Genomic DNA, 85,253 nt, shown 5'->3' with positions numbered 1-85,253 from the left:
TGCGAAGAACCTGGTGGTAAACCAGATTAAGGCAGAGGGTATGCAGGTTCATCTCACCGGTCAGAATATTGAAGTAAAAGGATTAGTTCAGGCAAAAGAAATTATTATTGAAGTAAGTGAAAATGACACTTTATTAGATATAGGAGTTCCAGATGAAGTTAATAATCTGATTGAAATAGATAAGTCACTCAGTGTAAGTACAATGGATGTACTGACAAGTTCAAAAATCGTGATTGGAAAAGACGCCTCCCTTGAGGCGGATGGAAATGTCACATTGAACGCAAGTGGCAGTCAGAAGAATAACATTGTTCCTTCTATTATAAATGTAAAAATCGGAAACGTTAAAATAGATATATTGGGAAGAATTACTGCAGGTGGTGCAGTGACAGCAAATGCGACATCTGAGTTTGATGCAAAGGCTGATAATAAGCACCTGGCAGAATACTTCGTTCCTCTTGCAATCAGTGTAGTTGTTGCAGAGTCTAAAGTGAATGTAGGAGAAGACGCAGTGATTACTGCAAATGGGGATATAAAGTTAAGCTCCCGGAGTGATGTAAAACTCAAAACAATCTCAACCGTGGGCAGCATTCCGATATCCCTGGCATTATCAGTCATTGTCAACGACTCTCATGTGGAAGCACTTGGTACACTTATTTCCACAGGTGGCAATGTGACAATGGAAGCAGAAGGTAACACGACGGTAATTACCAAATCTTCAAAAACCGCACCACAGACATCCGAGAATGCTGTGAACCCACAGAATCCAAATAGCAGTACACCGACAGGGCTCGGAAGTATCGCAAATCAGTTTGGTGGTTTCTTCGCAGTGGCAGTTGTCCTTCAGGATGTGGATGCTGCTTTGAAAGGGAATGGAAGAATTGAAGCAGCCGGTGATGTTACTGTACATGCAAAGGCAGCGGAAACTGTAAAAACCACAGCGGTTTCGGTCGGCGGTTCGACAGAGCAGAATGCAGAAGGCGGAGAGACGGTATCCGGAGTTAAGGGTAAACTTTCTTCGATTGTTACGCAGCTGAAGCAGAAGCTCGCAGATACAAAAAATGGATTCAAGCAGGGTGCAGCATCAAAGCTGAATGCAGTTCTTGGAAGAATCGATGGAAAAAGCGGCAATACGATTACAGCTCAGACCAATGAACATGGTGCAATATCTGCTCCATCAAGAGCAGAGGCAGATGATCTGGTTACGGTAAAGGTTACTCCGAATAAGGGATATAAACTTGTAGGACTTACCTATTCTTATCTCCCGGCAGGATCTGCATCTTATGTGACCAGAAGCATTGATACATCTACCGGAACTTATACATTCAAGATGCCGGCAGTTGCAGTAACGATTGTAGCAGCTTTTGAAAAGACTGGAAACAATACTACGGATGAGGATATGGGACTTGGCAGTCTGTATGATGAAGACGCAGACGAGGACATGGGACTTGGCGATCTGTTCGACGAAGGTACCTCAGGTTCACAGACAGAGACACCAACTCCACAGAATCCATCCTATGTTGGAAATTTTGAAATTCAGAACTTTGAAAAGAAATCCTTTGATGGGAAAACTCTGGAAGGTGCGATCCTTTCTTCCCGTTCAAAGGCAAACGCAGGTGATAACGTAGAGATCACTGTCAACCCGGGAACGGGTAAACAGCTTCAGGAAGGAAGCCTGAAGGCGATCTATACCAATAGTCTCGGAAAGAGTATTACGTATACGATTCCGAAGAATTCATCAGGAAAATATTTCCTGACCATGCCGGAACTGAAGGCGGGCACAGTGCTGACATTTGAGGCGGTATTTGAAGATGCAGCACCTGGCACAACATCCGGCGGAACAGGTGGAAGCGCAAGCCGTTCATCCTCTCAGGTGACGGGAGCACTGGCTGTGAATATTGTGATCAACAAGAATGATGCATACATTGATACGACAAACGAAGTCATTGCAGGAGGAACATTACACCTCCTTGCTGAGGCTGATACGTATGCGGATTCCAATGCAGATGCATCGAATTTCACACAGAACAGTGCAACGCAGACAACTCCGACGAACCCTTTTATAATTGTATTACCATAATATTTTATCTTTTTTCAGAGGCAGATTTCCTGCCATTTTCCATACTTAATTTATTGCTGCATAAGGAAAGGAGAAGAATGACATATTATCAATTTATCCGTGCAGTAGAAGGAAAAGTAAAGGAGGGAGTAAAGGACAACGTATCTGTATATATTCACACAACAGTAAAAAATAATGGTACGAAGAGAGAAGGACTGACGATTGCAGAAAGAGGAATCAATATTTCTCCGACTATCTATCTGGAAGAATATTACCAGCAATTTCAGCAAGGGGATTCGGTAGATGCGATTGCAGGTGATATATTAAAACTATATAGTGAGGTTAGGTTTCAGCGTTCCTGGGAAGGTGAATTTATTAAGGATTATAATAAAGTAAAGGGAAAGATTATCTATCACTTGATTAACCGGGAAGCAAATGAAGAATTATTAGAAAATGTACCTTATGAAGATTATCTGGATCTTGCGATTGTATTCTATGTGTTGCTGGAAATAAATACCTATGGTATGGCATCTATGATGATTCGCAATGAACATCTTGAAATGTGGGATGTTACGTCGTCTGAGATTTATCACCGCGCCTGTCAGAATACCTGGAGACTTCTTCCGAGTGAATTACAGACAATGCAATCGGTTATTGAACATCTTACTGGGAATCTGGATGAAGAAGTAAAGGATTTTATGTTTGTTTTGAGTAACCAGGCCCATAATTATGGTGCAACGGTAATTCTGTATGATAATTGCCTTCAGATGATAGGTAACTATCTGAAAGAGAACTACTATGTGCTTCCAAGCAGTGTTCATGAGGTCATAATTATCCCGGAAAGCGAATCGATCTCACAGGGGGAATTAAGCCGCCTTGTGAAGGAGATAAATGAGACGCAGGTGGCGGAAGATGAGATTCTCTCTAATCAGGCATATTATTTCGATCGGAAGAAGAAAAAACTAATATTGTAACAAGAAAAGTAAAGGTGTTGGGATACAATAGATAGGTAACAAATAAAAAACAAGGATTCACTTCGATATGATATATTGGAATTGTCGAGAAACCAATAATCTAAACGAAGGGGGAATCCTTGTATGTCAATCTTATCACAGCAGAAATACCAACGTCAACGAATGGTTAAGTATGCACAGAAACATTCTGTAACAGAAACGGCAATCCGTTACCGTGTGAGCCGTAAAACGGTTTATAAATGGATGTCACGCTATGATGGGAGTCTTGCAAGCCTGGATGATCTTAGCCATAGGCCCAAAACCTCTCCACGTAGTCACACGGAGAAGGAATTGAAGCAGATCAGGAAGAGATTAAAAAAATATAAATGGACAGATTTACTTTTAGCTTATCAGGAATTGTGTGAAAAAGATGGCTATACACGAAGCTATGGAGGTTTCAAACGAATTGCAGCCAGGCTGAAGTCAGCTAAGCCCCAAAAGAGAAAGAGGAAAAGAAAACTAAAACCATATAAGCGTGCGGACTATCCCGGACAGAAAATACAGATCGATGTAAAGTATGTCCCTTCTTATTGTCCTGCAGATGGAAAGAAATATTACCAATACACAGCAGTAGATGAATGTAGTCGTTGGACATTTCGGGAGATGTATGAAGAACATAGTACTTATAGTTCACGGGATTTTCTGGAGAAACTGATAGAACGAGCGCCATTTCCGATACGGGAAGTACAGACAGATAATGGAGCTGAGTTTACGAACCGATTAATTGTAGTAAAAAGTAAGCATTTAACCCTGTTTGAGAATGCACTGTTAGAGTTGGGAATAATTTATCACCGGATTCAAATAGCCACACCAAGGCATAATGGTAAGGTGGAAAGACAGCATCGGATAGATGAAGCGAGATTCTATAAGCAAATGAGAATGTATAGTTTAGAGGACGGAAGAAAGCAGCTGGCTGTCTATCAAAGGAAATCTAATAATTATATTAAGACCTGCCTGGGGATGAAGACACCGAATCAGGTAGTAGCAATGTATCAGGCCGTGATGTTTTAAAGCAGACAAGGGCAACAGCAAAAAGTGCTGTTGCCGAGAATCATTATATCATATATGAGATGTCAAGGTCAGGTAGTATTCTCTTTGAGAATCTCCACCTTTCCCTTGACATTATCTTAGGGGTGAAGTGTTACCAATCATTGACACCTATACAGTGTGAGATTTGTCGAAATCATTTCCTTTACTTTATGGAATAAATATGTTAATATAACAGTTGCAATTTCATATAAGTTGTCTTATGGACTATATTGATTCCATAAGTAGAGTTTATGCACCCGTAGCTCAGGGGATAGAGCACCGCCCTCCGGAGGCGGGAGCGGCGGTTCGAATCCGCCCGGGTGTGTATTTTTTAAGTGCATATGGAGGTAGTCTTTATGGAGGGAAAGAAAAAAGGCTATTCTGCAAGGTACAAGAGGCATGTGCGGGGAACGATTTTGTTTGCCCTCTTATTGTTGGTACTCATTAGCGGACTGGTCAAAGCAAACCTCACAGAAGCAAAAGTCCAAAAAGCACAGAAGATAAATTCCAGAGATGTGAAAGTGGAGAATGCGGGATGCGAAAGCATGGAATTGAATCCACTTCAACAGGAGAAATATCCGGAAGTGACCGAAGTGGTACAGAGGTATTACCGGTCGTTGGGTGAAAAATCCAGCTTTGCCGATTCTTATGATGATATTATCGTATATACAAAGCTGGGGAAATACAAAGATACCTATGTGGCATTTGTCAGGTATGATATGAAAATAAAGGATATATATACGAAAGTTCCGGGGCTTGGTACCGTATATGTTGCGAAGGATGCGGAAGGTGAGTATCAGGTCAGTGCATCGCCAGAGGATGAAGAAATCAATGCATTTATTCAGGAGATTGCACAGCATGAAGATGTACAGGCACTTTTAGAGGAGACACAGACTGCGTATCATGAGGCAGTTCAGTCAGATGCTTTATTACAGGAAGCGCTGACAGATTTGAAAAATGCTTATGAAGACTCTACTGGAAGCTGAGAGAAGTTTGAATGAGGGTCAGATCCCTGTGAATGTGCAGTGGTCTGGCTCTTTTTTTGTTATTTCGTCTCTGATACGATGCATCCGGGATGGATATGGTGACGGGCGTAGGAACGAAAGAAAGGAAAAGATATGTCTGGCTATAAAGAGGCGTTTAAAAAAGCATTTCCATATACGATTCCAGTATTGACTGGTTATCTGTTTATCGGAATTGCATTTGGGGTAATGTATGCTGAGAAAGGATATTCTTTCTTATGGGCAGTATTAATGAGTTTATTGGTATATGCGGGGTCGGGGCAGTATCTTGCGGTTAATTTTTTTGTGCTGGGAGTATCGTTTTTGCAAGTGATATTTATGACGCTGATGGTGAACATACGGCACATTTTTTATGGAATATCATTGTTGGAAAAGTTTAATAAAATGGGAAAAAAGCGATGGTATATGATATTCGGACTGACGGATGAGACTTATTCTCTGCTCTGTACCACAAGAATACCGGAAGGGGTAGAAGAAGATAAGTTTTTATTTGCTATTTCTATTATGGATCAGTCTTATTGGGTCATTGGTTCGGCAATCGGCGGACTTGCCGGAACTTTGATTCCATTTAATTCAGAAGGTATTGATTTTGCCATGACTGCTCTGTTTGTGGTGATTTTTGTGGAGCAATGGATGGACAAGAAGAACCGGATTCCAGAAGTGATTGGAATTGCAGCAGCAGTTATCTGTCTGCAGGTTTTTGGAGCAGACAGCTTTGTACTTCCGTCTATGATTTTGATTATTTTGGTTCTCTTTATGATAAAACCGCGTTTAGAAAGGAAGGAGGATGACATATGCCAATAAGTGCTGCAAAATCATTTCTTATTATATTAGTTGTGGCAGCGGCTACTTTTTCAACACGTCTTGTGCCATTCCTGCTCTTCCCAAAAGGAAAAGAAATACCGCCGGTTATTCAATATCTTGGAAGGGTATTGACACCGGCGGTGATAGGAATGCTAGTTGTATATTGTCTGAAAACGACTCCTGTACTAACAGCTCCGCATGGAGTCCCGGAAGCCATTGCAGTAGCAGTCACGGCCGGTCTCCATGTATGGAAGCGGAATAACTTGTTGAGTATTGGAGTTGGAACCATCTTATATATGATTCTAATCCAAGTGGTTTTTGTTTGTTAGGCCAGATTGATCTTTTGTTTCATTAAAAAGTACGTTACGATATATAAGGCTACCGTAAGTATGAAAGACAGTACAGTTCCGAATGCCAGGCTGTGAGAAAGAAAGTCCAGAGGATTCGGAGACACATCGTTGATCAATGATGATGCAAAGGCATCATTAAAGATTCCAAAGATCAGCATAACGGCGAAAGCAAAAAGCGAAAGCAAAGTGGTCAATACGAAGTACATTACTACAGCACCAAGAATTCTGTGCCCGGAAAAAAGCTGTCCAAGTGCGATGGAGGCATACAGCATCAGGATGTTCGATAAAACATCAATAATCAGGCTTAGTACAAAGAACAGGATCAGGATGGAAAAGCTGCCGGAATATTCATTCAACCCTAAAATGTCCAGAAATTCTGCCCGGTTTTCTTGATAAAAGTTTACGACAGCAGGAGTCGCTATGGTGATGTACATTGCAGCCATTACCAAGGCAGTGTCTATAAATCCCCAGACACTTCCAGTAATCGTCTTGGACAGAAGATGCTGTCCGCAGGTAACGGGAAGGGTACGGGACAGATATCCCTCATTGGAGAAGAGATTCTGGTAAAAATGAATTCCGATGATGATATAAGTTCCAAAGGTCACGCCTATAATCAGAATGACATAGAGGATTATGGTTAACGCAAGCAAGATACCATTGGTCTTGCCTTCCAGATCAGTAATCCGTCCTGTAAGGAAGAAGCGGGTTAAAACTGCGAAGACCATTAAAAAACAATGAATGATTATCAGAAAGCGGTTCAGGGCTTTCATGTCGTATTTGATTAATTTCCTTAACATCTGAATACCTCCCGAAATAAAGCGTCTACAGATTTCTTTTGATTTATACGAATGTCATCTACCGTTGTATTCAGAACAAGCTGTCCTTGGCGAAGAAAGAGTACGCGGTCTAAGATGTTCTCAATATCGTGTACCAGATGGGTAGACAGCAATATAGTCGCATTTTCATTATAATTGCCAAGAATAGTCTGAAGGATATAATCTCGTGCAGCAGGGTCTACACCGCCGATTGGTTCATCCAGTATATAGAGCTGTGCATCGCGGCTCATGACCAGAATGAGCTGTACTTTTTCTTTGGTTCCTTTTGATAAAGTCTTCAGGCGTGCTTCGATGTTAATGTCCAGATCGGCTAGCATCTGATCCGCCCGCTCTTTTTGAAAATCTTCATAAAAATCAGAAAAAAATGTCAGAATATCCCTCACTCTCATAGATTCATCCAGATAAGTCCGTTCGGGAAGATAGGAAACGATTTTCTTTGTCTCAATGCATGGTTCCATTCCATTGATCAGAACTTTTCCTTGTGTGGGAATCAGAATGTCGTTGATCAGCTTGATCAAAGTACTCTTGCCGCTTCCGTTCGGCCCTAAAAGACCTACGATCTGCCCTTTCTCTAAAGATAAATTTAGATTATTCAATGCATAAAAGTTCTTATATTGTTTTGAAAGTCCCTGACATTCTAAAATAGGATTCATATCATTATTCCCCCTTTGTATTAGATATTACTTCTTGGAGAAGCTGGAAAATCTCCGCCTCTGCAAAGCCTAATTGCTTCATTTTCTCCATAAATTCCTGAATATGCTGGAAAGCAAGGTCGTGTTTTAGCTGCTTCAGCATCTGTTCATCTCTGGTAATATAACGTCCGCTTGTTCTTTGAGAATGGACAAGGCCACTGCGTTCCAGTTCGGATAGGGCTTTCTGCATGGTGTTTGGATTCACAGAGGCTTCCAGGGCAAGTTCTCTGACAGAAGGAAGTTTATCTCCGGGGCCATAGACTCCAGATATAATATCTTGTTGGATACGTTCCATCAATTGAAGATAGATGGGACGGTTGTCATCCAAGTTCCAAGGCATTGTATTCACTCCTTTTCAATAAAAAAGTTCGCATTATTGTACTACTTGTATAATACAATAATACGAACTATTTAGAATGTCAAGATAAAAGACATTTTATTTTTGGGTAAACTTTTCTTTTCCCTGTTTACAGATTGGACAAGTATAAGTATCCGGTAATTCTTCAAAAGGAATCTCGCCATCATATACATATCCACAGATACTGCATACCCATTGTGTAGCAGCTTTTTCTGGCTTGCTGTCTTCTTCCGGCAGATAGGTAGGTGCATTCTTTGGACTCTTACCTTTGACTACGTTATGGTAATAAGCATAAGTCATGGCAGGAGAAGAACCAATGGTGTCACAGTCAATCACTTCACCAAGAAAAACGGTGTGGGTAGAAGTTTCCATTTTATCAATGACTTTACAGACGATATAGCCACAGGAATCATTGATAACAGGTAGTCCTTCCTTGATGGAAAAATCTATACCGTCAAATTTGTTGACATCTTTTCCAGATTGGAATCCAAATCGTCCGATTAAAGCGGCATCGGAATCTTCTGAGAGAATAGATACTGCGAATTTTCCGGTCTTGGCAATACAAGAATTGGTATAGTTGTCATGATTCATGCTGACTGCAATGGTTGCAGGAGATGAAGTGATCTGCATGATACTATTAGCAATGCATCCAGTATTGCGTTCGCCATCCAGTGTGGAAACGGCATAAACGCCGTATGATAAATTGCGGAATACGCGTGTGTTCATATAAAAATCCTCCTTTGAATAATAATAGTAATTGTTATTGTTATATTAACATATAATGGAATTTTTTGCAATAAGAGTTTGAATATTAGGTTGTTGCAAGGAAAGCCTTGTGTTAGAATAACTAAGTAAATGCATTAGTTATGTAATTTTAGAATGAGAATCAGATAGATAAGACTAGGAGGATATCATATGAAGAAAATGATGGATCTAATTGCCGAAGAGCTTGCCGAAGCATTTGAAAAAGCGGGGTATGACAAATCTTATGCCAAGGTTACGTTGTCAAATCGTCCGGATCTGTGTGAGTATCAGTGCAATGGTGCGATGGCAGGTGCGAAGACATATCGTAAGGCACCAATAATGATCGCTAATGATGTTGTGGACAATCTAAAAGAAAGCAAATATCTGGAAGAAGTAAATGCTGTGAATCCAGGATTTATTAATATGAAGCTGAATAAGAAATTTGTGGCGGATTATCTGAATCAGATGAAGAGCGAGGAATCTCTCGGATTGGAGAAGACAGAGAATCCGCGTATGATCGTGGTAGACTATGGTGGACCAAACGTTGCAAAACCTCTTCATGTTGGACATCTTCGTTCTGCAATTATTGGAGAAAGTGTGAAGCGTATTGCCAGAAAGATGGGACATAAGGTCCTGGGAGATATTCATCTGGGTGACTGGGGATATCAGATGGGGCTGATCATTACGGAATTAAAGAAACGCCAGCCGGAGCTTCCTTATTTTGATGAAGATTTTGCGGGAAATTATCCGGAAGAAGCACCTTTTACTATTGGTGAGCTGGAAGAGATCTATCCAACTGCAAGTGCGAAAGCTAAAGAAGATGACGCCTACCGAGAAGAGGCGTTGCACGCAACATATCTGTTGCAGAATGGGCATAAAGGATATACGGCAATCTGGAATCATATTATGCAGGTATCTGTATCAGATCTTAAGAAGAATTATGCGAATCTGAATGTGGAATTTGATCTGTGGAAAGGGGAATCTGATGCACAGGCATATATTCCGGATATGATAGAACGACTGAAAGAAGAAGGATTTGCCCATGTGGATGAAGGTGCCCTCGTCATTGACGTGCAGGAAGAGACAGATACGAAGGAGATTCCGCCATGCATGATTCAGAAATCTGATGGAGCATCTCTTTATGGAACAACAGATCTTGCAACACTGGTGCAGCGTGTACAGGATTATCATCCGGATCAGGTGATTTATATTGCGGATAAGCGTCAGGAATTACATTTTCTCCAGGTGTTCCGTGCGGCTAAAAAGACAGGAATTGTTCCAGAAAAGACAGATCTTCATTTCCTGGGATTTGGTACTATGAATGGAAAAGACGGTAAGCCATTTAAAACCAGAGAAGGCGGCGTCATGCGCCTGGAGAATCTGATCGCCGAGATTACAGAAGAGATGTATAAGAAGATTACGGATAACCGTACGGTAGAAGAAGCAGAAGCGCAGGCAACGGCAAAGGTCGTAGGAATGTCTGCAATTAAGTATGGGGATCTGTCCAACCAGGCATCAAAGGATTATGTGTTTGATGTTGACCGCTTCACTTCCTTTGAGGGCAATACCGGACCGTATATCTTATATACGATCGTACGTATTAAATCAATCTTGAATAAATATCAGGCAGAAGGAAAGGCACTGGACGGTCTGCAGATAGAAGCAGCACATAATGACAGTGAGAAGGCACTGATGCTGGAGGCATTAAAATATAATGAAGTGATAGAGAATGCTTTTGAAGAGATGGCTCCTCACAAGATTTGTGCATTTATTTATGACCTTGCCAATGCATTTAACCGTTTCTACCATGAGACAAAGATTCTTGCAGAAGAAAATGAATCGGTACAGAAGAGTTATGTTGCGTTGCTCGTACTTACGAAGCAGGTTCTGGAGTCTTGTATTGATGTGCTTGGCTTTAAAGCACCGGAGAGGATGTAAGATATGACGGAGAAGTTATTCTATCAGGATAGTCACAGGAAAGAATTTCAGGCGAAAGTTCTTGCCTGTGAGAATAATGGGGAACAATATCGTGTGGCGTTAGATCAGACTGCTTTTTTCCCCGAAGGTGGAGGTCAGTACGCGGATACGGGATATCTGGAAGATGTAGAAGTAACGGACGTTCATGAAAAAGAAGGGATTATTTTTCATACGGTAAAGGCTCCTTTGGAAGTGGGAAAGATGATAACCGGGAGATTGAACTGGGAAGAGCGATTTGAAAAGATGCAGCAGCATACAGGAGAGCATATTGTGTCTGGCCTGGTTCATCAAAGATTTGGATATGAAAATGTGGGATTTCATCTGGGAAGTGATTATTGTACCATGGATTTTAATGGTCCGATTACCAGAACAGAATTGAAAGAAATTGAACAGGAAGCAAACCGCGCAGTATTTCAAAATCTGGATATTCAGGTGACATATCCTTCCAAAGAGGAGTTAAAGAATCTGGAATACCGAAGCAAGATTGCGATTGAAGGTCAAGTCCGAATTGTAACAGTTCCAGGATATGATGTGTGTGCCTGCTGTGCACCACATGTTGATAAGACTGGTGAAATCGGTATCATCAAGCTAGTCAATATGGCCAATTACAAAGGCGGAGAGCGTATTACGATGCTCTGTGGTTCCCGTGCTCTTAGGGATTATGAGATTAAGGACGAGAATACCAAGGCTATCTCTGCTTTGCTTTGCGCCAAAGAATACGAGGTGGCTGATGTAGTTTCACATCTGAAAGAAGAACAGGCCAGCCTGAAAGGACGGGTGGCATCACTTCAGCAGAAATTGTTAACTTATCGGGCACAGGAGATCCCGGTTGATTCAGAACTTGTAATGGTGTTTGATTCCGGACTTTCCGGTAATGCGCCAAGAGAATTGATGAATCTTCTTCTTGACCGGAGCGCAAAAATATGTGCTGTTTTTTCCGGGACGGATTCAGATGGATACCGCTATGTGATCGGCAGCCGGTCAGAAGATGTCCGCCCGATCAGCAAAAGATTGAATTGTGCGTTTGGCGGCAGAGGTGGCGGTAAGCCGGAAATGGTTCAGGGTTCTTTGCTGGGAACAGAAGTACGGATCAGGGAAGAACTTTCCGGGATTTAATCATTTTGTCACGATTCCATCACAGTTTAAACACAATTTGGCGTTAGACTACTTACATAAAGAAAAAGGATAGTATGAAAGGAGTCTTATATATGGAAAACCAATATACTTATTATAAACCAGAGCAGGATCCGCAGAATCAGCCAAATATGGGTGGTGGAGATATGGGCCGACAAGGACAACATCGAAAAAATGGAGCATCAAAGCTTATCAAAACAATCTGTCTGGGGTTGGTGTTTGGTTTAGTTGCAAGTGCTGCATTTCAGACCAGTAATATGGTGGCCGGAAAGCTTCTCGGAAAGACTAGTAATACGAAGCAGACGGAGACTGTGAGTAACACGAAGCTTACAACATCCAGCAGCAGTACGGTGAATTCAGACATTGCGAATATCGCTAAGAATACAATGCCATCGGTTGTATCAATTACGAATATGAGTGTTCAGGAAGTGCAGAGCTTCTTTGGAGGGACACAGGAGCGGCAAAGTGAGAGCGTGGGCTCGGGTATTATTATCGGGCAGAATGATTCTGAATTATTGATCGTAACGAATAATCATGTAGTAGAAGGCAACGATACACTGACAGTTTCTTTTATTGATGAAACAAGTGTAGAAGCGAATGTAAAAGGAACAGATCCTAATAAGGATCTGGCAGTTGTCGCAGTTGATCTAAGTAAGGTGGGAGAAAGTACGTTGGATCAGATTGCAGTAGCAACCATGGGAGATTCTTCTCAGATTCAGGTTGGAGAGACTGCAATAGCAATCGGAAATGCATTGGGATATGGACAGTCTGTGACGACTGGAATTATATCCGCTACTGGTCGAGAGTTAGACGGTATTGATGTGAAACTGATCCAGACTGATGCAGCAATTAATCCTGGTAACAGTGGTGGTGCTCTGTTGAATGCCAAGGGTGAAGTGATTGGTATTAATACTGCGAAGGTAGCAACAGATTCGGTAGAAGGAATGGGCTATGCTATCCCGATTTCTGAAGCACAAGAGACGATTGAAAATCTGATGAATCAGGAAACAAAGATGAAAGTCGACGAAAAAGACAGAGGATATATAGGAATTCAAGGCGTTGATGTAACAGAAGATACTTCTAAGATGTATAATATGCCGACCGGTGTGTATGTTTCAGAAGTTAGCTCGGGCGGTGGTGCTGATAAAGCTGGTATTACAAAAGGATGTGTTATCACAGCAATTAACGGAACTTCGGTCAATGACATGGAAGCACTTCAAGAACAGCTGCAGTATTATGCGAAAGGTGAGACAGTGACACTGACTATCCGGGTGCCTGGCAATAATGGAGAGTATACGGAGAATCAAGTGGAAGTTAAGCTTGGAAGTGCTGGAAAATAATGTTACAATAAAGTCCTGGGGAAAATACGACACCTAGGAGGAAGAACATGTATTCATTTGACGAGATCAAAAATGTAGACAGTGAGGTTGCAGATGCAATTCAGGGCGAGATGAATAGACAAAATTCCCATATCGAACTGATTGCATCTGAAAACTGGGTAAGCAAAGCTGTTATGGCAGCTATGGGAAGCCCATTGACGAACAAATATGCAGAAGGATATCCGGGAAGACGTTATTACGGTGGATGCCAGTGCATAGATATTGTGGAGAATCTGGCGAGAGACCGCGCAAAAGAGTTGTTTGGCTGTGAATACGCAAACGTTCAGCCGCATTCAGGTGCACAGGCGAACCTGGCTGTTTTCTTTGCAATGTTAGAGCCGGGAGATAAAGTACTTGGTATGAATCTGGATCACGGTGGACATCTGACACATGGCTCACCGGTAAATATTTCAGGAAAGTATTTTCAGATTGTATCGTATGGTGTAAATGACCAAGGTGTGATTGACTATGATGAAGTGAGAAAAATTGCGCTGAGAGAAAGACCAAGATTAATTATTGCCGGTGCAAGCGCTTATGCAAGAATCATTGATTTTAAGAAGTTTCGAGAGATTGCAGATGAAGCAGGAGCATATCTGATGGTGGATATGGCTCACATTGCCGGACTTGTGGCAGCAGGGCTGCATCCGAGTCCGATTCCGTATGCTGACGTGACCACAACGACAACGCATAAGACGCTTCGTGGCCCGAGGGGTGGAATGATTCTTTGCAATCAGACAGCAGCAGATAAATTTAACTTTAATAAAGCCCTTTTTCCTGGAATCCAGGGAGGACCGCTTGAGCATGTAATTGCTGCAAAGGCAGTCTGCCTGAAGGAAGCGCTTCAGCCAGAGTTCAAGGAATATCAACAGCAGATCCTTAAAAATGCAAAGGCTCTGAGTGAGGGATTAATGAAGCGGGACGTAAAGATTGTATCCGGAGGAACAGATAACCATTTGATGCTGGTTGATCTGAGCGGGCTGGATGTGACTGGAAAAGAATTGGAAAAACGGCTTGATGATGCACATATTACCTGTAATAAGAATACGATACCGAATGATCCAAGATCACCATTTGTCACCAGTGGAGTCAGATTGGGGACTCCGGCTGTTACCTCTCGTGGTATGAATGAGGAAGATATGGATTTGATTGCAGAAGGAATTGCACTGGTGATTCAGAGTGAAACGAATGTTGAAAAAGTTAGGGGTATGGTGGAAGAATTAACAAAGAAATATCCATTATGCCAGTAAGTGGAATTTTGTAGATTTTAGAACAATTTTTTTGAAATTTCTTATAAAATGTAGTATAATAATTGCGTATGTGAAACGTATGCTGTCAGACAGCATGGGATAGCAAGAATATTTACATTATGAGGAGGGACTTTTCGATGAAATGTCCAATATGTGGTCAGGAATTAAAACCGGGAAAAAAAGATCCGAATTATCTGTTATGCTATAATTGTAAAAAGAAATTTAAAGTTCCACAGAAAAAAGTGAAGACGGTAGAGAAGGAACAGGAACCAGAGCAGGAAGAACAGAAGTATTCAAATATACCGCCAAAGCATGTTCGCCAAAAACGCGAAGAAGAGATGCGCAAAGCTTACGATGAATTATTGGCTGTAGGCGATGGAAAGAGCAAGAAGAAAAAGAAAAAGCAGCCAGAACCGAAGAAAGAAGAATACTTTGACGATGATTTTGATGACGATTTTGACGATGATGACGATGAGAAGATGTCAAAAGCTCCAATTATCATTCTCGCAATTGCTATTGTAGTAGTGGCTGCATTGATAGTTTTCATGCTGTTAAGATAATTCTATTTTGCTATTATTTAAGGGTTAAGATTAAATATGATAATTAAGAAAATGACGTGGCAATCTGCCACGTCATTTTCTCGATAGTGTTTATTTGTTATTTGAACACACATCAAATTCCGGGTTGATAGCATAGAAGTTTTTACTGTCAAGGTGATCCTGTACGATGCGGAGACTTTCACCAAAACGCTGGTAGTGTACAATCTCGCGTTCTCTTAAAAAACGGATTGGATCGCAGATTTCAGGATCTTTGACAAGGCGGAGAATGTTATCGTATGTGGTGCGGGCTTTTTGCTCCGCAGCCATATCTTCATGCAGATCTGTGATAGGATCGCCTTTGGATTGGAAGTAAGTAGCAGTCCAAGGGGTTCCGCCTGCTGATTGAGGCCATAACGCTAGTGTGTGATCTACATAATATTTGTCGAATCCTGTTTTTTCGATTTCTTCCGGCGTTAGATTTCGTGTCAGCTGATGGACGATAGCGCAGATTATCTCCATATGGGCGAGTTCCTCGGTCCCAATATCAGTCAGGATTCCGGTGACTTCACGATAAGGCATCGTGTATCGCTGGGATAGATAGCGCATAGAAGCAGCGAGCTCACCATCAGGACCACCGAATTGCGATATGATGACTTGGGCAATCTGCGGATTAGTCTGAGAGATTTTCACTGGATATTGTAAACGTTTTTCATAGTTCCACATAGACTAACAGCCTCCTTCCTGCCATGGCCATGGCTCATTGATCCAACACCAGTGTTCGGACGAAGTACTGGCGGTATCCAGGGTCAGTGGACCATAGTATTTCGCATATTCTTTTAAAGCCTGCACTCGTTGTTTCTTGAATTCATCGAAGAATTCCATGGCTTCTCTGTTGCAGGGATGTGTATCTAGAAATAATTTTGTGTCATCCACGGCGAAGCTCACTACATTGATCCATTCTAATAATTCTCTGCGGCTTGGTCTGTTTTCACTCATCTGCAACATCCTCCTTTCCCGTGAAATGGTTTATCCAGTTCTTCGAAAATGGTTCCCCGATGAAATCCTTTTTGTACCTCATATAATGCCCGCCATTCCTGCCAAGGCACATATGCCATTGCAAGAGGCATGCCATTCAGTTCATCATTTTCAGATTTGTCTTCGCAGCAACTGGAACCAGAATTGACAGAATATACAGAAGAGGGTGACATTGTCTGGCGGCCATAGGTATTCCGTCGCATATGATCCGAGGTGTTATAGCGATAATTTGGCATACGTCATACTCCTTTTTAGAAACATTTGCAATAACATAGTATGGAGAATTCGGAAGATTGGTGCAGAGTTTCGCTTTTTCTAGGTTGTTTTTACAGGAATATCTGAGTATAATAGATACGATTGGAGTGTAAATGTAATGACAAAAAGACAAGAGACTAAAAAGAAAAAAACGAATACCGTTCAGTTTTTTGATTATAGTATGCTTGCTGTATTGATCTGTCTGGTTTGTTTTGGACTGGTCATGCTGTACAGTACCAGTGCATATAGTGCTTTGGTGAATTATGGAGACAGTATGCATTATTTTAAACGTCAGCTTATTTTTTGCGTGGCAGGTCTGATCGGGATGTATATTATTGCAAAGATTGATTACCATATCTACATAAAATGGGCAAAGAAGATATATTTCTTTTCTATATTTATGATGGCACTTGTACAGACACCTCTTGGAAAAGAGGTTAACGGTGCCAGACGATGGATCAAGCTTCCGTTTGATCAACAGCTGCAGCCTGCTGAGATTGCGAAAATTGCAGTGATTTTGTTTATCCCTGTTCTGATCTGCAATATGGGCAGAGAGATTAAGACTTGGAGGGGGATTATGAAAGTGCTTCTGTGGGGCGGTTTTGCATCTGCCTGTGTCTTATTTCTCACTGATAATCTGAGTACCGCAATCATTGTTATGGGGATTACCTGTATCATGATATTTGTTGTGCATCCGAAGACGAAGCCATTTCTTGCAATTGTGGGAATTGTGATGACAGCGGTTCTTGCAGGAGTTTTGATTCTACAACAACTGATGAATTCGGAGCTCGGGAAAAAGTTGTCGGAGAATTTCCGTCTTCGTCGTATTCTTGTGTGGCTGGAACCGGAAGAATATGCTTCCAAAGGTGGATATCAGGTTATGCAGGGACTCTATGCAATAGGTTCTGGAGGCTTTTTTGGAAAAGGACTTGGGAATAGTGCACAGAAGATGATTATCCCGGAAGTTCAAAATGATATGATTCTTTCTATTGTATGTGAGGAGCTGGGGGTATTCGGAGCAATTATGGTTTTGCTGCTGTTTGGACTGTTGCTGTATCGTTTGATGTTTATTGCCCAGAATGCGCCAGATATATATGGATCTTTAATTGTGACGGGAATATTTGCCCATGTTGCACTTCAGGTTATATTGAATGTATGTGTTGTGATTAATCTGATCCCGACAACTGGTATTACACTGCCATTTATTAGTTATGGAGGAACATCCAGTTTGTTTTTGATGGCAGAGATGGGAATTGCATTAGGGGTTTCACGAAAAATAAAATTCAATGAATAAAAGTCTTTTATTTCCTATATAAATGTGCTATGATTAATCAGGTAGTATTTAAAACTACATAGTACGGAAATGAAAGACATGCCAGAAAGATGTTTGTACCGGCATGCCGGGAGGAACGATATGAGTTATAAGATTATTGTTGATAGTTGTGGAGAATTGACGGATAAGATGAAAGCATCAGGGTGTTTTGAGACGGCTTCACTTCAGATTGATGTGAATGGACATCATATTGTGGATGATGAGACGTTTAATCAGGCCGAATTTTTAAAAATTGTTGCCGAATCGCCGGAATCTCCGAAGTCTTCCTGCCCATCGCCGGAGAGATATATGGAAGGATATTGTTGTGAGGCAGACCATGTATATGCAGTCACTTTATCAGCTGAATTGAGTGGCTCTTACAATAGTGCGGTATTAGGCAAGAATTTATATCAGGAAGAATACGGTGAGAAGGATATCTATGTGTTTAATTCACGTTCAGCATCTGTCGGCGAGACATTGATTGCTATGAAGATTGCAGAGTGTGAAGAGAAAGGAATGTCATTCTCAGAAATTGTTGATACTGTAGAAGCGTATATTAATTCACAGCATACGTATTTTGTACTGGAGACATTGGATACGCTTAGAAAAAATGGAAGATTGACTGGAATAAAGGCAGTAATGGCTACGGCTTTAAATATTAAACCTGTTATGGGTTCAACGCCGGAGGGGACGATTCAGCAGCTTGGTCAGGCACGTGGCGTAAAAAAGGCATTGGCAAAGATGGGGGACGAGATTATCAAGGAATTGGAGAATTCCAGAGATAAGATTCTTGCAATTTCTCATTGTAATTGTCCGGCACGCGCAAAATATGTAAAAGAAATGCTGACAGCCAAAGCACAGTTCAAAGATGTAGTGATTTTGGATACTGCAGGAATCAGCAGTATGTACGCAGCTGATGGTGGAGTAATTGTAGTTGTATAATTTCCTGAATTGTGGTAGAATAACCTTTAGTTGGTACGTAAGTGTACTTAGAAAAAGGAGTCAGAAAGTATGAGTCAGGAAAAAGTAGACAGATATAAAAAAGAAAAAGCAAACCGCAAGAAAAACATGAAGAAAGAGAAGTTTCAGAACATCTTACGTAAATGTGCAGTAGCTCTTGTGGGAATTGTGCTGATAGGATGGATTGGATTTTCCGCATATAATACTTATGAATCGAAGCAGCCAAAGGAAGAAGCACAGATAGATTATTCTTCTTTGACGAATTTATATAATAATCTGGCTGAAGTCGAGGCAACATCCGCTGAATAATCAATAAATCAATAAAAAAAGAGGCAGAAAGGTCTGCTTCTTTTTTTATTGCCTTTATGAGTATAAAGTGTAACCTTTTTGTGCAAAATCGTAAAAAGGTCTTGAAATCAATATAAAAGTGGTTTAAAATGAATGCAAGTGGTAGAAAGTGGTGAAAAGTGGAGCAAAGTGGTATGAATGTGGAGACCACTTGGAAGAAGGTGAGTTCTAATGTTGAAAGGGGAGTACAGTCATAATATTGATGCAAAAGGCCGATTAATCATTCCGGCAAAGTTCCGTGACGATCTAGGGGAGCATTTCGTCATAACAAAAGGAATGGAGAATTGCCTTTATGTCTACCCGGAAGACGAATGGACCACTTTTGAAGCAAAACTGAACGCCTTACCAACCACCACAGATAAAAAAGCCCGTGCGCTTGCATATTTCTTTCAGGGAAGTGCGACAGACGGGGACCTTGATAAGCAAGGTAGAACACTTATCCCTTCTGTTCTCAGAGAATTTGCTCACTTAGATAAGGAAGTAGTATTTATCGGTATGGGGAAGCGTGCCGAGATTTGGGACAAAGCAAGATGGGATGAAAAGAATGCTGAAGTGGAACTTAACATTGAAGATATTGCATCTGATATGGAAGCTAGCGGATTCAGTATCTAGAGGGAGAAGATATGGAATTCGAACACAAATCAGTACTGTTAAATGAAACAATTGATGGATTAAACATCAAGCCGGATGGCATCTATGTAGATGGCACGCTTGGTGGAGGTGGACATGCATATGAAGTGTGCAGACGCCTTGGTACAAAGGGGAGTATTGTAGGAATAGACCAGGACGCAGCAGCTATTGAGGCGGCGGGCGCCCGCTTAAAAGACTTCGGGGAGAAAGTTACAATAGTCCGGAGCAACTATTGTGATATGAAGTCACGGCTCCATGAATTGGGAATTGACAAGGTCGATGGGATCGTACTTGATCTGGGCGTATCATCTTATCAGTTAGATACGGCAGAACGAGGATTCTCCTATCGCGAAGATGCACCTCTGGATATGCGGATGGATACTCGTCAGAAGATGACGGCCAGAGACATCGTCAATGACTACAGTGAGATGGATCTTTACCGCGTAATCAGAGATTACGGGGAGGATAAGTTTGCGAAGAACATTGCAAAACATATCGTAGCAGAACGCGGTAAGAATCCCATCGAGACAACAGGCCAGCTGACAGAGATTATCAAAGCGGCCATTCCAATGAAGTATCAGAAGAAGTCTGGGCATCCGGCAAAAAGGACGTTCCAGGCTATCCGTATTGAACTGAACAGGGAGTTAGAAGTTCTTAGAGATTCATTGGATGATATGATTGAATTATTAAATCCAGGAGGAAGGTTATGTATTATAACGTTCCATTCACTGGAGGACAGGATTGTCAAGAGCGCATTTAAGAAAAATGAGAATCCATGTACCTGTCCACCAGATTTTCCCGTATGTGTATGCGGAAAAGTCTCAAAGGGGAGTATTGTTACTAGAAAGCCGATTTTGCCGAGTGAAGAGGAGATAGAATATAACAGCCGCTCTAAGAGCGCAAAGCTTAGAATCTTTGAACGGAAGTAAAATGGCTAAAAGAATATAGATAGAAAGGGGTGACGTACATGGCAGCAAGGCAGACTTATTCAAGAAACAGACAACAGTACAGTGGGATGTATGTGTATGGAAATACAGTGACCAAACCGGCAGCTGAACCAAGACGTCATGAAAAGTCACCCGAAAGACCAAAAAAAAGGACAAGCAGCAGACAGGTCCGTAAAAATAGAAGACATGCTCTTCATATGAATTCAGCATATGTGATTTTTCTGGCAGTTGCTGCTGTTATGGCATTAATTGTGTGTGTAAATTATGTTCAATTACAGTCACGCATTACCAGTCGCTCTAAAAATATTACAGCAATGCAGGAAGAACTGGCAGAACTGAGGGAAGAGAATAACACCAAATATAATGCGGTTATGGACTCTGTGAACCTAGAGGAAATCCGAGATAAGGCTCAGAATGAGTTAGGAATGGTGTATGCTTCGCCGGAACAGATTGTGGAATATGATAATCCGGCTACGGATTATGTAAAACAGTATGAAGATATTCCGGAAGACGGAGTGCTTGCTCAGTCAGACAAAGATTCGAGATAGGTGAGTTATGGCAAGACAGAAAAAAAGTATTTTTCGAAGAAAATTTTCAAAATTTATGCAGAAAAAGCTAGTGATGATTTTTGTGGCAATCGTACTAGCTTTTGTTTTCTTAGTAGGAAGAATTACATATATTAATGCATCCAATGGCGCCAAATATACAAAGATTGTATTGAATCAGCAACAGTATGACAGTCGTACGATTCCATTTAAACGAGGAGATATCGTGGATCGTAATGGAACGAAGCTTGCGACCAGTGAGAGGGTATATAATGTCATTTTGGATGTAAAAGTTTTGACGGAAGATGAGGATTGCATTGAGCCAACGATCAAAGTGTTAGAAGATTGTTTTGGAATTGAAGAAGAAGTAGTACGGACATTGATAAAGGATAGTCCGTCCAGCAGATATAATATACTAAAAAAGGGGATTGATTATGAGACAGCGCAGGCATTTGAAGAGATTGATGAAGATGATGAAAAGTACCCGGATGTAAAAGGAATCTGGCTGGAAGATGATTATGTAAGAAAATATCCTTATAATACATTGGCAAGTGATGTGATTGGATTTACCGTAAATGGAAATGTGGGAAGCAATGGAATCGAAGCATCTTATAACTCTATCTTGAATGGAACGGATGGCAGGGAATATGGATATCTGGATGACAGTTCTTCTTATGAAAGAACGGTGAAAGAGCCAGAGAATGGAAGTACAATTGTATCAACGATAGATCTGCAGGTGCAGAGTATTGTGGAAAAACATATACTCGCCTTTAATGAAGCCCATAAAAATGAGGCATCTGTTGGAGAAGGAAGTAAGAATACAGCGGTAATTGTAATGAATCCACAAAACGGTGAGATTCTGGCAGAAGCTTCTTATCCGAATTATGATTTGAATAATCCGAGAAAATTTCTTGAATCTTATTCGGATGAAGAATTGGAAGCAATGGCAGAGGAAGCATCAGAAGCTGAAGGTGTAGAAAAGACAGTAGGTGACATAAAGATAGATTTGTTGAATGAAAGATGGAATAATTTCTGTGTCAGTGAAGTGTATGAACCGGGCTCTACTTTTAAGCCATTTACGATAGCGGCAGGCTTGGAGACCGGCGTTTTGACGGGGAATGAGAATTATGTTTGTGGAGGCGTCATGCATGTGGGAGATCATGATATTCATTGTAGTAATCGTGATGGACATGGGCCGCAGACATTGAAGCAGTCTCTGGAAAATTCTTGTAATGTTGCGTTGATGCAGATTGGCGCAAGCCTTGGTACAGAGGAATTCTGTAGATATCAGAAATTATTTGGCTTTGGAGAGTATACAGGAATAGATCTTCCGGGAGAGGCTGTCGGACTTTTATATTCTGCAGAAGATATGGATCCTGCCAGTCTGGCAACCAATTCGTTTGGACAAAACTTCAACGTAACAATGACGCAACTTGCGGCTTCTTTCTGTTCGCTGATTAATGGCGGAGATTATTATAAACCACATGTAGTGAAGCAGATTCAGGATGAAAATGGAAATATTACAGAAAATAAAGATCCAGTATTGCTGAAAAAGACCGTTTCTAATGAAACCAGTGATATTATCAAGGATTATTTACTTGGAGTCGTACAGGAAGGTACTGGTTCATCGGCAGCAGTAGAAGGGTATGATGTTGGCGGTAAGACAGGAACTGCAGAGAAGATTCCTCGTGGCAATGGTAAATATCTGGTATCATTCATCGGATATGCTCCGCAGGAGAATCCGCAAGTGGTAGTGTATGTGGTTGTTGACGAACCGAATGTTGCGCAGCAGGCATCCAGTTCTTACGCAACCGAACTGGCATCTTCAATCATGGAAGAAATCTTCCCTTATCTTGGTGTTAAAAAAACAGAACAAGTCAGTGAGTAAGATGAGAATTTACAATAATTACAGAATAACCTTGCAAAAGCTATAATAAGTTATAAAAAATGCTTTTGCGAGGTTTTTTGTTTTATGAAAAATAAAACATATAATAAGAAGAAAATTCTTGTGGTATTCTTGTGTGCAGTGACGGTGATTCTGGCGCTGGTCGGACGACTTGTGTATCTGATGGTATTTGATGCCGAATATTATCAGAAAAAAGCGGAAGCGCTGCATGAAAGGGAACGTGAAATTAAGGCCGCACGAGGTGAAATCATAGACACCAATGGAACAGTCCTTGCTACGAACAAGACTGTCTGTACTATATCAGTCATTCACAGCCAGATTACGGATTCCGAACAGGTGATTCAGGCATTGGCTCAGACTTTGGAGATGGAAGAGGAGACTGTTCGAAAGAAAGTGGAAAAAGTCTCTTCTATGGAAAGAATAAAAACAAATGTTGACAAAGAGACTGGAGATAAGATTCGGGATATGGAATTAGATGGAGTAAAAGTGGACGAAGATTTTAAAAGATATTATCCATACAATGATTTAGCGTCAAAAGTACTGGGATTTACTGGAGGTGATAACCAGGGGATTATTGGTCTGGAAGTCAAGTACGAAGAGTATCTGAAAGGAATCAATGGAATGATATTAACGACTACAGATGCCAGAGGGGTAGAGTTGGAAGGAGTCGCTGAAGATCGTCTGGAACCAGTTGCTGGTAACACCTTACAGATTAGCTTGGATTATAATATACAGACTTATGCGCAGCAGATGGCGGAGAAGGTCATGGAAGAAAAGCAGGCCGATAAAGTCGCAATCTTGTTGATGAATCCACAGAATGGAGAGATACTGGCAATGGTAAATGTCCCGGAATTTGATCTGAATGATCCATTTACGTTGAATACAGGGGAAGAGAGCAGCAATATGTCAGATGAAGAAAAGCAGGATGCTTTGAACCAGATGTGGCGAAATGGATGTATCAATGATACCTATGAACCTGGTTCCATTTTTAAGATTATTACGGCTTCTGCTTGTCTTGAGGAGGGAGTAGTCCATCTGGATGATTCCTTCAGCTGTCCAGGATATCGAATTGTGGAAGATCGAAAAATTCGGTGCCATAAAGTGGGTGGTCATGGGGCAGAGACATTTGTACAGGGGATTCAGAATTCCTGCAATCCGGTGTTTATCGATATCGGACTTCGATTAGGAGTGGATAACTTTTACAAATATTTTCAACAATTTGGTCTGTTGAACCTTACGGGAGTAGATCTTCCGGGAGAGGCGGGAACGATTATGCATAAGAAAGAGAATGTTGGTTTGGTAGAATTGGCAACTATGAGTTTTGGACAGTCGTTTCAAGTGACTCCGATTCAGATGGCAACAACAGTTAGTTCTCTGGTAAATGGAGGAAGAAGAATTACGCCGCATTTTGGTGTCAGGGTTCTTGATTCAGATGGCAATGAAGTGGAAGAATTTCAATGTGAAGAGAAAAAAGGTATTATATCGGAAGAAACTTCGGCAACTATGCGGGTGCTGTTAAAAAGTGTAGTATCAGAAGGCTCTGGAAAGAGTGCATATATAGAAGGATATGAGATCGGAGGAAAGACGGCTACTTCTCAGACGCTTCCCAGAAGTGCGAATAAATACATCTCTTCTTTTATTGGATTTGCGCCGGCGGATCATCCACAGGTTTTGGGGATGTGTATCATTTATAATCCTCAGGGCGTATATTATGGAGGAACGATTGCTGCACCGGTGATCAGAGAAATATTTGAAAATATATTACCCTATCTTGGCATTGAAAAAGAATAAGAAATGAAGTATACTAGGTTAGGTTGAAAAGTGAATTAACAAAAGAAATAAAGAGGTGGATATATGGATTATAAAGTGTTTATTCCAGTATTAATATCATTTGCACTGAGTGTGATTATGGGGCCGTTGATTATCCCGGTGTTAAGAAGGCTTAAGATGGGGCAGACGGAAAGAACAGATGGTGTACAGTCACATCTGAAGAAGGCTGGCACTCCGACAATGGGCGGTGTGATCATTCTTCTGAGTGTAGTAATTACATCTGTATTTTATATTAAAGATTATCCGAAGATTATACCGATTCTATTTGTGACACTTGGTTTTGGTCTGATTGGATTTCTGGATGATTATCTTAAGGTTGTAATGAAGCGTTCTGATGGTTTGTTCCCAAAGCAGAAAATGGCACTTCAGATCGTTGTGACAGCAGTGTTTGCATTCTATATGGTCAGATTCACAGATGTTTCTCTTGCGATGATGATTCCGTTTTCTGGAGGAAAGTACTGGGATATCGGCTGGCTGGCGATTCCACTGATGTTCATTGTAGTAATCGGAACGGTGAATGGTGTGAACTTCACAGATGGTCTGGATGGTCTGGCTTCCAGTGTGACTGTGCTTGTTGCAACATTCTTCACTGTAGTGGCAATTGGAACAAAAAGTGGTATTGAACCAATCACTTGTGCAGTGGTAGGAGCGCTTTTGGGCTTCTTGTTGTTCAATGTATATCCGGCAAGTGTATTCATGGGAGATACAGGTTCCTTGGCATTAGGAGGATTTGTTGCATCAACAGCATATATGCTTCAGATGCCTATCTTCATTATTATTGTCGGATTGATCTATCTGGTAGAAGTATTGTCTGTTATGATTCAGGTAACATATTTTAAGAAAACTGGCGGAAAACGTATCTTTAAGATGGCGCCAATACATCATCATTTCGAATTGTGTGGATGGTCAGAGACAAGAGTTGTGGCAGTGTTTTCAATTGTTACAGCGATTCTTTGTCTGGTGGCATTGATGGCTATGTAGGAGGAAACAAAGGTTGAATATGGAAGTTGCAGAGAAAAGAGTACTCGTATTTGGTTCGGGAATCAGTGGAATCGGGGCAGTAAAATTATTAGAAAAACATCAGGCAGATGTGGTTCTCTATGATGGGAATGAAAAATTAGAAGAGGCACAGATCCGTGCAAAATTAGGCGCGGACAGTAAAGCAAGAATCGTAATCGGAGCTTTTCCAGAAGAATTATTAGAAGAATTAGATCTTGTTATTTTGAGTCCTGGAGTTCCGACAGATCTTCCGGTGGTAGAGAAGATGAAGGAGAAGAATACTCTGGTTATAGGAGAGATTGAACTGGCATATCAGATGGGAAAGGGAGATGTGCTGGCGATTACCGGAACAAATGGTAAGACAACAACAACGTCTCTGTTGGGAGAAATTATGAAAAATTATCAGGACGACGTGTATGTAGTGGGAAATATTGGAAATCCGTATACGATTGCGGCAGATCAGATGACGGAACATACGATTACAGTCGCTGAGATGAGTAGTTTTATGCTGGAAAGTATTGTAGATTTTCGCCCGAGAGTCAGTGCGATTCTGAATTTTACACCAGATCATCTGAATCGTCATCATACGATGGAAGCGTATGTGAATGCGAAGAAAAATATAGCCAGAAATCAGACGGAAGAAGATTATTGCATTTTGAATTATGAAGATGATCTCACCAGAGAATTTGGGAAAAATCTGAAAACACAGGTTCTATATTTCAGCAGTCAGCGTAAACTAGAAGAAGGAATTTATCTTGAGGATGGCAACATTATATTCCATTATCATGGTGTAGAAGAAACAATCTGCCATGTGGATGAATTACAGATTCTGGGAACACATAATCATGAAAATGTAATGGCTGCAGCTGCGATGGCAGCTGTCTATGGGGTACCGATGAGTGTGATCCGTGAGAGTGTCAAGGCATTTGGCGGAGTAGAGCATCGTATTGAATATGTGACGGAAAAAAATGGCGTCGTGTTCTATAATGATTCAAAAGGAACGAATCCGGACGCTGCAATCAAAGGAATTCGGGCTATGAATCGACCGACGGTCCTGATCGGTGGAGGATATGACAAAGGTTCCGAATATAAGGAATGGATTCAGAGCTTTGATGGAAAAGTGAAGAAACTGGTCCTTCTGGGAGCCACGAAGGAAAAAATTGCAAAAGATGCCGAGTGCTGTGGATTTACAGATTATATGTTTGCCGATACATTTGAAGAAGCCGTTCTTACTGCGGCAAAGTTGGCAGAGCCAGGAGAAGCAGTTCTGTTATCTCCGGCATGTGCAAGCTGGGATATGTTCTCTAGTTATGAAGTACGTGGAGAGAAGTTTAAAGAGATTGTAAATTCCTTATAAGGAGTGGCATAGATTGACACTATTGAACAGGAAAAAATATGATTATACACTTCTTGCTGCGTTATTTCTGCTCGTTATTATGGGGCTTGTGATCCTCTATAGTACGAGTGCATATAATGGAGAAGTAAAGTTCCATGATTCGTTTTACTATCTGAAAAAGCAGGCTTTTGCAACACTGCTTGGAATTGCCGGAATGTTTGTGGCTTCGAATATGGATTATCATATATGGAAGCATCTGGCAGTTCTTGGATATTTTACGGCAATCTTATTGTCAATAGCAGTTTTGTTTATAGGCGATGAATATAATGGGTCCAAAAGATGGCTGTCTTTGGGCCCGTTTTCTTTTCAGCCGTCAGAATTTGCAAAAGTAGCAGTGATCCTATTCCTCGCATATATGGTGACAAAAAATGTTCAAAATATGGGAAAGATGCGAACGATGATTAAGATTATCGTGATGATTCTGCCAATTGTGGCACTGGTGGGTGCCAGTAACTTAAGTACAGCAATCATTATTCTGGGAATAGCGGTGATTCTAGTGTTTGTGGCGAGTCCGAAGTATGGACAGTTTGTTGTTATGGGTGTTCTTGGAGTAGGATTTATGACTATTTTTCTGGGATTGGAAAGTTATCGACTAGAGAGACTGGCAATTTGGAGAAATCCAGAAGCTTATGAAAAAGGATATCAGACTCTCCAGGGACTGTATGCAATTGGGTCAGGCGGACTCTTTGGAAAAGGTCTGGGGCATAGCATTCAGAAGCTTGGGTTTGTGCCTGAAGCACAGAATGATATGATCTTCTCAATCATCTGCGAAGAACTTGGGCTGTTTGGGGCTGGATTCATACTAATTCTGTTTTTGATTCTGATCTGGCGCTTTTTTGTGATTGCCACTCATGCTCAGGATTTGTTTGGAGCATTGATCGCTACGGGTGCAATGGGGCATATGATGATCCAGGTGATATTGAATATTGCAGTGGTGACCAACACGATCCCAAATACTGGAATTACACTTCCATTTATAAGTTATGGAGGAACGTCCGTGGTTTTTTTACTTTTTGAAATGGGACTTGTACTAAGTGTATCATCTTTGGTAAAATAAAACACAAGAGTAAGCAGACAAAAGGGAGCATAATAATGGGAGAGACAAAAAAGAAAAAAAAGAAGACGCACCGACTATATGCATTTATTGTGTTGGTTTTAGGTGTTGCAATTATCGCGTTGGGTATATTAATTCTTTTCTATGTACAAGAGATAGAAGTCAGTGGGAATGAATATTGTTCTGACCAGGAGATTGTGGATACAGTGCAAAATGATAAATATTCTGTTAATACACTGTATATTGTCGGAAAATATGCTTTGGGATATGGAAAAGAACTGCCATGTTTTGAAAGCATGAAAGTGAGTTTGAAATCTCCCTGGGCGTTAAAGGTGACGGTAAAGGAAAAGACAATCGTAGGATATGTTCAAAACGGTGATCATTATGATTATTTTGATAAAGAAGGGCTGGTAGTGGCCGAGTTACCTTCTCTGATAGAAGGACTACCGTGTATTGAAGGAATTGAAGTGAAAGACATCAAGCTATATCATAAGTTGAAAAGTGATGATGTTGGCATTTTTGAAGAAATATTAGAGACTTCGCAGGAAGTGACAAAATACAATCTGACTACAGACAGGATTGTGTGTAAGGATGATGCAATCTATCTATATATAGGAAATATATGTGTTAATCTGGGGGAAAATGTATCTTCTGAGCAGATTGCCCAGATTGAACCAATTATAGAAAAACTGGGTGATCAGGCGGGAACGCTTCATCTGGAAAATTATTCAGAGAATAATACAATAATAACCTTTGACAAGGAAGAAATTCAGGAAGAAAATTAAGAAAAATAGCCAAATTCTATTGATATTTTGTACGAAAGTCTTTATTATATAGTATATATGGCAAACTGAACTCATTTCATTTGCTTTATGTATGGGATGTATAATATATAATAAGGATAACAAAGGAGGAGAAACCCTTGCTAGAAATTAAAACGAATGAATCAGAAGCAGCGGCAAAAATAATTGTTGTTGGAGTCGGCGGTGGCGGTAATAATGCTGTAAACCGTATGATTGACGAGCAGATTGCCGGTGTCGAATTTATTGCTATTAATACAGATAAGCAGGCGCTTCAATTATGTAAAGCCCCAACATTAATGCAGATCGGGGACAAGATCACCAAGGGACTTGGTGCAGGTGCAAGGCCTGAAATCGGAGAGAAAGCAGCAGAAGAAAGTGCAGAAGAGATATCTGCAGCATTAAAGGGAGCAGATATGGTATTTGTAACTTGCGGTATGGGCGGTGGTACCGGGACAGGTGCTACACCAGTAGTTGCACGGATTGCAAAAGAGCAGGGTGCTCTGACTGTAGGTGTTGTAACGAAGCCTTTCCGTTTCGAGTCTAAGACACGTATGAATAATGCTCTTGCTGGAATTGAAAAGTTAAAAGAAAGCGTCGATACATTGATTGTTATCCCGAATGATAAATTGCTGGAGGTTGTGGACAGACGTACGACTATGCCAGAAGCTTTAAAGAAAGCAGATGAAGTATTGCAGCAAGGTATTCAGGGTATTACAGACCTGATCAATGTACCTTCACTGATCAACCTTGACTTTGCAGATGTTCAGACTGTTATGACGGATAAAGGTATTGCACATATCGGTATTGGACAGGGACGTGGTGATGACAAGGCACTGGAAGCTGTTAAGCAGGCAGTTGCCAGTCCGTTGCTTGAGACAACGATTGCAGGCGCATCTCATGTTATTATTAATGTATCTGGAGATATCACACTTATGGATGCATCTGATGCGGCTGAGTATGTACAAGAGCTTGCAGGAGAAGATGCGAATATTATCTTTGGTGCAATGTATGATGATTCCAGAGCTGATGAAGCAACGATTACAGTGATTGCAACAGGTCTTCATAATGTAGGCGGAAGTGCTTCGAAATTAAAATCAAGACTTGAAAACCAGAGAGTTTCTTCAATGCCACATAATGCAGCAGCATCACAGGTATATGAAAGAACTGGTCAGACTGCGCCACGCAGCTCTCAGGCTTCTCCAAGATTAGATTTTGGTGCAGCTCCTACACAGGGAGGTGGAACAACGTCTGCTCCGAGAAGACCAGTAGGAGGTACAACGCCTACTTTGGATACACCAAGAACACCAACCAGCAAAGTAAAAGAACAGTCTATTAAGATACCAGATTTCTTTAAGAAGTAATTTATTATAAGAAGTAATTATTAGATTATAAAAAAAGAATGTGCTTTGGCACATTCTTTTTTTATTGCTGTATAGCTTGAAGGATCAGCTGATGCAGAATTTTTACGGTTGTGGAAAGTATCATTTTCGCCAAGGGAAATATTCGGGAAGATATGACAATAAACGTCAAAAAATCCTCTTTTTCTTTCCAAAATTCTTTCTTTTGTGCCAAAAAAGTATACCAAATATAGTATTTCTACAAATAGAATTCCCCAAAATGACTTTTCTGAATCTATATCTTGTGGTTCACAGGAACTGTCGAACGAAAATCAAAATCCACTCCATCATCTGACAAAATCTTTTCGAGATGACTCGTATAATAAATTTTGCTGATGTACCAAACCGGTGATGAGAATGAAAGAAGGTGGAGCGTGTACTATGAATTATACATAGATGTATTCTTTATGGTGAATTTTATGATGGATTATCTTGTACTGATGATTACTCGTAAGATGATAAGATGTTCTGTCCCTGCCTGGCGTGTCTGTCTGGCGGCTGCGGCAGGTGCATTTCTTACGTGTCTGATCGTAGTGGTTCCATTGAACAATACATTCATGAAATTCATACTGTTCCATGGTTTGGTAAGTGTTGCAATGATAAAAACAGGATTTGGAATCAGGCAGTGGCGTGAATTGATAAGAACTTGGATTCTGATCTATGTTAGCGGTTTTCTGATTGGAGGAGTGTTACTGTGCGTTCGACAATATGTACGGATAGGAAGCCTTTTCTTTGTTCTGGCTATTGTTAGTTATTATGTAGCGTCAGGAATCTGGAGCCTGATCAGCTATCTGGCACGGAGAAAGCAATGTCGCGTAAAAGTAATTCTCTGTAATGGCAAAAGACAATGTCAGGTAGAGGCGCTGATAGATACCGGGAATTGTCTAAGAGATGAGATTACAGGAGGTCCGGTCAGTATTGTTGACCAGAAAGTAATCCGTGTTTTGTATGGGAAAGAAAATCTGACAAAACTTCGCTATATTCCGTATCATTCTATTGGACGTTCCGAAGGAGTTATGCCGCTGATCCGTCTGGATGGGATGTATGTCTGCCAAGAAAGAAGATTCTGGATTGCAGAACCGCTGGTCGCAGTTTCCGAAGAAGATCTGACAGCGGATGATTATCAGATGATTCTGAATCCTGATATATTAATAGGAGGAATCGATTATGGTGATAAAAGTGGCAGTGCCGCATCAATTTAAGCTGAAGGTAGTTCCGGACTTTCGTACATTCTTTTTCCCGGATAAAAAAGATATTCATTATATTGGAGGATCGGACATTCTGCCGGCTCCCCTGGACAGTAATGAGGAGATGGCTGCAATCAATGATCTGGGATCTGAAGATGATGAACAGGCGAGAAAGGTTCTGATTGAACACAATTTGAGACTGGTAGTGTATATTGCAAAAAAATTTGATAATACAGGAGTGGGTGTAGAGGATTTAATTTCTATTGGTACAATTGGATTAATAAAAGCAATTAATACGTTTAATCCGGATAAGAATATTAAGCTTGCGACATATGCCTCTCGATGTATCGAAAATGAGATTCTGATGTATCTTAGAAGGAATAATAAGACGAAGATGGAAGTCTCAATTGATGAGCCTTTGAATGTAGACTGGGATGGCAATGAGTTATTGTTGTCCGATATTCTGGGAACGGAAGAGGATACGATATATAAGGACCTGGAGAATGAAGTGGAGAGAAAACTTCTAATCCGGGCAATTAACCGGCTGTCAGGAAGAGAACGTACGATCATTCAAATGCGTTTTGGCCTGGGGACGCCGGATGGCGAAGAGAGAACGCAGAAAGAAGTGGCGGATATGCTCGGTATCTCTCAGTCATATATATCAAGATTAGAGAAAAAGATTATGCAGAGATTAAGACGCGAAATGGTAAAGTATTCATAGCAACTCTTACAGAAAAGGTGTATAATGAAAACAAAAAGGGGTTGGTTTTATGAGACTTAGCTTTATCGGAGCAGCCCATGAAGTAACCGGTAGTTGTCATTTGCTAGAGGCGTGTGGAAAGAATATTCTGATTGACTGTGGTATGGAACAAGGGCCAGATCTCTATGAGAATCAGGAACTTCCTGTCACAGCGGGAGAGATCGATTATATACTTCTGACTCATGCACATATTGATCATTCTGGTAAAATTCCGCTTTTGTGTAAAGAAGGATTTAAAGGAGAGATCGTAACAACGTTTGCTACGGCAGATTTATGTAATATTATGCTTCGTGACAGTGCACATATCCAGGAGTTTGAAGCTGAATGGCGAAACCGTAAGGCCAGGAGGAGCGGCGCGGAAGTGTATGAACCGTTGTATACCATGGCAGATGCAGATGCTGCAATTCAGTTGTTATCACCTTGTGATTATGACCAGAAGATTACTTTGTGTGAAGGGATTGAAGTCCGCTTTTGTGACGTAGGTCATTTGCTGGGGTCTGCAAGTATCGAAGTGTGGATTACAGAAGGAGATATTTCTAAGAAAATTGTTTTTTCCGGCGATGTGGGAAATCGGAATCAACCTATTATCAAAGATCCACAAAAGGTTGCAGAGGCTGATTATGTGGTCATTGAATCAACTTATGGGGATCGTACACATGGGGATGAGATTCCAGATTATGTGGGAGAATTTACCAGGATTCTTCGAGAAACATTTGCAAAAGGCGGTAATGTGGTGATTCCGTCCTTTGCAGTAGGGCGTACGCAAGAGATATTATACTTTATCCGTGAGATTAAAGAAAAGAATCTCCTTCCGGAATATCCTGGCTTTGAAGTGTATGTGGATAGTCCATTGGCAATTGAAGCGACTAACGTATTTAATAAAAATGTAAAGTCATGCTTTGATGAGGATGCTATGGCATTGGTAGAACAAGGGATTAATCCATTGGTTTTCCCGGGGCTTAAGACAACGATTACCAGTGAAGAATCGAAGATGATCAATTTTGATGACAAGCCAAAAGTTATCTTATCGGCATCTGGTATGTGTGAGGCTGGAAGAATCAGGCATCATTTGAAGCATAATCTGTGGCGATCTGAATGTACGATATGTTTTGTGGGATATCAGGCGATTGGAACTTTGGGCAGAAAATTGATTGAGGGAGCGGAATGTGTCAAGCTGTTCGGAGAGAATATTACGGTGAATGCCCGCATTGAATCTTTGAAGGGAATCAGTGGTCATGCAGATATGAATGGCCTTCTGGACTGGCTGAAAGGATTTGAGAAGAAGCCACAGCGTGTCATTGTTGTGCATGGTGAGGATACGGTTACGGATCATTTCGCAAGTCTGGTGGAGGAGACTATTGGATGTCCGGCATTTGCTCCGTATTCTGGCGGTGCGGTAGATCTGGCAGCCAACGAGATCCTTACAGAAGGAGTGAAGGTTCCGAAGAAGGCTGTGGAGAAGCCGGCCAGGGCAAAGGCTGCTTCTGCTTTCAATCGTGTTGTTGCTGCTGCGAAGAGACTGCTTGAAGTTGTATATAAGAATGAAGGTCTTGCGAATAAAGATCTGGCAAAATTTGAGAGTCAGATTATGAATCTGGCAGATAAATGGGATCGAGAAGAATAAGTTGCCATGGTGAGTGGATGATAAGCGGGAACAGGGGCGCATAGATGATATGCGCCCCTGTTATAATGGGATATATTATGAGATACATATTTGTCAAGGAGTAAAACTTTTTTTATTTTCCTATGATGGAGAATAACGAAAGTGCATAATGAGAATCATTTTACTAGAGAAAAATTACTTTATTCATCTAGTAGGAGGGCTCAATTATGGCACAGGGAAAAGTTGAAATATGCGGTGTGAATACGGCAAAGCTTCCAATCCTGAATGAAGAGGAGAAGGAAGCTTTAATTGCGCGCATCAAAGCAGGGGATGCAGAGGCAAAAGAAGAATATATCAAAGGAAATTTAAGACTGGTATTGAGTGTAATCAAACGTTTTGGAGGAAGTAATGAGAATCCAGATGACTTGTTTCAGATTGGCTGCATAGGTCTGATTAAAGCAATCAATAATTTTAATACAGAATTAGACGTCAAATTCTCCACCTATGCTGTGCCAATGATTATTGGGGAAATTCGCAGATATATGAGAGATAATAATTCTATCCGCGTCAGCCGCTCGCTTCGTGATACTGCGTACAAAGCTATTTATGCGAAAGAAAATTATGTCAAACGCAATCTCAAAGAGCCAACTGTCCAGGAGATTGCGGAAGAGATTGGAATCTCTAAAGAAGACATAGTTTTTGCGCTGGACGCCATACAAGTGCCAATGAGCCTTCAAGAACCAGTATACAACGATGGAGGAGATGCGCTATATGTCATGGATCAGATCAGTGACACCAAGAACAAAGAAGATAAATGGGTCGAAGATCTGTCCCTGGAAGCCGCCATGGAACACTTAGGAGAACGGGAACGGTACATTATAAAACTGCGTTTTTTTGAAGGAAAAACACAGATGGAAGTAGCAGAAGAGATACAAATCTCGCAGGCACAGGTCAGCCGTTTGGAAAAAAATGCATTGAGGATTATGAGACAGTACCTCACTTAGGTACACCCTGTTTGACGATTAGGTACACCACATTTTGCAAGTGGGGACGTAGACTTTTTTCAAAAGTCTACGTCCCCACTTGCATTTTTACCCCTCACATACTATGATTAGTGCATGGAGGAATTTGTATTATGAAGGCTTGTATATTTGATTTAGACGGAACATTGACAGATACATTGGAATCTCTGGCATATTCTGTAAAAGCAACTTTAAGGGAAATGGATCTTCCGGAGATTACGACAGATGAATGTCGCCGGTTTGTAGGTGATGGAGCAAGATGTCTGATGGAACGTTCGCTTCGGGCAACGGGAGAAGAGAATGTAAAAAGAATTGAAGAAGCTATGGAGATATACGGACGTATATTTGATGAGAATTGTACATATCATGTAACACCATATGAAGGAATCGTCCAGATGCTGAAGAGTATGAAGGATAAGGGGATTAAGCTGGCGGTTTTGTCGAATAAGCCGCATCAGCAGACGGTGAAGGTAGTTCGTGAGGTTTTTGGCGAGGAGATGTTTGATTTTGCACAAGGGCAGAAGGAAGAGATCGCGAGAAAGCCGGATCCGGCAGGTGTTAATTATCTGATGGAGCAGATGGGCGTGTCACAGGAGGAATGCCTCTATGTGGGAGATTCTGAAGTAGATATCCGAACGGGAAAGAATGCGGGACTGCGTACTATCAGCGTGGCGTGGGGGTTCCGGTCGAAGGAAGTGTTAGAAACTGCAGGAGCCGATACTATTATTGGCAGCCCGGAAGAATTATTGCAGTTCGTTTAAAGAAAAAACGGAATAAGGGAGGATTTTGTGAAAATGTATGAGTACGATGAAGATTGCCTGAAGACATTTCTTAAGAATCAGGCACAGTTATTTGATGAGCCGGTTGCGGAGACGCTGGAAGAAGCGGAAGCGTTTCTGGAAGACTGTATGGCGGTTGTAGTCGATAGTATTGAAGAAGTCAGAGAATTTCTTGAAGAAGAAGGCATGGATGTGGATGGAATGTCGGAAGAAGAGCTGGAAGAAGCGTCGGAGGTATTTTCTATTCCGGGTGGAAGATATCTGATCGTAGAAGGATAATAGAATGAAGATTACATTGAAAAAGCCGAAGCTATTCAGAAGTTTCGGCTTTTTTCAATGCTTCTTCGATTGCATTTACAATCATCTGGGAAGTATATGGATTATCTTCAGAATATTGGATATTATCTAGTGATTGATTGTTGTATATCTGTTCTGCGATATCTTCTATCGTAGGTTGAATCAAAGGATACATTGCAGAAATACTTTCGTCAAGATTGGAGAAACGAATGGAGTTAATATGGGATTCGTCGACGGTTACTTCTACTTCAAGTGCAGTATTGTTTAATGACAGTGTGGACGTATAGACTCCTGGCATATATTTTGCTTCGTTTGATTTTGCTTCTTTATGTTTGGGAAGGAACATAAATACCAAAAGTAGAATTAATATGACTGCCAGCGCAGCAAAAATCAAGGTATAGATGATTTCCTTCATATGCAATACGACGATTTTGGTTTTGGAACTCATAGAGACCTCCTGTATTATGGATAAATTGTTACTTTCTATAATGTATGAGAAAAGAGTGGAAATTATTCATGGCTTCTTGTATAATAAAAAACTACGATTTCTATTAAAATTCTATAAATAAAATTCTATAAAATTACGAGGTGACAAACAGATGTATATTATTGCAGGACTTGGAAATCCCACATTACAGTATGAAGGAACACGACATAATGTTGGGTTTGATGTCATAGATACATTGGCGGATAAATATAATATATCGGTAGATGCGAGAAAGAGCCGTGCTTTCATTGGAAAAGGAATGATTGAAGGGCAGAAGGTTATTCTGGTCAAGCCTCAGACTTATATGAACCTAAGTGGGGAGAGTATACGGGGGCTCGTGGATTATTATAAGATTGATGTGGAACATGAACTGCTGGTAATCTATGATGACATCAGTCTGGATGTCGGTCAGCTGAGAATTCGTAAAAAAGGAAGCGCCGGAGGACATAACGGAATTAAAAATATTATTGCGAATCTGGGTACACAGAATTTTCCGAGAATTAAAGTGGGGGTTGGTGAGAAACCGAAGAAATATGATCTTGCAGATTATGTGCTCAGTCATTTTTCAAAAGCAGAGCGTGAGCTGATGGAAGAAGGATACCAGAAAGCAGTAAAGGCGGTGGAGATGCTCCTTGACGGAGAGATGGAAGCTGCTATGAATGAATATAACAGAAAAGTAAAGCCTAAGGAGGCATAGATATGCAAGCCTTAATCAGGCCATTGAATGAATTAGCAGAGTTTGAAGAGATTAGTAAAAAAAGGATGAAAGCACCGGGAATGATACGAGTATGTGGCTGTGTCAATTCTCAGAAATCCCATATGATGTATGCGCTGAGCGATGGCTGTCATTACAAAGTCATCGCTTGTTCCAGTGAATCTAAGGCGAAGCAAGTCTATGAGGAATATCGGTTCATGGATGCAGAGACTTATCTGTATCCGGCGAAAGATCTGTTGTTTTATCAGGCAGATATTCGAAGCAAGGAGTTGATCAGACAGAGAATGGAGGTGCTTCAGGCGATCGTTGCGGGAGGACCGATGACTGTTGTGACCAGTTTCGATGCTTTTATGGATTCCTTGCTCCCAAAAGAGGTTATTAGAGAGAGGATGCTCCATATTTCCAATGACAGTGCGATTGACCTGGAAGAAATGCAGAAGAAGCTTGTAGCACTTGGATATGATCGGGAAATTCAGATTGAAGGGCCAGGGCAGTTTGCAGTTCGGGGAGGAATTCTGGACGTCTATCCATTGACTGAGGAGCTTCCGGTTCGTATTGAATTGTGGGGAGATGAAGTGGACTCGATTCGTACATTTGATGTAGAGAGCCAGAGATCCATTGAGAATTTGACAGAAGTAACCATCTGCCCTGCATTGGAATTTCCACAGGAGGGGGAAAAAGGAGTATCTTTTTTAGATTATTTTCCGACAGATCAGACGATTCTTTTCTTAAATGAACCCGTCCGCCTTCTGGAAAAAGGACAAGGTGTAGAAGAAGAATTTATGGAGGCACAGAAAAACAGGCTGGAAAGCGGATATCAGCTGGAAGAAGGAGAAGTCAAGCTGTATCAGACGGAAGCAGTTCTGAAGAAAATGAACGGTTACAGTAGCATCGGTTTTTTTTCGTTGGATATGCGTTGCAAAGGTTTGGAAGTTCGGGCATCTTACAGTCTTCAGACTAAGAGTGTGAATCCCTATAATAGTAGTTTTGATGCGCTGACACAGGATCTGAAGCGATTGAAGCGAAATGGATATAGAGTCATTCTGTTGTCGGGTTCCAGAACCCGGGCAAAGAGGTTGGCAGAAGATCTGAGAGATTATAATCTTAGTAGTTATTACAGCGAAGAGATGAATCGGGAAGTCATGCCGGGGGAGATTATGACGGCATATGGATATGTAGCAGAAGGTTATGAATATCCACTCCTTAAGTTCACTGTCATCTCAGAGACGGATATATTTGGTAAGACTAGAAAAAAGAAGAAGAGAAAGGTCTACGAAGGCCGTAAGATTCAGAGCTTTGCGGAATTAAAACCGGGAGACTATGTGGTACATGAGAACCATGGACTGGGAATCTATCAGGGAATTGAGAAGATTGAAGTAGACAAGATCTCAAAAGATTATATGAAGATTTCTTATGCGCAAGGTGGGAATCTCTATATTCCGGCAACTCAATTGGATCTTATTCAGAAGTATGCCAGTGCGGATGCAAAGAAACCAAGACTGAACCGTCTGGGAACCCAGGATTGGAATAAGACGAAGACGAGAGTACGGGGAGCGGTAAAAGAAATTGCAAAGGATCTGGTTGAACTCTATGCAGCCAGACAGAATCAGGACGGTTATGTGTATGGGGAAGATACCGTCTGGCAGAGGGAATTTGAAGAAATGTTTCCATTTGAGGAAACAGAAGACCAGTTACTGGCGATTGAAGCTGTAAAACGAGATATGCAGAGTCATAAGATTATGGACCGTCTGATTTGCGGGGATGTAGGGTATGGTAAGACAGAGATTGCAATCCGTGCTGCATTTAAAGCGGTTCAGGAGAATAAGCAAGTAGTCTATCTGGTACCAACTACAATATTGGCACAGCAGCATTATAATACATTTACACAGCGAATGAAGGATTTCCCGGTCAGAGTAGATTTGATGTGCAGATTTCGCACTCCTGCTCAGCAGAAAAAGACGATTGAGGACACGAAGAAAGGACTGGTAGATATCATTGTCGGTACTCATCGGGTATTGGGAGATGACTTGAAATTCAAAGACTTGGGTCTTTTGATCATTGATGAAGAGCAGCGCTTTGGTGTACAGCATAAAGAGAAGATTAAAAAATTAAAAGAGAATATAGATGTACTGACGTTGACAGCAACGCCAATCCCCAGAACACTTCATATGAGCCTGATAGGAATTCGTGATATGAGTGTGTTGGAAGAAGCCCCGAACGATCGTATGCCGATTCAGACTTATGTAATGGAATATAATGATGAGATGGTAAGAGAAGCTATTGAAAGGGAATGTTCCAGACAAGGACAGGTCTACTATGTGTATAACCGGGTCGAGGATATTGCGGAAGTTGCAGCCAGAATTCAGAAGCTTGTGCCAGATGTTACGGTGGAATATGCACATGGACAGATGCGGGAACATCAGCTGGAGAAGATTATGTATGAGTTTATCAATGGAGAGATTGATGTGCTGGTATCGACGACAATCATCGAGACAGGTCTGGATATTTCCAATGTTAATACGATGATTATTCATGACGCAGATCGCCTGGGATTGTCACAACTGTACCAGCTTCGCGGAAGAGTCGGACGTTCGAATCGAATGGCTTATGCATTCCTCCTGTATCGTAAGGATAAGTTGCTGAAAGAAGTGGCGGAAAAGAGATTATCTGCAATTCGGGAATTTACCGATCTGGGATCAGGATTTAAAATTGCAATGCGAGATCTGGAGATTCGAGGAGCAGGGAATCTTCTTGGCGCAGAGCAGCACGGACATATGGAAGCAGTAGGATATGATCTGTATTGTAAGATGTTAAATGAGGCTGTGAAACATCTGAAAGGTGAGATGGATGAAGATACCTTTGTGACAACGATGGATCTGAATGTGGATGCTTATATTCCGGATTCATATATTCCGAATGAGTACCAGAAGTTAGATATCTATAAGCGGATAGCGGCCATAGAAAACGAAGAAGAAAAAGAAGACATGATGGAAGAGTTGATAGATCGTTTTGGAGATATTCCGAAGAAAGTGGAAAAATTATTGGATGTGGCAAGTTTAAAAGCAATGGCGCACAATGTATATGTCACCGCTGTAGAGCAAAAGGGAGAGATCTATACATTTACCATGTATGAAAAAGCAAAAATTCAGACCCAGAAGATTCCGGAATTCCTGGAAACATTCAAAGGGGAGCTGATCATAAAGGCTGATGCGGTCAATCCTTGCTTTATCTATGAGAAAAAGAAGCGCAATAAAAAAGAAAAAACCCCAGATGCATTATCGGTTGTGAAAAAAGTGTTAATTGAGATGAAAGCATTGATTGAAACGTAAAAAAAGGATATAATGAATGAGTTAATGGTACTAAGGAGGGTATATACAGATATGAAAAGAAGAATATTGATGCTTGCAATGGCGGGGATGCTGGTGTTGACATCTCTTACCGGATGCAGCTCATTCAATGATGACGATGTGGTTGTCACCGTGAACGATACAGAGATTACGGCAGATGTTGCTAATTTTTATGCGAGATACATGCAGGCCCAGTATGAGACTTATTATTCTGCTTATCTGGGAGATGATATGTGGAGTTCAGAAGCAGAAGAAGGTAAGACGTACGAAGAATCTGTCAAGGACAGTGTCCTGGAAGAACTGGAAAAGATGGTTCTTCTTGAAGAACATATGGAAGAATATGATGTGTCTCTTTCTGATGAAGAGAAGCAAGTGATTGAAGATGCAGCCAAGGAATTTGACGAGGCGAATGCATTAGAAGACAAGGAGAAGGTATCTGGTACAGAGAAGGCTGTAAAGCGGGTGATGACGCTTTTAGCTATTCAGCAGAAGATGTCAGATGCGATTCAGGCAACTGCAGATGCAGAGGTTTCAGATGAAGAAGCAGCACAGAAGAGCATGCAATATGTATACTTCTCTTATACTACCACGGCAGAAGATGGAACCACTCAGGATATGACGGATGATGAAAAGGCAGATGTGAAGGCGCAGGCAGAAGGATTTGCAGAAGGTGCTGCTGCGGCAGAAGATTTTAATGCATATGCCCAGGAACAGGGACTTGAGACATCTACGGCAACTTTTGATAAAGACAGTACATCACCTTCCGCAGATTTGGTTGCAGCAGCGGATGCTTTGAATGAAGGAGAGATAACAGGGGTTGTAGATACGGATAGCGGATGTTATGTTGCAAAAGTGACCAGTCTTTTTGATCAGGATGCAACGAATAGTAAGAAGCAGGAGATCATCAGTCAGAGACAGCAGGAGAAATATACAGAGACCTGTGATGGGTGGATGGATGATGCAGATATCAATGTCAATAAAAAGGTATGGAAGAAGATTGATTTTAATGATTTGAGTGTTACGATTAAGGAAGAATCCGAAGAACCATATGCAGATTCTATTCAGACAGATGATGTTGCTGAGTCGGAAGATTCCGGCACAGAAGCAGAGTAAAAAGAAGAACAAAAAAACCGATCTGAAATTATGATTTCAAGATCGGTTTTTTATTGCCATCAGCTTAGCTCATAAAAGAAGATACAATCTCATTGACCAGCTTGCCGTCGGCTTTGCCTTTTACCTTTGGCATTAGATTTTTCATGATCTTTCCTTTGTCTTTTGCAGTCGGAGCATCCAGACCCATCTCGGCAAGAACGGAAGCGACGATCTCCTTGATCTCGGCTTCATCCATCATCTTAGGGGCATATTGCTCTAATACAGCCAGACGTTTGGTGCATTCATCAATAATCTCTGTGCGGTCGGAAGGAGTCATTTCCAGAGTCTCTTTGGTCTGCTTGATCTCTTTCATGATAACCTGTGTCTCTTCTTCGGGAGTCAGATCAGCGCGTTTGTCAATTGCTTTATTCTTAAGAGCAGCCAACAGCATGGACAGCGTTTCCTTGGTTTCTTTGTCACCGGCCTTCATGGCTTTGACCATATCGGCACGAACTTCTTCGATTTTACTCATGTTTTCATTCCTCCTATCATTGTCTGCAATTATTATACAGAATTCTATTATAAATATCCAGCCTTTTCCATACTTAATTCAGAACCGTCTGGAATGGAATTGGATATTGACAGTGATGGCCGAAAAGACTATCATGAATTTAAGTAAAGGCAAAGGAGTCTCAATGAGAGTACTTTGCTTTTTTTGTGCCTGTGTATTGAAGAAGCTGTCAGTGGACAGATTCTGGTGGTATTTTTGGGACACAAATGGAAACGATATTATATGAAATGGGGGTTTTTAAATGACAACAAACAAAAGTAAAGTGGTAATAGTAGGGACTGGTCTGGTCGGCTCGTCCACGGCGTTCAGTCTTTTGACGCAGGGTGTCTGCGATGAGATTATGATGGTGGACATTAATAAGGAAAAGGCTCTTGGAGAGGTACTGGATCTAAAAGATTGTGTGGAATATCTGAACCGGAATACCAAAGTGTATGTAGGTGATTATAAAGATTGCAAAGATGCGGATATTATTGTGATTACGGCAGGTGCGCCGCCAAGACAGGGGCAGACAAGGCTGGATACGTTGGAAGCGTCGGCGAAGATTACAAAGTCTATCGTAAGTCCGATTATGGAAAGTGGATTTGACGGGATCTTCCTGATCATCTCTAATCCGGTAGATATCATAGCACATTATGTACAGCGTCTGTCAGGTCTTCCAAAGAATCAAGTCATTGGAACAGGAACAGCATTGGATTCTTCGAGGCTTAAGAACTTTATCGGAGAGCTGATTCATGTAGATCCAAGAAGTGTCCATGCATTTTCGATGGGAGAGCATGGAGATTCACAGATGGTACCGTGGTCAGCTGTTATGGTCGCAGGGAAACCATTCTATGATATTATCCGTGATAATCCAGATCTGGTTGGTGATGTGGATCTGGACAATCTGGTAGTTAAGACTGCACAGGAAGGCTGGGAGATCCTGAACAGAAAAGGAACAACTTATTATGGAGTGGCAACTACCGCAGTCGGAGTGATCAAGGCAATCTTACACGATGAGAACAGAATTATTCCGGTCTCAACATTACTGGAAGGAGAATATGGAGAAAAAGATGTCTATTGTGGAGTGCCGGTTGTCCTGAATCGCACAGGGGCTTCGGATGTGCTGGAGATCCACATGAGCAGTCAGGAATTGACTCGGTTTAAAGAGTCGGCAAAAATTATCCGGGAGTATACGGACAAGATTATGGAATACTAGAGTATAATGAGAGATAGAAGGTCGAATCAGTGATAAACTGACTCGGCCTTTTTTAAATTCAGCAAAATTCAGTTATTTCTTGTTGACAAGTATAGTTGTCATATGCTATGCTCTTGATGACAAGGATAATTGTCAAAATGACAAAGAAAGCTTTCAATATAATGCATGGAGGTGATTATGTGCCTTTATATAATCGTTTAAAAGAATACAGGGCCAGAATTGGTGTGAATCAGCAGGAGATGGGACGCCTGTCTGGAGTTTCCAGACAGACCATCAGCCAGATCGAACGAGGGGATTATTCTCCATCAGTGACGCTGGCATTAAAGATTGCAAAGGTATTTGAAGTACAGGTAGAAGATATTTTCTGGTATGAGGAGGAAGATTAAGATGATGAGTAGAAAAGAAGAGATCAGTCAGGAGAATAGAAGAGCGAGAAAGTGGTTTATTCCGATTGTTATTGTCAGCGGGGTGGTGGGCGCCATACTCGGGATATTGATGGTTTTCCTGGGGACAACAGGAATTCAACGGGCAGCTGGGGCAATGACGCAGAAGGTAACGATGTTGGCACCGTATCTTCTGGCGGCGGAGGCTGTGATATTCAATATCTTTGCGTTTGCCATGTATCGAAAGAGCCGTGTGTTGCTTCGAGAATGGGATGGGGAAGAGGAGGAGATTCCGAATCAGATAGATATTAAGCTGAATTATGCATTGTGGGCACTCAGCCTGAATCAGGTCATCAGCTTTCTTTTGTTTGCTTTGGGAGTGGATCTGAGACCGGAAGATATGACAGGGGTACGGAATGAATTAATACTGGCGGTTGTATTCATGGTAAATGTATTCATAAGTATATGGATACAACAGAAAGTGGTGGATCTGTCTAAAGAGATGAATCCGGAGAAAAAGGGAAGTGTTTATGATATTCGTTTTCAGAGTAAATGGATGGACAGCTGCGATGAGGCGGAGAAGATGCAGGTATATCAGGCGGCATATTCAGCATTTAAAGTGACCAATATTGCATTTATGATTGTGTGGCTGTTTGCATTTCTGGCAATTGAATTTGCAGGAACGGGTGTTTTTGCATGTGTGCTGATCTCAATCTTATGGGGAATTCATGTGAGTGTGTATTGTTTTAAGACGATTCAGCTCTCTAAGTAATCATTCAGACATGAAATCACTTCATTCACGCAGGAACTATTGCTGAGACTGCTGCATTTTGGTAGGATGTAGTCAACAAGAAAGGAAGTGAGGAGTATATGTTCATACAGGACAATTATGTTACGATTGCCTGGCTGGGACTTCTGATTCTTTTGCTGATTGTTGAGATCATCACAGTAGGGCTGACCAGTATCTGGGCGGCTGGAGGTGCATTGGTTGCACTTATATTCAGTATTCTTGGTATTTCCCTGATGTGGCAGATCGTAATATTCTTCGTGGTAACCTTTGTACTGTTATATTTTACAAGGCCGTTTGCAATGAAGTTTATCAACACGCAGCATGAGAAGACGAATTATGAAGGAATCATTGGTAAGACGATCCGGATTACGGAGAGAGTAGATAATCTCCATCAGACCGGAAAGGCAACGGTGAATGGACAGGAGTGGACGGTTCGTGCGGATGATGATGCACAGATTCTGGAGCCGGAGACGCTGGCAAAAGTGATCAATATTTCAGGAGTAAAATTAATTGTAAAAAAGTATGAGGAGGAATAGAATATGTTGACTTTGGGGTTTATTGCGGCAGTAGTTATTATTTTAGTTTTTTTGATTTTGCTGATTTCCTGTATCAAGATTGTGCCGCAGGCAAGAGCGGTGGTAGTGGAACGTCTGGGAGCTTATCAGGCAACGTGGAGTACAGGCCTTCACTTTAAAGTTCCGATCATTGACCGGGTGGCAAGAAAGGTAGATCTGAAGGAGCAGGTTGTTGATTTTGCTCCGCAGCCAGTGATTACAAAAGATAATGTAACAATGCGGATCGATACGGTCGTATTCTATCAGATTACAGATCCGAAGATGTTCTGCTATGGAGTGGCGAATCCGATTATGGCGATCGAGAATCTGACGGCAACTACGTTGCGTAATATTATTGGGGATCTGGAGCTGGATCAGACGCTGACCTCAAGAGAGACGATCAATACGAAGATGAGGGCATCTCTTGATGAAGCGACAGATCCGTGGGGAATCAAGGTGAACCGCGTAGAATTGAAGAATATCATTCCTCCGGCAGCAATTCAGGATGCGATGGAGAAGCAGATGAAAGCAGAACGTGAACGACGGGAGGCAATCCTTCGTGCTGAAGGTGAGAAGAAGTCTACGATTCTGGTAGCAGAAGGACATAAGGAATCTGCAATTCTGGATGCAGAGGCAGAGAAGCAGGCTGCTATCTTACGTGCGGAAGCACAGAAGGAAGCCATGATCCGTCAGGCAGAAGGTGAGGCAGAAGCAATCCTGAAAGTGCAGCAGGCTAATGCAGATGGTATTCGTTTCCTGAAGGAAGCAGGAGCAGATGAAGCGGTTCTTACGATGAAGAGTCTGGAAGCTTTTGAAAAGGCTGCAGATGGAAAAGCAACAAAGATCATTATTCCGTCTGAGATTCAAAGTCTTGCGGGACTGGCGAAAAGTGCCAAAGAGATTATAGCAGAATAAAGCAGAATATATACAGATATGGAAAAGCGAGAGGAGGCAGTGCAATGACGCATGTATTAATTCTGGAAGATGACAAGGCTTCACTGGAAGCTTTGAAAAGGATTCTTACAGAGTACTCGGAAGATCTTTGTGTACATACTGCCTCCTCTTATCGGGAAGCGAAAAAACTGTTAGATATGGATTGGACATATAGGTTGTTTTTGTTGGATGTGAATCTAAATGGCAATGCTCATGAAGATATCGGCGGTATCCTCTTTGCCAGGGAATTGCGAGAGCAGTTCCGTTATACCTTTACCCCGGTTGTGATGGTCACAGCAATAGGAGCCATGGAGATGCAGGCTTATCGGGAATTACATTGTTATCAGTACATTATGAAGCCGTTTCGGCCGGAACAGGTCAAAGAAGTGGTTCAAAAGGTGCTGGAAAGAGAGAAGCATGAGGAGCGTCCGATGGTTGTCGTGAAAAAAGACGGCATCAATTATCAGGTCCTATGCGAAGATATCTGTTATATAGAAGCGATTCCAAGGGGAATCTGTCTTCACATGAAGAATGAGAACTGGAATGTACCATATGTTACTTTAAAACAAATCTTACAAAAAGTTCCGGCGGATATGTTTCTGCAGTGTCATCGGATGTTTGCAGTGAATCGAAGAAAGGTGGAGTATTTTGACACGGTCAATCGAATTGTCAAGATAAAAGACTGTGAAGATATCGTGGAGATAGGAGTGACGTATAAGTCGGAGATTGGGAGGCTGATCAGTGGTTGATTGGATAAAAAAGTTTTTATATAGGATTTTTTGTGTGCTTGCATTGTTGGTGTCCGTATATCTGGTGGTAGATTTTTTGATCAGCGGAACCTTTGACTACAGAATCTTTATTATGTTTCTTCTGATGGTAGTGATTGTGTTCTGGGGAATTGCTGACTGGCGTAAGAATTATATTCTTATGCAGAAGAAGGAGACAGAGCTTAAGCTGTATCAACATTATGTACAGCCTCTGGAGGAACTGGTGAAAGAGATCCGGGCAAAGCAGCATGAATTTGATAATCATCTGAATGCGATATTGAATATGCATCTGACAGTCGATAATTATGAGGAACTGGTAGAACGGCAGTCAGAATATATTACAGAAGTGATTAAGGATGATGACAGCCGGCAGTATCTTCCACTTTTAAGAATCAGTGATAAAGTGCTTGCGGGATTTTTGTACAGCAAGATTGTTCGGTCTCCTTCTTATGTAAAGACGGAAGTAGAAGTCAAGAGCCTGGAGATTATTTCAGGGATTTCAGAGCATCATTTGATTGAAATAGTAGGCACATTAGTAGACAATGCTTATGAAGCCTGCACAGAAGAATTGAATCAGGTTATGATGGAACTGGATTCCGAAGATGATCGGTTGGTTTTTATTATCAAAAATCAGATTAATGATATCAGGATGAAGAATATCGACCGCTTTTTTGAGAAAGGTTATTCAACCAAAAGTGGTGATAGAAAACATGGACTGGGGTTATATAATGCCAAGATGCTCATTAAAAAATATCAAGGAGATATTTTTGTAAGTACAGAGAATATCAATGAAAAGAGATATATTTGTATGAGAGTGGTCGTATAAACGTAGTATAAAATTCTTCCATTTACAGATACTAATTCTGGAAATCGTTAGTACAGTAAATGGAGGAATTTATTATATGAAAGCTACAGGAATCGTACGAAGAATCGATGACCTTGGAAGAGTGGTCATTCCCAAAGAAATACGAAGAACTTTAAGAATCCGTGAAGGAGATCCGCTGGAGATTTTTACGGATCGAGAGGGTGAGATTATTCTGAAAAAATATTCTCCGATAGGTGAGTTATCTACATTTGCCAGACAGTATGCGGAGAGTCTGGCGCAGACGGTAGGATGTCTGGTCTGTGTCTGTGATATGGATCAGATTATTGCAGCATCCGGTGCCGGCAAGAAAGAATTACAGGATAAATATATCAGCCATCAGCTGGAGAAGCAATTAAGTGCGAGAACACAATTGACAGCAACAGCTGCAGATAAAAAATATATTCCCATTACAGATAACCCTGAGGAAGAATTCATCTATGAAATAATCAGTCCGATTATCTGTGAAGGAGATATTATTGGAGGAGTGATTCTTCTGTCAAAAGATGTGAAGAAAAAGCTGCAGGAGTTAGAGCAGAAGCTGGCATCCTGTGCGGCTGGTTTTTTGGGAAGTCAGATGGAACAATAGAGGAATAAACGTAAGCTTTCCATCATACCTTGTGTTAGACAAGGAGGGATGGAATGGAGAGACAGTTTCAAAAAGATTCTAAAGTTATGTGGGTGCTGAAGTCATTGCTGGCTTCATACGTTATTACAGGTATACTTCTTGTATTGCTTGCAGCGGCACTTTATAAGTTTGAATTAAATGAGAAGATGGTATCAGCAGCTATTATAGCAATTTATGTTGTGGCGACTTTGATCGGAGGAATCATGATCGGAAAGTATGCCAAGACAAGGCGATTTGTGTGGGGATTGGGACTGGGGATTGGATATTTTGCACTCCTTCTGCTGATTACATTAGGTGTGTATCATACTTTGAATGGAAATGGAGGCAGCCTGATTACTACATTTATCTTATGTGCTGGTGGAGGAATGGTTGGAGGTATGATATCGTAATAACGAAATTAAAGCCTTAACAGCCTGATAAAATGATTGCGAAAATGAGTATGAAATGCTATAATAACATAAGTTAAGCAAAGTTTAAGGAGGAATGTAAACATGAAACATGTAAAGACATTAAATAAACAGACTATGAACAATAACATGAAGAAGAGCGGATGTGGCGAATGCCAGACATCTTGCCAGTCAGCATGTAAGACTTCCTGTACCGTAGGAAATCAGACTTGCGAACAGAAAAAATAATTTTGAAGTATATGGAATGCTCGAGACAGCGGTCTTTAGGGTCGCTGTTTTTCGTTGTATACAAAAAAGTGAAAGGGGTATACAGCCTTGATTCATCAGTATAAGAATAATGGCTATAATATCGTGATGGATGTCTACAGTGGCGCAGTTCATGTAGTAGATGATCTATGTTATGATGTGATCGCAGAATTAAACGAAATCAATAAAGATCATACAGTAGAGACGTTAAAAGAAGATTCTGTTTTGTCCATGCTGCATCAAAAGCTTGGAGACAAATATGAAGAAAAAGAGATTGGTGATGCACTGGAAGATGTCATGGAATTGACGGAAGCGGGACAGCTATTTGTAAAAGACACCTATGAGTGTATGATTGAGGAAGTCAAGAAGCGGAAAACGGTCGTAAAAGCACTTTGTCTTCACATTGCACATGACTGTAATCTGGCCTGCAAGTATTGCTTCGCAGAAGAAGGAGAGTATCATGGCAGGCGTGCTCTGATGTCTTATGAAGTCGGGAAAAAGGCATTTGACTTTTTGATCGCTAATTCAGGGAACCGACACAATTTGGAAGTGGATTTCTTCGGTGGAGAACCACTTATGAACTGGCAGGTGGTCAAAGATCTGGTTGCCTATGGAAGAGAGCAGGAGAAGATTCATAACAAGCATTTTCGTTTCACATTGACTACGAATGGGGTATTACTGAATGACGAAGTACAGGACTTTGTAAATAAAGAGATGGATAATGTGGTCTTAAGTCTGGATGGAAGAAAAGAAATCAATGATCAGATGCGTCCGTTCCGCAACGGAACCGGAAGCTATGATCTTATTGTTCCGAAGTTTCAAAAGCTGGCAGAAAGCAGGAATCAGGAAAAATATTACATACGAGGAACATTTACCCGGAATAATCTGGACTTCTCCAATGATATTCTCCATTTTGCAGATCTTGGATTTAAGCAGATGTCTATTGAACCTGTTGTCGGAGAGGAAAGTGATCCTTATGCAATCCGCGAAGAGGATGTTCCGATTATTAAAGAAGAATATGATAAACTTGCAAAGATCATGATTGAACGTGAAAAGGAAGGAAAAGGTTTTAATTTCTTTCATTTTATGATAGACTTAGACGGTGGACCATGTGTGGCAAAGAGACTGTCAGGATGTGGTTCGGGAACGGAATATCTTGCCGTTACTCCGTGGGGAGATCTGTATCCTTGCCATCAATTTGTAGGACAGGAAGAGTTCTTGATGGGAAATGTGGATGATGGCATTGTCAGGCCGGAAATTGCAGATGATTTTCGTAGTTGTAACGTATATTCCAAAGATAAGTGCAGAGATTGTTTCGCGAAATTCTATTGCAGCGGTGGCTGTATGGCGAATTCTTATAATTTCCACGGTACGATCCACGATACATATGATATCGGGTGTGAGATGCAGCGGAAACGTGTAGAATGCGCGATTATGATAAAAGCAGCGTTGGCAGAAGAATAGTAGAAATCAAGGCAGAAGAAGCAGAAAGGAAGTAAATCATGAAGAAGAACAAAGGCATACTGAGCCTGATTCTGACCGCTGTATTGGTCGTATTGCTTGGATTCACAGTGCTGGTTGGTTTCGGAGAGACCGGAACGGGTGCAATGAAGAATATTAAGCTTGGTCTGGACCTTAAAGGTGGTGTCAGCATTACTTATCAGGTAAAAGATGACAATCCGACAGAAGAAGAGATGAGTGATACCATCTATAAACTTCAAAAACGTGTAGAGCAGTATAGTACAGAGGTAAGTGTATATCAGGAAGGTGATGACAGAATTAATGTCGAGATTCCCGGAGTTACAGACGCCAACGCGATTCTGGATGAGCTGGGAAAACCGGGTTCACTGGAATTTCAGACCCAGGATGGAGAGACGGTTATTACGGGTTCTGATGTAAAGACAGCGTCTGCGCAGTCAGGACAGGATGATATGGGGAATAAAGAGTACTCTGTAGAACTGGATCTGACAGATGAAGGTGCAGAAAAGTTTGCGGAAGCTACAGAGGCCAATGTTGGAAAGCAGATTTCCATCATTTATGATGGTGAAGTTATCAGCAGCCCGAGAGTCAATGAAGCAATCACTGGAGGACAGGCATATATCACAGGAAACTTCACATACGAAGAGGCAGATAATCTTGCTTCTACGATTCGTATCGGTGGACTGAAGCTGGAACTGGAAGAATTACGTTCCAACGTAGTCGGAGCGCAGTTGGGAGAACAGGCAATCAGCACAAGCGTGAAAGCAGGAGCGATTGGTCTGGCAATTGTATTCATATTCATGATCTTTGTATATTATTTACCAGGTCTTGCTGCTGGTCTGGCACTGATCATTTATACAGAACTTGTATTACTTATATTAAATGCATTTAACATTACGTTGACTTTACCAGGTATTGCAGGTATCATCCTTGGTATTGGTATGGCTGTGGATGCAAATGTTATTATATTTGCCCGTGTGCGTGAGGAAATGACACGCGGAAAGAGTGTGAAGAATTCTCTGAAGACCGGATTCCAGAAAGCGATGTCTGCAATTGTGGATGGTAACGTGACTACATTGATTGCAGCAGCAGTTCTGTGGTTAAAAGGTTCTGGTACAGTAAAAGGATTTGCACAGACTCTGGCGATCGGTATTATTGTATCTATGTTCACTGCATTAGTGATTACAAGAATGATCGTATATGCATTCTATGCTGTTGGACTTCGCAATGAAAAATTGTATTATCGTCCGAAGAAAGAAAGAACGCCAATCAATTTCCTGGGTAAGAAGAAAGTGTTCTTTGTAATTTCTTTGGTACTCATCATTGGTGGATTTGCAGTCATGGGTGTTAATTCATCCAGAGGAAATGGAGCATTTGCATACAGTCTGGAATTCGAAGGTGGTACTTCTACGAATGTAACATTTAACGAAGATTATTCGATTGAAGAGATTGATGAGAAGATTGTTCCAATCGTAGAAGAGGTTACTGGAGATCACAATGTACAGACTCAGAAGGTAGCCGGTACCAATCAGGTTGTGATCAAGACCGTGACTTTGGAATTGGATCAGCGTGAAGCTTTGAATCAGGCAATGGTAGATAATTTCCAGGTTGATGAGTCGAAGATCTCTGCTGAGAATATTAGTTCTACTGTAAGTAATGAGATGCGTCAGGATGCAATCATAGCAGTAATCGTTGCTACGATCTTCATGCTCCTGTATATCTGGTTCAGATTTAAGGATATTCGATTTGCGGCCAGTGCGATCTTTGCATTGCTTCATGACGTTTTGATTGTTCTTGGATTCTATGCAGTGGCAAGAATCTCTGTAGGTAATACATTTATTGCATGTATGCTGACGATCGTAGGTTACTCTATCAATGCAACAATCGTTATATTCGACCGTATTCGTGAGGAACTTCATTATCAGTCCAAGACGACAGAGCTTTCAGAAGTTGTTAATAAGAGTATTACCCAGACACTTACAAGAAGTATTTATACTTCTTTGACAACTTTCGTAATGGTAGCGATTCTGTTTGTTATGGGAGTAAGTTCTATTCGTGAGTTTGCAGCACCGCTTATGGTTGGTATTATCTGTGGAGCATATTCTTCTGTATGTATTACAGGAGCACTCTGGTATGTAATGAGAACGAAGTTGGGCAAAAAACAGACTTCCAAGAATAGCAATAAGAAAAAATAGTATGAGATGATGAAGCAGCCATTGTTATCTGATTTATAGAATCAGAGATGACATGGCTGCTTTTTTCTATAAGAAGTTTTATTTGGAGTGGGATGAAAGATGGAAAGATGGGTACTTTTGAGAAAAGGTGCAGATTTTGAAGCGATTGGAAAAAAATACCATATTAGTCCAAGGCTTGCCTGTCTGATCCGGAACAGAGATATTATAGGTGAAGAAGAAATCCATCAATATCTTAATGGAACGATTACGGATCTGTATGACGGTATGCTGATGAAAGATATGGATAAAGCTTTGGATATCCTGAGAGAAAAGATTGCAGGACAACAGAAGCTTCGCGTCATAGGAGATTATGATATTGATGGAATCAATGCTTCTTATATTCTGTTGGAAGGTCTGGAGCGTCTGGGGGCGGATGTGGATTGCGATATTCCAAATCGAATAACAGACGGGTATGGGCTGAATATTGATCTGATCGAACGTGCGTATGATGATGGGATAGATACCATCGTTACCTGTGATAACGGAATTGCGGCAGCGGATGAAATCGCATATGGGAAGCAGTTGGGAATGACCATTATAGTGACGGATCACCATGAGGTGCCATATTGTGAGGATGATGGAAGGAAAACGTATCGTCTTCCGCTGGCAGATGCGGTCATTGATCCCAAGCAACCGGGCTGTGAATATCCTTTTAAGGGCTTGTGTGGAGCAGCGATTGCTTACAAGCTTGTGGAGGCGCTTTGCGAATCTATGGGAAGAGATGTAGATGATCTGGATGATCTGATTGAAAATGCTGCTATTGCAACAGTAGGTGATGTTATGGATCTGGAAGGAGAAAATCGTATTCTGGTAAAAGAAGGACTGCAAATGTTGGGAAGAACTCGTAACCAGGGACTGCGCTCTTTGATGGAGTGTACTGGTGTTCAAAAAGATCAGATTCGGGCTTATCATATTGGATTTGTTCTGGGGCCATGCCTGAATGCAAGCGGCAGGCTAGATACGGCAAAGCGGGCGTTAAAACTCTTGCGTGCAAAAGATAAAAAAGAAGCGGACATACTGGCAGGAGAATTAAAAGCATTGAATGACAGCCGAAAAGATCTGACGAATGCGGCGGTAAAGCAGGCGATAGAGCTGGTAGAGACAACGGCTGTGGGACAGGATAAAGTTCTAGTCATCTATCTGCCGGGATGCCATGAAAGTATTGCTGGAATTGTGGCTGGACGTATTCGCGAGATTTACTATAAACCAGTGTTTGTATTGACTGATGCGGAAGAAGGAATCAAAGGTTCGGGAAGATCGATCGAAGCTTATTCTATGTATGAGGAGTTAAGTAAATGTCAGAAGCTGCTGACCAGATATGGAGGACATAAACTGGCAGCAGGTCTGTCATTGGAAAAAGAAAATATTGAAAGATTACGGTATATGTTAAATGCTAACTGTACACTTCAAGAAGAGGATCTGGCAGAAAAAGTAGTGATTGACATGGAGATGCCGTTTTCCTGTGTGACAGAAGAGCTAGTCCAGGAACTGTCATTGTTGGAACCATTTGGAAAAGGGAATACAAAACCAGTATTTGCGGCAAAGAGTGTAGAAATTCTAAGTGGGAAAATTCTTGGAAAAAATAAAAATGTACTAAAACTTCAGGTACAAGATTCTGCCGGTACTCAAATAGAAGCTATGTATTTTCAGCATATAGATCAGTTCTTATCAGAACTTGAGGAAAACTATGGTGTTTTTGAAGTTGAGTCGATGTTGGCTGGCAAAAAGAATCATATCATTCTGATGCTTACCTATTATCCTGGAATGAATGAGTATATGGGGAAGAAGACACCTCAGATTGTTATTACGCATTTTCGTTGTCAAAAAACATTGAAAAACCCTAAGAAATAGCAGGAAAACAGCAGATTTATTTGAAAATCGCATAAACTAATGCTATACTTAGGATTGTATTTTAATAGAATGGAGAGATTGTTATGAAACCGATTGAAGAGTACGTAAGAAGTATTCCGGATTTTCCAGAACCGGGAATTATATTTAGAGATGTGACCAGTGTGCTTCAGGATGCTGACGGGCTTCATCTTGCGATAGATCTTATGCAGGAGAAGTTGAAGGATGTAGAGTTTGACGTGATTGTTGGGCCTGAATCCAGAGGATTTATTTTCGGAGTGCCGATTGCATATAATCTGCATAAACCATTTATTCCGATTCGAAAAAAGGGAAAACTTCCATGTGAGACGGTTTCAATCAGATATGACCTGGAATATGGCACGGCGGAACTTGAGATGCATCGCGATGCAATCAAGCCAGGACAGAAAGTAGTCATCATTGATGATTTGATTGCGACAGGCGGTACCAATGAGGCTATGGTAAAGTTGGTGGAAGGTCTTGGCGGAGAAGTTGTCAAAACGGTATTTTTGATGGAATTAAAGGGTCTAAAAGGCCGGGAAAGATTAAAAGGATATGATGTTGAATCTGTAATTGCATATCCAGGAAAATAATACGAACGAAAAATATAAGACAGGAAGGAGGCGTTAATATGTCAAAGACAACAACCTATGAGGCTATCGATGGTCGAATCGCGACAGAATCTGTTATGGAGGATAATGCGAAAGGACTTGAGATTGTTGATGGTCATGCGGTAAAAGCACCAGGCGATTACGAAGATCCGGATCGTTTGTATGACATGTTAATTGCCCGTATCCGTAAGTATCACCCGTCAACAGATGTCTCAATGATTGAGAAGGCTTACCGTCTGGCATCTAAGGCACATGGCAGTCAGCGACGTAAGTCGGGAGAACCTTATATCGTACATCCACTTTGGGTCGCTATTATTCTGGCAGATCTGGAGATGGATAAAGAGACGATTGTATCAGGAATGCTTCATGATGTGGTGGAAGATACGGATGTTAGTGAAGAAGATATCAGAAGAGAATTCGGAGATGAAGTGGCGCTTTTGGTGGATGGTGTCACAAAGTTAGGACGTTTGTCTTATTCTTCTGATAAACTGGATGTACAAGCTGAAAATCTGCGTAAGATGTTCCTTGCTATGGCAAAAGATATTCGTGTCATTATTATTAAACTGGCCGACCGTCTTCATAATATGCGGACATTGCAATTCATGAAGCCTGAAAAGCAGAAAGAGAAAGCCAAAGAGACGATGGATATCTATGCGCCTATTGCCCAGCGTCTTGGTATATCTAAGATAAAGACAGAATTGGATGATCTGGCACTGAAATATTCCCAACCAGAGGTGTTTTTTGATCTCGTAAAGCAGATTAATGCCAGAAAGACAGAACGAGAAGAGTTCGTTCAGCAGATCGTTGATGAAGTATCTGAACATATGAAGAATGCTAATATTAAGGCGGAAGTAAATGGCAGGGTAAAGCATTTCTTCAGCATCTATAAAAAAATGGTGAATCAGGATAAAACGGTGGATCAGATCTATGATCTGTTCGCAGTCCGTATTATTGTTGAGTCTGTAAAGGATTGTTATGCAGCCCTGGGTGTGATCCATGAGATGTATACGCCGATTCCAGGACGCTTTAAAGACTATATTGCGATGCCGAAGCCGAATATGTATCAGTCTTTGCATACAACATTAATGAGTTCGGTCGGTCAGCCTTTTGAGATTCAGATTCGTACGGAAGAAATGCATAAGACCGCTGAATATGGTATTGCGGCCCACTGGAAATATAAGGAATCTAATGATGGTAAGAAGAGTGTTGAGGCGCAGGAAGAAGAAAAACTAAGCTGGCTGAGACAGATTCTGGAATGGCAGCGCGATATGTCGGATAATCGGGAATTCATGAATCTGATCAAAGGTGACCTGGATCTGTTTGCAGAAGATGTCTATTGTTTCACTCCACAGGGAGATGTGAAGAACTTGCCGAATGGTTCTACACCGATTGATTTCGCATACGCGATTCATAGTGCTGTCGGCAATAAGATGGTTGGCGCCAGAGTGAACGGTAAGCTTGTAAATATTGATTACAAGATACAGAACGGAGACAGAATAGAGATACTGACTTCTCAGAATTCTAAAGGACCAAGCCGTGACTGGCTGAATGTTGTTAAGAGTACACAAGCGAAAAATAAAATTAATCAGTGGTTTAAAAAGGAATTCAAAGAAAGTAATATTATAAAGGGAAAAGAAATGATTGCGGCCTACTGTAAGGCGAAAACGATCAATCCAAGCAATATTCTCAATCCAAGATATCAAGAGATTGTGCAGAAAAAATATGGTTTTAAGGATTGGGACTCTGTTTTGGCAGCAATTGGTCATGGGGGGTTAAAAGAAGGTCAGGTCGTTAATCGACTGGTAGAAGAATACAGTAAAGAGCATAAGCAAGAGCTCACGGATGAGGTTGTTATGGAAAAAGTTGCTGAGGCAGCAAAAAATAAGGTCCATATAGCCAAGTCTAAGAGCGGAATTGTCGTCAAAGGAATTGATGATGTGGCTGTGCGTTTCTCCAGATGCTGTAATCCGGTGCCGGGAGATGAAATCGTAGGATTTGTCACACGAGGAAGAGGACTTTCCATTCATCGAACAGATTGTGTCAATATGATTCATCTGACAGAAGCAGAGCGTGCCAGATTGATTGATGCAGAATGGGAAAGTGATGTAGCAGAGAAAGATGGAGGACAGTATCTGGCAGATATCAAGATGTATGCCCGTGACAGACAAGGACTGTTGATGGAGATGTCCAAAATCTTTACAGAGAATAACGTAGATGTGAAGTCCTTGAATGTACGGACCAGTAAGCAGGGAACTGCAACGATTGAAACCGGCTTTATCGTGCACAGCAGAGAAGAATTGGAAAGAGTCGTGAAGAAACTCCGTCAGATAGAAGGAATTATTGATATTGAAAGGGCGACAGGTTAATCATAAGATGAAAGTTGAGAGATTTGTTACAGGAATTATTAGCACTAATTGTTATTTGGCAATCAATGAAGAGACACGACAGGCAGTTGTAATTGATCCGGCTGCCAGTCCGTCCTATCTGATGAAACATATCAGATCAGAAGGGCTTAAAATTGAAGCGATTCTTTTGACTCATGGACATTTTGACCATATGATGGGAATTGATGGATTCCTGGCCGAATATGATGTTCCAGTGTATGTTCATGAAGACGATGAGGATGTGATGAATCAGCCAGAGTTGAATCTGTCATCCACCTATACATCCGGTTACACATTTTCTGGAGCACATTATATGAAAGATAATCAGGTGCTTACGTATGCGGGATATGATTTTCAGGTAATTCATACTCCGGGGCATACCAGAGGTGGATGCTGTTATTATGTGGAATCAGAAGGCGTATTGTTCAGTGGAGATACGTTGTTCCAGAATTCAGTGGGACGTACAGATTTTCAGAATAGCAGTACTTCGGATCTGATTCGATCTATTCGCGAAAAGTTGATGCTCCTTCCAGATGATACACATGTATATCCGGGACATATGGGAGAGACAACGATTGGTCATGAAAGAAAATATAATCCATATATATAGATTGGAGTATTGGAATGATTCAGATTATATGTAGAAGTGAAGCGTATATTTATAATGTGTATCATATGATAAAGGCTTTTTATCCGTCTGAAGATGTTGTCAGTCAGGTGGAGGAAAAAGCCTCTAATTATGTAACGGTATTGCTTCAGGATGGTAGTATGATTGTTGTGGATGCAGATTATATATCAGAAGAACTATCGGAAAAAGAAGTGAAATATCGGATCGATACCTTTATTTATCAAAAATTGGCAGATGTAACGGGACATACACTTGCATGGGGAATTCTGACTGGAGTGCGCCCTACGAAGATAGCAATGAATAAACTGGAAGAAGGCTGGAATCAAGAGACTTTTGTACCATGGTTCATGGATGATTGTAAAGTAAGCCGCCAGAAGGCAGAATTGTCTTGGAAGATTGCAGAGAGGGAGAGAGAACTGTTGCAAAGACTGGACTATCAAGATGGATATAGCCTTTATGTAGGGATTCCATTTTGTCCGTCTGTCTGTACCTATTGTTCTTTCAGTTCTGGTGCATTGGCAGAGTGGGAACACCGGGTAGAAGATTATCTGCAGGCACTGTGCAAAGAGCTTCGTTTTATTGGAAAAAGATCGGCAGGCAAAAAGCTGAATAGTATTTACATAGGTGGTGGAACGCCAACAACGCTGAGTGCTTCACAGATGGATCGTTTACTTGATTGTATCGATGAATATTTTTCCAGAGAATATCTGCTGGAATATACGGTAGAAGCCGGAAGACCGGATAGTATTACTCGCGAAAAATTAGAAGTGATCAAAAAACATGGAATTACCCGTATCTCAATTAATCCGCAGAGTATGCAGCAAAAGACGCTGGAAGCGATCGGCAGAAAGCACAGTGTAGAAGAGATTATAGAAGCATATCACCTGGCAAGGGAAATTGGCTTCGACAATATTAATATGGACATTATTGCCGGACTGCCGGGAGAAGATATGGGAGATATGCAAGATACTCTGAGGCAGATTGAACGCCTTGCCCCAGACAGCCTGACCGTCCATTCACTTGCAATCAAACGTGCAGCCAAGATGGAATTAAAAGATCTGGAACAGGATACACAGAAGATATCCCGGACACTTTCTGGTATGATCTTAGAAGCTTCGGAGGCAGCAAAACGAATGGATCTGGTGCCATATTATCTGTACCGGCAGAAGAATATTGCAGGAAATTTCGAAAATGTTGGTTATGCAAAGGTTGACAAAGCCGGAATATACAATATACTTATTATGGAGGAAAAACAATCCATAATTGCTGCAGGTGCAGGTGCATCGACGAAGATTGTATTACCGGAGGCGATCTTGGTCCCGGGCAGCAAAAAGAAGAAGATGACCCGACTGATAAGGGTAGAGAATGTGAAAGCGATCGATGCTTACATTGAACGTATCGACGAGATGATAGAGCGAAAAGGAGAATGGTTATGGCATTAAAGAAGAAACCGGTCACCGGGATGAAGGACATGCTTCCCAAGGAGATGGAGATCCGTGATTATGTGATTCAGCTGATCAAGGATACTTATAAGACCTATGGGTTTACCTCTATGGAGACTCCATGCGTGGAGCATATTGAAAACCTGTGCAGTAAGCAGGGCGGAGATAATGAGAAGTTGATTTTTAAGATTCTGAAGCGCGGCGAGAAGCTGAAGATCGATGAGGCTAAAGAGGAGAATGATCTGGTAGATGGCGGACTGCGTTATGACCTGACGGTGCCTCTTGCAAGATATTATGCCAACCATTCGAACGAGCTGCCGGCTCCATTCAAAGCCTTACAGATTGGTAACGTATGGAGAGCAGACCGTCCGCAAAAGGGACGTTTTCGTCAGTTCATGCAATGTGATATAGATATTTTGGGAGAGCCGGGAAATCTTGCAGAAATAGAGCTGATTCTGGCGACAACAGCGATGCTTGGCAAATTGAACTTTCATAATTTTACGGTATGTATCAATGACCGAAATATCTTAAAAGCAATGGCTGCATACAGTGGATTTAAAGAAGAAGATTACGATGAGGTTTTCATTATTCTGGATAAGATGGATAAGATTGGTGCAGAAGGAGTAGCTGCAGAGCTTCAAGAGATGGGATATACGAAGGAAAATGTAGAGACCTATCTTCAGCTTTTTGATGAAGTAGCTCCAAATGTGGAAGGAATCCGTTATCTGAAGGAGAAGTTAGGGGATGATCTTTCTGATCAGACAGCAGACGGCATGGAAATGATCATCTCAAGTGTAGAAGCTGCAAAAGAATGTGAATTTAACATTAAGTTCGATCCGACCCTGGTAAGAGGTCAATCCTATTATACCGGTACTATTTTTGAAGTAACGATGGACGACTTCGGAGGTTCTGTTGCAGGCGGAGGACGGTATGATAAAATGATCGGTAAATTCACCGGTCAGGATACACCGGCCTGTGGTTTCTCGATTGGATTTGAGAGAATCGTTATGCTGCTTCTGGAAAATGGATATGAAGTTCCGAAAAAAGGAAGTAAGAAGGCTTATCTTCTGGAGAAAAATATGCCAAAAGAAGGCTTGTTAAAGGTATTATCACTTGCAAAAGCAGACAGAGAAGCAGGCAGACAGGTGCTGATCGTGAACATGAAGAAGAATAAGAAATTCCAGAAAGAACAGCTGACGGCAGACGGTTATGAAGAGATCATCGACTGTTATGCTGATTCCGTGGAAAATATATAAATATATCCTGAAGGATGAAAAAGGAGATAAAGACTATGGCAGAGTCAATGCAAGGGTTAAAGAGAACCCATAGATGTGGAGAATTATCCAGCGCCAATATTGGTGAGACAGTCACTATTATGGGATGGGTACAGAAGAACCGTAACAAAGGCGGGCTGGTATTTGTAGATGTAAGAGACCGTTCTGGAATTATTCAGGTGGTATTCGAAGAAGGAAAGGCAGAAGCTGCGCTGATCGAAAAAGCAGCAAAGCTTCGTGCTGAGTTCGTTGTAGCTGTTGTTGGTAAAGTAGAAAAACGTTCTGGTGCAGTAAATGAGAACCTGGCAACCGGAGAGATTGAGATCATTCCGGAAGAGCTTCGGATTCTTTCGGAGTCTGAGACGCCGCCGTTCCCAATTGAAGAGAATTCCAAGACAAAAGAAGAAGTACGTCTGAAATACAGATATCTGGATTTGAGAAGGCCGGATCTTCAGCGCAACTTAATGATGAGAAGTAAAGTTGCAACACTGACTCGTCAGTTCCTGGCAGATGAAGGCTTCTTAGAGATCGAGACCCCGGTACTGATCGGAAGTACTCCGGAAGGAGCCAGAGATTATCTGGTGCCAAGCCGTGTACATCAGGGACATTTTTATGCGCTGCCACAGTCACCGCAGCTTTTTAAGCAGCTGCTGATGTGTTCTGGATATGACCGTTACTTCCAGCTGGCAAAGTGTTTCCGCGATGAGGACTTACGTGCAGACCGCCAGCCGGAATTTACGCAGATTGATATGGAGCTGTCTTTTGTGGATGTGGATGATGTTATCGATGTCAATGAAAGGCTGCTTGCAAAGTTGTTCAAAGAAGTACTTGGGATAGAAGTATCTCTTCCGATTCCACGAATGACCTGGCAGGAAGCGATGGATCGCTATGGTTCTGATAAGCCGGATGTCCGCTTTGGCATGGAACTTACCAACGTTACAGAGGTAGTAAAGGACTGTGAATTCGTTGTATTCAAAGGTGCTATTGAAAATGGCGGAACAGTTCGTGGTATTAACGCTAAAGGACAAGGCGAGATGCCGCGTAAGAAGATTGATAAACTGGTATCCTTTGCGAAGGATTATGGCGCAAAAGGACTTGCTTATATTGCAATTCAGTCAGATGGAACAGTCAAATCATCTTTTGCCAAATTCATGAAAGAAGAAGAGATGACAGCTCTGATCGATGCTATGGACGGAGAAAATGGAGATTTGTTACTCTTTGCGGCAGATAAAAATAAAGTCGTATGGGATGTTCTTGGTGCGCTTCGTCTGGAGCTTGCACGTCAGATGGATCTGTTAGACAAGAATGAGTACAAATTCCTGTGGATCACAGAGTTCCCATTGTTAGAGTGGAACGAAGAGCAGAATCGCTATACGGCAATGCACCATCCATTTACAATGCCGATGGAAGAAGACCTTCCATACATTGACACTGATCCGGGACGTGTACGTGCAAAAGCTTATGATATTACCCTGAATGGAAATGAGATCGGCGGTGGAAGTGTTAGAATCTTCAATCCTGAGGTTCAGAGCAAGATGTTCGAAGTGCTTGGATTTACACCGGAGCAGGCTCAGGAGCAGTTTGGCTTCCTGTTAACTGCGTTCAAATACGGTGTTCCGCCACATGCAGGGCTGGCTTATGGTCTTGACAGACTGGTCATGCTGATGGCTAAGCAGGACAGCATCCGTGATGTCATTGCATTCCCGAAGGTAAAGGACGCATCTGATCTGATGACAGAGGCCCCGACAACAGTTGCACAGGAGCAGTTGGATGAACTGGGCCTTCAGATTGTGGAAACAGAATAGAAATGTTATATTTTCAAATAAAGATGGGAGGATCACAACCTCCCATCTTAATCTCTAAAAAGAGTTTATACCTTTTTCAAATAACAAAAAACTTGAAATTCGTTAGAATTTCAAGTTTTTTTAGAGCGACAGACGGGGTTCGAACCCGCGACCCCGACCTTGGCAAGGTCGTACTCTACCAACTGAGCCACTGTCGCATTTTTTATGTTTTGTGTTCCTCAGAACAATAAATAATATACTACAAGAATGTTTATCTGTCAACACCTTTTTTCAAAAATATTGAAAAAATTTCGAAAATCTAAAATTTGAAAAAATAATATATATTGTGGTATACTAGTGCAGTATGAAAGTGAAAACAGATAAAGGAAGTGGAGAGATGAACGAACAGCAGACAATTAAAATAGGCTTACTGGGACTCGGTACAGTTGGCAGCGGAGTTTATAAGATTATAGAGCGCCAGAAAGAAGAGATGGTCAAGAAAACAGGTGCCCGTCTGGAAATAGCAGGTATTTTGGTTCATAATCTGAATAAAGTAAGAGACGGTGTGGATACATTTCTTTTGACGGATCGATGGGAAGATATCATTAATAATGATGAGATTTCCATTGTCATTGAGGTGATGGGTGGAATTGAACCTGCGAAGACGATGATTCTGGAGGCATTAAATTCCGGAAAGAATGTGGTGACGGCGAACAAAGATCTGGTCGCAGAGTATGGAAGAGAACTTCTGGATGCGGCAGAGAATAATGGCGTGGATTTCCTTTTTGAAGCAGCGGTGGCCGGAGGTATCCCGATCATTCGTCCATTGAAGCAGTGTCTGGCTGCAAATGAAATGGATGAAGTGATCGGAATTGTCAATGGAACGACCAATTATATCCTGACAAAGATGTTTGAAGAAGGAATGGATTTTGATGAAGCACTGGCAAAAGCGACGGAACTTGGTTATGCAGAGGCAGATCCGACTGCAGATATCGAGGGACTGGATGCAGGAAGAAAAGTTGCGATTATGGCTTCCATCGCGTTCCATTCCAGAGTGACATTTTCCGATGTATATACGGAAGGCATTACGAAGATCTCTGCAAGGGATATCAATTATGCAAAGGAATTTGGCAATGTGATCAAGTTACTGGGGGTTGCACATAATACAGAAGATGGTATTGAGGTATCTGTACATCCGATGATGATTCCTCAGGAGCATCCTCTTGCATCAGTAAGAGATTCCTTCAATGCAGTATTCGTACATGGAGATGCAGTGGATGATGTCATGTTCTACGGACGTGGTGCCGGAGAATTTCCAACGGCCAGTGCCATTATGGGAGATGTCATTGATGTGGTGAGAGATATTCAGTATCACTGCACCGGAAGAATCAGCTGTACTTGTTACCGTGAGACGAAGGTGAAGGAATTTCGTGAGGTAAAGAATAAGTTTTTCCTGCGCATGCAGGTGGATAATAAACCGGGGGTTCTGGCAGCAATCGCCAGTGTATTTGGCGTGCATCAGGTCAGTATCTCGAAAGTAATCCAGAAAATCATTACGGACGGGGTCGCTGAACTGGTTATCGTGACAGAAGCAGTAAAGGAATATCATATGGAGGATGCTCTGGAGCATCTCAAAGATATGGAGACTACTCGTGAAATCAGCAGCGTGATCAGGGAATACTAGGAATTATGAATGAAAGAAGAAATATAATGAATCCGCTGGCAACAGAGCGTATTGAGAAATTAATTGCAAAATTTGCAATCCCCGCCATCATCAGTATGCTGGTGAGTTCCCTATATAATATCGTGGACCAGATCTTTATCGGACAGGGAGTTGGAATGCTGGGAAATGCGGCCACTAATATTGCATTTCCGATTTCTATTATCTGTACGGCAACGGCTCTTTTGTTGGGGATCGGAAGCGCATCTAATTTTAATCTAAAGTCAGGAGCCGGTGAATCAGAAGAAGCAAGCAAGATTGTCGGGACTGGCCTTGCAATGCTGGTTATCTGCGGTGTGATCATTGCTGTGGTTGTATTATTTTTTTTGGATCCTCTTCTACAGTTATTCGGAGTGACACCGGATGTATTGCCATATGCACAGGATTATACAGGAATTACAGCGTTTGGAATCCCGTTTCTGATTCTGACAACAGGTGGCAATCATCTGATCCGGGCAGACAGAAGTCCGACTTATTCCATGGCATGCATGTTGACTGGGGCAATTATCAATACGATATTGGATCCTCTGTTTATCTTTGGATTTCACTGGGGAATTAAAGGAGCAGCCTGGGCCACTATTATTGGGCAGATTATATCAGGGATTCTGGTAATCGTGTATTTCCTACGGTTTCGAAAATTAGAACTGAGTTGGTCAATGCTCCGTCCAAAAGGGAAGTACCTGAGAGCCATTGTCTCCCTGGGAATGGCGTCCTGCATTAACCAGATTGCTATGGCGATTGTTCAGATCGTGATGAATAATACTTTGCGGCATTATGGCGCAGAGTCTATGTATGGAACCGATATTCCGCTTGCCTGTGTAGGAGTTATTTCAAAGGTAAATATGGTCTTTATGGCCATCTGTATTGGAATCTCTCAGGGATGTCAGCCAATCTGGGGATTTAATTATGGAGCAGGACAGTATGACCGGGTAAAACAGACTTACAAGAAAGCATTTCAGATATCTTTGACAATAGGCATCATTTTCTTTTTATGCTTTCAGCTCTTTCCGCGGCAGCTGGTCAGCATATTTGGTACCGGAAGTGAAGAATACTTCCGGTTTGCAGAAAGATATTTTCGCATCTTTATGCTCATGACATTTATCAATGGAATTCAGCCGATGTCTTCCGGATTCTTTACGTCCATCGGGAAGGCGAAACTGGGGATTGTAGTATCACTGACGAGGCAGATTATCTTCCTACTTCCGTTGATTTTAATCTTCCCACTCTTTATGGGAATTGATGGAGTAATGTATGCGGGGCCGATTGCAGATGGAGCTGCAGCTGTCGTTGCAATCGGATATTCTGTCCGCGAATTGAAAAAATTTCGTGAAGATGGAATATAAAAAATTATAATGTATTCATTGAAAAAATAAATAATCAACCATCAGAGTAACTTGTTGAAAAGCCTGAGTTTATGGGGATTGTTCCTGATATGTGAAAAATGCAACAAAATTGTGAATATAATAACCGGATTGTTGTAAATTACACACAAAAAATCGCGTTGACAAAGAAAAAATCGACGGATATAATAAGGAAAAATAAAAAACAAGAAGTTGGCTGATGGATTCGAGAGAGATTCTGGTTCTTGTTATCAGAACGCCGAAGGGGCAAGAGGAAAATTGAAACTCTCAGGCAAAAGGAATCGAATCCGGACAATACTCTGAAGGACAAACGACAGGGGACTGTGCGATCCAGATGGATCATGCAGTCCTTTTTCTCTTGTTTGACAGAAGAAAGCTGTTAAAGAAGGAGGAGCAAAAATGGAATTGAAAACCCCATTATATGATGCACATGTGAAAGCCGGAGGAAAGATCGTACCATTTGGCGGATATTTACTGCCGGTACAGTATGGAACCGGAGTGATCAAAGAACATATGGCTGTCCGCACACAAGCCGGATTATTTGATGTATCTCACATGGGTGAAGTGCTGTGTGAAGGAAAAGATGCACTCCAGAATCTTCAGATGATTCTGACGAACAATTTTGACAATATGGTAGACGGTCAGGCAAGATATAGCCCGATGTGCAATGAGAATGGCGGTACAGTGGATGATCTGATTGTATATAAGAAATCAGATGACCATTACTTTATCGTAGTAAATGCAGCAAATAAAGATAAGGATTATCAGTGGATGTTGGATCACCAGTTTGGAGAAGTGATATTTACTGATGTGTCAGAGCAGTATGTACAGCTGGCATTGCAGGGACCAAAAGCAATGGAGATCTTAAAAAAGCTTACGGCGGAAGAGAATATTCCAAAGAAGTATTATCATGCTGTGTTTGATACAGAAGTTGCCGGAATTCCTTGTATTATTTCTAAGACTGGATACACAGGAGAAGATGGAGTAGAGCTTTATCTTGACAGCAGCAATGCTGAGAAAATGTGGGATGCTCTTCTGGAAGCCGGAAAAGAAGACGGTTTGATTCCATGTGGACTGGGAGCAAGAGATACCCTTCGCATGGAAGCAGCAATGCCTCTCTATGGTCATGAGATGGACGATACAGTATCTCCATTAGAGACAGGACTGGGTTTTGCAGTAAAGATGAAGAAAGATGACTTTATCGGCAAAGCGGCATTAGAAGAGAAGGAAGCACCTCAGAGAACACGTATCGGCCTGAAAGTAACCGGACGTGGAATTATCAGAGAGCATCAGGAAGTATTTAAAGATGGAGAAAAGATTGGTCTTACTACTTCCGGAACGCACTGTCCATATCTTGGATATCCAATCGCAATGGCACTGGTTGCAGAAGGCAGTGCAGAATTGGGTGATAAGGTAGAGGTCGAAGTAAGAGGCCGAAAAGTAGAAGCAGAAGTGGTGGCACTTCCATTCTATAAAAGAAGTAAATAATAAATAAAAAGCCAATATAAAAAAAGGAGATAAAACGATGGAATTAAGAGAAGAATTATTGTATTCAAAGTCACACGAATGGGTAAAGGAAGAAGGAGATGTTGCTGTGATTGGTCTTACAGACTATGCACAGTCTGAACTTGGAGACCTGGTATTTGTCAATCTTCCGGAAGAGGGAGACGAGATCTCTGTAGGCGAAGCATTTTCAGATGTTGAATCTGTTAAAGCAGTATCTGATGTGTATGCACCGGTTTCCGGAACTGTATGTGAGATTAACGAAGAACTCATGGATGCTCCAGAAAAGATTAATGAGGCACCATATGAAGCATGGTTTGTAAAAGTGAAAGATATTACAGAAAAGGAAGAACTCTTATCTGCAGAAGAATATAAGGCATTTGTAGAGAGTGAACAGGCATAATAGAACAGATTAAGGAAAGGCGGTGACGCTTTATGGGAAATTATATTCCGGGTACAAAGCAGGAACAGAAAGAGATGCTTGCGGAGATTGGCTTTGGATCTATGGAAGAATTGTTTGGGCATATTCCAGATGAAGTAAAAGTAAAAGGTGGACTTAAGATTCCGGAAGGAATGTCTGAACTGGAAGTCCGTAAAAAAGTAACGCAGATGGCAGAGAAAAATAAAGTATTTCCTGTGATTTTCCGTGGCGCAGGAGCATACAGACATTTTATACCATCGGTTGTAAAAAGTGTGATATCAAAAGAAAATCTGTTGACGGCATATACGCCATATCAGGCAGAGATCAGTCAGGGAATCCTGCAGTCTATTTTTGAATATCAGACGATGATCTGTGAACTTACAGGAATGGATACTTCGAACGCATCTGTCTATGACGGCGCAACTGCAGCGGCAGAAGGAATTGCAATGTGTCGGGAAAGAAAGAGAAAGAAAGCACTTATTTCTGAGACTACAGATCCGAAGGTATTAGAAACAGTGAAGACCTATTGCTTTGGAAATGGTATGGATCTGGTTATGATCCCTTCGAAGGATGGTCTTACAGATGTAGATGCACTTCGTGAACTGATCGATGACACTACGGCCTGTGTATATATTCAGCATCCAAACTACTATGGAAGTCTGGAAGACGCACAGGCTATCGGTGAGATTGTACATGAAGCAGGAGCAAAATATATCATGGGTGTGAATCCAATCTCTCTTGGAATCATCAAGACACCAAAAGAATATGGAGCAGATGTGGCAGTCGGAGAGGGACAGCCTCTGGGTCTTCCACTTGCATTTGGCGGCCCGTATGTTGGATTTATGGCATGTGTATCAGCCATGACAAGAAAGCTTCCGGGAAGAATCGTAGGACAGACAACGGATCATAATGGAAAAGTTGGATATGTACTGACTCTACAGGCAAGAGAACAGCATATCCGCAGAGAAAAAGCATCCAGCAATATCTGTTCTAATCAGGCGCTGTGTGCGCTGGCGGTTGGAGTATATCTGGCGTCTGTAGGCGGCGAAGGATTGAAAAATGTTGCAACACAATGTACTTCAAAGGCTCATTACATGGCAAAAGAATTGGAGAAAGCCGGTTATCAGATTGAGAACAAAGGCGAATATTTCCATGAGTTTGTGACTGTATCAGATGTTCCTTCTGAAAAGGTATTGAATGCACTGGAACAAGAAGGAATCCTCGGAGGATATCCATTGGATGAACATAGAATTTTGTGGTGCTGCACCGAGATGAACAGTAAAGAAGACATTGACAGAGCAGTTGCCATCATAAAGGAGGTGTAATGGATGTTAATATTTGAGAAAGGAAAAGAAGGAAGAGGACTGAGTCTGTTTCCAGAGTGTGATGTAGACGTAGTCTTGCCGGAGGAAAAAGACCAGAGAGAACTTGCATTACATTTGCCGGAACTTTCTGAAAATGAGATTAGCAGACACTACACGGAGCTTGCCAAGAAATGTCATGGAGTGAATGATGGATTCTATCCACTTGGTTCCTGTACCATGAAATATAATCCGAAGATCAACGAGGATATGGCTGCATTGCCAGGATTTACAGAGATTCATCCGCTTCAGCCGGCACATACGGTACAGGGATGTATGGAAGTTATGAAGACACTGGAGTCATATCTGTGTGAGATTACGGGCATGAGTCAGATGACATTACAACCGGCAGCAGGAGCCCACGGTGAGTTTACCGGGCTTCTCCTTATTAAAGCATATCATCAAAGCAGAGGAGATCAGAAACGAACCAAGATCATCGTTCCGGATTCTGCTCATGGTACTAATCCGGCAAGTGCAGTGATGGCAGGGTTCTCCGTTGTCAGTATTCCATCAGGACCGGATGGATGCGTGGATCTTGAAAAACTGCGCGAGGCAGCCGGAGATGATGTGGCAGGTCTGATGCTTACCAATCCAAATACGGTTGGACTGTTTGATAAAAATATTCTTGAGATTACGAAGATCATTCATGAATGCGGCGGTCAGTGCTACTATGACGGTGCGAACTTAAATGCCGTTATGGGAACGGTACGGCCAGGTGATATGGGATTTGATGTGATCCATCTGAATCTTCATAAAACATTCTCAACGCCTCATGGAGGAGGCGGCCCGGGAAGTGGACCGGTCGGCTGTAAAGAACATCTGGCACAGTTCCTTCCGTCTGTACTTGTGAAAGGTACAGAAAAGCTGCAGTTTGAGAAAGCAGAGCACAGTATCGGTGAGATGAAGAGCTTCTATGGTAACTTCCTTGTAGCAGTCAGAGCGCTTACTTATGTCATGACGCTTGGAAGAGAAGGAATCCCACAAGCCAGCCAGAATGCTGTCCTGAATGCAAATTATATGATGAATAAGTTAAAGGACATCTATACGATGGCATATGACGAAGTATGTATGCATGAGTTTGTTATGAGCCTTTCTGATCTTAAGAAAGCAACAGGAGTATCTGCAATGGATATTGCCAAGGGACTTCTTGATAATGGCATTCATCCGCCGACAATGTACTTCCCATTAATCGTAGATGAGGCTTTGATGGTGGAACCGACAGAGACAGAATCCAAAGAAACACTGGATGAAGCAATCCGTGTATTCAGAGGATTATATGAGCTTGCCAAAGAAGACGCGCAGCAGCTTCATCAGGCACCTGTCTCAACGCCGGTGACAAGACTGGATGAAGTAGGTGCGGCAAGGCATCCAGTACTCCGGTATGATTTTTCAAAATAGAATGACATTCTGAATGAGGTATCAAAATGATAGATAAAATAACTTACATTGAAACAGCTAATACATACCCCTATCAGAATCTTGCGGTGGAGGAGTATCTGCTCCTCCATTGTGATAAAGAGGAATGTATTTTGTATCTCTGGCAGAACAGAAATACGGTTGTAATCGGACGAAATCAGAACGCATGGAAAGAGTGTCTGGTAAGTAAACTGGAAGAAGAAAACGGATATCCGGTACGCCGGCTTTCCGGCGGCGGTGCTGTCTACCATGATCTTGGAAACCTGAACTTCACTTTCCTTGTCAGAAAAGAAAACTATAATGTAGATAAACAGCTTAATGTTATTCTTGAAGCAGTAAAAAAGCTTGGAATCCATGCAGAAAAATCAGGACGTAATGATATTCTGATCGATGGGCATAAGTTTTCAGGAAATGCTTTTTATGAGCAAGGAGACTGCTGCTATCATCATGGAACACTGATGGTTCATGTTAATCTGGGAGAGTTGTCCAGATATCTGACGGTGTCAAAAGATAAGCTTCAGTCAAAAGGTGTGGATTCTGTCCGTGCAAGAGTCGCAAATCTGACAGAGTATGCACCGGATGCAACGGTGGAACTGTTAAAACAGAAACTCTTGGAAGCATTTGAGGAAGTCTATGGGTTAAAGGCTAAGATTCTGAAAGTTGAGGATCTTGATGCACAGGAAATCGAAAAAAGGACAGAAAGATTTGCTTCCTGGGACTGGATTTTTGGAAAGAAACTGGATTTCCAGTATGAATTGTCCAATCGTTTTCCGTGGGGACAGGTAACATTACAGATGAAAGTAAAAAATGGAATCGTAGAAGACCTGAATGTATATTCTGATTCCATGAAGCCGGATCTGATCGCTGATCTAAGCTGCTATTTGAGAGGAATTCGTTACGAAAAGAATGCTATTTGCGAGGAGCTAAAGCAATATAGTTCTGAGGATGAAGATGAAGAACAGATGATGAAAGACATTGCAGACTGGATTCTGTCTATCGATTTGTAAAGGAGAAGGAAGCTATGGGAGAGAAATTTGATGTTATTGTAATCGGTGCAGGACCGGGCGGCTATGTAGCTGCGATCAAAGCCGCAAAATCAGGGCTTCGCACAGCAATTGTGGAGAATAGAAGAGTGGGAGGAACATGCCTGAACAGAGGTTGTATTCCTGCAAAAGCGATGATCCATGCTTCTTCTGTTTACAAGGAAATGCAGGAAGGAGACAGGTTTGGAGTTGCGGCGTCGGATGTATCTTATGATTATGGCAAGATTGTGGCTTATAAGGAAGAGACAACGGATAAATTATGTCAGGGAATCGAACAGCTTTTGAAGGCGAACGCTGTGACACTCCTCTCTGGAAAGGGAACACTGGAAAAAGGAAAAGTAGTTAGAGTGGCAGGAGAAGAAGGAGAAGAGAGCTATGAAGCTGAAAATGTAATCCTGGCCGCTGGCTCTAAGCCGTTGGTCCTTCCAATCCCAGGACTTGATCTTCCGGGAGTATTGACCAGTGATGAGTTATTCCAATTAAGAGAGAGACCGGAAAGTCTTGTGATCATCGGCGGCGGAGTTATCAGCGTGGAATTTGCCAGTGTATATGCGAATCTTGGCTGTAAGGTTACCATTGTGGAAGCTATGCCAAGATTAATTCCTAATATGGATAAAGAGGTATCTCAGAATCTGAAGATGATTCTGAAGAAACGAGGAATTGATATTCATACATCAGCAGCGGTACAGCGTGTAGAACAGGAAGATGATGGACAATATACCTGTGTGTTCACAGAGAAAGAAAAGGAAGTAAGAGTTTCTGCACAATATGTGTTGTGTGCAGTTGGAAGATGCCCGAATACGGACGGTCTGTTCGGGGATAACGTAGAACTTGATATGGAACGCGGACGTGTAGTCGTAGACGATGAATTCCGTACCAGTATGGAAGGCGTCTATGCGATCGGAGATCTTGTAAAGGGTATGCAGCTGGCCCATCTGGCAAGTGCACAGGGTGTATATGTCGCAGAACGGATTGCCGGGAAAGAGCCATCCATTGATGTTCATACGGTTCCGGGCTGTGTATATACAGATCCGGAGATTGCATCTGTCGGCGTGACAGAAGATGAAGCCAAAGAGCAGGGCATTGCTGTAAAGACTGGAAAATTCATTATGAGTGCCAATGGAAAATCTCTGATTACCAAGGAAGAACGAGGATTTGTGAAGGTCATTGTAGAAGCAGATACAGATGTGGTGATCGGAGCGCAGATGATGTGTGCAAGAGCAACGGATATGATCGGTGAACTGGTAACTGCAGTCGTGAATCGTCTGACAGCGCAGCAGCTATTAAAAGGAATGCGTGCACATCCTACTTATAATGAGGGCGTAGCAGAGGCATTGGAGGATGCTGTCGGGGAAGCAATACATGTAATGCCGAAAAAGAAAAGATAAAATGTATAATTAAAAAGAAAGGTTGGTATGTAATATGGGTTTTAAAAGTGACATTGAGATCGCTCAGGAAGCGGAAATGAAAGTGATTAACAAAGTTGCCGATTCTCTTGGAATTCCAGATAAATATGTAGAAAATTATGGAAAATACAAAGCAAAGATCGATTATCGTTATTATAAAGATGAATTAGAGAGCCGCCCGGATTCTAAAGTGATTCTGGTAACGGCGATTAACCCGACACCGGCCGGAGAAGGCAAGACTACTACAACCATCGGTCTGGCAGATGCCATGAACCGTCTGGGTAAGAAGACAATGGTAGCACTTCGTGAACCATCCCTTGGACCTGTATTCGGAGTAAAAGGCGGAGCAGCAGGCGGCGGCTATGCACAGGTTGTTCCAATGGAAGATATTAACCTGCATTTTACCGGAGATCTTCATGCCATTGGTGCAGCAAACAATCTGATCGCTGCTATGTTGGATAATCATATCCATCAGGGAAATGCACTGGATATTGATACGAACAAAGTGACCTGGAGACGTTGTGTGGATATGAATGACCGTCAGCTTCGAAGTATCGTAGATGGATTGGGTGGAAAGGCAGATGGAGTGACACGTCAGGATGGATTTGACATTACAGTTGCTTCAGAGATTATGGCTGTATTCTGTCTGGCAAATGATATTTTGGATCTGAAAGAACGTGTATCTAAGATTATTGTAGCATATTCCAGAACCGGAAAACCGGTAACGGCCGGAGATCTTCACGCAGAAGGCGCTGTAGCAGCACTGTTAAAAGATGCGTTGAAACCGAATCTGGTACAGACACTGGAAGGAACTCCTGCTTTTATTCACGGCGGCCCATTTGCAAATATTGCACATGGATGTAACAGTGTGATCGCAACAAAGATGGGGATGAAACTTGCAGATTATATGATCACTGAGGCAGGATTCGGCGCAGATCTTGGTGCAGAAAAATTCATTGATATCAAATGCCGGATGTCAGGAATCCGCCCAAATGCTGTGGTTCTGGTTGCAACGATCAAAGCTCTCAAGTACAATGGCGGTGTTCCAAAGACCGAGCTTCAGGCTGAGAATCTGGAAGCATTGGAAAAAGGAATTCCAAACTTACTGAAGCACATTGAAAATATTACAAAGGTATATCATCTTCCTGTTGTCGTTGCAATCAACGCATTCCCGACAGATACAAAGGCTGAATTGGAACTGGTTCGTGAAAAATGTAAAGAACTAGGTGTTAATGTTGCATTGTCAGAAGTGTGGGCACATGGCGGAGAAGGAGGAGAAGAGCTTGCAAAAGAAGTGCTTCGTCTCTGTGAAGGTGAGAGCACCATGGAATATGTATATAATGTAGATGCTTCTATTAAAGAAAAAATTGAAGCTATTGCAACAAAAGTATACGGAGCTGATGGAGTAGATTATACAACAAAGGCTAATAAAGAAATCAAGAATTTAGAAGCAATCGGTCTTGGAAATCTGCCAATCTGTATGGCTAAGAATCAATATTCTCTGACAGATGACGCTAAGAAACTGGGAAGACCAGAAAACTTCAGAATCACGATTCGTGATATCACAGCCTCAGCAGGTGCGGGATTCTTGGTTGCACTGACTGGTGATATCATGAAGATGCCTGGATTGCCGAAAGTACCATCCGCAGAAAAGATTGATGTGGATGCAGACGGTGTAATCTCAGGATTGTTTTAAGGAGGAATGAACGGCATGATGCTGGAACAGAAAACAACAGACTTCTTGGAAGTGTTATCCTCTGCCGAACCTGTTCCAGGCGGCGGAGGTGCTTCCGCCGCAGTGGGAGCATTTGCGTCTGCGCTTGGAATGATGGTAGCAAATCTGACGGTCGGTAAGAAGAAGTATGCTGACGTAGAGGAAGAAATCATAGAAATCCGGGGCTGCCTGAAAGAACTTCGGGAAGAATTGGTGGATCTGACCGATCAGGATGCGGAAGCATTCGAACCATTATCGAAAGCATATGGTCTTCCGAAAGATACTCCAGAGCAGAAAGAAGAAAAAGAAAGAGTCATGGAGAAGGCTCTGTACGAGGCTAGTATTGTCCCGCTCCAGATTATGAAGACTGTTTTCAAAGTAATGAGATATTTAAAAATATTGGGAGAGAAAGGCAGTAAGATTGCAGTCAGTGATGTGGGTGTTGCAGTTCTGTTTGCCCGTGCTGCACTGGAAGGTGCATCCCTGAATATCTATATTAATACCCGTCTTATGAAAGACCGTGAACGGGCGGAAGCGTTGAATCAGGAATCGGATGCCATGATTGAAGAAGCACGGAAGCTGCAGGAAGAAATCTATGCAGGAGTGCTCGCGAAGATTCGGTAGGAGGAAAAAGATGAGTGTATTAATGAAAGGTGCTGATGTGGCAAATGCCATGAAGGCTGCATTGATTGAAAAAGTAGAAGTGCTGAAAGAAAAAGGAACGATTCCCTGCCTTACTATCGTAAGAGTTGGAAATCGTCCGGATGATCTGTCTTATGAACGCGGTGCCAAAAAGCGTATGGAAGCCATTGGAATTGAGTGTCGGATTGTAGAACTTCCGGAGGATATTTCTCAGGATGATTTTGAACAGGAATTCGGGAAAGTGAATGACGACCCGTCTGTCCATGGTATCCTTCTGTTTCGTCCGCTGCCAAAGCAGCTGGATGAAGAACCGATCAAAGCAATGATCCATCCGGAAAAAGATATGGACTGCATGAGTCCGGTGAATATTGCAAAAGTATTTGCAGGAGACGAGACCGGATACGCACCATGTACGGCGGAAGCAGTTATGGAAATGTTGGATTACTATGAAATCGACCCTAAAGGAAAGAGAGTTACTGTTGTAGGAAGAAGTATGGTCGTAGGGAAACCACTTTCTATGATGCTCTTGAAACAGCATGCCACGATCACGGTCTGCCATACCAGAACGGTGAATCTGCCAGAAGTATGCCGTAATGCGGAAATCCTCGTTGCAGCAGCTGGAAAGGCCAGGATGATTACGGCTGATATGGTCGGAGAAGGTGCTGTCGTAGCAGATGTCGGCATTAATGTAGACGAAGATGGAAAGATGTGTGGAGATGTGGCTTTTGAAGAAGTGGAACCAAAGACATCTTATATCAGTCCTGTGCCAAGAGGCGTGGGAAGTATTACCACTTCTGTCCTGGCAAAGCATGTGGTCCGTGCCGCTTCGCTTGTCAATAAAGAAAGCCTGTGATATAATGAACGAAAATTAGATGGAAAGCAGAGTAGGACTGAAAAGAACCGTTCAATCCTAAGGAGAATGCCAGGAGAAAAGTAAAGAGGGTCGTGGATGAAAGAGCGGATGCCGATAGGCTTTATGTTTAAACAGATCAATAATATTTATGAAAAGGATTTCAATCAACTATTAAAGACATTGGGAATTACTGCATCACAGTGTGCTGTATTGGATTACTTGTTTCACAGTAGTAAAGAAGAGGTGACTCAAAGGGACATCGAGAAAGCACTATGTCTTAGAAATCCAACGGTAACCGGACTATTGCAGAGGCTGGATGAGAAGGGGTTCATTCTTTCCGTGCCGAGCAATAAGGACAGGCGTTGCAAGAATATCTATCTGACAGAGAAAGCCTATGACATTCAGCGGAGAATGGAAGCTGACCGGAAGAAGATTGATAAGAAGCTTACACTGGGAATGAATAAAAAGGAAATCGCAGCATTGGAAAAGATGCTGGATAAAGTATTGTATAACATAGCCGAGCCGTAATGGTTCGGCTTTTCCTCTTTTTTTTAAATGTATTTCATGGTAAACTGTTCAGGAAAGATTACATTCTTTTTAGGTGGATGTTATGATAAGGAGGAAAAACCCATGAGTTATGCAGATAGAGTATTTATTGATATGTGCAGGGACATTATCGACAACGGAACGGATACCAGAGGAGAAAAGGTTCGCCCGGTATGGGAAGATGGTACGCCTGCCTATACGATTAAGAAGTTTGGTGTAGTCAACCGGTATGATCTGTCCAAAGAATTCCCGGCACTGACGCTTCGAAAGACGGGAATCAAGAGTTGTACGGATGAGCTTTTGTGGATCTGGCAGAGAAAGTCTAACAATATCCATGATCTGAAACCACACATCTGGGATAGCTGGGCAGATGAAGATGGTTCCATCGGAAAAGCTTACGGATATCAGATGGGAGTCAAGCACCAGTATAAAGAAGGAATGTTTGATCAGATAGACCGCGTAATCTATGATTTGAAGCATAATCCATACAGCCGGAGAATTCTCACGAATATCTATGTGCATCAGGATCTTCATGAGATGAATCTGTATCCCTGTGCTTACAGTATGACCTTTAATGTAACGAAGAAGCCGGGAAGTGAAAAGCTTACATTGAATGGAATTCTCAATCAGCGTTCTCAGGATGTGCTGGCGGCAAATAACTGGAATGTGTGCCAGTATTCCGTGCTGATGCATATGCTGGCGCAGGTGTGCGATATGGAGGTCGGAGAGTTTGTTCATGTGATTGCAGATGCGCATATCTATGACCGGCATGTGCCGCTGGTGGAGGAACTGATCAGCAGAGAACCGCTGCCGGCACCAAAGTTCTGGCTGAATCCAGAGATTAAGGATTTCTATGATTTTTCGCCGGATGATGTGGCATTGATTGATTATCAGACACATGAGCAGATTAAGAATATCCCGGTTGCGGTATAGAAGGAGAGATGGTATATGAATATTATAGTTGCAGCAGATAAGAACTGGGCGATTGGAAAGAATAATAAGTTGTTGGTCAGTATCCCGCAGGATATGAAGTTTTTCCGTGAGACGACAACGGGAAAAGTAGTTGTGATGGGAAGAAAAACATTGGAAAGTTTTCCCGGTGGACAGCCGCTGAAAAAGAGAGTGAACATTGTATTGACTTCGGATAAGAATTATCATGTCAATGGAGCGGATATAGTTCACAGTATCGATGCGCTGTTAGAGGAATTAAAGAAATATCCAGCGGAAGATATCTATGTCATTGGTGGTGAGAGTATCTACCGTCAGCTTCTTCCATATTGTGACAAAGCATATGTGACAAAGATTGAGCATGCGTATGATGCGGACACATTTTTCCCGAATCTGGATGAAGATCCTCAGTGGAGAATGACGAAGACCAGTGATGAACAGACGTACTTTGATTTGGAATATGAATTTACGATATATGAGAGGTTATCATGAGAATATTAAGTATTACAGCACAGAAACCAAATAGCACAGGAAGCGGTGTGTATCTGACAGAGCTTGTGAAGGAATTTGCTTTGCAGGGACATGAGCAGGCAGTTGTGGCAGGTATCTACCGGGATGACGAGGTAGAACTGCCAGACGGAGTGGAGTTTTATCCTGTTTATTTCTGCAGTGAGCGGCTGCCATATGATATTGTAGGAATGTCAGATGAGATGCCTTATAAGAGTACCCGGTATTGTGATATGACTCCGGAAATGGTGGAACAGTTTCGTGCGAGTTTTTTTGAAGTAATCTCACCGCTTGTGGAGCAATTTCAGCCGGATCTGATCCTGTGCCATCACCTGTATCTTCTGACTGCTTTTGTAAGGCAATGGTTTCCGAATAAAAAGATCTATGGTTTCTGTCATAATACAGATCTGCGTCAGATGCAGAAGACGGATCTGGAGCGTACTTTTATAGCAGAACAGATTCGTAAACTGGATCGGATCTTTGTCCCTCAGACAGCACAACAGGATGGTGTTGTAGATATCTATCAGGTGGATATTGAGAAGACGATGATCGTGGGGATGGGATATAATAATAAGATCTTCTATGTGACCGGGGAAAAACCAAAAGATGGTGTGACCAGAATTGTATTTGCAGGAAAGATTGCGGAGAAAAAAGGTGTTATGAGCTTGATTCGAAGTCTTTCGCTTCTAGGGAAAAAGGCACCACATGTGCAGAAAGGGGCATTGCAGGTGTATCTTGCAGGAAGTGCCGGAAACGAGACAGAGTACCGGGAGATTCAAAGACTTGCAGAAGAATGTCCATATGAGATCCATTTTCTGGGGAGACTGGCACAGCCAGCGCTCGCCAAAGTGTATAATGAATGTGATATTTTTACTCTGCCGTCCTTTTTTGACGGGCTTCCGTTAACGGTGATTGAAGCGCTGGCCTGCGGAGACCGGGTCGTAGTATCAGACCTTCCAGGTATACAGGCATGGCTTGGAGAATATGCGCCGGGAGCGGATGTAAGATATGTAACGATGCCGCAGATGCGCAATACCGATGAGCCGGTGCCGGAGTCTCTGCCAGAATTTGAAGAGCGTCTGGCTAAGGCATTACTTCAGAGCATACATACGAAGGAGCGGAAGATTGCAGATGTCAGTAAGATCTCCTGGGAAGGAATTGCAAAAAAAGTTCTGGGTTGACAATTACTGGTAATATCTACTATAATAATACTAATTATCAGAGAAATGCTATGACAAGGAGGAGTACATAAGTACCTGATGCCAAGAGAGAAGATGGGTGGTGCGAATCTTCGTGATGGATTTATGGAAGTAGCCTTTGAGCAGTGAACCGAAAGAATTGCGGAAGATGATTCGAGTAGACTTCAACGCAGTCCCAGCGTTAGAGGGGAGCGATATCGGAGAAGAATATATCTCCCGTATTGGCAGAGTGCAAAGAGATGACTCTTTGAATTTAGGTGGTAACACGGATGAATCATTCGCCCTAAGCATAGGCTTAGGGCTTTTTTTCGCAGTTGAAGATAAGGATATTTCTTTGGGAACAGGAGGTATTTTATGAAAAAAATCAGTGGAAACAAATTATTAGTGAAAGCGTTGAGAGAGGAAGGGGTAGATACCATATTCGGTTATCCTGGAGCATGTACCATTGATATCAGCGACGAACTGTATAAGCAGGATTATACGAAGGTTATTCTTCCAAGGCAGGAAGTAGCGCTGGTGCATGAGGCAGATGCCTATGCAAGATCAACAGGCAAAGTTGGGGTATGTCTGGTGACCAGCGGACCGGGAGCTACGAATCTGGTGACGGGTCTTGCAACGGCCTATTATGACAGTGTTCCGTTGGTATGCTTTACCGGACAGGTAGCAAGACATCTGATTGGAAATGATGCATTCCAGGAGGTCGATATTGTAGGAATTACCAGAAGTATTACGAAATATGGTGTTACGGTACGCAACAGAGAGGATCTGGGACGTATCTTGAAAGAAGCGTTTTACATTGCAAGGACCGGAAGACCGGGACCGGTGTTGATTGACCTTCCGAAAGATGTGATGGCAGAATTAGGAAGTTCGGATTATCCGACGGATGTCAATATCCGTGGATATAAGCCGAATACGCATGTTCATATCGGACAATTGAAACGGGCGATTAAGATGTTAAGTAAAGCGGAACGACCACTGTTTCTTGCGGGAGGCGGTGTAAATATCGCGCATGCCAATCGGGAATTTACAGAATTAGTGAATAAGACGAATGTACCGGTTGTGACAACCGTCATGGGAAGAGGAGCAGTCCCGACCAATCATCCGTTATATGTAGGCAATCTGGGAATGCATGGAGCCTATGCCTGCAATATGGCGGTAAATGAGTGTGATCTGTTATTCTCCATTGGAACCAGATTTAATGACAGAATTACCGGAAAGCTCCATTCCTTCGCACCGCATGCGCAGATTGTACATATAGATATTGACACAGCGGCTATCTCGAAAAATGTGCAAGTTGATGTGCCGATCGTAGCAGATGCGAAAGAAGCTATTACTAAGATGCTGGAATATGTAACAGAATGTAATACGAAGAAATGGCTGGATGAGGTCGGTGAATGGAAGATGGAACATCCACTTACGATGAAACAGAAGCCGATCATGACACCACAGGATGTCATTGAGACAATCAATCGTGTATTTGATGAGGCAATCGTGGTGACGGATGTTGGACAGCATCAGATGTTCACAGCACAGTTTATTGAGATTACGGAAAAGAAGAAACTTCTTATGTCGGGTGGACTTGGAACCATGGGATATGGTCTTCCGGGTGCAATTGGAGCGAAGATCGGCAATCCTGATACTCCGGTTATCTCCATTTCCGGGGATGGCGGAATGCAGATGAATATTCAGGAGCTTGCGACAGCTGTACTGGAAGAACTTCCGATTATCTCCTGCATTTTCAATAACAGTAATCTGGGGATGGTACGCCAGTGGCAGAAGTTGTTCTATGGTAAGCGGTACTCAATGACTTGTCTGCGTTCCGGAGCGGCCTGCCGGGGAAAATGTGGTGAGGTGCCTTGCCCAGAATATACACCTGATTTTATCAAGCTTGCAGAGAGTTATGGGGCAAAAGGAATCCGCGTGACCAAGAAGGAAGAGATCGAACCTGCCTTCCGGGAAGCAATGAAGAGTAAGAAGACGCCGGTCATTATTGAATTTGAAATCGATCCGGAGGATCTGGTATATCCGATGATACAGCCGGGCGGAACTTTGGAAGATATGATATTGGATTGTTAAGAGGAAAGGAGAGGTCAAGATGAGTAATAATGGAATGAAAAAACGTTGGATATCTCTGTATGTGGAAAATCAGGTGGGTGTCCTTTCGAAAATATCTGGACTTTTTTCCGGAAAATCCTATAATCTGGACAGTCTGACTGTAGGTACTACGGAAGATCCTACTGTGTCCAGAATGACCATCGCAACAGTCAGTGATGATGAGACATTTGAGCAGATTAAGAAGCAGCTGAACCGTCTGGTAGAGGTCATCAAGGTCATTGATTTTACGGATGTATTTGTTCGTATGAAAGAGATTATGTATATTAAGGTGCGCAAATGCACACCGGAAGATAAGGTGGAATTATTCCAGATTGCAGAGACATTTAAGGCAAAGGTCATTGATTATGGCAAAGACAGCCTTCTGCTGGAATTTGTCCAGACGGCAACGAAGAATGATGCGGTAATCAAGTTGATGAAAGAAGAATTCAAGAGCATTGAAGTTGTGCGGGGCGGAAGTGTCGGGATTGAATCTATCAGCATGATGGAACGATAAAAGGTTTTTTGTAAAAAACAGAGCGCACTCTTGAATTTTGAAAATGAGCGTATTATAATAATTGCAGATCATATATTTAGTTATTTATCTAAGGACGGAGGAATAGAAAATGGAAAAGAAAAATATTGACTGGTCTAATATCGGATTTGGCTATATGCAGACGGATAAGAGATACGTTTCCAATTATAAGAATGGAGCGTGGGATGAAGGTACATTGACCTCCGATGCCAATGTCGTAATAAATGAATGTGCAGGTGTATTGCAGTACGCACAGACATGTTTTGAAGGATTAAAAGCCTATACTACGGAAGATGGACATATCGTTACATTTCGCCCGGATCTGAATGCAAAGAGAATGGTAGATTCCGCAAAGCGTCTTGAGATGCCTGTATTCCCGGAAGACAGATTCTTAGATGCAGTAAAACAGGTGGTAGAAGCAAACGCAGCATATGTTCCGCCATACGGATCAGGAGCAACACTTTACATCAGACCATACATGTTTGGCTCCAGCTCTGTAATTGGGGTAAAGCCGGCAGAGGAGTATCAGTTCAGAATGTTTGCAACTCCGGTAGGACCATACTTCAAGGGCGGCGCTAAGCCAATCACCATCAGAGTATGTGACTTCGACCGTGCAGCACCGCATGGAACAGGCCATGTAAAAGCTGGTCTGAATTATGCTATGAGCTTACATGCAATCGTAGACGCACACAATCAGGGATTTGATGAGAACATGTATCTGGATGCAGCAACCAGAACAAAAGTAGAAGAGACCGGCGGAGCAAACTTTATCTTTGTTACCAAAGATAACAAAGTTGTAACACCGAAGTCCACTACAATTCTCCCATCCATTACAAGACGTTCTCTGATGTATGTTGCAGAGAAATACCTTGGATTAGAAGTAGAAGAAAGAGAAGTATACTTCGATGAAGTCAAAGATTTCGCAGAATGCGGACTTTGTGGTACAGCAGCAGTCATCTCGCCAGTAGGAAAGATCGTAGACCATGGCGAAGAGATCTGCTTCCCAAGCGGAATGGACGAGATGGGACCAGTGACCAAGAAGTTATACGAGACATTGACCGGAATCCAGATGGGGCATATCGAAGCACCAGAAGGATGGATCTGTAAGATTTGTTAATGCTAATATAGATAGAAAAATCAGGCATCACAAGGTGCCTGATTTTTTGTGCAATTGGGGACACGGTAAATTGAATCTGGGACGGAGGAAAATGAAAAAACCCCCGTCCCCTATTGAAAAAACAGTATATAACAGTTGACAACAGTTATAAACAGTTATATACTGTTTATAACGAAGGAGGGATGACATGAAGTTAATTATTAATCATTCTTCTATGCAGCCTATCTATGATCAGATTGTGGATCAGGTGAAAGGCAAGATCATGCAAGGGGAATTGCAGGAGAATACGATGCTCCCATCGGTTCGTACGCTAGCGAAGGAACTACGCGTCAGTGCGCTGACGGTGAAGAAAGCATATGATGCCCTGGAGGAGGAAGGATTTGTGATCACAGTCCATGGAAAAGGCAGCTTTGTTGCTTTTGCCAACCAGGAGATGATGCTGGAAGAGAAGAGAAAGGAAGTCGAAGCTGATTTGGAAATGGCCATCCGAAAAGGCAGAAGCTGTGGAATGAGTAATCAGGAGATTACGGAACTATTTCGGATTGTTTTGGAGGATTAGCAGATGTTGAGATTGGAGAATGTTGAGAAGAGGTATAAGGATTTTGCACTGGACTGTTCGATGGAGGTCCGGGAAGGGTGTGTCACAGGTCTGATAGGGGCAAATGGAGCTGGAAAGAGTACGACATTTAGAGCGATACTTGGATTGATTCATACGGATGGTGGAAAGATAGAGATTCTGGGAAGGACGCCAGATCAGCTCAGACCAGAGGACCGGGAGCGTATTGGGGTCGTATTAGCCGATTCGGAGTTTAGTGGATACTTAAGTATTAAGGATCTGATTCCAGTGCTGGAGAACTTGTATTCACAATTTAATCGAGACAGATTTGTAGAAAAATGTGAAGAATTTCATCTTCCGATAAATAAGAAAATAAAAGAATTTTCGACGGGTATGAAGAGAAAGCTACAAGTGCTGGCAGCGCTTTCTTATAATGCGGAGCTGTTGATTATGGATGAACCGACAGCAGGGCTTGACGTGCTTGCACGCGACAGTCTTCTGCAGATGTTAAGAGAATATATGGAGCAAGAAGGTCGTTCCATTCTGATTAGTTCCCATATTTCTACGGATTTGGAAGGTTTTTGTGATGATATATATATGATTGATCATGGGCAGATAATTATGCACGAGGAAACAGATGTGCTCTTAAGTGATTATGCACTCTTGAAAGTGACAGATGAGCAGTATCGTGATTTGGAAAAAGAATATATTCTTCGCTATAAGAAAGAAGAGTTTGGATATAGCTGTCTGACGAATCAGAAGCAATTTTATCTGGAGAATTACCCTTCAATTGTAATTGAAAAAGGAAGTATTGACGAAGTAATCATGATGATGGTGCGAGGTGAAAAGTAATGAAAGGATTATTGATTAAGGATTTTAAATTATTAAAAAATCAAAAGCAGTTTTTTTTGACGGTATCCATGATGGGAATTATCTTTTTAGTGGTTTCAAATAATCCAGATTTTGTCATAAATTACATTACAATCATGATATCGATTTTTACATTAAGCACGATCAGTTATGATCAATATAACAATGGAATGGCATATTTATTCACACTTCCAATTACCCGGAAGGAATATGTAGGAGAGAAATATGTGTTCGGTCTGATATCCACAGCAGCCTCTCTTGCGGGGGTGTCTGCAATAGCATATGCGGTAGTTTTTGCCAAATCCATTGAATATACATTAGAAGAATGGGGAGCTACAGTGATATCAAGCTTTCTGATTGTAATAATAATGCTGGCATTTACCATACCTTTACAGCTGAAGTTCGAAGCAGAAAAAAGTCGAATGGCATTGCTTGCAGTGTGGGGATGCCTTTTCATAGCGATTTATCTGATGGTATATATAGGACGAAAAATGGGAATCGATATAGAAGCAATTCTTGA

82 protein-coding genes, 2 tRNA genes, 1 riboswitch and 1 other annotated feature (1 of these 86 only partly in view) are annotated in these 85,253 nt (G+C 41.8%); of the genes, 74 read left to right on the top strand and 10 right to left on the bottom strand.

The features are described from left to right. The 7 genes from ACQRBH_RS04750 to ACQRBH_RS04720 all read left to right on the top strand — a co-directional run. Positions 1–2,077 (top strand): InlB B-repeat-containing protein (locus ACQRBH_RS04750; RefSeq protein WP_427761030.1); only part of this gene is annotated, 2,077 nt, incomplete at its 5' end. 77 nt (positions 2,078–2,154) lie between these two features. Further along, positions 2,155–3,030, top strand: coding sequence for a DUF5688 family protein (locus tag ACQRBH_RS04745; RefSeq protein WP_235232187.1), 876 nt, complete (start codon positions 2,155–2,157; stop codon positions 3,028–3,030). A gap of 123 nt (positions 3,031–3,153) precedes the next feature. Next, positions 3,154–4,080, top strand: coding sequence for a DDE-type integrase/transposase/recombinase (locus ACQRBH_RS04740; protein ID WP_427761029.1), 927 nt, complete (start codon positions 3,154–3,156; stop codon positions 4,078–4,080). A gap of 271 nt (positions 4,081–4,351) precedes the next feature. Continuing rightward, positions 4,352–4,423, top strand: a tRNA-Arg gene (locus ACQRBH_RS04735). A gap of 31 nt (positions 4,424–4,454) precedes the next feature. Next, positions 4,455–5,084: a hypothetical protein gene (locus tag ACQRBH_RS04730; RefSeq protein WP_427761028.1), complete on the top strand. Its 630-nt coding sequence runs from the start codon at positions 4,455–4,457 to the stop codon at positions 5,082–5,084. 132 nt (positions 5,085–5,216) lie between these two features. After that, positions 5,217–5,924 (top strand): AzlC family ABC transporter permease, encoded by a 708-nt coding sequence (locus ACQRBH_RS04725; RefSeq protein WP_427761027.1) that lies wholly within the window; start codon positions 5,217–5,219, stop codon positions 5,922–5,924. Next, on the top strand, positions 5,915–6,253 hold the full coding sequence (locus ACQRBH_RS04720; protein WP_427761026.1) for a branched-chain amino acid transporter permease: 339 nt from the start codon (positions 5,915–5,917) through the stop codon (positions 6,251–6,253). Before ACQRBH_RS04725 ends, ACQRBH_RS04720 begins: the two co-directional genes overlap by 10 nt. Here the strand turns inward: ACQRBH_RS04720 and ACQRBH_RS04715 are convergent. From ACQRBH_RS04715 to ACQRBH_RS04700, 4 genes are all read right to left on the bottom strand, one after another. After that, positions 6,250–7,071: a hypothetical protein gene (locus ACQRBH_RS04715; RefSeq protein ID WP_427761025.1), complete on the bottom strand. Its 822-nt coding sequence runs from the start codon at positions 7,069–7,071 to the stop codon at positions 6,250–6,252. The two genes, ACQRBH_RS04720 and ACQRBH_RS04715, sit on opposite strands and share 4 nt — an antisense overlap. Next, positions 7,065–7,763, bottom strand: a complete 699-nt coding sequence (locus ACQRBH_RS04710) for an ABC transporter ATP-binding protein (RefSeq protein ID WP_427743312.1) — start codon at positions 7,761–7,763, stop codon at positions 7,065–7,067. The genes ACQRBH_RS04715 and ACQRBH_RS04710 overlap by 7 nt, the downstream gene beginning before the upstream one ends. A gap of 4 nt (positions 7,764–7,767) precedes the next feature. Further along, a complete protein-coding gene (locus ACQRBH_RS04705; RefSeq protein WP_235232192.1) occupies positions 7,768–8,142 on the bottom strand; it encodes a GntR family transcriptional regulator in 375 nt (124 codons plus the stop codon). 96 nt (positions 8,143–8,238) lie between these two features. Beyond that, positions 8,239–8,886, bottom strand: a complete 648-nt coding sequence (locus tag ACQRBH_RS04700; protein WP_427761024.1) for a flavin reductase — start codon at positions 8,884–8,886, stop codon at positions 8,239–8,241. 189 nt (positions 8,887–9,075) lie between these two features. Here ACQRBH_RS04700 and argS point away from each other — a divergent pair, with 189 nt between their 5' ends. The 5 genes from argS (at position 9,076) to ACQRBH_RS04675 (ending at position 15,201) form a co-directional block, all read left to right on the top strand. Next, positions 9,076–10,842 carry an arginine--tRNA ligase gene (gene argS, locus ACQRBH_RS04695; RefSeq protein WP_427761023.1) on the top strand — a complete coding sequence of 589 codons (1,767 nt, stop codon included), beginning with the start codon at positions 9,076–9,078 and terminating at the stop codon, positions 10,840–10,842. 3 nt (positions 10,843–10,845) lie between these two features. Continuing rightward, positions 10,846–11,997: an alanyl-tRNA editing protein gene (locus ACQRBH_RS04690; RefSeq protein ID WP_427761022.1), complete on the top strand. Its 1,152-nt coding sequence runs from the start codon at positions 10,846–10,848 to the stop codon at positions 11,995–11,997. 92 nt (positions 11,998–12,089) lie between these two features. Next, positions 12,090–13,355: a S1C family serine protease gene (locus ACQRBH_RS04685; protein ID WP_427761021.1), complete on the top strand. Its 1,266-nt coding sequence runs from the start codon at positions 12,090–12,092 to the stop codon at positions 13,353–13,355. Between the two features lie 47 nt (positions 13,356–13,402). Beyond that, positions 13,403–14,641, top strand: a complete 1,239-nt coding sequence (gene glyA / locus ACQRBH_RS04680) for a serine hydroxymethyltransferase (RefSeq protein ID WP_427743318.1) — start codon at positions 13,403–13,405, stop codon at positions 14,639–14,641. A 137-nt stretch (positions 14,642–14,778) separates the two neighbouring features. Further along, positions 14,779–15,201: a hypothetical protein gene (locus tag ACQRBH_RS04675; protein ID WP_427761020.1), complete on the top strand. Its 423-nt coding sequence runs from the start codon at positions 14,779–14,781 to the stop codon at positions 15,199–15,201. A gap of 90 nt (positions 15,202–15,291) precedes the next feature. On the opposite strand, the gene ACQRBH_RS04670 is transcribed toward ACQRBH_RS04675, so the two are convergent. The 3 genes from ACQRBH_RS04670 to ACQRBH_RS04660 are packed head-to-tail and all read right to left on the bottom strand — an operon-like array spanning position 15,292 to position 16,451. After that, positions 15,292–15,903: a manganese catalase family protein gene (locus ACQRBH_RS04670; protein ID WP_235232199.1), complete on the bottom strand. Its 612-nt coding sequence runs from the start codon at positions 15,901–15,903 to the stop codon at positions 15,292–15,294. A gap of 3 nt (positions 15,904–15,906) precedes the next feature. After that, complete coding sequence (locus ACQRBH_RS04665; protein ID WP_235232200.1) at positions 15,907–16,176, bottom strand: spore coat protein CotJB; 270 nt, start codon at positions 16,174–16,176, stop codon at positions 15,907–15,909. Continuing rightward, on the bottom strand, positions 16,173–16,451 hold the full coding sequence (locus ACQRBH_RS04660; RefSeq protein ID WP_235232201.1) for a spore coat associated protein CotJA: 279 nt from the start codon (positions 16,449–16,451) through the stop codon (positions 16,173–16,175). Before ACQRBH_RS04660 ends, ACQRBH_RS04665 begins: the two co-directional genes overlap by 4 nt. A 137-nt stretch (positions 16,452–16,588) precedes the next feature. Between ACQRBH_RS04660 and ACQRBH_RS04655 the strand changes: the two genes are divergently transcribed. The 19 genes from ACQRBH_RS04655 to ACQRBH_RS04565 all read left to right on the top strand — a co-directional run bounded on the left by ACQRBH_RS04655 (position 16,589) and on the right by ACQRBH_RS04565 (position 36,227). Then, positions 16,589–17,764, top strand: a complete 1,176-nt coding sequence (locus ACQRBH_RS04655; protein ID WP_235232202.1) for an FtsW/RodA/SpoVE family cell cycle protein — start codon at positions 16,589–16,591, stop codon at positions 17,762–17,764. A 120-nt stretch (positions 17,765–17,884) separates the two neighbouring features. Next, positions 17,885–18,724 carry a DegV family protein gene (locus ACQRBH_RS04650; protein ID WP_427761019.1) on the top strand — a complete coding sequence of 280 codons (840 nt, stop codon included), beginning with the start codon at positions 17,885–17,887 and terminating at the stop codon, positions 18,722–18,724. A gap of 69 nt (positions 18,725–18,793) precedes the next feature. After that, the gene (locus ACQRBH_RS04645) at positions 18,794–19,051 is read left to right on the top strand and encodes a hypothetical protein (RefSeq protein ID WP_235232204.1); all 258 of its coding nucleotides are present in this window, start codon (positions 18,794–18,796) and stop codon (positions 19,049–19,051) included. Positions 19,052–19,261: 210 nt separating this feature from the next. Further along, positions 19,262–19,702 (top strand): division/cell wall cluster transcriptional repressor MraZ, encoded by a 441-nt coding sequence (gene mraZ, locus ACQRBH_RS04640; protein ID WP_235232205.1) that lies wholly within the window; start codon positions 19,262–19,264, stop codon positions 19,700–19,702. Between the two features lie 11 nt (positions 19,703–19,713). Beyond that, on the top strand, positions 19,714–20,649 hold the full coding sequence (gene rsmH, locus ACQRBH_RS04635) for a 16S rRNA (cytosine(1402)-N(4))-methyltransferase RsmH (protein WP_235232206.1): 936 nt from the start codon (positions 19,714–19,716) through the stop codon (positions 20,647–20,649). A 38-nt stretch (positions 20,650–20,687) separates the two neighbouring features. Beyond that, the gene (locus tag ACQRBH_RS04630) at positions 20,688–21,215 is read left to right on the top strand and encodes a hypothetical protein (protein ID WP_427744535.1); all 528 of its coding nucleotides are present in this window, start codon (positions 20,688–20,690) and stop codon (positions 21,213–21,215) included. A 7-nt stretch (positions 21,216–21,222) separates the two neighbouring features. Further along, the gene (locus ACQRBH_RS04625; RefSeq protein ID WP_427744533.1) at positions 21,223–23,100 is read left to right on the top strand and encodes a peptidoglycan D,D-transpeptidase FtsI family protein; all 1,878 of its coding nucleotides are present in this window, start codon (positions 21,223–21,225) and stop codon (positions 23,098–23,100) included. A gap of 84 nt (positions 23,101–23,184) precedes the next feature. Further along, a complete protein-coding gene (locus tag ACQRBH_RS04620; RefSeq protein WP_427761018.1) occupies positions 23,185–24,909 on the top strand; it encodes a peptidoglycan D,D-transpeptidase FtsI family protein in 1,725 nt (574 codons plus the stop codon). A gap of 63 nt (positions 24,910–24,972) precedes the next feature. Beyond that, positions 24,973–25,929 (top strand): phospho-N-acetylmuramoyl-pentapeptide-transferase, encoded by a 957-nt coding sequence (gene mraY / locus ACQRBH_RS04615; RefSeq protein WP_235232210.1) that lies wholly within the window; start codon positions 24,973–24,975, stop codon positions 25,927–25,929. 19 nt (positions 25,930–25,948) lie between these two features. Further along, complete coding sequence (murD, locus tag ACQRBH_RS04610; protein ID WP_427761032.1) at positions 25,949–27,304, top strand: UDP-N-acetylmuramoyl-L-alanine--D-glutamate ligase; 1,356 nt, start codon at positions 25,949–25,951, stop codon at positions 27,302–27,304. Between the two features lie 13 nt (positions 27,305–27,317). After that, positions 27,318–28,400 carry an FtsW/RodA/SpoVE family cell cycle protein gene (locus ACQRBH_RS04605; RefSeq protein WP_331473062.1) on the top strand — a complete coding sequence of 361 codons (1,083 nt, stop codon included), beginning with the start codon at positions 27,318–27,320 and terminating at the stop codon, positions 28,398–28,400. 35 nt (positions 28,401–28,435) lie between these two features. Beyond that, positions 28,436–29,182: a cell division protein FtsQ/DivIB gene (locus ACQRBH_RS04600; protein WP_427761017.1), complete on the top strand. Its 747-nt coding sequence runs from the start codon at positions 28,436–28,438 to the stop codon at positions 29,180–29,182. Between the two features lie 137 nt (positions 29,183–29,319). Beyond that, positions 29,320–30,561, top strand: coding sequence for a cell division protein FtsZ (gene ftsZ, locus ACQRBH_RS04595; protein WP_427761016.1), 1,242 nt, complete (start codon positions 29,320–29,322; stop codon positions 30,559–30,561). A 410-nt stretch (positions 30,562–30,971) separates the two neighbouring features. Continuing rightward, a complete protein-coding gene (locus ACQRBH_RS04590) occupies positions 30,972–31,799 on the top strand; it encodes a sigma-E processing peptidase SpoIIGA (RefSeq protein ID WP_427761015.1) in 828 nt (275 codons plus the stop codon). Further along, positions 31,765–32,505, top strand: coding sequence for an RNA polymerase sporulation sigma factor SigE (sigE, locus tag ACQRBH_RS04585; protein WP_347376009.1), 741 nt, complete (start codon positions 31,765–31,767; stop codon positions 32,503–32,505). Before ACQRBH_RS04590 ends, sigE begins: the two co-directional genes overlap by 35 nt. Positions 32,506–32,554: 49 nt before the next feature. Then, positions 32,555–34,168 (top strand): MBL fold metallo-hydrolase RNA specificity domain-containing protein, encoded by a 1,614-nt coding sequence (locus tag ACQRBH_RS04580; RefSeq protein WP_427761014.1) that lies wholly within the window; start codon positions 32,555–32,557, stop codon positions 34,166–34,168. A 206-nt stretch (positions 34,169–34,374) separates the two neighbouring features. Further along, positions 34,375–35,151, top strand: a complete 777-nt coding sequence (gene sigG / locus ACQRBH_RS04575) for an RNA polymerase sporulation sigma factor SigG (RefSeq protein ID WP_347376011.1) — start codon at positions 34,375–34,377, stop codon at positions 35,149–35,151. 131 nt (positions 35,152–35,282) lie between these two features. Further along, entirely contained in the window at positions 35,283–35,930 is a 648-nt protein-coding gene (locus tag ACQRBH_RS04570; RefSeq protein WP_427761013.1) for an HAD family hydrolase, read from the top strand. A gap of 33 nt (positions 35,931–35,963) precedes the next feature. Next, positions 35,964–36,227: a glyoxalase gene (locus ACQRBH_RS04565; protein WP_235232227.1), complete on the top strand. Its 264-nt coding sequence runs from the start codon at positions 35,964–35,966 to the stop codon at positions 36,225–36,227. A gap of 31 nt (positions 36,228–36,258) precedes the next feature. Here the strand turns inward: ACQRBH_RS04565 and ACQRBH_RS04560 are convergent, their stop codons facing one another. Continuing rightward, on the bottom strand, positions 36,259–36,693 hold the full coding sequence (locus ACQRBH_RS04560) for an FMN-binding protein (protein WP_235232218.1): 435 nt from the start codon (positions 36,691–36,693) through the stop codon (positions 36,259–36,261). Positions 36,694–36,844: 151 nt separating this feature from the next. Here ACQRBH_RS04560 and pth point away from each other — a divergent pair, with 151 nt between their 5' ends. Genes pth through ACQRBH_RS04545 form a run of 3 tightly spaced genes read left to right on the top strand, consistent with a single transcriptional unit; the run spans position 36,845 to position 41,907 of the window. Then, the gene (gene pth / locus ACQRBH_RS04555; protein WP_427761012.1) at positions 36,845–37,429 is read left to right on the top strand and encodes an aminoacyl-tRNA hydrolase; all 585 of its coding nucleotides are present in this window, start codon (positions 36,845–36,847) and stop codon (positions 37,427–37,429) included. A gap of 2 nt (positions 37,430–37,431) precedes the next feature. After that, on the top strand, positions 37,432–40,776 hold the full coding sequence (gene mfd / locus ACQRBH_RS04550) for a transcription-repair coupling factor (protein ID WP_427743606.1): 3,345 nt from the start codon (positions 37,432–37,434) through the stop codon (positions 40,774–40,776). Between the two features lie 51 nt (positions 40,777–40,827). Continuing rightward, positions 40,828–41,907 (top strand): peptidyl-prolyl cis-trans isomerase, encoded by a 1,080-nt coding sequence (locus ACQRBH_RS04545; RefSeq protein ID WP_427761011.1) that lies wholly within the window; start codon positions 40,828–40,830, stop codon positions 41,905–41,907. 64 nt (positions 41,908–41,971) lie between these two features. Here the strand turns inward: ACQRBH_RS04545 and ACQRBH_RS04540 are convergent, their stop codons facing one another. Continuing rightward, entirely contained in the window at positions 41,972–42,418 is a 447-nt protein-coding gene (locus ACQRBH_RS04540; protein WP_347376016.1) for a GatB/YqeY domain-containing protein, read from the bottom strand. A gap of 280 nt (positions 42,419–42,698) precedes the next feature. On the opposite strand from ACQRBH_RS04540, the gene ACQRBH_RS04535 reads away from it, so the two are divergent. From ACQRBH_RS04535 to aspS, 19 genes are all read left to right on the top strand, one after another. Then, entirely contained in the window at positions 42,699–43,652 is a 954-nt protein-coding gene (locus ACQRBH_RS04535; RefSeq protein ID WP_235232018.1) for an L-lactate dehydrogenase, read from the top strand. A 179-nt stretch (positions 43,653–43,831) separates the two neighbouring features. Then, positions 43,832–44,038 (top strand): helix-turn-helix transcriptional regulator, encoded by a 207-nt coding sequence (locus ACQRBH_RS04530; RefSeq protein WP_235232111.1) that lies wholly within the window; start codon positions 43,832–43,834, stop codon positions 44,036–44,038. A gap of 1 nt (position 44,039) precedes the next feature. Continuing rightward, positions 44,040–44,807 carry a DUF3169 family protein gene (locus ACQRBH_RS04525; protein ID WP_427761010.1) on the top strand — a complete coding sequence of 256 codons (768 nt, stop codon included), beginning with the start codon at positions 44,040–44,042 and terminating at the stop codon, positions 44,805–44,807. Between the two features lie 98 nt (positions 44,808–44,905). Further along, complete coding sequence (locus ACQRBH_RS04520) at positions 44,906–45,361, top strand: NfeD family protein (protein WP_427743600.1); 456 nt, start codon at positions 44,906–44,908, stop codon at positions 45,359–45,361. A 3-nt stretch (positions 45,362–45,364) separates the two neighbouring features. Then, positions 45,365–46,294: an SPFH domain-containing protein gene (locus ACQRBH_RS04515; protein ID WP_427743598.1), complete on the top strand. Its 930-nt coding sequence runs from the start codon at positions 45,365–45,367 to the stop codon at positions 46,292–46,294. 44 nt (positions 46,295–46,338) lie between these two features. Beyond that, the gene (locus ACQRBH_RS04510; RefSeq protein ID WP_235232022.1) at positions 46,339–47,061 is read left to right on the top strand and encodes a LytR/AlgR family response regulator transcription factor; all 723 of its coding nucleotides are present in this window, start codon (positions 46,339–46,341) and stop codon (positions 47,059–47,061) included. Beyond that, complete coding sequence (locus ACQRBH_RS04505; RefSeq protein ID WP_427743596.1) at positions 47,054–47,905, top strand: sensor histidine kinase; 852 nt, start codon at positions 47,054–47,056, stop codon at positions 47,903–47,905. Before ACQRBH_RS04510 ends, ACQRBH_RS04505 begins: the two co-directional genes overlap by 8 nt. Positions 47,906–47,981: 76 nt before the next feature. Next, on the top strand, positions 47,982–48,530 hold the full coding sequence (spoVT, locus tag ACQRBH_RS04500) for a stage V sporulation protein T (protein WP_427761009.1): 549 nt from the start codon (positions 47,982–47,984) through the stop codon (positions 48,528–48,530). 53 nt (positions 48,531–48,583) lie between these two features. Next, positions 48,584–48,958: a TIGR04086 family membrane protein gene (locus ACQRBH_RS04495; protein ID WP_427743595.1), complete on the top strand. Its 375-nt coding sequence runs from the start codon at positions 48,584–48,586 to the stop codon at positions 48,956–48,958. A gap of 102 nt (positions 48,959–49,060) precedes the next feature. Next, on the top strand, positions 49,061–49,204 hold the full coding sequence (scfA, locus tag ACQRBH_RS04490; protein ID WP_235232026.1) for a six-cysteine ranthipeptide SCIFF: 144 nt from the start codon (positions 49,061–49,063) through the stop codon (positions 49,202–49,204). An 87-nt stretch (positions 49,205–49,291) separates the two neighbouring features. Continuing rightward, positions 49,292–50,686 (top strand): thioether cross-link-forming SCIFF peptide maturase, encoded by a 1,395-nt coding sequence (gene scfB / locus ACQRBH_RS04485; protein WP_427761008.1) that lies wholly within the window; start codon positions 49,292–49,294, stop codon positions 50,684–50,686. Between the two features lie 38 nt (positions 50,687–50,724). After that, positions 50,725–52,896, top strand: a complete 2,172-nt coding sequence (gene secD / locus ACQRBH_RS04480) for a protein translocase subunit SecD (RefSeq protein WP_427743591.1) — start codon at positions 50,725–50,727, stop codon at positions 52,894–52,896. 99 nt (positions 52,897–52,995) lie between these two features. Next, positions 52,996–54,786, top strand: coding sequence for a single-stranded-DNA-specific exonuclease RecJ (gene recJ, locus ACQRBH_RS04475; protein WP_427761007.1), 1,791 nt, complete (start codon positions 52,996–52,998; stop codon positions 54,784–54,786). Positions 54,787–54,869: 83 nt separating this feature from the next. Then, entirely contained in the window at positions 54,870–55,394 is a 525-nt protein-coding gene (locus ACQRBH_RS04470; RefSeq protein WP_235232030.1) for an adenine phosphoribosyltransferase, read from the top strand. Positions 55,395–55,432: 38 nt separating this feature from the next. Next, positions 55,433–57,778 (top strand): RelA/SpoT family protein, encoded by a 2,346-nt coding sequence (locus ACQRBH_RS04465; protein WP_427743588.1) that lies wholly within the window; start codon positions 55,433–55,435, stop codon positions 57,776–57,778. 7 nt (positions 57,779–57,785) lie between these two features. Next, entirely contained in the window at positions 57,786–58,406 is a 621-nt protein-coding gene (locus ACQRBH_RS04460) for an MBL fold metallo-hydrolase (RefSeq protein WP_347376023.1), read from the top strand. A 14-nt stretch (positions 58,407–58,420) separates the two neighbouring features. After that, the gene (gene hemZ / locus ACQRBH_RS04455; RefSeq protein WP_427743585.1) at positions 58,421–59,866 is read left to right on the top strand and encodes a coproporphyrinogen dehydrogenase HemZ; all 1,446 of its coding nucleotides are present in this window, start codon (positions 58,421–58,423) and stop codon (positions 59,864–59,866) included. Further along, the gene (hisS, locus tag ACQRBH_RS04450) at positions 59,851–61,122 is read left to right on the top strand and encodes a histidine--tRNA ligase (protein WP_427743583.1); all 1,272 of its coding nucleotides are present in this window, start codon (positions 59,851–59,853) and stop codon (positions 61,120–61,122) included. Before hemZ ends, hisS begins: the two co-directional genes overlap by 16 nt. 35 nt (positions 61,123–61,157) lie before the next feature. Further along, positions 61,158–62,945 carry an aspartate--tRNA ligase gene (gene aspS / locus ACQRBH_RS04445; RefSeq protein ID WP_427761006.1) on the top strand — a complete coding sequence of 596 codons (1,788 nt, stop codon included), beginning with the start codon at positions 61,158–61,160 and terminating at the stop codon, positions 62,943–62,945. Positions 62,946–63,069: 124 nt separating this feature from the next. Here aspS and ACQRBH_RS04440 read toward each other — a convergent pair. After that, a tRNA-Gly gene (locus tag ACQRBH_RS04440) sits at positions 63,070–63,142 on the bottom strand. A gap of 179 nt (positions 63,143–63,321) precedes the next feature. Here ACQRBH_RS04440 and ACQRBH_RS04435 point away from each other — a divergent pair. The 21 genes from ACQRBH_RS04435 to ACQRBH_RS04335 form a co-directional block, all read left to right on the top strand. Then, positions 63,322–64,608, top strand: a complete 1,287-nt coding sequence (locus ACQRBH_RS04435; protein WP_427761005.1) for a homoserine dehydrogenase — start codon at positions 63,322–63,324, stop codon at positions 64,606–64,608. A 5-nt stretch (positions 64,609–64,613) separates the two neighbouring features. Continuing rightward, positions 64,614–65,987 (top strand): MATE family efflux transporter, encoded by a 1,374-nt coding sequence (locus tag ACQRBH_RS04430; protein ID WP_427761004.1) that lies wholly within the window; start codon positions 64,614–64,616, stop codon positions 65,985–65,987. A 214-nt stretch (positions 65,988–66,201) separates the two neighbouring features. After that, positions 66,202–66,299: riboswitch (glycine riboswitch) on the top strand. A gap of 105 nt (positions 66,300–66,404) precedes the next feature. Next, positions 66,405–67,493, top strand: coding sequence for a glycine cleavage system aminomethyltransferase GcvT (gene gcvT, locus ACQRBH_RS04425; protein ID WP_427761003.1), 1,089 nt, complete (start codon positions 66,405–66,407; stop codon positions 67,491–67,493). 37 nt (positions 67,494–67,530) lie between these two features. Then, positions 67,531–67,911 (top strand): glycine cleavage system protein GcvH, encoded by a 381-nt coding sequence (gene gcvH, locus ACQRBH_RS04420; RefSeq protein ID WP_427743578.1) that lies wholly within the window; start codon positions 67,531–67,533, stop codon positions 67,909–67,911. Positions 67,912–67,943: 32 nt separating this feature from the next. Continuing rightward, entirely contained in the window at positions 67,944–69,254 is a 1,311-nt protein-coding gene (gene gcvPA / locus ACQRBH_RS04415) for an aminomethyl-transferring glycine dehydrogenase subunit GcvPA (RefSeq protein WP_427761001.1), read from the top strand. A 3-nt stretch (positions 69,255–69,257) separates the two neighbouring features. After that, positions 69,258–70,688, top strand: a complete 1,431-nt coding sequence (gcvPB, locus tag ACQRBH_RS04410) for an aminomethyl-transferring glycine dehydrogenase subunit GcvPB (protein WP_427743576.1) — start codon at positions 69,258–69,260, stop codon at positions 70,686–70,688. 26 nt (positions 70,689–70,714) lie between these two features. After that, positions 70,715–71,713 carry a lipoate--protein ligase gene (locus tag ACQRBH_RS04405; protein ID WP_427743575.1) on the top strand — a complete coding sequence of 333 codons (999 nt, stop codon included), beginning with the start codon at positions 70,715–70,717 and terminating at the stop codon, positions 71,711–71,713. Between the two features lie 14 nt (positions 71,714–71,727). After that, the gene (lpdA, locus tag ACQRBH_RS04400; protein WP_427760999.1) at positions 71,728–73,137 is read left to right on the top strand and encodes a dihydrolipoyl dehydrogenase; all 1,410 of its coding nucleotides are present in this window, start codon (positions 71,728–71,730) and stop codon (positions 73,135–73,137) included. Between the two features lie 34 nt (positions 73,138–73,171). Next, on the top strand, positions 73,172–74,851 hold the full coding sequence (locus tag ACQRBH_RS04395; protein ID WP_427760997.1) for a formate--tetrahydrofolate ligase: 1,680 nt from the start codon (positions 73,172–73,174) through the stop codon (positions 74,849–74,851). A gap of 15 nt (positions 74,852–74,866) precedes the next feature. Next, positions 74,867–75,493: a cyclodeaminase/cyclohydrolase family protein gene (locus ACQRBH_RS04390; RefSeq protein ID WP_235232045.1), complete on the top strand. Its 627-nt coding sequence runs from the start codon at positions 74,867–74,869 to the stop codon at positions 75,491–75,493. Positions 75,494–75,503: 10 nt separating this feature from the next. Next, positions 75,504–76,364, top strand: a complete 861-nt coding sequence (locus ACQRBH_RS04385; RefSeq protein ID WP_427743571.1) for a bifunctional 5,10-methylenetetrahydrofolate dehydrogenase/5,10-methenyltetrahydrofolate cyclohydrolase — start codon at positions 75,504–75,506, stop codon at positions 76,362–76,364. Between the two features lie 96 nt (positions 76,365–76,460). Further along, a complete protein-coding gene (locus ACQRBH_RS04380; RefSeq protein WP_427743569.1) occupies positions 76,461–76,892 on the top strand; it encodes a MarR family winged helix-turn-helix transcriptional regulator in 432 nt (143 codons plus the stop codon). Positions 76,893–76,994: 102 nt separating this feature from the next. Further along, the gene (gene thyA / locus ACQRBH_RS04375; protein WP_427743568.1) at positions 76,995–77,843 is read left to right on the top strand and encodes a thymidylate synthase; all 849 of its coding nucleotides are present in this window, start codon (positions 76,995–76,997) and stop codon (positions 77,841–77,843) included. 15 nt (positions 77,844–77,858) lie between these two features. Further along, on the top strand, positions 77,859–78,350 hold the full coding sequence (locus tag ACQRBH_RS04370) for a dihydrofolate reductase (protein WP_235232049.1): 492 nt from the start codon (positions 77,859–77,861) through the stop codon (positions 78,348–78,350). Then, positions 78,347–79,546, top strand: a complete 1,200-nt coding sequence (locus ACQRBH_RS04365) for a glycosyltransferase family 4 protein (RefSeq protein ID WP_427760995.1) — start codon at positions 78,347–78,349, stop codon at positions 79,544–79,546. The genes ACQRBH_RS04370 and ACQRBH_RS04365 overlap by 4 nt, the downstream gene beginning before the upstream one ends. A gap of 41 nt (positions 79,547–79,587) precedes the next feature. Further along, positions 79,588–79,853: a binding site (T-box leader), on the top strand. Positions 79,854–79,918: 65 nt separating this feature from the next. Beyond that, positions 79,919–81,640 (top strand): biosynthetic-type acetolactate synthase large subunit, encoded by a 1,722-nt coding sequence (ilvB, locus tag ACQRBH_RS04360; protein WP_427743565.1) that lies wholly within the window; start codon positions 79,919–79,921, stop codon positions 81,638–81,640. A 19-nt stretch (positions 81,641–81,659) separates the two neighbouring features. Next, positions 81,660–82,172 (top strand): acetolactate synthase small subunit, encoded by a 513-nt coding sequence (ilvN, locus tag ACQRBH_RS04355; protein WP_235232052.1) that lies wholly within the window; start codon positions 81,660–81,662, stop codon positions 82,170–82,172. Positions 82,173–82,281: 109 nt separating this feature from the next. Beyond that, positions 82,282–83,307 (top strand): branched-chain amino acid aminotransferase, encoded by a 1,026-nt coding sequence (locus ACQRBH_RS04350; RefSeq protein WP_235232053.1) that lies wholly within the window; start codon positions 82,282–82,284, stop codon positions 83,305–83,307. A 187-nt stretch (positions 83,308–83,494) separates the two neighbouring features. Then, the gene (locus tag ACQRBH_RS04345; RefSeq protein WP_235232054.1) at positions 83,495–83,866 is read left to right on the top strand and encodes a GntR family transcriptional regulator; all 372 of its coding nucleotides are present in this window, start codon (positions 83,495–83,497) and stop codon (positions 83,864–83,866) included. 3 nt (positions 83,867–83,869) lie between these two features. After that, positions 83,870–84,715 carry an ABC transporter ATP-binding protein gene (locus tag ACQRBH_RS04340; RefSeq protein WP_427743563.1) on the top strand — a complete coding sequence of 282 codons (846 nt, stop codon included), beginning with the start codon at positions 83,870–83,872 and terminating at the stop codon, positions 84,713–84,715. Beyond that, positions 84,715–85,253, top strand: the 5' portion of a protein-coding gene (locus ACQRBH_RS04335; RefSeq protein ID WP_427760994.1) for an ABC-2 transporter permease. It continues 118 nt past the right edge of the window; only the first 539 of its 657 coding nucleotides appear in the window; the start codon lies at positions 84,715–84,717; its stop codon lies off the right edge, out of view. The genes ACQRBH_RS04340 and ACQRBH_RS04335 overlap by 1 nt, the downstream gene beginning before the upstream one ends.

Origin of the sequence: Bariatricus sp. SGI.161, assembly GCF_050313695.1 — a bacterium.
Lineage (GTDB): Bacteria > Bacillota > Clostridia > Lachnospirales > Lachnospiraceae > JAFBIX01.
The sequence above is the reverse complement of the archived record's forward strand: the minus strand, read 5'-3'. Positions and strand labels throughout refer to the sequence as shown.

Excerpts from the sequence above, each read along its gene's own strand:
- ACQRBH_RS04745 (WP_235232187.1), top strand. The coding sequence starts at position 2,155 with ATGACATATTATCAATTTATCCGTGCAGTAGAAGGAAAAGTAAAGGAG.
- ACQRBH_RS04740 (WP_427761029.1), top strand. The coding sequence starts at position 3,154 with ATGTCAATCTTATCACAGCAGAAATACCAACGTCAACGAATGGTTAAG.
- ACQRBH_RS04730 (WP_427761028.1), top strand. The coding sequence starts at position 4,455 with ATGGAGGGAAAGAAAAAAGGCTATTCTGCAAGGTACAAGAGGCATGTG.
- ACQRBH_RS04725 (WP_427761027.1), top strand. The coding sequence starts at position 5,217 with ATGTCTGGCTATAAAGAGGCGTTTAAAAAAGCATTTCCATATACGATT.
- ACQRBH_RS04720 (WP_427761026.1), top strand. The coding sequence starts at position 5,915 with ATGCCAATAAGTGCTGCAAAATCATTTCTTATTATATTAGTTGTGGCA.
- ACQRBH_RS04715 (WP_427761025.1), bottom strand. The coding sequence starts at position 7,071 with ATGTTAAGGAAATTAATCAAATACGACATGAAAGCCCTGAACCGCTTT.
- ACQRBH_RS04710 (WP_427743312.1), bottom strand. The coding sequence starts at position 7,763 with ATGAATCCTATTTTAGAATGTCAGGGACTTTCAAAACAATATAAGAAC.
- ACQRBH_RS04705 (WP_235232192.1), bottom strand. The coding sequence starts at position 8,142 with ATGCCTTGGAACTTGGATGACAACCGTCCCATCTATCTTCAATTGATG.
- ACQRBH_RS04700 (WP_427761024.1), bottom strand. The coding sequence starts at position 8,886 with ATGAACACACGCGTATTCCGCAATTTATCATACGGCGTTTATGCCGTT.
- argS (WP_427761023.1), top strand. The coding sequence starts at position 9,076 with ATGAAGAAAATGATGGATCTAATTGCCGAAGAGCTTGCCGAAGCATTT.
- ACQRBH_RS04690 (WP_427761022.1), top strand. The coding sequence starts at position 10,846 with ATGACGGAGAAGTTATTCTATCAGGATAGTCACAGGAAAGAATTTCAG.
- ACQRBH_RS04685 (WP_427761021.1), top strand. The coding sequence starts at position 12,090 with ATGGAAAACCAATATACTTATTATAAACCAGAGCAGGATCCGCAGAAT.
- glyA (WP_427743318.1), top strand. The coding sequence starts at position 13,403 with ATGTATTCATTTGACGAGATCAAAAATGTAGACAGTGAGGTTGCAGAT.
- ACQRBH_RS04675 (WP_427761020.1), top strand. The coding sequence starts at position 14,779 with ATGAAATGTCCAATATGTGGTCAGGAATTAAAACCGGGAAAAAAAGAT.
- ACQRBH_RS04670 (WP_235232199.1), bottom strand. The coding sequence starts at position 15,903 with ATGTGGAACTATGAAAAACGTTTACAATATCCAGTGAAAATCTCTCAG.
- ACQRBH_RS04665 (WP_235232200.1), bottom strand. The coding sequence starts at position 16,176 with ATGAGTGAAAACAGACCAAGCCGCAGAGAATTATTAGAATGGATCAAT.
- ACQRBH_RS04660 (WP_235232201.1), bottom strand. The coding sequence starts at position 16,451 with ATGCCAAATTATCGCTATAACACCTCGGATCATATGCGACGGAATACC.
- ACQRBH_RS04655 (WP_235232202.1), top strand. The coding sequence starts at position 16,589 with ATGACAAAAAGACAAGAGACTAAAAAGAAAAAAACGAATACCGTTCAG.
- ACQRBH_RS04650 (WP_427761019.1), top strand. The coding sequence starts at position 17,885 with ATGAGTTATAAGATTATTGTTGATAGTTGTGGAGAATTGACGGATAAG.
- ACQRBH_RS04645 (WP_235232204.1), top strand. The coding sequence starts at position 18,794 with ATGAGTCAGGAAAAAGTAGACAGATATAAAAAAGAAAAAGCAAACCGC.
- mraZ (WP_235232205.1), top strand. The coding sequence starts at position 19,262 with ATGTTGAAAGGGGAGTACAGTCATAATATTGATGCAAAAGGCCGATTA.
- rsmH (WP_235232206.1), top strand. The coding sequence starts at position 19,714 with ATGGAATTCGAACACAAATCAGTACTGTTAAATGAAACAATTGATGGA.
- ACQRBH_RS04630 (WP_427744535.1), top strand. The coding sequence starts at position 20,688 with ATGGCAGCAAGGCAGACTTATTCAAGAAACAGACAACAGTACAGTGGG.
- ACQRBH_RS04625 (WP_427744533.1), top strand. The coding sequence starts at position 21,223 with ATGGCAAGACAGAAAAAAAGTATTTTTCGAAGAAAATTTTCAAAATTT.
- ACQRBH_RS04620 (WP_427761018.1), top strand. The coding sequence starts at position 23,185 with ATGAAAAATAAAACATATAATAAGAAGAAAATTCTTGTGGTATTCTTG.
- mraY (WP_235232210.1), top strand. The coding sequence starts at position 24,973 with ATGGATTATAAAGTGTTTATTCCAGTATTAATATCATTTGCACTGAGT.
- murD (WP_427761032.1), top strand. The coding sequence starts at position 25,949 with ATGGAAGTTGCAGAGAAAAGAGTACTCGTATTTGGTTCGGGAATCAGT.
- ACQRBH_RS04600 (WP_427761017.1), top strand. The coding sequence starts at position 28,436 with ATGGGAGAGACAAAAAAGAAAAAAAAGAAGACGCACCGACTATATGCA.
- sigE (WP_347376009.1), top strand. The coding sequence starts at position 31,765 with ATGGTGATAAAAGTGGCAGTGCCGCATCAATTTAAGCTGAAGGTAGTT.
- ACQRBH_RS04580 (WP_427761014.1), top strand. The coding sequence starts at position 32,555 with ATGAGACTTAGCTTTATCGGAGCAGCCCATGAAGTAACCGGTAGTTGT.
- sigG (WP_347376011.1), top strand. The coding sequence starts at position 34,375 with ATGGCACAGGGAAAAGTTGAAATATGCGGTGTGAATACGGCAAAGCTT.
- ACQRBH_RS04570 (WP_427761013.1), top strand. The coding sequence starts at position 35,283 with ATGAAGGCTTGTATATTTGATTTAGACGGAACATTGACAGATACATTG.
- ACQRBH_RS04565 (WP_235232227.1), top strand. The coding sequence starts at position 35,964 with ATGTATGAGTACGATGAAGATTGCCTGAAGACATTTCTTAAGAATCAG.
- ACQRBH_RS04560 (WP_235232218.1), bottom strand. The coding sequence starts at position 36,693 with ATGAGTTCCAAAACCAAAATCGTCGTATTGCATATGAAGGAAATCATC.
- pth (WP_427761012.1), top strand. The coding sequence starts at position 36,845 with ATGTATATTATTGCAGGACTTGGAAATCCCACATTACAGTATGAAGGA.
- mfd (WP_427743606.1), top strand. The coding sequence starts at position 37,432 with ATGCAAGCCTTAATCAGGCCATTGAATGAATTAGCAGAGTTTGAAGAG.
- ACQRBH_RS04545 (WP_427761011.1), top strand. The coding sequence starts at position 40,828 with ATGAAAAGAAGAATATTGATGCTTGCAATGGCGGGGATGCTGGTGTTG.
- ACQRBH_RS04540 (WP_347376016.1), bottom strand. The coding sequence starts at position 42,418 with ATGAGTAAAATCGAAGAAGTTCGTGCCGATATGGTCAAAGCCATGAAG.
- ACQRBH_RS04535 (WP_235232018.1), top strand. The coding sequence starts at position 42,699 with ATGACAACAAACAAAAGTAAAGTGGTAATAGTAGGGACTGGTCTGGTC.
- ACQRBH_RS04525 (WP_427761010.1), top strand. The coding sequence starts at position 44,040 with ATGATGAGTAGAAAAGAAGAGATCAGTCAGGAGAATAGAAGAGCGAGA.
- ACQRBH_RS04520 (WP_427743600.1), top strand. The coding sequence starts at position 44,906 with ATGTTCATACAGGACAATTATGTTACGATTGCCTGGCTGGGACTTCTG.
- ACQRBH_RS04515 (WP_427743598.1), top strand. The coding sequence starts at position 45,365 with ATGTTGACTTTGGGGTTTATTGCGGCAGTAGTTATTATTTTAGTTTTT.
- ACQRBH_RS04510 (WP_235232022.1), top strand. The coding sequence starts at position 46,339 with ATGACGCATGTATTAATTCTGGAAGATGACAAGGCTTCACTGGAAGCT.
- spoVT (WP_427761009.1), top strand. The coding sequence starts at position 47,982 with ATGAAAGCTACAGGAATCGTACGAAGAATCGATGACCTTGGAAGAGTG.
- ACQRBH_RS04495 (WP_427743595.1), top strand. The coding sequence starts at position 48,584 with ATGGAGAGACAGTTTCAAAAAGATTCTAAAGTTATGTGGGTGCTGAAG.
- scfA (WP_235232026.1), top strand. The coding sequence starts at position 49,061 with ATGAAACATGTAAAGACATTAAATAAACAGACTATGAACAATAACATG.
- secD (WP_427743591.1), top strand. The coding sequence starts at position 50,725 with ATGAAGAAGAACAAAGGCATACTGAGCCTGATTCTGACCGCTGTATTG.
- recJ (WP_427761007.1), top strand. The coding sequence starts at position 52,996 with ATGGAAAGATGGGTACTTTTGAGAAAAGGTGCAGATTTTGAAGCGATT.
- ACQRBH_RS04470 (WP_235232030.1), top strand. The coding sequence starts at position 54,870 with ATGAAACCGATTGAAGAGTACGTAAGAAGTATTCCGGATTTTCCAGAA.
- ACQRBH_RS04465 (WP_427743588.1), top strand. The coding sequence starts at position 55,433 with ATGTCAAAGACAACAACCTATGAGGCTATCGATGGTCGAATCGCGACA.
- ACQRBH_RS04460 (WP_347376023.1), top strand. The coding sequence starts at position 57,786 with ATGAAAGTTGAGAGATTTGTTACAGGAATTATTAGCACTAATTGTTAT.
- hemZ (WP_427743585.1), top strand. The coding sequence starts at position 58,421 with ATGATTCAGATTATATGTAGAAGTGAAGCGTATATTTATAATGTGTAT.
- hisS (WP_427743583.1), top strand. The coding sequence starts at position 59,851 with ATGGTTATGGCATTAAAGAAGAAACCGGTCACCGGGATGAAGGACATG.
- aspS (WP_427761006.1), top strand. The coding sequence starts at position 61,158 with ATGGCAGAGTCAATGCAAGGGTTAAAGAGAACCCATAGATGTGGAGAA.
- ACQRBH_RS04435 (WP_427761005.1), top strand. The coding sequence starts at position 63,322 with ATGAACGAACAGCAGACAATTAAAATAGGCTTACTGGGACTCGGTACA.
- ACQRBH_RS04430 (WP_427761004.1), top strand. The coding sequence starts at position 64,614 with ATGAATGAAAGAAGAAATATAATGAATCCGCTGGCAACAGAGCGTATT.
- gcvT (WP_427761003.1), top strand. The coding sequence starts at position 66,405 with ATGGAATTGAAAACCCCATTATATGATGCACATGTGAAAGCCGGAGGA.
- gcvH (WP_427743578.1), top strand. The coding sequence starts at position 67,531 with ATGGAATTAAGAGAAGAATTATTGTATTCAAAGTCACACGAATGGGTA.
- gcvPA (WP_427761001.1), top strand. The coding sequence starts at position 67,944 with ATGGGAAATTATATTCCGGGTACAAAGCAGGAACAGAAAGAGATGCTT.
- gcvPB (WP_427743576.1), top strand. The coding sequence starts at position 69,258 with ATGTTAATATTTGAGAAAGGAAAAGAAGGAAGAGGACTGAGTCTGTTT.
- ACQRBH_RS04405 (WP_427743575.1), top strand. The coding sequence starts at position 70,715 with ATGATAGATAAAATAACTTACATTGAAACAGCTAATACATACCCCTAT.
- lpdA (WP_427760999.1), top strand. The coding sequence starts at position 71,728 with ATGGGAGAGAAATTTGATGTTATTGTAATCGGTGCAGGACCGGGCGGC.
- ACQRBH_RS04395 (WP_427760997.1), top strand. The coding sequence starts at position 73,172 with ATGGGTTTTAAAAGTGACATTGAGATCGCTCAGGAAGCGGAAATGAAA.
- ACQRBH_RS04390 (WP_235232045.1), top strand. The coding sequence starts at position 74,867 with ATGATGCTGGAACAGAAAACAACAGACTTCTTGGAAGTGTTATCCTCT.
- ACQRBH_RS04385 (WP_427743571.1), top strand. The coding sequence starts at position 75,504 with ATGAGTGTATTAATGAAAGGTGCTGATGTGGCAAATGCCATGAAGGCT.
- ACQRBH_RS04380 (WP_427743569.1), top strand. The coding sequence starts at position 76,461 with ATGAAAGAGCGGATGCCGATAGGCTTTATGTTTAAACAGATCAATAAT.
- thyA (WP_427743568.1), top strand. The coding sequence starts at position 76,995 with ATGAGTTATGCAGATAGAGTATTTATTGATATGTGCAGGGACATTATC.
- ACQRBH_RS04370 (WP_235232049.1), top strand. The coding sequence starts at position 77,859 with ATGAATATTATAGTTGCAGCAGATAAGAACTGGGCGATTGGAAAGAAT.
- ACQRBH_RS04365 (WP_427760995.1), top strand. The coding sequence starts at position 78,347 with ATGAGAATATTAAGTATTACAGCACAGAAACCAAATAGCACAGGAAGC.
- ilvB (WP_427743565.1), top strand. The coding sequence starts at position 79,919 with ATGAAAAAAATCAGTGGAAACAAATTATTAGTGAAAGCGTTGAGAGAG.
- ilvN (WP_235232052.1), top strand. The coding sequence starts at position 81,660 with ATGAGTAATAATGGAATGAAAAAACGTTGGATATCTCTGTATGTGGAA.
- ACQRBH_RS04350 (WP_235232053.1), top strand. The coding sequence starts at position 82,282 with ATGGAAAAGAAAAATATTGACTGGTCTAATATCGGATTTGGCTATATG.
- ACQRBH_RS04345 (WP_235232054.1), top strand. The coding sequence starts at position 83,495 with ATGAAGTTAATTATTAATCATTCTTCTATGCAGCCTATCTATGATCAG.
- ACQRBH_RS04340 (WP_427743563.1), top strand. The coding sequence starts at position 83,870 with ATGTTGAGATTGGAGAATGTTGAGAAGAGGTATAAGGATTTTGCACTG.